Annotated in this window: 98 protein-coding genes, 5 tRNA genes and 3 pseudogenes (1 of these 106 cut by a window edge); 46 read left to right on the top strand and 60 right to left on the bottom strand. The window is 70.3% G+C overall.

Annotated elements, in window-relative coordinates:
- Window positions 1–45: 45 nt before the first annotated feature.
- Window positions 46–1,401 carry a YibE/F family protein gene (locus ACZ6ZQ_RS10395; RefSeq protein WP_469768121.1) on the bottom strand — a complete coding sequence of 452 codons (1,356 nt, stop codon included), beginning with the start codon at window positions 1,399–1,401 and terminating at the stop codon, window positions 46–48.
- A gap of 196 nt (window positions 1,402–1,597) precedes the next feature.
- Here ACZ6ZQ_RS10395 and thiC point away from each other — a divergent pair, with 196 nt between their 5' ends.
- Complete coding sequence (gene thiC, locus ACZ6ZQ_RS10390; RefSeq protein ID WP_469768120.1) at window positions 1,598–3,394, top strand: phosphomethylpyrimidine synthase ThiC; 1,797 nt, start codon at window positions 1,598–1,600, stop codon at window positions 3,392–3,394.
- A 338-nt stretch (window positions 3,395–3,732) separates the two neighbouring features.
- On the opposite strand, the gene ACZ6ZQ_RS10385 is transcribed toward thiC, so the two are convergent.
- Complete coding sequence (locus ACZ6ZQ_RS10385; protein ID WP_469768119.1) at window positions 3,733–4,974, bottom strand: PP2C family protein-serine/threonine phosphatase; 1,242 nt, start codon at window positions 4,972–4,974, stop codon at window positions 3,733–3,735.
- A 486-nt stretch (window positions 4,975–5,460) separates the two neighbouring features.
- Between ACZ6ZQ_RS10385 and ACZ6ZQ_RS10380 the strand changes: the two genes are divergently transcribed.
- Window positions 5,461–6,168, top strand: a complete 708-nt coding sequence (locus ACZ6ZQ_RS10380; RefSeq protein WP_469768118.1) for a DUF5994 family protein — start codon at window positions 5,461–5,463, stop codon at window positions 6,166–6,168.
- Between the two features lie 50 nt (window positions 6,169–6,218).
- Window positions 6,219–6,353 carry a hypothetical protein gene (locus ACZ6ZQ_RS10375; protein WP_469768282.1) on the top strand — a complete coding sequence of 45 codons (135 nt, stop codon included), beginning with the start codon at window positions 6,219–6,221 and terminating at the stop codon, window positions 6,351–6,353.
- 119 nt (window positions 6,354–6,472) lie between these two features.
- Here the strand turns inward: ACZ6ZQ_RS10375 and ACZ6ZQ_RS10370 are convergent, their stop codons facing one another.
- The gene (locus ACZ6ZQ_RS10370; RefSeq protein WP_469768117.1) at window positions 6,473–6,721 is read right to left on the bottom strand and encodes a hypothetical protein; all 249 of its coding nucleotides are present in this window, start codon (window positions 6,719–6,721) and stop codon (window positions 6,473–6,475) included.
- Window positions 6,722–7,023: 302 nt separating this feature from the next.
- Between ACZ6ZQ_RS10370 and ACZ6ZQ_RS10365 the strand changes: the two are divergent.
- Window positions 7,024–7,311, top strand: a pseudogene (locus ACZ6ZQ_RS10365) (helix-turn-helix domain-containing protein); the annotation flags it as partial.
- A 65-nt stretch (window positions 7,312–7,376) separates the two neighbouring features.
- Here ACZ6ZQ_RS10365 and ACZ6ZQ_RS10360 read toward each other — a convergent pair.
- The 3 genes from ACZ6ZQ_RS10360 to ACZ6ZQ_RS10350 form a co-directional block, all read right to left on the bottom strand.
- On the bottom strand, window positions 7,377–8,201 hold the full coding sequence (locus ACZ6ZQ_RS10360) for a hypothetical protein (protein WP_469768116.1): 825 nt from the start codon (window positions 8,199–8,201) through the stop codon (window positions 7,377–7,379).
- 148 nt (window positions 8,202–8,349) lie between these two features.
- Entirely contained in the window at window positions 8,350–9,492 is a 1,143-nt protein-coding gene (locus ACZ6ZQ_RS10355) for a metallophosphoesterase (RefSeq protein WP_469768271.1), read from the bottom strand.
- A 438-nt stretch (window positions 9,493–9,930) separates the two neighbouring features.
- Window positions 9,931–11,055: a LacI family DNA-binding transcriptional regulator gene (locus ACZ6ZQ_RS10350; protein WP_469768115.1), complete on the bottom strand. Its 1,125-nt coding sequence runs from the start codon at window positions 11,053–11,055 to the stop codon at window positions 9,931–9,933.
- Window positions 11,056–11,434: 379 nt separating this feature from the next.
- Between ACZ6ZQ_RS10350 and hisC the strand changes: the two genes are divergently transcribed.
- Complete coding sequence (gene hisC, locus ACZ6ZQ_RS10345) at window positions 11,435–12,514, top strand: histidinol-phosphate transaminase (RefSeq protein ID WP_469768114.1); 1,080 nt, start codon at window positions 11,435–11,437, stop codon at window positions 12,512–12,514.
- Between the two features lie 59 nt (window positions 12,515–12,573).
- On the opposite strand, the gene ACZ6ZQ_RS10340 is transcribed toward hisC, so the two are convergent.
- Entirely contained in the window at window positions 12,574–12,981 is a 408-nt protein-coding gene (locus tag ACZ6ZQ_RS10340) for a cyclophilin-like family protein (protein ID WP_469768113.1), read from the bottom strand.
- 244 nt (window positions 12,982–13,225) lie between these two features.
- Between ACZ6ZQ_RS10340 and ACZ6ZQ_RS10335 the strand changes: the two genes are divergently transcribed.
- The 4 genes from ACZ6ZQ_RS10335 (at window position 13,226) to ACZ6ZQ_RS10320 (ending at window position 20,753) form a co-directional block, all read left to right on the top strand.
- Window positions 13,226–14,731 (top strand): cytochrome ubiquinol oxidase subunit I, encoded by a 1,506-nt coding sequence (locus tag ACZ6ZQ_RS10335; RefSeq protein ID WP_469768112.1) that lies wholly within the window; start codon window positions 13,226–13,228, stop codon window positions 14,729–14,731.
- A gap of 23 nt (window positions 14,732–14,754) precedes the next feature.
- On the top strand, window positions 14,755–15,756 hold the full coding sequence (cydB, locus tag ACZ6ZQ_RS10330) for a cytochrome d ubiquinol oxidase subunit II (protein ID WP_469768111.1): 1,002 nt from the start codon (window positions 14,755–14,757) through the stop codon (window positions 15,754–15,756).
- Window positions 15,757–15,800: 44 nt separating this feature from the next.
- A complete protein-coding gene (gene cydD, locus ACZ6ZQ_RS10325) occupies window positions 15,801–19,424 on the top strand; it encodes a thiol reductant ABC exporter subunit CydD (protein WP_469768110.1) in 3,624 nt (1,207 codons plus the stop codon).
- Window positions 19,425–19,700: 276 nt separating this feature from the next.
- A complete protein-coding gene (locus tag ACZ6ZQ_RS10320; protein WP_469768109.1) occupies window positions 19,701–20,753 on the top strand; it encodes a murein hydrolase activator EnvC family protein in 1,053 nt (350 codons plus the stop codon).
- Between the two features lie 131 nt (window positions 20,754–20,884).
- Here ACZ6ZQ_RS10320 and ACZ6ZQ_RS10315 read toward each other — a convergent pair whose 3' ends face one another.
- The 8 genes and pseudogenes from ACZ6ZQ_RS10315 to ACZ6ZQ_RS10280 form a co-directional block, all read right to left on the bottom strand.
- The gene (locus ACZ6ZQ_RS10315; RefSeq protein ID WP_469768108.1) at window positions 20,885–21,739 is read right to left on the bottom strand and encodes an HAD hydrolase family protein; all 855 of its coding nucleotides are present in this window, start codon (window positions 21,737–21,739) and stop codon (window positions 20,885–20,887) included.
- 72 nt (window positions 21,740–21,811) lie between these two features.
- A complete protein-coding gene (locus ACZ6ZQ_RS10310; protein ID WP_469768107.1) occupies window positions 21,812–22,759 on the bottom strand; it encodes an LLM class flavin-dependent oxidoreductase in 948 nt (315 codons plus the stop codon).
- 137 nt (window positions 22,760–22,896) lie between these two features.
- Complete coding sequence (locus ACZ6ZQ_RS10305) at window positions 22,897–23,439, bottom strand: RNA 2'-phosphotransferase (protein WP_469768106.1); 543 nt, start codon at window positions 23,437–23,439, stop codon at window positions 22,897–22,899.
- Between the two features lie 138 nt (window positions 23,440–23,577).
- The gene (locus tag ACZ6ZQ_RS10300; RefSeq protein ID WP_469768105.1) at window positions 23,578–24,519 is read right to left on the bottom strand and encodes a MerR family transcriptional regulator; all 942 of its coding nucleotides are present in this window, start codon (window positions 24,517–24,519) and stop codon (window positions 23,578–23,580) included.
- Between the two features lie 9 nt (window positions 24,520–24,528).
- Window positions 24,529–24,639: pseudogene (locus ACZ6ZQ_RS10295) on the bottom strand (metal-dependent hydrolase); the annotation flags it as partial.
- A 32-nt stretch (window positions 24,640–24,671) separates the two neighbouring features.
- Window positions 24,672–26,456 carry an SDR family oxidoreductase gene (locus ACZ6ZQ_RS10290; RefSeq protein ID WP_469768270.1) on the bottom strand — a complete coding sequence of 595 codons (1,785 nt, stop codon included), beginning with the start codon at window positions 26,454–26,456 and terminating at the stop codon, window positions 24,672–24,674.
- Window positions 26,457–26,458: 2 nt separating this feature from the next.
- The gene (locus ACZ6ZQ_RS10285) at window positions 26,459–26,587 is read right to left on the bottom strand and encodes a hypothetical protein (protein ID WP_469768104.1); all 129 of its coding nucleotides are present in this window, start codon (window positions 26,585–26,587) and stop codon (window positions 26,459–26,461) included.
- Window positions 26,584–27,438, bottom strand: coding sequence for a M24 family metallopeptidase (locus ACZ6ZQ_RS10280; protein WP_469768103.1), 855 nt, complete (start codon window positions 27,436–27,438; stop codon window positions 26,584–26,586). Before ACZ6ZQ_RS10280 ends, ACZ6ZQ_RS10285 begins: the two co-directional genes overlap by 4 nt.
- Window positions 27,439–27,668: 230 nt before the next feature.
- Here ACZ6ZQ_RS10280 and ACZ6ZQ_RS10275 point away from each other — a divergent pair, with 230 nt between their 5' ends.
- The 6 genes from ACZ6ZQ_RS10275 (at window position 27,669) to ACZ6ZQ_RS10250 (ending at window position 31,958) form a co-directional block, all read left to right on the top strand.
- Window positions 27,669–28,634, top strand: coding sequence for an ABC transporter ATP-binding protein (locus ACZ6ZQ_RS10275; RefSeq protein WP_469768269.1), 966 nt, complete (start codon window positions 27,669–27,671; stop codon window positions 28,632–28,634).
- A complete protein-coding gene (locus ACZ6ZQ_RS10270; protein ID WP_469768102.1) occupies window positions 28,631–29,542 on the top strand; it encodes an ABC transporter permease in 912 nt (303 codons plus the stop codon). Before ACZ6ZQ_RS10275 ends, ACZ6ZQ_RS10270 begins: the two co-directional genes overlap by 4 nt.
- Before the next feature lie 52 nt (window positions 29,543–29,594).
- Entirely contained in the window at window positions 29,595–30,506 is a 912-nt protein-coding gene (locus ACZ6ZQ_RS10265) for an ABC transporter ATP-binding protein (protein ID WP_469768101.1), read from the top strand.
- Window positions 30,507–30,520: 14 nt separating this feature from the next.
- On the top strand, window positions 30,521–31,240 hold the full coding sequence (locus ACZ6ZQ_RS10260) for an ABC transporter permease subunit (protein ID WP_469768100.1): 720 nt from the start codon (window positions 30,521–30,523) through the stop codon (window positions 31,238–31,240).
- 89 nt (window positions 31,241–31,329) lie between these two features.
- Window positions 31,330–31,587, top strand: coding sequence for an SGM_3592 family protein (locus ACZ6ZQ_RS10255; RefSeq protein ID WP_469768099.1), 258 nt, complete (start codon window positions 31,330–31,332; stop codon window positions 31,585–31,587).
- Window positions 31,588–31,852: 265 nt separating this feature from the next.
- Window positions 31,853–31,958, top strand: a tRNA-OTHER gene (locus tag ACZ6ZQ_RS10250).
- Between the two features lie 146 nt (window positions 31,959–32,104).
- Here the strand turns inward: ACZ6ZQ_RS10250 and ACZ6ZQ_RS10245 are convergent.
- The 9 genes from ACZ6ZQ_RS10245 to ACZ6ZQ_RS10205 all read right to left on the bottom strand — a co-directional run bounded on the left by ACZ6ZQ_RS10245 (window position 32,105) and on the right by ACZ6ZQ_RS10205 (window position 41,992).
- Window positions 32,105–32,908 carry an HAD family hydrolase gene (locus tag ACZ6ZQ_RS10245; RefSeq protein WP_469768098.1) on the bottom strand — a complete coding sequence of 268 codons (804 nt, stop codon included), beginning with the start codon at window positions 32,906–32,908 and terminating at the stop codon, window positions 32,105–32,107.
- On the bottom strand, window positions 32,905–34,182 hold the full coding sequence (serS, locus tag ACZ6ZQ_RS10240) for a serine--tRNA ligase (protein ID WP_469768097.1): 1,278 nt from the start codon (window positions 34,180–34,182) through the stop codon (window positions 32,905–32,907). Before serS ends, ACZ6ZQ_RS10245 begins: the two co-directional genes overlap by 4 nt.
- Window positions 34,183–34,747: 565 nt before the next feature.
- Window positions 34,748–35,689, bottom strand: coding sequence for a prephenate dehydratase (pheA, locus tag ACZ6ZQ_RS10235; RefSeq protein ID WP_469768096.1), 942 nt, complete (start codon window positions 35,687–35,689; stop codon window positions 34,748–34,750).
- Window positions 35,690–35,767: 78 nt separating this feature from the next.
- The gene (efeB, locus tag ACZ6ZQ_RS10230; protein ID WP_469768268.1) at window positions 35,768–37,009 is read right to left on the bottom strand and encodes an iron uptake transporter deferrochelatase/peroxidase subunit; all 1,242 of its coding nucleotides are present in this window, start codon (window positions 37,007–37,009) and stop codon (window positions 35,768–35,770) included.
- Window positions 37,010–37,040: 31 nt separating this feature from the next.
- Window positions 37,041–39,101, bottom strand: a complete 2,061-nt coding sequence (locus ACZ6ZQ_RS10225) for a copper resistance CopC/CopD family protein (RefSeq protein ID WP_469768095.1) — start codon at window positions 39,099–39,101, stop codon at window positions 37,041–37,043.
- A 26-nt stretch (window positions 39,102–39,127) separates the two neighbouring features.
- Entirely contained in the window at window positions 39,128–39,559 is a 432-nt protein-coding gene (locus ACZ6ZQ_RS10220) for a copper chaperone PCu(A)C (protein ID WP_469768267.1), read from the bottom strand.
- A gap of 59 nt (window positions 39,560–39,618) precedes the next feature.
- Entirely contained in the window at window positions 39,619–40,284 is a 666-nt protein-coding gene (locus ACZ6ZQ_RS10215) for an SCO family protein (protein ID WP_469768094.1), read from the bottom strand.
- A 44-nt stretch (window positions 40,285–40,328) separates the two neighbouring features.
- Entirely contained in the window at window positions 40,329–41,066 is a 738-nt protein-coding gene (locus tag ACZ6ZQ_RS10210; protein WP_469768093.1) for a YcnI family copper-binding membrane protein, read from the bottom strand.
- Window positions 41,067–41,161: 95 nt separating this feature from the next.
- The gene (locus ACZ6ZQ_RS10205; protein WP_469768092.1) at window positions 41,162–41,992 is read right to left on the bottom strand and encodes a hypothetical protein; all 831 of its coding nucleotides are present in this window, start codon (window positions 41,990–41,992) and stop codon (window positions 41,162–41,164) included.
- A 214-nt stretch (window positions 41,993–42,206) separates the two neighbouring features.
- Here ACZ6ZQ_RS10205 and ACZ6ZQ_RS10200 point away from each other — a divergent pair, with 214 nt between their 5' ends.
- Entirely contained in the window at window positions 42,207–42,650 is a 444-nt protein-coding gene (locus ACZ6ZQ_RS10200) for an ATP-binding protein (protein ID WP_469768091.1), read from the top strand.
- Between the two features lie 81 nt (window positions 42,651–42,731).
- Here ACZ6ZQ_RS10200 and ACZ6ZQ_RS10195 read toward each other — a convergent pair whose 3' ends face one another.
- A complete protein-coding gene (locus ACZ6ZQ_RS10195) occupies window positions 42,732–44,195 on the bottom strand; it encodes an aminopeptidase P family protein (RefSeq protein ID WP_469768090.1) in 1,464 nt (487 codons plus the stop codon).
- A gap of 104 nt (window positions 44,196–44,299) precedes the next feature.
- A complete protein-coding gene (locus tag ACZ6ZQ_RS10190; RefSeq protein ID WP_469768089.1) occupies window positions 44,300–45,823 on the bottom strand; it encodes a PP2C family protein-serine/threonine phosphatase in 1,524 nt (507 codons plus the stop codon).
- Between the two features lie 443 nt (window positions 45,824–46,266).
- Here ACZ6ZQ_RS10190 and ACZ6ZQ_RS10185 point away from each other — a divergent pair, with 443 nt between their 5' ends.
- Window positions 46,267–46,980 carry a bifunctional DNA primase/polymerase gene (locus ACZ6ZQ_RS10185; protein WP_469768088.1) on the top strand — a complete coding sequence of 238 codons (714 nt, stop codon included), beginning with the start codon at window positions 46,267–46,269 and terminating at the stop codon, window positions 46,978–46,980.
- Window positions 46,981–47,205: 225 nt separating this feature from the next.
- On the top strand, window positions 47,206–47,745 hold the full coding sequence (locus tag ACZ6ZQ_RS10180; protein ID WP_469768087.1) for a hypothetical protein: 540 nt from the start codon (window positions 47,206–47,208) through the stop codon (window positions 47,743–47,745).
- Between the two features lie 306 nt (window positions 47,746–48,051).
- On the opposite strand, the gene ACZ6ZQ_RS10175 is transcribed toward ACZ6ZQ_RS10180, so the two are convergent.
- The 3 genes from ACZ6ZQ_RS10175 to ACZ6ZQ_RS10165 all read right to left on the bottom strand — a co-directional run bounded on the left by ACZ6ZQ_RS10175 (window position 48,052) and on the right by ACZ6ZQ_RS10165 (window position 50,764).
- Entirely contained in the window at window positions 48,052–49,044 is a 993-nt protein-coding gene (locus ACZ6ZQ_RS10175) for a DUF5926 family protein (protein WP_469768086.1), read from the bottom strand.
- 149 nt (window positions 49,045–49,193) lie between these two features.
- Complete coding sequence (locus tag ACZ6ZQ_RS10170; protein ID WP_469768085.1) at window positions 49,194–49,793, bottom strand: ATP-binding protein; 600 nt, start codon at window positions 49,791–49,793, stop codon at window positions 49,194–49,196.
- A gap of 167 nt (window positions 49,794–49,960) precedes the next feature.
- On the bottom strand, window positions 49,961–50,764 hold the full coding sequence (locus tag ACZ6ZQ_RS10165) for a glycerophosphodiester phosphodiesterase (RefSeq protein ID WP_469768084.1): 804 nt from the start codon (window positions 50,762–50,764) through the stop codon (window positions 49,961–49,963).
- A 210-nt stretch (window positions 50,765–50,974) separates the two neighbouring features.
- Here ACZ6ZQ_RS10165 and ACZ6ZQ_RS10160 point away from each other — a divergent pair, with 210 nt between their 5' ends.
- The 4 genes from ACZ6ZQ_RS10160 to ACZ6ZQ_RS10145 all read left to right on the top strand — a co-directional run bounded on the left by ACZ6ZQ_RS10160 (window position 50,975) and on the right by ACZ6ZQ_RS10145 (window position 53,811).
- Window positions 50,975–52,441: a S1C family serine protease gene (locus tag ACZ6ZQ_RS10160; protein WP_469768083.1), complete on the top strand. Its 1,467-nt coding sequence runs from the start codon at window positions 50,975–50,977 to the stop codon at window positions 52,439–52,441.
- Window positions 52,442–52,487: 46 nt separating this feature from the next.
- Window positions 52,488–52,574, top strand: a tRNA-Ser gene (locus tag ACZ6ZQ_RS10155).
- Window positions 52,575–52,987: 413 nt separating this feature from the next.
- The gene (locus ACZ6ZQ_RS10150) at window positions 52,988–53,578 is read left to right on the top strand and encodes a DUF2975 domain-containing protein (protein WP_469768082.1); all 591 of its coding nucleotides are present in this window, start codon (window positions 52,988–52,990) and stop codon (window positions 53,576–53,578) included.
- On the top strand, window positions 53,578–53,811 hold the full coding sequence (locus ACZ6ZQ_RS10145) for a helix-turn-helix domain-containing protein (RefSeq protein WP_469768081.1): 234 nt from the start codon (window positions 53,578–53,580) through the stop codon (window positions 53,809–53,811). Before ACZ6ZQ_RS10150 ends, ACZ6ZQ_RS10145 begins: the two co-directional genes overlap by 1 nt.
- Before the next feature lie 142 nt (window positions 53,812–53,953).
- On the opposite strand, the gene ACZ6ZQ_RS10140 is transcribed toward ACZ6ZQ_RS10145, so the two are convergent.
- A complete protein-coding gene (locus tag ACZ6ZQ_RS10140; RefSeq protein WP_469768080.1) occupies window positions 53,954–56,398 on the bottom strand; it encodes a FlgD immunoglobulin-like domain containing protein in 2,445 nt (814 codons plus the stop codon).
- Window positions 56,399–56,696: 298 nt separating this feature from the next.
- The gene (locus ACZ6ZQ_RS10135; RefSeq protein WP_469768079.1) at window positions 56,697–57,926 is read right to left on the bottom strand and encodes a cytochrome P450 family protein; all 1,230 of its coding nucleotides are present in this window, start codon (window positions 57,924–57,926) and stop codon (window positions 56,697–56,699) included.
- Between the two features lie 189 nt (window positions 57,927–58,115).
- Between ACZ6ZQ_RS10135 and ACZ6ZQ_RS10130 the strand changes: the two genes are divergently transcribed.
- Complete coding sequence (locus tag ACZ6ZQ_RS10130; RefSeq protein WP_469768078.1) at window positions 58,116–59,348, top strand: FAD-dependent oxidoreductase; 1,233 nt, start codon at window positions 58,116–58,118, stop codon at window positions 59,346–59,348.
- A 299-nt stretch (window positions 59,349–59,647) separates the two neighbouring features.
- On the opposite strand, the gene ACZ6ZQ_RS10125 is transcribed toward ACZ6ZQ_RS10130, so the two are convergent.
- Window positions 59,648–61,000: a hypothetical protein gene (locus tag ACZ6ZQ_RS10125; protein ID WP_469768077.1), complete on the bottom strand. Its 1,353-nt coding sequence runs from the start codon at window positions 60,998–61,000 to the stop codon at window positions 59,648–59,650.
- Between the two features lie 308 nt (window positions 61,001–61,308).
- Here ACZ6ZQ_RS10125 and ACZ6ZQ_RS10120 point away from each other — a divergent pair, with 308 nt between their 5' ends.
- The gene (locus tag ACZ6ZQ_RS10120) at window positions 61,309–62,109 is read left to right on the top strand and encodes a DUF817 domain-containing protein (RefSeq protein ID WP_469768076.1); all 801 of its coding nucleotides are present in this window, start codon (window positions 61,309–61,311) and stop codon (window positions 62,107–62,109) included.
- Here ACZ6ZQ_RS10120 and ACZ6ZQ_RS10115 read toward each other — a convergent pair.
- Complete coding sequence (locus ACZ6ZQ_RS10115) at window positions 62,096–62,971, bottom strand: bifunctional DNA primase/polymerase (RefSeq protein ID WP_469768075.1); 876 nt, start codon at window positions 62,969–62,971, stop codon at window positions 62,096–62,098. The two genes, ACZ6ZQ_RS10120 and ACZ6ZQ_RS10115, sit on opposite strands and share 14 nt — an antisense overlap.
- Window positions 62,972–63,308: 337 nt before the next feature.
- On the opposite strand from ACZ6ZQ_RS10115, the gene ACZ6ZQ_RS10110 reads away from it, so the two are divergent.
- The 8 genes from ACZ6ZQ_RS10110 (at window position 63,309) to ACZ6ZQ_RS10075 (ending at window position 71,446) form a co-directional block, all read left to right on the top strand.
- On the top strand, window positions 63,309–63,620 hold the full coding sequence (locus ACZ6ZQ_RS10110; RefSeq protein ID WP_469768074.1) for a hypothetical protein: 312 nt from the start codon (window positions 63,309–63,311) through the stop codon (window positions 63,618–63,620).
- Window positions 63,621–63,968: 348 nt separating this feature from the next.
- On the top strand, window positions 63,969–65,255 hold the full coding sequence (locus ACZ6ZQ_RS10105; protein ID WP_469768073.1) for an acyl-CoA dehydrogenase family protein: 1,287 nt from the start codon (window positions 63,969–63,971) through the stop codon (window positions 65,253–65,255).
- On the top strand, window positions 65,252–66,214 hold the full coding sequence (locus tag ACZ6ZQ_RS10100) for a bifunctional MaoC family dehydratase N-terminal/OB-fold nucleic acid binding domain-containing protein (RefSeq protein WP_469768072.1): 963 nt from the start codon (window positions 65,252–65,254) through the stop codon (window positions 66,212–66,214). Before ACZ6ZQ_RS10105 ends, ACZ6ZQ_RS10100 begins: the two co-directional genes overlap by 4 nt.
- Before the next feature lie 3 nt (window positions 66,215–66,217).
- On the top strand, window positions 66,218–67,249 hold the full coding sequence (locus ACZ6ZQ_RS10095; protein ID WP_469768071.1) for an acyl-CoA dehydrogenase family protein: 1,032 nt from the start codon (window positions 66,218–66,220) through the stop codon (window positions 67,247–67,249).
- Entirely contained in the window at window positions 67,246–67,668 is a 423-nt protein-coding gene (locus ACZ6ZQ_RS10090; protein WP_469768070.1) for a MaoC family dehydratase, read from the top strand. The genes ACZ6ZQ_RS10095 and ACZ6ZQ_RS10090 overlap by 4 nt, the downstream gene beginning before the upstream one ends.
- Window positions 67,665–68,831, top strand: coding sequence for a lipid-transfer protein (locus tag ACZ6ZQ_RS10085; protein WP_469768069.1), 1,167 nt, complete (start codon window positions 67,665–67,667; stop codon window positions 68,829–68,831). Before ACZ6ZQ_RS10090 ends, ACZ6ZQ_RS10085 begins: the two co-directional genes overlap by 4 nt.
- Window positions 68,832–69,129: 298 nt before the next feature.
- Window positions 69,130–69,675, top strand: coding sequence for a SigE family RNA polymerase sigma factor (locus ACZ6ZQ_RS10080; protein ID WP_469768068.1), 546 nt, complete (start codon window positions 69,130–69,132; stop codon window positions 69,673–69,675).
- A gap of 118 nt (window positions 69,676–69,793) precedes the next feature.
- Window positions 69,794–71,446 (top strand): long-chain fatty acid--CoA ligase, encoded by a 1,653-nt coding sequence (locus ACZ6ZQ_RS10075; RefSeq protein WP_469768067.1) that lies wholly within the window; start codon window positions 69,794–69,796, stop codon window positions 71,444–71,446.
- A gap of 275 nt (window positions 71,447–71,721) precedes the next feature.
- Here ACZ6ZQ_RS10075 and ACZ6ZQ_RS10070 read toward each other — a convergent pair whose 3' ends face one another.
- Entirely contained in the window at window positions 71,722–75,882 is a 4,161-nt protein-coding gene (locus ACZ6ZQ_RS10070; RefSeq protein ID WP_469768066.1) for a PAS domain-containing protein, read from the bottom strand.
- Window positions 75,883–76,150: 268 nt separating this feature from the next.
- Window positions 76,151–76,612: an SSI family serine proteinase inhibitor gene (locus ACZ6ZQ_RS10065; RefSeq protein WP_469768065.1), complete on the bottom strand. Its 462-nt coding sequence runs from the start codon at window positions 76,610–76,612 to the stop codon at window positions 76,151–76,153.
- 392 nt (window positions 76,613–77,004) lie between these two features.
- On the opposite strand from ACZ6ZQ_RS10065, the gene ACZ6ZQ_RS10060 reads away from it, so the two are divergent.
- Window positions 77,005–77,095: transfer RNA gene (locus ACZ6ZQ_RS10060), tRNA-Ser, on the top strand.
- 228 nt (window positions 77,096–77,323) lie between these two features.
- Window positions 77,324–77,396: transfer RNA gene (locus ACZ6ZQ_RS10055), tRNA-Arg, on the top strand.
- 229 nt (window positions 77,397–77,625) lie between these two features.
- On the opposite strand, the pseudogene ACZ6ZQ_RS10050 reads toward ACZ6ZQ_RS10055, so the two are convergent.
- The 4 genes and pseudogenes from ACZ6ZQ_RS10050 to ACZ6ZQ_RS10035 form a co-directional block, all read right to left on the bottom strand.
- A pseudogene (locus ACZ6ZQ_RS10050) lies at window positions 77,626–77,950 on the bottom strand (site-specific integrase); the annotation flags it as partial.
- 172 nt (window positions 77,951–78,122) lie between these two features.
- Window positions 78,123–78,914, bottom strand: a complete 792-nt coding sequence (locus ACZ6ZQ_RS10045; protein ID WP_469768064.1) for a glycosyltransferase family 2 protein — start codon at window positions 78,912–78,914, stop codon at window positions 78,123–78,125.
- 785 nt (window positions 78,915–79,699) lie between these two features.
- Window positions 79,700–80,035 (bottom strand): hypothetical protein, encoded by a 336-nt coding sequence (locus ACZ6ZQ_RS10040; protein ID WP_469768063.1) that lies wholly within the window; start codon window positions 80,033–80,035, stop codon window positions 79,700–79,702.
- Window positions 80,036–80,516: 481 nt separating this feature from the next.
- Window positions 80,517–80,843, bottom strand: coding sequence for a carboxymuconolactone decarboxylase family protein (locus ACZ6ZQ_RS10035; RefSeq protein ID WP_469768062.1), 327 nt, complete (start codon window positions 80,841–80,843; stop codon window positions 80,517–80,519).
- 261 nt (window positions 80,844–81,104) lie between these two features.
- On the opposite strand from ACZ6ZQ_RS10035, the gene ACZ6ZQ_RS10030 reads away from it, so the two are divergent.
- From ACZ6ZQ_RS10030 to ACZ6ZQ_RS09990, 9 genes are all read left to right on the top strand, one after another.
- Window positions 81,105–81,986: a DUF2797 domain-containing protein gene (locus ACZ6ZQ_RS10030; RefSeq protein WP_469768061.1), complete on the top strand. Its 882-nt coding sequence runs from the start codon at window positions 81,105–81,107 to the stop codon at window positions 81,984–81,986.
- Window positions 81,987–82,156: 170 nt separating this feature from the next.
- Window positions 82,157–82,492, top strand: coding sequence for an antibiotic biosynthesis monooxygenase family protein (locus ACZ6ZQ_RS10025; RefSeq protein WP_469768060.1), 336 nt, complete (start codon window positions 82,157–82,159; stop codon window positions 82,490–82,492).
- A 13-nt stretch (window positions 82,493–82,505) separates the two neighbouring features.
- Window positions 82,506–83,426, top strand: a complete 921-nt coding sequence (locus tag ACZ6ZQ_RS10020; protein ID WP_469768059.1) for an amidohydrolase family protein — start codon at window positions 82,506–82,508, stop codon at window positions 83,424–83,426.
- Between the two features lie 67 nt (window positions 83,427–83,493).
- A complete protein-coding gene (locus ACZ6ZQ_RS10015; protein WP_469768058.1) occupies window positions 83,494–84,234 on the top strand; it encodes a response regulator transcription factor in 741 nt (246 codons plus the stop codon).
- Between the two features lie 136 nt (window positions 84,235–84,370).
- Window positions 84,371–85,894, top strand: a complete 1,524-nt coding sequence (locus ACZ6ZQ_RS10010; RefSeq protein WP_469768266.1) for a sensor histidine kinase — start codon at window positions 84,371–84,373, stop codon at window positions 85,892–85,894.
- Window positions 85,895–85,920: 26 nt separating this feature from the next.
- Entirely contained in the window at window positions 85,921–87,348 is a 1,428-nt protein-coding gene (locus ACZ6ZQ_RS10005) for a bifunctional glycosyltransferase family 2/GtrA family protein (protein ID WP_469768057.1), read from the top strand.
- A complete protein-coding gene (locus ACZ6ZQ_RS10000) occupies window positions 87,345–89,540 on the top strand; it encodes an ArnT family glycosyltransferase (protein WP_469768056.1) in 2,196 nt (731 codons plus the stop codon). The genes ACZ6ZQ_RS10005 and ACZ6ZQ_RS10000 overlap by 4 nt, the downstream gene beginning before the upstream one ends.
- A 75-nt stretch (window positions 89,541–89,615) precedes the next feature.
- Window positions 89,616–91,163, top strand: coding sequence for an MFS transporter (locus tag ACZ6ZQ_RS09995; protein ID WP_469768055.1), 1,548 nt, complete (start codon window positions 89,616–89,618; stop codon window positions 91,161–91,163).
- A 46-nt stretch (window positions 91,164–91,209) separates the two neighbouring features.
- The gene (locus ACZ6ZQ_RS09990; protein WP_469768054.1) at window positions 91,210–91,977 is read left to right on the top strand and encodes a TetR/AcrR family transcriptional regulator; all 768 of its coding nucleotides are present in this window, start codon (window positions 91,210–91,212) and stop codon (window positions 91,975–91,977) included.
- A 229-nt stretch (window positions 91,978–92,206) separates the two neighbouring features.
- On the opposite strand, the gene ACZ6ZQ_RS09985 is transcribed toward ACZ6ZQ_RS09990, so the two are convergent.
- The 4 genes from ACZ6ZQ_RS09985 to ACZ6ZQ_RS09970 all read right to left on the bottom strand — a co-directional run bounded on the left by ACZ6ZQ_RS09985 (window position 92,207) and on the right by ACZ6ZQ_RS09970 (window position 97,018).
- Window positions 92,207–92,677, bottom strand: a complete 471-nt coding sequence (locus ACZ6ZQ_RS09985) for a PPOX class F420-dependent oxidoreductase (protein WP_469768053.1) — start codon at window positions 92,675–92,677, stop codon at window positions 92,207–92,209.
- A gap of 472 nt (window positions 92,678–93,149) precedes the next feature.
- Window positions 93,150–93,980, bottom strand: a complete 831-nt coding sequence (locus ACZ6ZQ_RS09980) for a YceI family protein (protein WP_469768052.1) — start codon at window positions 93,978–93,980, stop codon at window positions 93,150–93,152.
- Between the two features lie 122 nt (window positions 93,981–94,102).
- Window positions 94,103–96,472 (bottom strand): MFS transporter, encoded by a 2,370-nt coding sequence (locus tag ACZ6ZQ_RS09975; RefSeq protein WP_469768265.1) that lies wholly within the window; start codon window positions 96,470–96,472, stop codon window positions 94,103–94,105.
- Window positions 96,473–96,568: 96 nt separating this feature from the next.
- Window positions 96,569–97,018, bottom strand: a complete 450-nt coding sequence (locus ACZ6ZQ_RS09970; RefSeq protein WP_469768051.1) for a MarR family winged helix-turn-helix transcriptional regulator — start codon at window positions 97,016–97,018, stop codon at window positions 96,569–96,571.
- 199 nt (window positions 97,019–97,217) lie between these two features.
- Between ACZ6ZQ_RS09970 and ACZ6ZQ_RS09965 the strand changes: the two genes are divergently transcribed.
- Window positions 97,218–97,436, top strand: coding sequence for a hypothetical protein (locus ACZ6ZQ_RS09965; protein ID WP_469768050.1), 219 nt, complete (start codon window positions 97,218–97,220; stop codon window positions 97,434–97,436).
- A gap of 100 nt (window positions 97,437–97,536) precedes the next feature.
- Here the strand turns inward: ACZ6ZQ_RS09965 and ACZ6ZQ_RS09960 are convergent, their stop codons facing one another.
- The 9 genes from ACZ6ZQ_RS09960 to ACZ6ZQ_RS09920 all read right to left on the bottom strand — a co-directional run bounded on the left by ACZ6ZQ_RS09960 (window position 97,537) and on the right by ACZ6ZQ_RS09920 (window position 102,935).
- A complete protein-coding gene (locus ACZ6ZQ_RS09960) occupies window positions 97,537–98,298 on the bottom strand; it encodes a hypothetical protein (protein WP_469768049.1) in 762 nt (253 codons plus the stop codon).
- 255 nt (window positions 98,299–98,553) lie between these two features.
- Complete coding sequence (locus tag ACZ6ZQ_RS09955) at window positions 98,554–99,450, bottom strand: RNA polymerase sigma factor SigF (RefSeq protein ID WP_469768048.1); 897 nt, start codon at window positions 99,448–99,450, stop codon at window positions 98,554–98,556.
- Between the two features lie 234 nt (window positions 99,451–99,684).
- Complete coding sequence (locus tag ACZ6ZQ_RS09950; RefSeq protein WP_469768047.1) at window positions 99,685–100,515, bottom strand: RNA polymerase sigma factor SigF; 831 nt, start codon at window positions 100,513–100,515, stop codon at window positions 99,685–99,687.
- Between the two features lie 222 nt (window positions 100,516–100,737).
- Window positions 100,738–101,031, bottom strand: a complete 294-nt coding sequence (locus tag ACZ6ZQ_RS09945; RefSeq protein WP_469768046.1) for a Dabb family protein — start codon at window positions 101,029–101,031, stop codon at window positions 100,738–100,740.
- Between the two features lie 10 nt (window positions 101,032–101,041).
- A complete protein-coding gene (locus tag ACZ6ZQ_RS09940; protein ID WP_266379977.1) occupies window positions 101,042–101,206 on the bottom strand; it encodes a hypothetical protein in 165 nt (54 codons plus the stop codon).
- Between the two features lie 158 nt (window positions 101,207–101,364).
- A tRNA-Ser gene (locus ACZ6ZQ_RS09935) sits at window positions 101,365–101,449 on the bottom strand.
- A gap of 48 nt (window positions 101,450–101,497) precedes the next feature.
- A complete protein-coding gene (tadA, locus tag ACZ6ZQ_RS09930) occupies window positions 101,498–101,983 on the bottom strand; it encodes a tRNA adenosine(34) deaminase TadA (RefSeq protein WP_469768264.1) in 486 nt (161 codons plus the stop codon).
- Between the two features lie 35 nt (window positions 101,984–102,018).
- Window positions 102,019–102,537, bottom strand: coding sequence for a tRNA adenosine deaminase-associated protein (locus ACZ6ZQ_RS09925; RefSeq protein WP_469768045.1), 519 nt, complete (start codon window positions 102,535–102,537; stop codon window positions 102,019–102,021).
- A 170-nt stretch (window positions 102,538–102,707) separates the two neighbouring features.
- On the bottom strand, window positions 102,708–102,935 hold the full coding sequence (locus tag ACZ6ZQ_RS09920; RefSeq protein WP_469768044.1) for a hypothetical protein: 228 nt from the start codon (window positions 102,933–102,935) through the stop codon (window positions 102,708–102,710).
- A gap of 87 nt (window positions 102,936–103,022) precedes the next feature.
- On the opposite strand from ACZ6ZQ_RS09920, the gene upp reads away from it, so the two are divergent.
- Window positions 103,023–103,658 (top strand): uracil phosphoribosyltransferase, encoded by a 636-nt coding sequence (upp, locus tag ACZ6ZQ_RS09915; RefSeq protein ID WP_453668561.1) that lies wholly within the window; start codon window positions 103,023–103,025, stop codon window positions 103,656–103,658.
- A 40-nt stretch (window positions 103,659–103,698) separates the two neighbouring features.
- On the opposite strand, the gene ACZ6ZQ_RS09910 is transcribed toward upp, so the two are convergent.
- The 8 genes from ACZ6ZQ_RS09910 to ACZ6ZQ_RS09875 all read right to left on the bottom strand — a co-directional run bounded on the left by ACZ6ZQ_RS09910 (window position 103,699) and on the right by ACZ6ZQ_RS09875 (window position 111,480).
- The gene (locus tag ACZ6ZQ_RS09910) at window positions 103,699–104,328 is read right to left on the bottom strand and encodes a LytR C-terminal domain-containing protein (protein ID WP_469768043.1); all 630 of its coding nucleotides are present in this window, start codon (window positions 104,326–104,328) and stop codon (window positions 103,699–103,701) included.
- Between the two features lie 175 nt (window positions 104,329–104,503).
- Complete coding sequence (locus ACZ6ZQ_RS09905; protein ID WP_009067182.1) at window positions 104,504–104,800, bottom strand: type II toxin-antitoxin system VapB family antitoxin; 297 nt, start codon at window positions 104,798–104,800, stop codon at window positions 104,504–104,506.
- Between the two features lie 424 nt (window positions 104,801–105,224).
- Window positions 105,225–106,766 (bottom strand): M28 family metallopeptidase, encoded by a 1,542-nt coding sequence (locus ACZ6ZQ_RS09900; protein WP_469768263.1) that lies wholly within the window; start codon window positions 106,764–106,766, stop codon window positions 105,225–105,227.
- 160 nt (window positions 106,767–106,926) lie between these two features.
- Window positions 106,927–107,508 carry an HhH-GPD-type base excision DNA repair protein gene (locus tag ACZ6ZQ_RS09895; RefSeq protein WP_469768042.1) on the bottom strand — a complete coding sequence of 194 codons (582 nt, stop codon included), beginning with the start codon at window positions 107,506–107,508 and terminating at the stop codon, window positions 106,927–106,929.
- Window positions 107,509–107,566: 58 nt separating this feature from the next.
- Window positions 107,567–108,328 carry a class I SAM-dependent methyltransferase gene (locus ACZ6ZQ_RS09890; RefSeq protein ID WP_469768041.1) on the bottom strand — a complete coding sequence of 254 codons (762 nt, stop codon included), beginning with the start codon at window positions 108,326–108,328 and terminating at the stop codon, window positions 107,567–107,569.
- A gap of 71 nt (window positions 108,329–108,399) precedes the next feature.
- Window positions 108,400–109,653: a YncE family protein gene (locus ACZ6ZQ_RS09885; protein WP_469768040.1), complete on the bottom strand. Its 1,254-nt coding sequence runs from the start codon at window positions 109,651–109,653 to the stop codon at window positions 108,400–108,402.
- A gap of 178 nt (window positions 109,654–109,831) precedes the next feature.
- A complete protein-coding gene (locus tag ACZ6ZQ_RS09880; RefSeq protein WP_469768039.1) occupies window positions 109,832–111,064 on the bottom strand; it encodes an RNA polymerase sigma factor in 1,233 nt (410 codons plus the stop codon).
- On the bottom strand, window positions 111,061–111,480 hold the full coding sequence (locus tag ACZ6ZQ_RS09875) for a YciI family protein (RefSeq protein WP_469768038.1): 420 nt from the start codon (window positions 111,478–111,480) through the stop codon (window positions 111,061–111,063). The genes ACZ6ZQ_RS09880 and ACZ6ZQ_RS09875 overlap by 4 nt, the downstream gene beginning before the upstream one ends.
- Window positions 111,481–111,755: 275 nt before the next feature.
- On the opposite strand from ACZ6ZQ_RS09875, the gene mutA reads away from it, so the two are divergent.
- A protein-coding gene (gene mutA, locus ACZ6ZQ_RS09870; protein WP_469768037.1) for a methylmalonyl-CoA mutase small subunit crosses the window boundary here: on the top strand, window positions 111,756–111,838 show its start. 1,783 nt of this gene lie beyond the right edge of the window; only the first 83 of its 1,866 coding nucleotides appear in the window; its start codon is at window positions 111,756–111,758; the stop codon falls past the right edge of the window.

The following is a 111,838-nucleotide window of genomic DNA, read 5'->3' as shown; positions in this document are numbered from 1 at the left end:
CCGCCTTCCGGCACGTGGCGCGCGGTCCCTGTTCTGCAGCTCCGGCTACTTCGCCCGCCGACGGCGGCCCTTGCTGCGTACCGCGCCGGTCATCGCGCGCGTCACGGTGCCCCCCGGCCGGTCGGCGGAAACGACCAGAGCCGCCAGCGCCGTGGTCACCGGAACAGAGGCGACCAGGCCGATCGAACCGATCAGCGTCCGTACGATCTCCTCCGCCACCAGCTCGCTGGTGGCCACCGTCCCCACACTCGACTCCGCGATCGAGAACAGCAGGAGCAGAGGCAACGACGCGCCCGCATAGGCGAGTACGAGCGTATTGACGACCGAGGCGATGTGGTCACGGCCGATCCGGATGCCTGCCTTGTACAGACCGCGCGGGCCCATCCCCGGGTCCGCCTGGTGCAGTTCCCAGACTGCCGAGGTCTGAGTCACCGTCACGTCGTCGAGCACGCCGAGCGAGCCGATGATCACGCCCGCCAGCAGCAGACCCGACATGTCGATGTTCGGAAACAGCCCGTGGATCAGTCCCGTGTTGTCGTCGGTGTTGCCGGACAGGGATGCCCAGCCGATGAAGACCGAGCCGAGCAGCCCGATCAGCAGCAACGAGATGAGCGTGCCGAGCACCGCGACCGAGGTACGGGCGTTCAGACCATGGCACATGTAGAGCGCCAGCAGCATGATCGCGCTCGCCCCCACCACGGCCACGATCAGCGGATTCGAACCCTGCAGAATCGCCGGCAGGATGAACAGGGTCAGTACGGCGAAGCTCAGCGCGAGCGCGATCAGCGCCATCACACCGCGCATCCGCCCGACCAGGACGACCACGAGCGCGAAGATCCCGGCGAGCAGCGCCATCGGAAAGTCGCGGTTCAGGTCGCTCACCGAGTACTGCAGATCGCGCGGGGCGTCGGGGGCGTACGCCACCACCACGCCCTGGCCCTCCTTCAGCTGGCGTGGCGCGTCCGGCTGAACGATCTCGACGAACGTACGGCCCTTGTCCTTACCGGTCGTGATCTCGACGGTCGCTTTCTTGCACATCCCCTGCTGGGAGTTGACCGCCTCACGCCCCTCAGGGGTGGAGGTGTCCCCGGTCGGCGGCACTTGCCCCGCGTTGACGTCCTTGCAGGCGACCAGCTCGACCCTGACCACCCGCGCCTCTTCGGTCTGGCGGTCGAAGCCGACGCCGGTGCGCGCGTGACCTGGTGCCCCGCCCGGCCAGAGGACGACGAGGCCGACCACCACCGCGGTGGCGAATGGGATCAGCACCGCGGCGATGACACGCCGCAAATGCCGTGAAACGGGTGGAACAGGCCCGTGGCCGTGCGCATGGGCGTGGGCGTGTCCAGCCGTCCGGCCGTCCGCGTGGCCATCCGGTTCCGACGTCTGCTGGGAGAAAGTCACCGACCGATCATCGCAAGAACGGACGGGGCCCACTGTTCAGCACGCCAGACTGCGCGCTAGCGTGGTGGCACCTTTGCACACGCGGGAGCTCGGAGCACCGGGCTGAGAGGGCGCTGACCGCCGTACATCCGTACGGGACAGCTGCGCCGACCGCCGAACCTGTTACCGGGTAATGCCGGCGTAGGGAGTAGGTCTCATGACCACATCGGACACGCGCACGCCTGCCTCCAGCACGGACGGCACGACGGAGGCCGGGAAGTCCATCGGCTGGCACAAGGGATACGTCGAGGGCTCACGCCCCGACATCCGGGTGCCGGTCCGTCAGGTGCACCTCACCAACGGCAAGGACGTGACCCTGTACGACACGTCCGGCCCGTACACCGATCCGAACGTCGAGACGGATGTCCGCCGGGGGCTGCCGCCCCTGCGGGAGAACTGGATCATCGGCCGCGGCGACACCGAGGAGTACACGGGCCGTCCGGTCCGCCCCGAGGACGACGGCATCAAGCACACCTCGCCGCGCGGCGGGCTCCGCAACCTCGACGCGGTCTTCCCCGGCCGGCCGCGCCAGCCCCGCCGGGGCCGCGGCGGACAGGCGGTGACGCAGCTCGCGTACGCCCGCCGTGGCGAGATCACGCCGGAAATGGAGTACGTGGCGATCCGGGAGAACGTCTCTCCCGAGGTCGTCCGCGAGGAGATCGCCGCGGGGCGCGCGGTCCTGCCGGCGAACGTCAACCACCCGGAGATCGAGCCGATGATCATCGGCAAGCGGTTCCTGGTGAAGGTCAACGCCAACATCGGCAACTCCGCCGTGACCTCCTCCATCGAGGAGGAGGTGGAGAAGATGACCTGGGCGACCCGCTGGGGCGCGGACACGGTCATGGACCTCTCCACCGGCCGCAACATCCACACCACCCGCGAGTGGGTGCTGCGCAACTCCCCCGTGCCGATCGGCACCGTCCCGCTCTACCAGGCACTGGAGAAGGTCGACGGCCGCGCCGAAGAGCTGACCTGGGAGATCTACAAGGACACCGTCATCGAGCAGGCCGAACAGGGCGTCGACTACATGACGGTCCACGCGGGTGTGCTGCTGCGGTACGTACCGCTCACGGCCCGCCGCAAGACCGGTATCGTCTCGCGCGGCGGCTCGATCATGGCGGCGTGGTGCCTGGCGCACCACAAGGAGTCGTTCCTGTACGAGAACTTCGAGGAGCTGTGCGAGATCCTCGCCGCGTACGACGTGACGTACTCGCTGGGCGACGGCCTGCGGCCCGGGTCGATCGCGGACGCCAACGACGAGGCGCAGTTCGCCGAGCTGAAGACCCTCGGGGAACTCAACACGATCGCCAAGCGTCACAACGTACAGACGATGATCGAGGGCCCGGGACATGTCCCGATGCACAAGATCAAGGAGAACATCGACCTTCAGCAGGAGATCTGCGAAGAGGCGCCCTTCTACACCCTGGGGCCCCTGACGACTGATGTGGCACCCGCGTACGACCACATCACTTCCGGCATCGGTGCCGCGATGATCGCCTGGTGGGGCACGGCGATGCTCTGCTACGTCACGCCCAAGGAGCACCTGGGCCTGCCGAACCGGGATGACGTCAAGACCGGCGTCATCACTTACAAGATCGCGGCTCATGCCGCGGATCTCGCCAAGGGGCACCCGGGCGCGCAGGAGTGGGACGACGCCCTCTCCGACGCGCGCTTCGAGTTCCGCTGGGAGGACCAGTTCAACCTGGCCCTGGACCCGGACACGGCACGGGAGTTCCACGACGAGACGCTGCCCGCCGAGCCGGCGAAGACCGCGCATTTCTGTTCGATGTGCGGTCCGAAGTTCTGCTCGATGAAGATCAGCAGAAGCATCACAGAGCAATTCGCCCCGGATCTCGCTGTGACCAGCGATGATGACGTTGAAGCGGGCATGCTCGCCAAGTCGAAGGAGTTCGCGGAGGCTGGCCACCGCGTCTACCTGCCTATTGCGGACTGATCTTCTGACGTCTCAGCGTCCCCCGGCGTACGCTCCGGGGGACGCTGTCGTCTCTCACGAACCGCGCTGGCAGGACAAGTCCTGGTGGCGCGGCCCGGGCTGCGACCTCTGACTGGGCCACCGGTCACCGTCGCTGATCGACGTTCGCGGACCGGAGGAAGTCGCCGAGCCCCAAGCCACCGTCCGATCGAGCCAGGCACGACGAAAGAGCCTCGCTCCGAACGTTCAGCGAGTTGGGCCGTCCCTCGCACGTTCCGGTAAGCAGGCTCTGAACGTTCGGTGCGGCCGGGCCACGGGCCTGCGCGCTTCGGCTCCGTCAATGATGGGGCGGCATCGGCTCAGTCCAAGACGGCGAGGTGGTCGGCGGCGCCGCCGCGCCACTCGATCAGGAAGAGGGTCGCGTCGTCACTGGTGCTCCCGCCCCGTTGCTCCTTCAGGGCGTGGGAGAGGGCGCGCACCACCGCACGCACTCCCTCCTCAGTCTGCTCGATGCGGTTGACCCAGCGGATGAGCTGTTCCTCGCCGAACTCCTCTTCGCCGGTTTCGTGCTCCTCGATCAGGCCGTCGGTGAAACACAACACCCGGTCGCCGCGTTGGAGTACCTGCTCGCTGACCTGGGGCTCTTCACCTCCGAAACCGACCGGGAAGGTGGTAGGGCCTTCCAGTTGCCGCAGGACCTGGTGGTTGCGGATCAGCAGAGGGGCGGGGTGGCCTGCGTTGACCCATTGCAGGTGGCCCGTTGTGATGTTCAGGCGCATCATCTGCGCGGTGACGAAGTGTTCGGGGTCGAACTGCTCGGCGATGGCCCGGTCCATGAACGCGTAGATCTCGGCCAGGCCGATGCCGGCACGTCTGGAGTGTCGGTAGGTGCCGATGGCGACGGTGGCCATCGTGGCGGCGTTGAGGCCGTGGCCCATCGCATCGAGCACGGCCACGTGCAGGATGTCTTCGTTGAGTGCGTAGTCGAAGCTGTCGCCGGCGACGTTGTAGGCGGGTTCCAGGATTCCGGCCACGGCGACTTGGGGGACGGACATCGCCAGCGGTGGGAGCAGAGACCACTGGATCTCCGCGGCGACGCTCATGGGTTCGCGGCGCCGGGTGAGGAAGAACTGGTCGGTGTAGCTGTGCTTGGTGACCAGCATGTCGGCGATCAGGCCGGCGAGCCTGCGCAGCAGGCGCCGGTCGTCGTCATCGATGGTCTTCAGGGTGAGGGCCAGGACTCCCGCCTGGTCGCTGCCGTCCAGCAACGGCAGATACATCCGGACGCCGTCGGTCTGCGGTACCTCGACAGGGGCCGCGCTCAGGAATGCCGTGCCCGCGTGGGAGTCACCGATCGGCTCGGGCTCGCCGACGGCCAGCCCTCTGCCCGGTAGCGGCACCAGTAGTAGCTGTGCGTAGTCCTGCAGGAGGATCGAGATGTCCCGGCCACCGACCCGGGCCACCTCTTCCGCGATCAGCGGGGCGATCAGCTGCGGCGGCATCTCGTGTGCCCGGTCCAGCAGCACCCCCAGAAGCCGCTCACCGAACCCCTCCGACCGGTCCACCGTGTCCTTGCCGGGCTGCCGATCATTCGCCGCCATAGCCGTGCCCTTTCACGTCACCGGCCCGATATCGCCTTCGCCTGTCGAGTCAGCTGTCTCCAACGAGTGGGTCGCGGGGGCAGTCGTGTGCTTGGCTTCGGTGCCTTGCTCGGCTGCCATACACGCCGGGATACGCTCGATCACTAGCCTCGCGCCGACCGTGTGCAACGACCCCGGCGTATACACACCGGGGCCGCCCTTCCGGGCCGGTGGCACGTGAGAGTGCGCCGACCCATTTACCAGGTTATGCCTGTGCTGCTTATCCGGCATAAGGGCTTTTTGGGTAATCGTTCCTTGGTCGGAAAAGGCTCAGTGCCGTGTCAGCCGCGTTCCTCCTCTTCGGCCTCCACGAGCCGGATTCCCTGATGCGTCAGCGTGACCATTGCGGGTGTGTTTCCCTCTGCCCAGTCGACTGTGATGAGCTACTCGCCCGCCAGGTAGACACAGGCGGCTGCCGGGTTCTGCGTTCCCGGCCGCCGCTGAGGCATGCCCGCCCGCGGTCTCCCACTCCTTTTCCCGGTCGAGCGACTCCTGCGCCTCACGGGTGAGCGTCGACGAGGGCGTAGCCGTCAGGCACCGGGATGCGGGATGTCCTGGATGGCTTCGGGCCCACTCCTGTGGCGAGCGACCCGGGGGAGACATCGGCGGAGTACCGTGGGAGGCAGCCGAGGACACTCCGTACACCGGCATCAGCGCCGGTGTCGCCCTGGGTCACGATTGGTCCCTCGTGGGCCGGACGGGCGGCTACGCATGATGCCGATCCCCCTCCATGTTCCTTCCAATCCCGGGCCGTGGCCCGGTGCCCCGCTGCTGCCGCGCCTGGTGCTGGAACCGACCATGTCGAGGGAGGGCGTCTTCGACGGCGCCTGGTGGCCCCGCTCGAACCACATACTCGCCGAGCTGCCGGACCTGATCACCGCGCTCGGCGCTCACCTCGGGCGCATCATCCGGATCGGCCTCGACACCTCGGCCTGGGACGGCGTGCCACGGTCCGTCGTGGTGAACGGCGTGATGATCAGGGTCAATTGGTTCGCCGGCAGCGATGCGACGATCAGCGTCACCCGGGGTTTCCAGGACCACTTCCTCTTGCTGGTGGTTCCGCCCGGCACCGCACCGGACACGGCCGCCTCGGCGATGGCCGGAGCCTCGGCCACCGGGAACCACACCCCGGCAGCCGAGCTCCTGCTCGGCTGACGCACGGCCGCCGTCGCGCCCGGCTCGACTCATGGCTGAAGCCGTCCTCGATGAAGATCTCCCAGGACATCCGGCGCGAGCACGGCGGCGACCTGAAGCCGGACGAGATCGAGGCGGGCATGGCGGAGAAGTCCGCCGAGTTCGCCGCGGCCGGCAACCGCGTGTATCTCCCGCTGGCCGACTGATCCGGTCCGTCCGCCCCCTCGCTCCGGCCGCTGTCAGTGGGCGCCAGTACGTTGTACGGCACGCCTGAGGAGATGGGAGGCGCCGGGGTGAGCGGGGCGGGGACGGTTGTCGAGGTGGCTCATGGCGAGGGGTGGGACCTCGCGGCGCGTGCGTTGCTGGGCCCGCTGACCCGGGATGCGGCGGTGGCGCGGGACGCGGCTGGGTTGCCGTACGTCGCGGCGTACCGGGTGGCGGGACGCAAGGAGCCGATCGAGCCCGGCTGGTTTCCTGGCAGGACCACTACGCGGGTGTGTGGGTGTACGACGAGCAGGGCCGGCGTACGCATCGGCTGGAGCTGCGCCTTCTCGACGGCGATCGTCTGTTCCACCGGAAGGTCGAGAGCTGGCTCTACGCCGGGCCCGACATGCCGGAGTTCGACCGCGCGTGCGCCCGGAAGGTGCTGCGGTTGCACCCGGACGGACGGGGGACGAGCTCGTGGGAGCCTCAGGGGGAGGCGGGTTCCAGATTCGACACCCTGGCCGGTGTTCCCGAGGAACAGCGCTGGATGGCCAGGCCCGGGTTCGGTGACTGGCCGCTGTTCTGCGCGGAGCAGTGGGGGTTGGCCGGGCCGGTGGTGTTCCGGGACGCGGACGTGCCCGAAGGGGGTGCGGCCGGCGGGACGCCCGATGAGTGGCGTCTTCCGCGGCCGGCCGGTCCCGGCTGCCTGGACGAGCTGTTCCGGCCCGGTACGCGCTCGCGGACGCGGCCCGGGCGGTCGGCGCGAGCGAACGCACCCTGCAGCGGGCGCTGGACCGGGTACTGGGCATCTCGCCGTCGCGGTTCGCCCAGCAGATCCGGCTCGAACAGGCGACGCATCTGCTGCGCACCACGGATCTGCCGACCGACGTGGTGGCGCGCCGCGTGGGCTATGAGAACGCAGCGACACTCACCTCGCTCCTGCGCGAACGGCTGGGTACCCACCCCCGGGCGGCTGCGCAGCCGGGCGGTCCACTGACCGGGACTGCGCGGGGGCTGCCCCGGGGCTACTCCGGCTGGTGCTCCGGAGGGCCGAAGTCCGGGCTCGTGAAGTCCGGGCTCGTGAACGTCGGCCGGGAGCCGGCCGACGAGCCCTCGCTCGGGCTGGAGAAGTCGGGTCCGCTGTAGCCGACCTTGGGGATCCGGTTCACGCTGCGCGGTGGTGCGGGCGATGCGGGATCGGCACTGGGGTCGGCCAGAGCCGCCCGCAGGAACGGAATGACGCCACGCTCCAGCAGCGCGTGCCGCCAGGCTTCCTTGGCACGTGCCACCTCGTCGGGCAGTTCGCCGCCCGCGTCCTCGGCGGGCAGCTGGGTGGCGCCATTGCGCAGTGCCGTGATCAGCAGGCCGATCGCGGCGGCGAGCAGCCCCGCGGCCGTGAGCGCCCCGAAGAACCAGCCCACCGTCAGCAGGGTCTCCGCGAAGGAGGGTTCAGGGCTGAGCATCTTCAGGACGTAGCCCACGAACAGAAAGATCACCGCGGCGGTGCCGGCCAGGACCGGCGCGAGGACGGTGAGCACGGCGCCGAAACCGGCACCGGATTCGGTGGCGTCGCCGACTGCGGGGCCCGGCTCCGAAGGGCGTACGGGCGCGCCGGCGGGTGAGCGCTTCTCCTCGCGGACCTTCACGAAGTACTCGTACTCGGCGGCGGCCGAAGCGGTTATCAGTGCGATGGCGTTGAGCGCCATCGTACGCAGCTGTTCCGCGTTGAGCCGCTCCCCGACGGCGGTGAGATCCGGACGGTCGTGCGCGTTGCGCAGCGCGTCGTCGAGGATGCGCTCGTACTCGGCGCGATCCTCGGTCAGCAGGTGCGGAGCGCTGTTCATGTGCATCCCCCGATGCTCCGTAGGGCCGGTTTGCCCACGTGGGTGGGGCAGTTGGGCGGAAACGGAGGAGAGCCTGCTACGGATAAGCCGATGGTAGAGCGGTTAAGGCACGGGGTGACAGGGGGTTTCCGGAAATCGCCTGCCCCGGATTCGTTCAGTTATGCAGAGGAAGCTGCGCGACCAGCAGCTTTCCGGCCATGGTCACTCCGCCGTCCATGGCGACGGCGAGTCCGTCCGCGTACACGTGCGGGCCCTCGACGACCGGGCCGGAGCTCTCCTCACCGTCCGCCGCGTCCTCTGTGCCGACTACTCCCAGCAGATACGGAATCGGGCTGTGACCATGGACGATGCGGGTGCCGCCGTAGGCGTCGAGAAGCTCGCGCACGGCCTGCGGGCCGTCGTCGTCACGGAAGGCGAAGCGCTTGGTGAACTTGCGGAAGAGGTCCCAGCATTCGTCGGGGTCGTTCCGGTTGAGGATCTCGTGGACGTTGTCGTTGACGTCCGTGATCGTGGTGCCGTACTCGAGGTAGGCGGTCGTGTCGGAGTGCATCAGCAGATGCCCGTCCTCCTCGACCACCGCGTCCAGCCGGGCCATCCACTGCAGATGGACGTCCTGGAGGCGGTCCATGTCGCTCTTCTGGCCGCCGTTGAGCAGCCAGGCCGCCTGAAAGGTGGCGGTGCCCGCGCCGGAGTTGACGGGGGTGTCGGCGAAGCGCCGGGCGCCGATGAGCAGCAGTTCGTGATTGCCCATCAGGGCCTTGCAGTAGCCGCCGGCCGCGGCGGCTTCCGCGGAGAGCCGCATGACGAGGTCGATGACGCCGATGCCATCGGGGCCGCGGTCGGTGAAGTCGCCGAGGAACCACAGCCGGGCGTTCCCGGCGGACCAGTGGCCTTCGGTGTCGATCAGGCCCTGCTCGGCGAGCGCGGCGACGAGTTCGTCGAGATAGCCGTGGACGTCACCGACGACGTAGAGCGGACCGAGCCCGTCGGATGCGGGCGCGGGCGCGGGCGCCTCGTCGGGGGTGACGGTCACCTGGACGGTGTCGCCGCGGTTGATCACCGGCAGGTCGCGCTCGGTGGGGGTGTAGCCCTCGGGCGGCTCGTCGTCCGGGAAGGCGTTGCCGGGGTGCGGGGGCACCTGGGCGCGGGCCGGGGCCGGTGGCTGGGCCGGTGGCTGCACCGGGGCCTGCGACTGTACGGGGACCTGTGCGTACGGGGGCACGCGGAAGTCACGCAACGTCGCCGTCCGCTCCACGGGTCCCTGACCGGCCCCCTGTGTCATCGACCCCTCCACCACCGTCGTGCCGCCCTGCACCATCGGACCGTCCTGGTCGGGGACGTCGTCGGTGTCGTGCGCCCATCATAGGAATGCGGATCGTGCTGTGTGACGCACCAGGGGTGCTGAATCCGGGTATACCCCGGGTTCATCGGTTGTTTCGCCCCAATTGGGTTGGTCTAGTCCTGAGTCCTGTCCTGGAGTCTCGTCCTGAGCCTTGGCCTGCGTCCAGTCCTGCGTCCGGTCCTGCGTCTAGGCCGTGTTTGAGAACTAGCGCCGTCCGCCCGTAGGGCGGGGCTCGCGGCGTCTGGTGCGTGCAATCGCAAGGCGGTGGGGGCACCTCCCAGGCGCAGCTCTGGGGGAGATCATCCTCGTACTGGACGTACTTGGATGACTCCGACAACGCAGCGAGTGTGCGTGCCAGGCGTCGCGGGCCAGGCGGGAGTTCTCAAACACGGCCTAGTCCTGCGTCTCGTCCTGGGAGGGTGACCGCGGGGGGCTGACGGTTGTCCGTGGCGAACGGCGTTGCGACGACGTACGGACGATGAGTTCGGTCGGTATCACCTGCTCGACCGGACGGCCGCCGTCGATTCCCTCGATGGCGTCGATGAGCAGCTGGACGACGGCGGTGCCGATCCGCCGCGGTTTGAGCGAGAGGGTGGTGATGGGCGGTTCGGTGTTGGCGTACACCGTGGACTCGCTGCAGCAGACCAGCAGCAGGTCGTCGGGGACGCGCAGCCCGTACCGCCGGGCGGCGGCGAGCAGGTCGGTGCCGTTGGGGTCGAAGAGACCGTAGACGGCGTCGGGCCGGTCGGGCCGGGCGAGCAGCCGGTCGGCGGCGACGGCCCCGGCGCACGGGTCGTGCGCGGGGTACGCCTCGTAGACCGGATCCTGGCTGACGCGCTCGCACCAGTTCAGATACGCGGTGGTGGAGAGCCGGGTGTAGGTGTCGGTGGTGGTGCCGGTGAGCAGGCCGATCCGGCGGGCGCCGGCGGCGGCGAGGTGGTCGAGCAGTGCGAGGACGGCGGCTTCGTGGTCGTTGTCAACCCATGCGGTGACCGGGAGGGTGCCGGCGGGGCGTCCGTCGGAGACGACGGGGAGGCCCTGGCGGACCAGCTCGGTGACCACCGGGTCGTGGTCGGAGGGGTCGATGACGACGGTGCCGTCGAGGGCGACGTTCGACCAGACGTCATGGCGGGAGGTGGCGGGGAGGATGACGAGGGCGTAGCCGCGGGCGAGCGCGGCGGAGGTCGCGGCTCTCGCCATCTCCGCGAAGTACGCGAATTCTGTGAAGGTGAAAGGTTCATCCCCGTACGTCGTCACGGTCAGGCCGATGAGTCCCGACTTGCCGGTACGGAGGGTTCGGGCCGCGGCCGACGGGCGGTAGCCCAGCCGGTCGGCGACCTCGCGGACATGGCGGCGGGTGGCGTCCGGGAGCCGGCCCTTTCCGTTCAGTGCGTCTGAGACGGTCGTGATGGAGACACCGGCTGCGGCGGCTACGTCCCGGATGCCCGCCCGGCCTTGCCGGCTGCCCCGGCGTGATGTCTCCGTCCGGCTCACCTGGTGCTTCCCTGCTGCTGTCATGGCAGGCCGATAGTAGGGCGATGGCAGGCGGTTGGGCCGGTCGCATATGCAGTCGTTGACAGGCACGTTTCTGCATGGCGTGGGATACCCAATTGCCTTTGAAATTAAGGAAGTTGGTGGGTGTGGCGCCGGTCTCGCGGTTATCGACCGGTATGGGCCTGCCGAATGGCCGATGTCTCGAAGAGGTCTCAACTCACTACTACGGGGGATGCGCGCCACGGAGCGAGCTACCGGCGCGCGCCAGGCGGGGAGCGCTCCCCCCTTCCCCGCGGTTCCCGTCGGCCCATTCGCAGGAGCGGGGAATCCTCATAAGGTGAGCAGTATTGGTGAGCGGTACTGATGTGTACGGCCTGAGGTCGACGGTCGAGGAGGACCTGCGGTGAGCGAGACGAGCCCCAAGCTGCGCGCCGAGCTGGACGGCATCCCCACATACAAGCCCGGCAAGGCCGCTGCGCCAGGCGGTCCGGTCGCGTTCAAGCTCTCCTCCAACGAGAACCCGTACCCGCCGCTGCCGGGCGTGATGGAGAGCGCCATCGCCGCGGCCGGCGGCTTCAACCGGTACCCGGACATGGCTTGCACGGGCCTGATGAACGAGCTCGCCGACCGGTTCGGGGTGCCCGTCTCGCATCTGGCGACCGGCACCGGCTCGGTAGGCGTCGCCCAGCAGCTGCTGCAGGCCACGTCGGGGCCGGGCGACGAGGTCATCTACGCGTGGCGGTCCTTCGAGGCGTATCCGATCATCACCCAGATCAGCGGGGCCACGTCGGTGCCGATCCCGCTGACCTCGGGCGATGTGCACGATCTGGACGCGATGGCGGACGCGGTCACCGACCGGACCCGGCTGATCTTCGTCTGCAACCCCAACAACCCCACCGGCACCGTGGTGCACCGGGCGGAGCTGGAACGGTTCCTCGACCGGGTCCCGTCCGATGTCCTGGTGGTGCTGGACGAGGCGTACCGCGAGTTCATCCGGGACATCGACGTGCCCGACGGCATCGAGATCTACCGGGACCGGCCGAATGTCGCCGTGCTGCGTACCTTCTCGAAGGCGTACGGGCTGGCGGGGCTGCGGGTCGGTTTCGCGATCGCCCATGAGCCGGTGGCCGCCGCGCTGCGCAAGACGGCGGTGCCGTTCGGTGTCAGCCAGCTCGCCCAGGACGCCGCGGTCGCGTCGCTGCGTGCGGAGGACGAACTGCTCGGGCGGGTGGGCTCGTTGGTCGCCGAGCGGACGCGTGTGTACGACGGGCTGGTGAAGCAGGGCTGGACCGTGCCGCGGACACAGGCGAACTTCGTCTGGCTGCGGCTCGGCGAGCGCACGGTCGACTTCGCCATGGCGTGCGAGCGGGCCGGGGTCGTGGTGCGGCCGTTCGCCGGTGAGGGCGTGCGGGTCACGATCGGTGAGTGCGAGGCGAATGACGTGTTCCTGCAGACGGCGGAGGCGTTCCGCAAGGAGCTGTAGGCGCCCGGGGTATCCGGGCGTCTGTCCCCGGGGTGCGCCCTCCCCCGGGGACGCGCGTCTCAGTCCGTCACGGGCTCGACGCGTATCGGGTCGCCCGGCCGTACGGTCGCGAGCGCGCGCGGATCGCCGTCGATCCGGCCGAGGATGTTGCACGGGCTCGCGAGGCGGGGCTCGTCGCCCTGAGAGATGGGCGTCGGTCCGTACGGCAGCGCCAGAGCGTCGCCCTCGGTCCAGAACGCGACCGTGCCCGGGTCCACCACCTGGCGGGCGTCGGCCTCGAGGGCGGGGGAGACGTGGCCGGATGCTCCAGGGGTCGTCCCCCGGGAAAACACAGTGAAATAGACCTCTTCGCCCCAGGTGTGGGCGGTGGAGGAGACCGGGAGAGCCCCCGCGAGCGCCGTGCTCGTGGGGGTTTCTTCGAGGGTCGCCGTGAGCTGTCCTGCGGGCCAGGAGATTCGGATCTTCATTCGACAGATTCAACAATATGTTGAAGGTGCCAGGGAAGGGCGACCGCCGGGTAACCGGGCGAGCGGCCGATCGGTGACCGATAGGGGGACCCCGGTCGATGGTGCGGATTTCGCATGAGCCATAATGCTTGTGAATGTGAACGCGTTCACAAGCGCGCCCTGAACCTCCCGGAATGGGTGGGATTAACAGGGCAAACTGCCGTGACCGCGCCGATGTGACCACGCCGACGTAAGGAGAGACGACGTGGACCTAGCTCTGGCGCCAGAGACTTTGGCGCGCTGGCAGTTCGGCATCACCACCGTCTACCACTTCCTCTTCGTCCCTCTGACGATCTCGCTGGCCGCCCTGACGGCGGGACTGCAGACGGCATGGGTGCGTACGGAGAAGGAGAAGTACCTCAAGGCAACCAAGTTCTGGGGCAAGCTCTTTCTGATCAACATCGCGATGGGCGTGGTCACGGGCATCGTGCAGGAGTTCCAGTTCGGTATGAACTGGTCCGACTACTCGCGCTTCGTCGGCGACGTGTTCGGAGCCCCGCTCGCCTTCGAGGCGTTGATCGCCTTCTTCTTCGAGTCCACCTTCATCGGGCTGTGGATCTTCGGCTGGGACAAGCTCCCGAAGAAGATCCATCTCGCCTGCATCTGGATGGTCTCCATCGGCACGATCCTCTCCGCGTACTTCATCCTGGCGGCCAACTCCTGGATGCAGCATCCGGTCGGCTACCGGATCAACAAGGAGAACGGGCGGGCGGAGCTCACCGACTTCTGGCTCGTGCTGACCCAGAACACCACCCTCACGCAGGTCTTCCACACCCTCTCCGCTGCCTTCCTCACGGGCGGCGCGTTCATGGTCGGCATCGCTGCCTTCCACCTCGCGCGCAAGAAGCACATCCCGGTGATGAAGAGCTCGCTGCGGCTGGGACTGGTCACCGTCGTCATCGCCGGTCTGCTCACCGCGCTCAGCGGGGACTTCCTCGGCAAGGTCATGTTCAAGCAGCAGCCGATGAAGATGGCCGCGGCCGAGGCGCTCTGGGACGGCGAGGGTCCGGCGCCCTTCTCCGTCTTCGCGTACGGCGATGTCGACAAGGGCCACAACAAGGTCGCGATAGAGATCCCCGGTCTGCTGTCCTTCCTGGCCAACGACGACTTCACCTCGTACGTGCCGGGGATCAACGACACCAACAAGGCCGAGCAGGAGAAGTACGGGCCAGGCGACTACCGGCCCAACATCCCCGTCACCTACTGGGGCTTCCGCTGGATGATCGGCTTCGGTATGGCTTCGTTCGCGATCGGCCTGGCCGGGCTCTGGCTGACCCGCAAGAAGTTCATGCTGCCGTCGGCGCTGCGGGTGGGTGAGGACGAAGTGCCGCATGTGGTGCTGTTCAAGAAGCCGCTCGGCCCGAAGCTCACCCGGCTGTACTGGCTGCTCGCCATCTGGACGCTCGGCTTCCCGCTGATCGCCAACTCCTGGGGCTGGATCTTCACCGAGATGGGGCGGCAGCCCTGGGTCGTGTACGGCGTGCTCCGCACCCGTGACGCGGTCTCCCCCGGCGTCTCCCAGGGTGAGGTGCTCACCTCGATGATCGTCTTCACAGCGCTCTACGCGGTGCTCGCCGTGATCGAGGTCAAGCTGCTGGTGAAGTACGTCAAGGCCGGGCCTCCCGAGCTCACCGAATCCGACCTCAATCCGCCCACCAAGATCGGCGGCGACGACCGTGACGCCGACCGGCCTATGGCCTTCTCCTACTGAGACCGAGGACTGGGAGCTGAGGCATGGAACTCCACGACGTCTGGTTCGTACTCATCGCCGTCCTCTGGACCGGCTACTTCTTCCTCGAAGGCTTCGACTTCGGGGTCGGCGTTCTGACGAAGCTGCTCGCCCGTGACCGGGTCGAGAAGCGCGTCCTGATCAACACCATCGGTCCGGTCTGGGACGGCAATGAGGTGTGGCTGCTGACGGCGGGCGGTGCGACGTTCGCCGCGTTCCCCGAGTGGTACGCCACGCTCTTCTCCGGCTTCTATCTGCCGCTGCTGATCATCCTGGTCTGTCTGATCGTGCGCGGTGTCGCGTTCGAGTACCGGGCGAAGCGGCCTGAGGAGCGGTGGCAGCGCAACTGGGAGGAGGCGATCTTCTGGACCTCGCTGGTGCCGGCGGTGCTGTGGGGTGTGGCCTTCGGGAACATCGTGCGCGGCGTGAAGATCGACGCGGAGATGGAGTACGTCGGCACCTTCGGTGACCTGCTCAATCCGTACGCGATCCTCGGCGGACTGGTGACGCTGTTCCTGTTCACCTTCCACGGGACGGTGTTCGCAGCGCTGAAGACCGTCGGGGACATCCGCGGTCGGGCGCGGAAGCTGGCGCTGACGCTGGGGCTGATCACCGCTGTGCTGGCGCTCGGCTTCCTGAGCTGGACCCAGACGGAGAAGGGTGACGGGACCAGCCTGGTCGCGATGATCGTCGCCGTGGTGGCACTCGTCGGCGCGATCGTGGCTAACCAGGTGGGCCGCGAAGGGTGGTCGTTCGCCCTGTCGGGCGTCACGATCGTGGCCGTGGTCGCGATGCTCTTCCTGACGCTCTTCCCCAACGTCATGCCGTCGTCGCTCAATGAGGAGTGGAGCCTGACGGTGACGAATGCCTCGTCGAGCCCGTACACGCTGAAGATCATGACGTGGTGTGCGGCGATCGCCACACCCGTGGTGCTCCTGTACCAGGGGTGGACGTACTGGGTGTTCCGGAAGCGGATCGGAACGCAGCACATCGCCGACTCGCACTGAGTTCCGCAGGGACCGCCGAGTCCCCTGACTGAGGGATGTTTCACGTGAAACCCGTCGACCCGCGTCTGCTTCGGTACGCCAGGGCCACCCGCCTCTTCATGGCGGCCGTGGTGGCCCTTGGTCTTGCCGGGGCGGCGCTGGTCGTCGCCCAGGCGATGCTCATTGCCGAGGTCGTCGTGGGGGCGTTCCAGCGAGGACTGGACGCCTCCGAGCTGTGGACTCCGCTGATGCTGCTGGCGGCGGTCGCAGCGGGTCGGGGGCTGGTGGCCTGGCTGACCGAACTGGCGGCGTACCGGGCGAGTGCGGCGGTCAAGTCCGAGCTGCGCATGCGGCTGCTGGACCGGGCTTCGCGGCTGGGCCCGGGATGTCCCACCCGTCACCCGACCACCACCCCTGATGGAGGCGCTCCGCGCCGCGAGATTCCACAGCGGAGCGGTTCACTGGCCGCCCTGGCCACGCGAGGCGTGGACGCACTCGACGACTACTTCGCCCGGTATCTGCCGCAGCTCGGACTTGCGGTTGTGGTCCCGGTGGCGGTCCTCGCGCGGATCGTGACCGAGGACTGGGTGTCGGCGGCGGTCATCGTGGTGACCCTGCCGCTGATTCCGGTCTTCATGGTGCTGATCGGCTGGGCCACCGAGGCCCGGATGGACCGTCAGTGGAAGCTGCTGTCACGGCTGTCGGGGCACTTTCTGGATGTGGTCGCGGGGCTGCCGACGCTCAAGGTTTTCGGGCGGGCGAAGGCGCAGGCCGAGTCGATCCGGACGATCACATCGGAGTACCGGCGCGCGACGCTGAAGACGCTGCGGATCGCGTTTCTTTCGTCGTTCGCGCTGGAGTTGCTGTCGACGCTGTCGGTGGCGCTGGTGGCGGTCGGCATCGGGATGCGGCTCGTCCACGGCGATCTTGATCTCTACACCGGCCTCGTGGTGCTGATCCTCGCGCCTGAGGCGTATCTGCCGATCCGACAGGTCGGGGCGCAGTATCACGCGGCGGCTGAGGGGCTGTCGGCGGCTGAGGAGATCTTCGCGGTACTGGAGGCGCCGGTCCGCACGGGCGGCACGGTGGCGGTGCCGGGCGCGCGTGAAATCCGGCTGGAGCTGGAGTCCGTGACCGTACGGCATGAAGGGCGGTCCGAGCCCTCGCTGGACGCGGCGTCTCTCGTGGTGGAGAACGGTGAGACCGTCGCGCTGGTCGGGCCGAGCGGGGTCGGGAAGTCAACGCTGCTGGATGTGGTGCTGGGGTTCGCGCCGCCGGACCAGGGAGCCGTGCGGGTCGGGAGCGCCGGTGACGCGTCTGTGGACCTGGCCTCTGTGGACCTTGAGGCATGGCGCCGGCACATTGCCTGGGTGCCACAGCGGCCGTATCTCTTCGCCGGAACGGTCGCGGAGAATGTGCGGCTCGCCCACCCGAACGCGGATGACGCGCACGTCGCGGCGGCGCTGCGGGACGCGGGGGCGTACGACTTCGTGGCGGGGCTGCCGCAGGGGATGGACACGGTCCTGGGCGAGGACGGCGACGGGTTGTCCGCCGGGCAGCGCCAACGGCTTGCGCTCGCCCGGGCCTTCCTCGCGGACCGGCCGCTTCTCCTGCTCGACGAGCCCACGGCCGCGCTGGACGGTGAGACCGAGGCGGGCATCGTGGACGCGGTGCGGCGGCTGGCGCGGGGGCGGACGGTGCTGCTGGTCGTCCACCGGCCGGCGCTGCTGTCGCTGGCGGACCGGGTGGTGGAGCTTCGGCCCGCCGTCGAGGGGGGAACCCCGGGTTCTCCCAGCCCTTCCGGATGGCCGCAGCCGTCGTCTGCGCCGAGCGGTCCGCAGGTCGCACCTGCGGGGGCCGGCGCGGGTGCGGGCCCGAGTGCCGCCGCACTGAGGCATGCGGGCGAGGGCACTCGCCTCGGGGCACTGGCGCGGGTGCGGGCGATGGCGGGGTCGTTGCGGGGGCAGCTCGTTGTGGGGCTGGTGCTCGGGAGCCTGGCGCTCGGGTCGGCCGTGGGGCTCATGGCAGTTTCCGGGTGGCTCATTTCGCGGGCGTCGGAGCAACCGCCGGTGCTGTACCTGATGGTGGCCGTGACGGCGACGCGGGCCTTCGGGATCGGGCGGGCCGTGTTCCGGTATGCCGAGCGGCTGGTGTCGCACGACGCCGTTCTGCGGATGCTCGCCGATCTGCGGGTCGGCGTGTACCGGCGGCTGGAGCGGATCGCGCCGGCCGGGCTGCGCCGCACCCGCCGGGGTGACCTGCTGTCGCGGCTCGTCGCGGATGTCGACGCATTCCAGGACTACTGGCTGCGATGGCTGCTGCCCGCGGGGGCCGCGGTCGTCGTCGGGGCAGGTTCGGTCGGGTTCACTGCCTGGCTCCTGCCGGAGGCCGGTGCGGTACTGGCCGTCGGCCTGCTCGTCGCCGGGGTGGCCGTTCCGATGGTCAGCGGGGCGTGCGCGCGGAATGCCGAGCGGCGGCTCGCCCCCGCCCGCGGTGTGCTCGCCACCCGGGTCGTCGACCTGCTCCGCGGTACGGCCGAGCTGACCGTCGCCGGGGCGCTGAAGGACCGGATGGCCGCGGTACGGGGGGCCGATCACGGACTCACCCGGATCGCGTCGCGCGCAGCGACCGCCACCGCGCTCGGCGGCGGGCTGTCCGCCGTGGCCTGTGGACTGACCGTCGTCTTCGCCGCGTACGCGGGCGTCATGGCCGTGCATGCGGGTCGGATCGAGGGTGTCGAACTCGCCGTCGTCGTCCTGACGCCGCTCGCCGCGTTCGAGGCGGTCACCGGGCTTCCGCTCGCCGTGCAGTACCGGCAGCGGGTGAAGCGGAGCGCCGAGCGGGTCTTCGAGGTGATCGACGCTCCCGCGCCGGTGCACGAGCCGTCGGCGCCGGCCCCGGCGCCCGCGTCCGCGTTCCCGCTGGAGGTGCGTGGGCTCGCGGCCCGCCACGCGGACCAGGAGCGGGACGCGCTCACCGGGTTCGATCTGACGCTCACGGCGGGCCGGCGGATCGCCGTGGTCGGCGCCTCCGGTTCGGGCAAGACCACCCTCGCCCAGGTGCTGTTGCGCTTCCTGGACGCGCGGTCCGGGACGTACACGATCGGCGGAGCGGACGCGGCGGCGCTGGACGGGGACACCGTGCGGCAGTTCGTCGGGCTCTGCGCGCAGGACGCCCACCTCTTCGACAGCTCCATCCGCGAGAACCTCCGGCTCGCCCGTACCGGGGCGTCCGAGGACGAACTGCGTGCAGCGCTCGCCGCCGCCCGGCTGCTGGAGTGGGCCGACGGCCTGCCGAACGGCCTCGACACCCATGTCGGCGAACACGGCGCCCAGCTCTCCGGGGGCCAGCGCCAGCGCCTGGCCCTGGCCCGTGCGCTCCTTGCCGACTTCCCCGTACTGCTGCTCGACGAGCCGGCCGAGCACCTCGACCAGGCGACGGCTGATGCGCTCACCGCGGATCTGCTGACCGCCACCGAGGGCCGTACGACGGTGCTGATCACTCACCGGCTCCGGGGCCTCGAGGCGGTCGACGAGGTGCTGGTGCTGGACGACGGCCGGACCGTCCAACGCGGCCCCTACGCCGAGCTTGCCGAGGCGGAGGGCCCGCTGCGCCGCATGCTGGAGCGCGAGCGAGCCGCTGATCTCCTGGGAAGTCGGCTCAAGCAGCTGACTTTCCACGCTAAGTAGGACTTACTACTCTCGGGTGCAGGACGGCGCCGAAGCTCGCAGCGCCCGCCGCCACCGCGGGACGGGAACCGACGGAGCTCTGAGCGGCGCCGGGAATCTGATGCGGCGTCGGGGATCTGTTGCGAGATCCGATGAGCGTCCGGGATCTGACGCCGCGTCGGGACCTCCGCCTCTTCCGGGCAGAAGCCTCCGCCCCTCCGGGCAGACTGGGCCGGATGGCGGCATGAAAACGACGAAATGTAGCACACCGGACATATCCGATGTGACGATCCGAGCATGCGACACGAACAAAACCACTTCCAGCGGAGCCTGTTCATGCCGTTGCTGTGCGTGCTGCTGGCCTCCTTCACTCTGCTGCCCGCGTCGCCGGCCATAGCGAGCGACGGGCCGAGCGTCAGCGCCCAGGTGGCCCGGCTGTACCAGGAGGCGGCGCAGGCCACCCAGGCGTACGAGCAGGGGCGGCGCGCCGCGGACGCCGAGCGGGTACGAGTCGACCAGCTCGAGGAGGAGTTGGCGGACGTGCGGTACGAGCTCGAGGCGATCCGCGACGAGATCGGTGTGGTGGCTCGTGCCCAGTACCGCAGTGGCGGTTCGCTCCCGCTCTCCGTTCAGCTGCTGCTCGCCGACGACCCGGACGCGATGCTGAGTGGGGGTCAGGTCGCCTGGAAGGCCGAGATGGCCGTGAACCAGCTGATGGGCGAGGCGGAGAAGGCCGAGCGCCGGACCGCCGCGGTGGAGGAGAAGGCCCGCGAGGCCTGGGAACGCCTGGATGCGCGCACCGCGGAGCTGGCGCGGATCAAGCGGGGCGTCGAGACCAAGCTGGAGTCGGCGCAGTGGACGCTGCAGGCGCAGGCGAACCGCAGTGCGGCCGCCGGGCAATGTGCGGGCGCGGTCCGGCTCAGCCAGCCGGAACCACCGCGTGGGTCGGCCTGGGTGGCGCCGGTCGAGCACTACACACTGTCGGCCGGCTTCAACAGTTCGGGCGCGCGCTGGGCGAGCAGGCACACGGGGCAGGACTTCGCCGTCGGCATCGGCACGCCGGTGCGGTCGGTCGGCGAGGGACGGGTGGTCTCCGTCTCCTGCGGAGGTGGCTTCGGGATGCAGGTCGTCGTCCAGCACCTCGACGGCTGGTACACGCAGTATGCGCACCTCGCCGCGGTCACGGTCGACCAGGGGGACTGGGTCCGTACCGGCGAGTGGGTCGGTCAGACCGGCACCACCGGCAACTCGACGGGACCGCACCTGCACTTCGAGGCGCGGCTCACGCCGTATCTGGGGTCCGGGGTGGACCCGGTGGGCTGGCTGAGGGAGCGCGGTGTCTGGCTGTAGCAGCGGGCAGCGGGCCTGGGGCCGGTGCCGTCAGGCCCCGCCCGCCAGCCTTGGACCTGATCCACCTTGACCTGATCCACCTTGACCTGATCCACCTTGACCTGATCCACCTTGGACCTGATCCAAAGGACCTAGGCTCGGCGCGCGGCCAGGATCTGCTCGATGACGACCGCTACGCCGTCCTCGTTGTTCGCGACGGTCCGGCCGGACGCGGCGGCGATGACGTCCGGGTGGGCGTTGCCCATCGCGTACGACGCGCCTGCCCAGGTCAGCATTTCCACATCGTTGGGCATGTCCCCGAACGCGACGACCTCGTCCGCCGAGATTCCGCGCTCGGCGCAGCACAGGGCGAGCGTGGAGGCCTTGGAGACGCCGAGACCACTGACCTCCAGCAGCGCGCTCGGGCTGGAGCGGGTGATCGTCGCGATTCCGCCGGCGGCCGTGCGGGCCAGCGTGAGGAAACCGTCGGGAGTCACTTCCGCGTGGTGGGCGAGCAGCTTGAGCACCGGGGCGCCGGAACCGGGCTCCTCCTCGTGAAGCAGCTTCTCGGCGGTGGCGACGGTGGCGCCCGGGTCGAGATGGAACGGTGGGTAGGCCGGCTCGTAGTGGATGCCCGTGGCGGTCTCGACCGCGAACGACGTGCCGGGTGCCGCTACCCGCAGCCTTTCTACGACGTCGAGCGCGGTCCCGCGCTCCAGCGGGCGGACCTCCAGCAGCTCCCCGCCGGCGTGCAGATCGACGACCGCCGCCCCGTTGGCGCAGATCGCCAGGCCGTGGCCGTGGACATGATCGCTGACTACGTCCATCCAGCGGGCCGGGCGGCCGGTGACGAAGAAGACCTCGATCCCTGCCTCCTCGGCGGCGGCGAGCGCCGCGACGGTGCGGTCGGAGACCGACTTGTCGTCGCGCAGCAGGGTGCCGTCGAGGTCGGTGGCGATCAGCCGGACAGTGGCGGGGAGCGGCAGAGGATCGTTAGCTGAGGTCACGCACGCATTCTTCCGTACCAGGCGCACGGCCGTGCGGGCGGGCGCACATTTGAGTACGGGCCACCCGGCCGCTCAGCGCAGCTGTGCCAGGCCCTCCGTCGCGATCTGCTCGAAGACCTTCTCGTCGGCCGCGAAGACCGAGTCGGCGACGGGCCAGTGGATGACGATCTCGGTGAAGCCGAGTTCGGCGTGCCGGCCGGCGAAGTCGACGAACGCGTCCACGGACTCCAGCGGGCGGCCCAGCCGGGGGGCGGCGGTGGCCGGGTTGAAGTCGGGGGTGAACCCGGTGAGCAGGATCTTGTCGAGTTCCGCCGCATCCCGGCCCGCGTCAGCGCAGGCCTTGCCCAGCTTCGTGAGCTGCCCGGCGATGGCCTCGACCGACTGCTCAGGGGTGCCCGCCTCGTACAGCTTCGGGTCGCCCGTGGTCACCCAAGCCTGTCCGTACCGGGCGGCGAGCTTCAGCCCGCGAGGGCCGGTGGCGGCGACGGCGAAGGGGAGCCGGGGCCGCTGGACGCAGCCGGGCACGTTCCGCGCCTCGGTCGCCGAGTAGAAGGTGCCCTCGTACGTCGTCCCGGCCGGCTCGCGCAGCAGTTTGTCCAGCAGGGGTACGAACTCGCCGAAGCGGTCCGCGCGCTCGCGCGGGGTCCAGGGCTCCTCGTCGCTCTTCAGCAGCGTGGTCGCGTCGAAGCCGTTGCCGCCCGCGCCGATGCCGAGGGTGATCCGGCCGTCGGAGATGTCGTCGAGGGTGATCAGTTCCTTGGCGAGGGTGACCGGATGCCGGAAGTTCGGCGAGGTCACCAGGGTGCCCAGACGCAGCCTGTCGGTGGCCGCGGCGGCGGCCGTCAGGGTGGGCACGGCTCCGAACCACGGACCGTCGCGGAAGGTTCGCCAGGCCAGGTGGTCGTAGGTGTAGGCGGCGTGGAAACCAAGCTCCTCGGCGCGCTGCCAGAGTGCCAGGCCCCCCTCGTTCCAGCGGTGCACGGGAAGGATCACGGTGCTCAGGCGCAGAGGAGACGTCATGCCCTCCAGCGTACGGTGGTCCTGTCACCGGCCTCGCCGCTGTGCGCGTCAGCCGGGGTATGTGCAGGTCGGCCGTGGTGTGCTGCGGTCGTCCGCTGAATCCGGGGATCGGGCGGGTCGGCCGGGGGTCGGTGCGGTCAGTCGGGGAAGCGGAGGAACTCCGGCGGGACCGCGTCCGTGAGCCAGACGCCATTGGCGCTGACATGGAACACATGGCCTCCACGGTGCATCGCTCCCGCGTCCACGGAGAGGACGACGGGACGGCCGCGGCGTGCGCCGACGCGGGTCGCGGTCTCCCGGTCGGGCGAGAGGTGGACATGGTGGCGAGCCATCGGGCGCAGTCCTTCGGCGCGGATCGCGTCCAGGCTGCGGGCGACGGTGCCGTGGTAGAGATACGCGGGCGGCTCGGCGGGCGGCAGGCCCAGGTCGACTTCGACGGTGTGGCCCTGGTTGGCGCGGATCCGCGGGCCGTCGATCGTGAAGCGCCGCTTGTCGTTGACGGCGACGACGTGGTCCAGCTCGGCCCGGGTGAACCGGAAGCCGTGCGCGGCCGCGGCCCGCATCAGCTCGTCGATCTCGGCCCAGCCGTTCGCGTCCAGAGTGAGCCCGATCTGCTCCGGCTGATGACGCAGATGTCTCGACAGGTACTTCGACACCTTGACGGTGCGCTGTTCGTCCATGTCGTCAGAGTCCCGTGGAAGGTCGGTGTGCCGCCACGCGATTTTCATCCGGACGACAGTGATCGAAATGTTTGGTCCACAGCCAAGTGCGGTTATCCACAAGGGAATTGGCATCACTGTGGACAACAGCCAGGTGATTTACCTCCTTTGATCAACTTCACCATTGTCTGGGTGAATTGCGGTAAGTGCATCCAATGTCCGTGCATGAACCTCCCGTTCGGTCGCGGCTGTGATGAATGCCGCGGCGTTCTCCGGGCCAACCAGCCGCTGTACGGCCCGGATCGTCCCGGCGGGCAGCGCCACCGATCGGGGTTCGGTGCCCTGTGGCACCGGACCCTCGGCGCTCAGGTGGTGCTGAAGGTGACGGGTCGCGAAAAGCCGCATGGCCCGGGCCAGTTCGGCATCGACGGTCTGCTGTGCGAGCGGCCTCAGCCGGCGCACCATCGCCGCCGCCTCGGCCGCGTCCACCTCCGTCGGTGGCCGATGCCCCAGATAGCGGGCGAAGACATGCTCGGTGGTGAACTCCAGGAAGCGAGAGGCGATGTGCTCCACCTGGCCTCGAAGTTCCCTCAGATGGCCGGAGATTGCGAGCAGCGGAACGCCCGCCGCGTACAACTCGGCGGCCACGGCCAGCTCCTGGGGGCTCGGAACGAGGAATTCGTCGTCCCGGCCGGGAATGCGCTCCAGCACTCCGAGCTCCACCGCCTCGGCGATGGCGTCCTCGTCGGGCTTCCCTCCGAAGGTCTCGTCCAGGTCCGCGCGACTGATCCTGTCCGCCTCCTCGTCCGTCCACGGACCCTGGACCTCGGCGACCAGACCGAGCACCCCGCCGAGCCCTCGCCCCGCGTCCCAGGCCTCCAGCAGTTCCTTGATCGAGGCCAGCGTGTACCCCCGGTCGAGGAGGTCGGCGATCTGGCGCAGCCGGGCGAGGTGCGAGTCCCCGTACACATTGGCCCGGCCGCGCCGCTCCGGCTTGGGCAGCAGTCCGCGGTCCTGGTAGGCACGGATCGTCCGGACCGTGGCGCCGCTGTGATGCGCGAGGTCCTCGATCCGGTACTCGACTGCCTGATCCCCGGACACGATCACTCCCTACTGCCCGATGGCACGGGCCACCGGCGATGTCGCGAAACACCCGACGGCCCTGCGGAGCGAACCCTCCTGCGAGGGATGGTACGACCGCCGGAAGCAGCGGGGTATCGCGGTGTCGAACGACACCCTGCGTCGCGGCGCGATCACATGGTGGTCGCTGACAGTGGAGGCTCCAGCCGGGCTATCGCGCGCAGGGCCTTGGGCGTGAAGCGGGACAGGAGCCGGGCGCCGCGGGCCTCCGGAGTCACCGGAACCACCGCCTGGTTCTTCACGACAGCGCGCAGGACCGCCTCGGCGACCTTCTCCGGCGGGTAGTTGCGCAGCCCGTACAGCCGGGACGACTTCCGCTGCCGTCGCTGCTGCTCCTCCTCGGAGACGCCTGCGAAGCGCGCTGTCGCCGTGATGTTCGTGTTCACAATGCCCGGGCAGATCGCCGAGACCCCGATGCCCTGACCGGCCAGTTCCGCCCGCAGACACTCGCTGAGCATCAGCACCGCGGCCTTCGACGTCGAGTACGCGGGGAGTGCCTTGGAGGGCTGATAGGCGGCGGCCGAGGCCGTGTTGACGATATGGCCGCCCTGGCCTCGCTCGGCCATCTGCTTGCCGAAGATGCGGCAGCCGTGGATGACGCCCCACAGATTGACGTCGAGGACCCTGCGCCAGTCCTCGCTCGTCGTGTCGAAGAACGAGCCGGAGAGACCGATCCCGGCATTGTTGACCAGCACGTCCACGATGCCGTACTCGGTGGCGACCTTCTCTGCGAGCTTTTCCATGGCCTGCTCGTCGCTGACGTCCACCGTCTCGCCCCAGGCCGCTGGTGCGCCGATCAGCCGCGCCATCTCCGCGGTCCTCGCCGCGCCCTCCGTGTCCCGGTCCACGGCGACGACCCGCGCCCCGGCCTCGGCGAAGGCGAAGGCCGTTGCCCGCCCGATGCCGCTGGCCGCGCCCGTCACCAGCACGAGCTGCCCGCCGAACCGCTCGGTGTACGGACCGGCGGCCGCGCTCGCGGGAGCCGGCCAGGCCGCCCCGCCTTCCTCGTGCGCCGTCACGAACTCGGTGATCCACACGGCCAGTTGGTCCGGGCGGGTGCGCGGAACCCAGTGCTTGGCAGGGAGCGTGCGGCGCACCAACTGCGGCGCCCACTGGGCCAGATCGTCGTAGAGCCGCTCCGAGAGGAAGGCGTCCCCGGTCGGTGTGATCAGCTGGACCGGTGCGTGGGCGTACGCGTCGGAGCGGGGCCGGCGCAGCCGGGCGCGGACGTTGTCGCGGTAGAGCCAGGCGCCGTTCGCCGCGTCGGAAGGCAGCGACGGTGTCGGGTAGTCGCCGGCCGGTACCTTCTCGACTCGCTGAAGGATCTTCGGCCACTGCTTGCCCAGCGGCCCGCGCCAGGCCAGCTCGGGCAGTACCGGCGTATGCAGCATGTACACGTACCAGGACTTGGCGCCCTGACCGAGGAGCTGACCGACACGGCGCGGGGTGGGCCGGGTCATGCGCTGCTTGATCCAGTGCCCGAAGTGGTCGAGCGAGGGCCCCGAGATCGAGGTGAACGAGGCGATCCGGCCCTCGGTCCGCCTCACCGTGACGAACTCCCAGGACTGCACGGATCCCCAGTCGTGCCCGACCAGATGCACCGGACGGTCCGGGCTGACCGCGTCCGCGACCGCCAGGAAGTCGTCCGTCAGTTTCTCCAGGGTGAAACCGCCGCGCAGCGGCACCGGCGCTGTGGAGCGGCCGTGCCCCCGCACGTCGTACAGCACCACATGGAAGCGCTCCGCGAGCCGGGTCGCGACCTCGGACCACACCTCCTTGCTGTCCGGGTAGCCGTGCACGAGCAGCACCGTCGGCTGCATCTCGTCACCGAGCTCCGCGACACACAGCTCGATCCCGCCCGTACGCACCCATCGCCGGCGTGCGCCCTCGATGCGCACCTTCACGCCGCCTCCCGATTGTTCTCCCCCAGGGCCTTCGGCCTGGGGGTGCCCCCATCTCCGCCCGCTCGGCGCAGAGGCTCGGCCATCACTTCTGTCTGCGGTCCGGCGGCCTCGCGTGCGTCGCTCACGACCCCTCCTCGCTCCAGCGCCGCACATGCGGCAGATCGTCGTCCAGCCAGAACGCGCTCTGCTCCGGGTCCTTGGAGTCGGTGACGACCAGGATCTCCTCGAACTTCGCGCCCGTACCCCGGAAGCCGAGATGCGGCTCGACCGCCCACAGCCCCGGCTGCGGCGGGTGGTCGGAGAACTTGTACGGCGACCACAGCGGCGACCAGCCGTCCCGGTGACCGTGCAGGGCGTCGCTCGCGAGCCCCTTCAGCGACTGGGCGCCGAACCCGAAGAGCGTCGGCGACCAGGAGCGCTCCTTGACCCGGTCGACCTTGTGGGCGATGACGCCGAAGGGGTACGCGCGATGCCGGTTGGCATACCCCTGCCGGACCATCAGCCGGTCGACGTCCTCATAGATCTCGCGGAGCGAGCGGCGCTCGCGCACCTCGCGCAGAATCAGCTCGCGGTGCGCCTGAAGATCGTCGAGCAGCTTGTCGTGCACGGGGTGGAGGCCCAGGCAGCCCGAATAGCCGATGTCGGCAGTGAAGCCCTTGTAGACCGGAGCCATGTCGAGGATGAAGGGCATCCCCGCCTCCAGCCGCCGGTTGGTCGGAAAGAACTGCAGCGGTATGCGGAAGTTGACGAACGCCGTACGGTCGCCGAACCAGGCAAAGGGGAGATGGAACCAGTCGCGCACACCCCGTCCGCGCAGCCACTCCCGCTGCATCCGCGCCGCCTCGCGCTCGGTCACTCCGGGCTTGAGCTGCGCCGCGACGGCCTCCGCGCACTCGTACGCCAGGCGCTGCACTTCCCGAAACCCCCGCAGCTCGGCCGCGAGTTCTGTGTTCACTGCTGAGGTCTTGCCGGTCATGCCACCGTCCGTCCCTCGTCGTGTGCGGTACGTGCCCGTAACTTGACACTGATGAATGTGACAATGTCCGGCGGCTACGTCAAGAGTCATGCACCGGCCTGTGGATAACTCCGCGCAAGTCCTCCTTCGGCCCAGCCCCCTACGGGCCCGTACGCCTGGAGTCGGATGCGGATCCAGCCGCCAGGGTTGACGTCGCCTGTGGTCTGCGCCACTACCGTCGAATCGTGACTGTGATCGTGACCGAAAGCCTGAGCAAGCGGTTCCCCCGGGTGACCGCGCTTGACCGGCTCTCCCTGGACATCGGGCCCGGCGTGACCGGACTCGTGGGCGCCAACGGAGCCGGCAAGTCCACACTGATCAAGATCCTGCTGGGTCTGTCCCCCGCCACGGAAGGCCGGGCCGAGGTGCTCGGCCTGGACGTCGCCACCTCCGGCGCCGCCATCCGTGAGCGCGTCGGCTACATGCCCGAGCACGACTGCCTGCCGCCCGATGTCTCGGCCACCGAGTTCGTGGTCCACATGGCGCGCATGTCCGGACTCCCGCCGACCGCGGCACGTGAGCGCACCGCCGACACCCTGCGCCACGTCGGCCTCTACGAGGAGCGGTACCGCCCCATCGGCGGCTACTCGACCGGCATGAAGCAGCGAGTGAAGCTCGCGCAGGCACTGGTCCACGACCCGCAGCTGGTGCTCCTCGACGAACCGACCAACGGCCTCGACCCGGTCGGCCGCGACGAGATGCTCGGCCTGATCCGCCGCGTGTACACCGACTTCGGCATCTCGGTCCTGGTCACGTCCCACCTGCTCGGCGAACTCGAGCGCACCTGTGACCACGTAGTGGTCGTGGACGGCGGAACTCTGCTGCGCTCCAGCTCCACCAGCGACTTCACCCAGATCACGACCACGCTCGCGGTCGAGGTCACCGACTCCGACGACCACCCCGACGGGACGGCGGCACTCCGCGAGGCCCTGGCGGCCGCCGGCATCACGCTGCACGAGGGCGTCCAGGAGGGCCTGCCGGGAGCCGGTCACATCCTCCTGCTGGAGGCGACCGGCGAGGAGACGTACGACACCGTCCGCGACACCGTCGCCACCCTGGGCCTCGGCCTCGTACGGATGGAACAGCGCCGCCACCACATCGCGGAGGTCTTCCGCCCGCAGGCAGCGGCCCAGCCCATGGAGGTGCCGGCGCGATGAGCAACGGGACGACCCACACCGAGACACCCCGCACCGAGACCACACGTATCCACAACATCGGATACCGCAACTACGAAGGCGCGCGCCTCGGCCGGGCCTACGCGCGCCGCTCGCTCTACTCGCAGTCGCTGCGCGGCGCCTACGGACTCGGCCGCTCCGCCAAGTCCAAGGTGCTGCCGATGATCCTCTTCGCGGTGATGTGCGTACCCGCGGCCATCATCGTGGCCGTCGCGGTCGCCACCAAGATGAAGGATCTGCCGCTCGACTACACCCGCTATGCGATCGTCACGCAGGCGGTCATCGGACTCTTCCTGGCGGCCCAGGCCCCGCAGTCCGTCTCCCGGGACCTGCGCTTCAAGACCGTGCCGCTGTACTTCTCGCGGCCCATCGAGCGAGTCGACTACGTCCTCGCCAAGCTCGGTGCGATGGCCTCCGCCCTGTTCGTCCTCACCGGCACCCCGCTGCTGATCCTCTACATCGGCTCGCTGCTGGCGAAGATGGACTTCTCCGACCAGACCAAGGGATTCGTGCAGGGGCTGGTCTCCGTGGCACTCCTTTCACTCTTCTTCGGCGGCCTCGGCCTCGTCATGGCCGCGCTCACCCCGCGCCGCGGCTTCGGCGTCGCCGCCGTCATCGCCACCCTGACCATCACCTACGGCGCGGTGTCGACGGTCCAGGCCATCGCACACGAGACCGGCTCCGGCGGAGCCGTGGAGTGGCTGGGCCTCTTCTCGCCCGTCACCCTCATCGACGGCGTGCAGACCGCCTTCCTCGGCGCGACCTCCTCCTTCCCCGGAGGACAGGGCCCCGGCACCGGAGCCGGCGTGGTCTATCTGCTGGTCGTCCTCGCGCTCATCGCCGGCTCGTACGCCGTGCTGATGCGCCGCTACCGAAAGGCCGGGCTGTGACAACCGCCCTCCCGTCACCCACCACCACCCTTCCAAGGAATGGGCTGCGCCCATGAGCACTCTTTTCATCGACCACACGTCCCGCTGGTTCGGCAACGTGGTCGCCGTCAACGACGTGACCATGGCGGTCGGCCCGGGCGTCACCGGACTGCTCGGCCCCAACGGAGCCGGCAAGTCCACGCTCATCAACATGATGGGTGGATTTCTCGCCCCCTCGACGGGCAGTGTCACCCTCGACGGGCAGACGATCTGGCGCAACGAAGCGGTGTACCGGCAGATCGGCGTCGTGCCCGAGCGCGAGGCGATGTACGACTTCCTGACGGGGCGGGAATTCGTCGTCGCCAACGCCGAATTGCACGGACTGGGTGCGAAGGAGGCCCAGCGCGCGCTGGCCACGGTGGAGATGGAGTACGCGCAGGATCGCAAGATCGCGACGTACAGCAAGGGAATGCGCCAGCGCGTCAAGATGGCGTCCGCGCTCGTGCACGAGCCGAGCGTGCTGCTCCTCGACGAGCCCTTCAACGGCATGGACCCGCGCCAGCGCATGCAGCTCATGGAGTTGCTCCGGCGGATGGGTGCCGAGGGCCGCACGGTCCTGTTCTCGTCCCACATCCTGGAGGAGGTCGAACAACTCGCCTCGCACATCGAGGTGATCGTGGCGGGACGGCACGCGGCGAGCGGCGACTTCCGCAGGATCCGCCGGCTCATGACGGACCGGCCGCACCGGTATCTGGTGCGCTCCAGCGACGACCGGGCGCTGGCTGCCGCGCTGATCGCCGACCCCTCGACGGCCGGCATCGAAGTGGATCTGCAGGAAGGCGCATTGCGGATCCAGGCGGTCGACTTCGGGCGGTTCACGGAACTGCTGCCGAAGGTCGCCCGTGAGCACTCCATCCGGCTGCTGACGGTCTCGCCCTCGGACGAGTCCCTCGAGTCGGTCTTCTCGTACCTCGTAGCGGCCTGAAAGGAGCCTTCGACATGTACAACCCGACAGTCGCCCGGCTCACCTACCGGGCCATGCTCGGCCGGCGCCGGGCCGCGGTCCTCTTCGTCCTCCCGGGGCTGCTGCTGCTCATCGCGGCGGCGGTGCGGGCGTTCAACGGAGTGGACGACCAGATCGCCTCCGATGTGCTCGGCGGCTTCGCCATCGCCACGATGGTGCCGCTGATCGGTGTGATCGCCGGTACGGGAGCGATCGGGCCGGAGATCGACGACGGTTCGATCGTCTATCTGCTCGCCAAGCCGGTGAAGCGGCCGACGATCATCGTCACCAAGCTGATCGTGGCGATCGCCGTGACCATGGCGTTCTCCGCGGTCCCCACCTTCATCGCGGGATACATCCTCAACGGCAACGGTCAGCAGATCGCGATTGCCTACACGGTCGCGGCGCTGGTCGCGTCGATCGCGTACAGCGCGCTGTTCCTGCTGCTCGGTACGGTCAGCCGGCATGCGGTCGTGATCGGACTCGTCTACGCCCTGGCGTGGGAGACGCTCTTCGGCAGCCTCGTGCCGGGCGCGCGGACACTCAGCGTGCAGCAGTGGTCGCTGTCCCTCGCCGAGAAGATCGGCGGCGAGGGGATGATCGCCTCCGACGTGAGCCTGCCGCTCGCGGTGGCGCTGCTCGTGGGCGTCACGCTGCTGGCGACGGGGTACGCGGGGCAGAAGCTGCGGACGCTGACGCTGGCGGGCGAGGAGTAGCGGGGGCGGCCCCCGGGGGCGTTCCCGTTCTCACGCCCGCTTGACGAGTCTGTGAGGACACTGGGTGGAGGGCGCGAGGAGGAGCCGCCATGGCCGAGGAACCGGAAGCGGCCCACGGGCCGGAGGGGGCCCCCGGGCCGGAAGGGGCGCGGTCCTGGGACGACGCTGTCCTCGACGAGGACTTCATACGGGCCGCGGAGACGGCCGAGCCATCCGCGCGGGCACGGATGCTCGCCGCCCGCTGGCGGGGCTCGGCGCCCGAGCCGCAGCCGTGGCGGTCCGACGAGCCACCCGCGGGATGGTTCTGGAGCCGGGCGCGCAGACGGTGGTGGCGGCGGAAGGGCTGACGGGGCTGTCGTCCCGCAATGACCCGAAATTCAGTGGCGCGGAACTGACGCGGCGGGCACAGTAGTTGAGGCAGTCGCGCAAACGTGCGAGTGCCGTTTCGAGACCGGGGAGGGGTGCGGCGATGACCGAGAGTACGAGTCCGTCGAGCTCCCAGCAGGGCAGCGCACGGCAGGCTTCGGAGTAATCATCGGACTCCGTCGAGCCGCCGCGAGACTGCTGCCCGGGCGGCCGCTTCGAGCGCGCATTCGCGCGGGCCGCCCTCCCGGAGGATTGGCCGAGTGGTAAGGCAGCGACTTGCGCTGGGTTTGCTCAGAAGCAAGTCGTCGTCGGGGCCTTGGACCCCGCGCGCGTTCGATCCGCGCATCCTCCGCGTTTCGCCTCCGGCGGTTCTGGGCCCGTTCGGGGTGGGCCCAGAACCGTAGCGGCACCTGGTACCGGGGCGTTGTGCCCACCCTCCCAGAGCTTTGCCCGGGCCTGGGGGTGCCCACAGGCCAGCGGACCGACCGCCCGCAACGGCTACCGGCCCAGCAGCTCCTCGAGCACCACAGCAATGCCGTCGTGCTCGTTCGAAGCCGTGATCTCGTGGGCCACGGCCTTGAGGTCGTCGTGGGCGTTGGCCATGGCTACGCCGTGGGCGGACCAGGCGAACATGGGGATGTCGTTGGGCATGTCGCCGAAGGCGATCGTCTGGGCAGCCTTCACCCCCAGGCGCCGCGCGGCGAGGGAGAGGCCCGTGGCCTTGCTGAGGCCCAGCGGGAGGATCTCGACGATGCCGGGGCCGGCCATCACCACGTCCACCAGGTTGCCGACCGTCTGGCGGGCGATCCGGGTGAGGGCGTCGTCGTCGAGGCCCGGGTGCTGGATGTAGACCTTGTTGAGCGGGGCGGACCACAGCTCGGCCGGGTCGTCGAAGGCGACGACGGGGAGCGGGCCCTCCTGGACCCGGTAGCCGGCGCCGACGAGGACCTCGCCGTCGAGGCCGTCGCGGCTGGCGGCGAGCGACAGCGGGCCGACCTCGGCCTCGAGCTTGGAGAGGGCGAGCCCGGCCAGCTGGCGGTCAAGGGTCACCGAGGTCAGCAGTTTGTGCTCGCCCGCGTGGTAGACCTGCGCGCCCTGGCCGCACACCGCGAGGCCTTGATAGCCCAGGTCGTCCAGTATGTGCCGGGTCCACGGGACGGCCCGCCCCGTGACGACGATGTGCGCTGCGCCCGCCGCCGTGGCGGCGGCGAGCGCGTCACGCGTGCGCTGCGAGACGGTGTCGTCGGAGCGCAGCAGCGTCCCGTCGAGGTCCGTAGCGATGAGCCGGTACGGAAAACTCACTTGGCGACCGGCTCCAGGACCTCACGGCCGCCCAGATACGGACGCAGTACCTCGGGCACCCGCACCGAACCGTCCGCCAGCTGGTGGTTCTCCAGGATCGCGACGATCGTGCGCGGTACGGCGCACAGCGTGCCGTTCAGCGTCGCGAGCGGCTTGACCTGCTTGCCGTCGCGCATTCGCACCGACAGCCGGCGCGCCTGGAAGCCGTCGCAGTTCGACGCCGACGTCAGCTCGCGGTACTTGCCCTGGGTCGGGATCCACGCCTCGCAGTCGTACTTCCGCGAGGCGGACGAGCCGAGGTCGCCGGACGCCACGTCGATCACCTGGAACGGCAGCTCCAGGCCGGTCAGCCACTGCTTCTCCCACTCCAGGAGACGCTTGTGCTCGTTCTCCGCGTCGTCCGGGTCGACGTACGAGAACATCTCGACCTTGTCGAACTGGTGGACACGGAAGATGCCGCGCGTGTCCTTGCCGTACGTACCGGCCTCGCGGCGGAAGCAGGGGGAGAAGCCCGCGTACCGCAGCGGCAGCTTGTCGGCCTCGATGATCTCGTCCATGTGGTACGCCGCGAGCGGGACCTCGGACGTGCCGACGAGATAGAAGTCGTCCTTCTCCAGGTGGTACACGTTCTCCGCGGCCTGGCCGAGAAAGCCCGTGCCCTCCATGGCGCGCGGGCGGACCAGCGCAGGGGTCAGCATCGGGACGAAGCCGGCCTCCGTCGCCTGTGCGATCGCCGCGTTGACGAGGGCGAGCTCCAGCAGCGCGCCGACGCCCGTCAGGTAGTAGAAGCGGGAGCCCGACACCTTGGCACCGCGCTCGACGTCGATGGCGCCCAGCGCCTCACCGAGCTCCAGGTGGTCCTTGGGCTCGAAGCCCTCGGCCGCGAAGTCACGGATCGTGCCGTGCGTCTCCAGGACGACGAAGTCCTCCTCGCCGCCGACCGGGACGTCCGGGTGGACCAGGTTGCCCAGCTGGAGCAGCAGCCGGCGGGTTTCCTCGTCGGCCTCGTTCTGCTCGGTGTCGGCGGCCTTGACGTCGGTCTTCAGCTGCTCGGCCTTCTTCAGCAGCTCGGTGCGCTCGTCCGGAGAAGCCTTGGGGATGAGCTTGCCGAGCGACTTCTGCTCGGAGCGGAGTTCGTCGAAGCGGACGCCGGACGACCTGCGCCGTTCATCGGCGGAGAGCAGGGCGTCGACGAGCTCGACGTCCTCTCCACGGGCGCGCTGGGAGGCGCGAACACGGTCGGGGTCCTCACGGAGCAGGCGAAGGTCAATCACCCCACCAGGCTACCGGTGCGGGCTCCCACCTCCCCAGTTGATATTGGTTTGCGTTCCCCTTTGCCCTAATTGCCAGAATTAAGGAACGTCGCGGTGAATCCGGACCGGCATCCGTCAATGAACCGGATGCCGGTCGCCGAAATGGGGCAAGTGCCACTTCTCGCTTGACTCGTTCCCCTTGTGGAGTGCGGAACTTGGAGGCCGTTGTCCACAGGGGTGGACCGCTTCATGGGGTTATCCACAGGGTGTGAGGAAGATCTGTGGACTACGGAATTGATCATTCCGAAAGTCGCATGCGGACCAGAGGATTCCCCTTCCAAACCTGGTCCACGCACTCGTTCGGGTGGGAATTCCTCGCTCCAAAGAGTTGATCAAAGGAATTGGGCCGACCCGGACTCCCGGACGCGCTGTGGATGCATGTGGGGTGACTGGGGTGATTTGTCGACCATGTCGATTTACGTTGTCGACTTGTCCCCAGGTCGAGAAGCGCGCCTGTGGATAACTTCTGTGGGTAACGAAAAGTAGGAAGAAAGCGCGGACAGAACCGGTCAAAGGAAACGCAGGGTTACGCGCGGCCGTCCTGGCAGCGCGCCAGCCACTCCGCCGCGTCCACGAACTCCGCGTCCGACGTCCCGGGCCTCAGAACGCGCGCGGCGCGCTCCGGCGAGGACACGCCCGCCCGCGGATACGACCCCAGGAACCGCACCTTCGGGCAGATCCGCTTCAGACCCATCAGCGCCTCGCCCACCCGCCGGTCCGAGATGTGGCCCTCGGCGTCGATGGCGAAGCAGTAGTTCCCGATCCCCGCACCGGTCGGCCGGGACTGGAGCAGCATCAGGTTCACGCCGCGCACCGCGAATTCCTGGAGCAGTTCCAGCAGCGCACCCGGATGGTCGTCGCGCTGCCAGATGACCACCGACGTCTTGTCCGCGCCGGTCGGGGCCGCGGGCCGGGCCGGCCGGCCGACCAGTACAAAACGCGTCTCGGCGTTCTCCGCGTCGTGGATCTCGGTGACCAGTGCTTCGAGGCCGTACGTCGCCGCCGCGAACTCACCGGCGAAGGCCGCGTCGAACCGGCCCTCCTGCACCAGCCGTGCTCCGTCCGCGTTCGACGCCGCCGACTCCCACACGGCGTCGGGCAGATGGGAGCGCAGCCAGTTCCGTACCTGCGGCTGCGCGACCGGGTGGCCGGTCACCGTCTTCACGTCGGAGAGCTTCGTGCCGGGCCGCACCAGCAGCGCGAAGGTGATCGGCAGCAGCACCTCGCGGTAGATCATCAGCGGCTCGCCCGAGGCCAGTTCGTCGAGGGTCGCGGTGACGCCGCCCTCCACCGAGTTCTCGATCGGTACGAGCGCGGCCGCGGCCTCCCCGCTGCGTACGGCGTCGAGCGCGGCCGGCACGGACACCATCGGGACGAGCTCCCGGGGCGCGGCCTCCGGGAGCGTACGCAGGGCGGCCTCGGTGAAGGTGCCCTCGGGGCCGAGATACGTGTAGCGAGTCGCGGACATACCAGTCACCCTAGTGCGCCCGCGTACCTCGCTGCTCCCGGCGACGGGTGCAACGGGTGCGACGAGTGCGACGTGTGCTCACTGCTCCAGCAGCCGCTGGCCCACGTACTCGCCCTTCCGCGGACCGCCCGGCACGGCGAAGAGGCCGCTGGCCTCGTGGCGTATGAACGTGGACAGGGCGTCGCCCCGGTCGAGCTTGCGCTGCACCGGCACGAACCCCTTCAGCGGGTCCGCCTGCCAGCAGATGAAGAGCAGCCCGGCGTCGGGCGTACCGTCCGCGGCGATTCCGTCGTGGAAGGAGTACGGCCGGCGCAGCATCGCCGCGCCCCCGTTCTGTTCAGGGGCGGAGATACGGGCATGCGCGTTGTCGGGAATGACCAGATGCCCATCAGGACCGGTCTTGTTCAGATCGAGCTCGGTCGCCTCGCTGCCACCGGTCAGCGGGGCGCCGTCCGACTTGCGCCGCCCGATCACCTGCTCCTGCTTCTTCAGCGGCAGCTTCTCCCAGTCGTCGAGCAGCATGCGGATACGGCGGACCACGGCGTACGAGCCGCCCGCCATCCACGGGTGCTGCCCACCGGTGCCGCCGGCCGGGACGAAGATCCGGCGGTCGAAGTCCGGCTCGGACGGCTTCGGGTTGCCGGTGCCGTCGATCTGGCCCATCAGATTGCGTGCGGTCATCGGCTGCGCCGTGGCACCCGGCGAACGGTTGAAGCCGTTCATCTGCCAGCGCACCCGTGCTGCCTCGCCCGCGTCCTTCTGGACCGTACGCAGCGCGTGGAAGGCGACCAGCGCGTCGTTCGCGCCGATCTGCACCCACAGATCGCCGTTGGAACGCCGCGCGTCCAGCTGGTCGGCGGAGAAGGGCGGCAGCGGGTCCAGCTCCACGGGTCGCTGCGCCACCAGGCCCGTACGGTCGAAGAAGGTCCGGCCGAAGCCGAAGGTGAGGGACAGCGAGGACGGTCCGGCGTCCAGCGCGACGCCCGTGTCGCCGTCCCCGGCCGGTTCGCCCGCCATCAGCCGGGCCGCGGTCGCGGACCAGCGGCGCATCAGGGCGACCGCTTCCTTGCGGCCCGCCCCCGGCGCCAGGTCGAAGGCGACCAGATGGCCGCGGGACTGCACGGGCGTGGTGATGCCCGCCTGGTGGGCGCCGTAGAAGGCTTCCGAGGCGGAGCCGACGGTCTCCAGTGCGGTCGCCGGGTCGCCGTCAGCCGCCGCGTATCCGGCGGCGCCGCCCGCCGCGCCCAGGACCAGCCCGGTCGCGCCGGCGGCCCCTACTGTGCCGAGCAGCCTTCGCCGCGAGATCTCGATGTCGCCCATGCCCTTGTTCATGTCCATGTCGCTGCTCACGTCAGCCGATCTTCACGTTCTTCTCGATGGTCGCCTGATCGATGTCGGACGTCCGTACCGTGACTTGGATACGCCACTCACCGGGCAGCGGGATCTGGATGTTGCTCGCGCTCCAGTGGCCGGTCGCGATCCGGTCGGGCACGACCGGCAGCGGGCCGATCTTCTCGGCGGTCAGGGTGAAGGCGACCTTCACCTCGGGAACGTCCAGCGGGCGCCCGTTGGGGCGGTGGACCCGGAGATTCAGTTCGTTGGCGCCGGAGCTGCCCGGGTCGATGCTCAGCCGGGCGGTCCCCTTGCCGTCCTTGCCGCCCGTGTCGAAGGGGAGGGTGATGTCGACGGGCCGGTCGGGTACGGCGGTGGAGGCGGCCCCGGAGTCGCCGGCCTTCGCCGCCTGCTCCTCCGTACGCCCGGGCTCGGTCGACGTGAGGATGGTCGTCACGGCGAGCAGCACGACGGCGACGCCCGCCTCCGCCAGTACGGAACGGCGCAGTCCGGAGCGCTCCGGGTCGGCGTCCTTGATCCGCTTGCGCGCGGCAGTCGCCACCGCGGCCCTCTGCCGGGCAAGCTGGGCGGCCCGCTCGGGGTCGGACGGTCCCGACGCGTCCGTTTCCGGCTGCGCCTCCTCGGTCCCCGAGCTGCTCTCGGTCCCGGAGCCGCTCTCGGCCACGTCCGTCCCGGCCCCGGCCTTGGTCTTGGTCCTGATCCGGCCTTCGGCCTCGGTCCCGGCCTCGGTTTCCACCGGAGCGCTGTCCTCCGACAGCCGCGCCGTCCATCGCCGCGAGATCCACGCGACGCCGACCAGTACGGCGACCAGCCCCACCTTGAGCAGCAGCAGCCGGCCGTACGACGTGCCGGTCAGCGCCGACCAGGAGCCGACCTGCCGCCAGGACTGGTAGAGCCCGGTGGCGGCCAGCACCACGACCGACCAGAACGCCACCCGGGAGAAGCGGAGCACCGCCGTACGCTCGACGGAAGGCGTCCGGTGGAGCGCCACGAGCAGGGCTACCAGGCCGCCGAGCCAGGCCGCCACGGCCAGCAGATGCAGTACGTCCACGGGCATTGCGATGCCCGGCTGGACACCGGTCGAGGCGTGCTCGGAGAGCGCCCAGGTACAGGCGATCCCGGCTGCGACGACCGTGCCGCCGATGGACAGCCCGAAGGTGAGGTCCTTCTTCTCCTTGGCGAGTTCCTCGGCGAGTTCCGCGCGCTCCCCGGACGCCGCGACCGAACCCTCCGCGTCTCCCTTCGCGTCTCCCTCCGCGTCCCGCTTCGCGTACGCCCCGAACAGCACCGCGACGAACAGCGCCGCCGCACCGAGCAGCAGCAGCCGTGACACCAGCGCAGCCCCGGTCTTGGTCTCCAGTACGGCCTGCAGCCCGGCCAGGTCGAACACGTCGCCCAGCTCTCCCGAGCCGGTGTACGGGTTCCGCAGCAGCAGCATGGCGAGCGTGGCGGCCGTCAGCGTCACCCAGCCCTGCATCACCAGCCGCTGCGTCGGCCGGGCGCCCGCGCCCCGCGGCCAGCAGGCCAGGACGAACGCGGCGCCGCCGACGAGCACGACGAACCCCGCGTACGCCGCGTACCGCGCGATGCCGTAGAGCGTGCCGACGAGTCCCCCGCCCGCCTCCTGCTTCGGCAGCTCCACAGCCGTTTTCGACGGCGCGCCGATGGAGAAGGTGAACGCGCCCGCGATCGGGTGGCTGTCGGCGGAGACGGCCTGCCAGGCGACGGTGTACGTGCCTTTCGGCAGGCCCGCGTGCAGCGTGACGCCGTACTTGACGAGGTTTCCGCTGCACAGGTTGTTCAGCTCGCCCGTGTCGACGCGCTTGCTGCTGGGGTCGAGGACCCGGATCGAGTCGTTCCCCATGGCGACCTGCTCGGAGAACGTGAGTGTGACGTCCTTCGGGGCGGTGGCGAGCACCGCCCCGTCCTTCGGGTTGCTGCCGGTCAGCGCGGCGTGCGCACTCGCCGTGCCGGCGAGCACGGTGCCGAGCAGCGCGGCGGTGACGAGCAGCAGCCGCAGAAGAGTTGCGGCTCCGAAGCGCGGGGCGGTGGCTGTCATGGTGTGTCGTCAGTCCCTCAAATAGCTCAGTGCTTCTTCGGGTTGTGGGTCTGCGCCTCCACGGGAAGCTCGACCTTGATCGGGTCGGCCTTCTCGAAGTGCAGCTCGATCTCTACCTTTTCGCCCTGCTTGGGGTGCTTCTTGAGGGCCATGAACATGATGTGGCTACCGCCGCGTTCCAGCGTCAGCTCACCATTGGCGGGGATGTCGAAGGACTCCACCTGCTGCATCTTCTGGTTCTTCGTCTCATGGATCTGGACGTCGTCCGAGAGGCTGCTGGTGACCGAAGTGAGCTTGTCCGCCGTGTCACCGCTGTTCTTGACGGTGAGGAAGCCACCCGCCATGTCGCCCACGGGCTGCGGCATGAACGCACCGCTGACCTTCAGCTCGGGTGCGGACTCGGAGGAGCAGCCCGCCAGCGCCAGGCCCGCGGCGAGGGCTATGACGGAGGCGATCAGACGCCGTGCGAAGCTCCTTGAGGGGCGGTGGCCGGGCGACGGGTGGGCGGTAAGGCGGATCACGGGTTCTCCCCCTTGATGATCTTCGGCAGGTCCTTGGCGTAGTCGTCCGCGGTGGTGTCCTCCCCGTACAGGACGTAGCCCTGGTCGGTCTTGGGGGAGAAGGCGATCACCTGGGCGCCGTGCATGGAGACGACGGAACCGTCCTTCTCCTTCTTCGCCGGATCGATGCCGATGCCCAGCTGGCGCGCGCCTGCCTGGATGGTCGGGAAGTCGCCGGTGAGGCCGACGAAGGACGGGTCGCCCGCCGCGGGCAGCCACTTGCCGAGCTCGGCGGAGGTGTCCCGCTCGGGGTCGGTGGTGACGAAGACGACCTGGAGCTTGTCCTGGTCGGCCTTGGGGAGCTTCTTCTTGGCGATGGCGATGTTGCTCATCGTCAGCGGGCACACGTCGGGGCAGTGCGTGTAGCCGAAGTAGATCAGCGTCGGCCTGCCCTTGGTCTGCTCGCGGAAGTCGTACTTCTTGCCCTTGGTGTCCGTCAGGACGAAGTTCGGCTTCTCGAAGGGCCGGTCGAGCACGGTCGCGGCCTTGTCCTTCGGCTCGGCCGACACGTCGGCGACGGAGTGGTGGTCCCCGTCCGCTGTGTCGCCGTCGGAACCGCAGGCGGAGAGGGTGAGCGCGGCCGCCACCGCCAGGGCGGCAGCCGTCAGAGTCTTGATGCGCATGGAGTTGTGTCCTAGATGTCCAGATATGAGGTGCGGAGCGGGCGTCAGGCGGAGCGACGGCGGCCGGCCAGCACGCCGAAGGCGACACCGGCCACGCCGACGAGAATGCCGACGACGCCCAGGACCCGGGCCGTGGTGTCGGTGGAGCCGGCGGAGGCCGCCTCGGTCTCCTTCTCCCCCTCGTGCTCCTTGCCGTGCGTGGCGTTCTTGTCGCTCGCGGCGCCGCCACCGTGGTGATCACCGGTCGCGGCCGACAGCTTGAGCACGGGCGCGGGGCTCTCCGGCTCCGCGGCGCCCTCCTTCGGCTCCTCGATCCAGCGCACGACCTCCTTGTTGTCGTACGTCTGGAGGGCCTTGAAGACGAGCTGGTCGGTGTCCTCCGGCAGCTGTCCCAGCGAGACCGGGAACTGCTGGAACTCTCCCGGGCCGATCTTGCCGCCGTCCGCGGTCCAAGTGATCTTCGAGACGGCCTCGGTGATCTGCTTGCCGTGCACGGTGAGCGGCTTGGCCAGCTTGGTCTTGGTGACCTCGGCCTTCCAGCCCGGGACGGGCTGCGGCATCACGGAGGAGAGCGGGTGCTCGGCGGGGACGGTGACCTCGAGCTTCACGGTCGACGCGTTGTCGCGCTCGTTCGGGACCTTGAAGTTGACCGTGGCGTAGCCGCCCTTGGCGGCCTCGCCCTGCGGCTGCACGCTGACGTGCGCGAAGGCGGTGCCGCAGAGCAGGAACACGGACGAGGTGGCGACAGCGCCGGCGGCGGCGAGACGAGAGACGTTGTTCATGGCAGAGAACACTCCACGTGAGAAGCAGGAAGGTGACCGGTCCGCGCGCGCGTGCGCGGGTACGCCGCGACACCACTCCCGTCGAGTGGGCCGCGTCAGGCTGCGAGCGAATACGGCACGGGAGGCCCGCGCCTGATCACCGTGTGCTGGAGTGCCCCGGCCGCCGGTGGCGGGGGTGCGTCGAGGGACGTACGGAAGGGGGGCGGACCGGCGCCGGGCGCCCCGGGCAGCCCGGCGAGCAGCGCTCGTACGAGCACGAGGGCGGCCCGCAGGGCACGGACGAGCCCCGCCTCGGCCACCACCTCGGTGGCGCCGTGCGCACCCTGCGCGGAGAGCGCGGCCAGCCGGAACAACGCGATGTCGCCGCGCCGCAGCAGCCAGCCGGTGGCGAGCGCGGCCAGCAGATGACCGAGCAGCATCGGGAGGCTGGGCAGCAGCCCGGCGGAGGTGACGGCCACGGCCGGGTCGGCCGCAGCGTGTGCGGCGTGTCCGGCCCGGGCAACCGTGGCCGGGTCGAGGCCCGCGCCGGTGACGATCCGGTGGGCGTCGGCGGCGCTCAGCGCGCTGCCGCCCGCGCCGCAGACGAGCTTGGCCGCCATCCTGATCAGTGCGTCGTCGGCGCTCGGCGACACGGTGAGGTGCCGCTGGCCGAGGCCGAAGAGGGCATGCAGTGCGAGCTGTCCGCCGGCCAGGAAGGCCACGACGGCCGGGAGCGAGCGCGTACGCCCGGCGAGCGGCGCCGTCACCGCGAAGACGATCAGAAACCCGGTGAGCAGCGTCCACCAGGGGACGGTCGCGCACGCGGCCAGTACGTGCCCCAGCGCGGACAGCACGACGCAGACCGCGGTGAACACCGCGGCCCTCAGCAGCCGCAGACCGGCTCCGGCGGGTGCGTCGGCAGGTGCGACCGACGGTTGGGCAGACATGGCCGGGACATCATCGCACTGCCCGCATCACGTTCGTGCGGCAGGTCCGGAAGGTCACGTTTGGCGCCGCTCCGGGCGCGTGGCGTGGGCATACACCGGGACAGGTGATTCACGCATCCGCCGAATGAGGGCAATCGCGTCAACTCCACGCTTACGAACGCGGCCCTGCGGCAATACGTAACGGTATGTCGAGCCGCAGCCAGGAGGCTGGAGCATGAGCATCTGGTGGACACTCCATTTGCGGCGCGAGGCAGCGAGCGTTCCGCTCGCCCGACGTCTTCTGCTCGGTGCGATGGAAACCGCGGGCGTCGACCCCGACATCTCCTACGATCTCTCGGTCGCGCTGAGTGAGGCGTGTGCCAACGCCGTCGAACACGGTGGGAGCGCCGCAACCGGTTCCTCTTCGGACGCGTACAGGGTGACGGCGTATCTGGACGACGAGAAGTGCCGTATCGAGGTGGCCGACGCGGGGCCCGGATTTCCGGACTGCCGGCACGCCGCCGCTCCCGCCCTCTCCGCGGAGGGCGGCCGTGGGCTCTGTCTCATCGAGGAGCTCGCCGATCACGTGTACCTCCGGAACAGGCCGGGCAGGGGCGCGGTGGTGAGCTTCGACAAGATGCTGAAATGGCGGGAGGGCGCCCTGCTCAGAGTGGTCTGAGCGGGGCGCCCTCGCCGTACGGCCCCGGGGTGCGGCCCGGGGATCAGCCCTGGGACCAGCACTCGGTTCCGTGAGGATCCATCAGCTCTTGAGCTGTGCCATCCAGGCCTCGACCTCGTCGGCCTGGCGCGGCAGCGCGGCCGACAGGTTCACGTTGCCGTCCTCGGTGACGAGGATGTCGTCCTCGATCCGGACACCGATGCCGCGGTACTCCTCAGGCACGGTCAGATCGTCGGCCTGGAAGTACAGACCCGGCTCGACGGTCAGGCACATACCGGGCTCCAGCGTGGCATCCACGTACATCTCGCGGCGCGCGACCGCGCAGTCGTGGACGTCCATGCCGAGCATGTGGCCGGTGCCGTGCAGGGTCCAGCGGCGCTGCAGTCCCAGCTCCAGCACCTTATCGACGTCGAGGTCGCCCAGCAGGCCCCACTCCACCAGCTTCGTGGCGAGGACGCGCTGCGCGGCGTTGTGGAAGTCGAGGTAGCCCGCGCCGGGCTTCACCGCGGCGATACCGGCCTCCTGGGCCTCGTACACCGCGTCGTAGATCTTGCGCTGCAGCTCGGTGTAGCGGCCGTTGATCGGCAGCGTCCGGGTTACGTCGGCGGTGTAGAGCTCGGCGGTCTCCACACCGGCGTCGAGCAGGAGCAGCTCGCCGGGGCGCACCTCGCCGTCGTTGCGCACCCAGTGCAGGGTGGTGGCGTGCGGGCCGGCGGCGCAGATCGAGCCGTAGCCGATGTCGTTGCCATCGACGCGGGCGCGCAGGAAGAACGTTCCCTCGATGTAGCGCTCGCTGGTGGCCTCGGCCTTGTCGAGGACCTTGACGACGTCCTCGAAGCCGCGGGCGGTCGCGTCGCACGCCTTTCGCAGCTCGGCGATCTCGAACTCGTCCTTGACGAGGCGGGCCTCGGAGAGGAAGACCCGCAGCTCCTCGTCCCGCTCGGCGGTGACCTTGTCGGTCAGGGCCGCCTCGATGGCGGCGTCGTGCCCGCGGACGTTACGGACCGGGCCGGTCGCCTCGCGCAGCTGCGCCGGCAGCTCGCGGACGTCCTTGGCCGGGAGACCCAGGAGCTGCTCGGCCTCGGCCAGCGAATGACGGCGGCCGACCCACAGCTCGCCCTGGCCGTCCAGCCAGAACTCGCCGTTCTCCCGGTTGGAGCGCGGCAGCAGGTAGACGGTCGCCCGGTGGCCGTCCTCTGCCGGCTCCAGGACCAGGACGCCGTCCTGGGTCTGGTCGCCGGTGAGGTACGCGTACTCGGTCGAGGCACGGAAGGCGTACTCGGTGTCGTTGGAGCGGGTCTTCAGATTGCCCGCCGGGATCACGAGACGCTCGCCCGGGAAACGGGCGGAGAGTGCGGCGCGACGACGCGCGGTGTGCGCGGCCTGCGCGATCGGCTCGAGGCCGTGCAGCTCGGTGTCGGCCCAGCCGGACTTCATGTTCTCCGCGAGCTCGTCGGAGACTCCCGGGTACACCGTGTTCTTGCGCTGACCGATCGGCTGTTCTTCGGACTCTTCCGGGGTCTCCGGGGTGAGCTCCTCTGCCACGGGCCTGCCTCCTTGTTGGTACGACGCTGAACCCCTACCCATCGTACGGTCGTACGGAAGGGGCCCAGGGCCGCACGGCCCATGACCCGTGAGTCACTGGAGCGTCACTCGAACCAGGCGGCCAGCATCACCACGTCCTCGCCGTCGTCACCCGCGTCGAGCCCGTCGGGCAGCACCGTCCGCAGCACGTGGTCCGCGATCGCAGCCGGATCGTCCCGGGCAGTCCTCGGCACGCTCGCAGCGGCGCTGTGCAGCCGTGCGAACGCCCGGTCCATGGGGTCGCCGGTGCGCCGCAGCAGCCCGTCGGTGTAGAGCAGCACCGTTTCTCCGGATGCGGGGGAGAACTCCACGCTCGGCGCCTCCCAGCAGGCGAGCATCCCCAGCGGAGCCGACAGTGAGGTCTCGACGAACTCGGTGCGCCGCGCGCCGACGATCAGCGGCGGGGTGTGCCCGGCCCCGGCCAGGACGATCTTCCTCTCCTGGCCGCCGGTGGGGGTGATCGCGGCAGGTTCGCAGTACGCGAAGAGCGCGGTCGCCGAACGAGCCGGTTCCGTCAGCCGCAGCAGCAGCTCCAGATCGGACAGTACGGCGACGGGATCCTCGCCCTCCATCACCGCGTACGCCCGCAAGCTCGCCCGGAGCCGGCCCATCGCGGCCAGCGCGCTCGGTCCCGAGCCGGAGACCGAGCCGACGGCGAGCCCCAGTGCGCCCTCGGGCAGCGGCAGTGCGTCGTACCACTCGCCGCCGCCGCGCGGTCCGCCGAGGTGGCGGGCGGCGAGCCGCACCCCGGGCACCCGGGGCAGCCGGGTGGGCATCAGTTCCTCGGCGATGACGGCCATCTGGCGGCGCGCCCGGTCCAGCTCCAGCAGCCGGGCCAGGTGCTCGGTGGCGTACCGCCCGTAGAGGCCGGCGAGATGGCGCTGGCGGTCCACCGGCTCGGCCGGCTCGTCGTAGAACCAGACGGCGACGCCCAGCCTGCCGGCCTCGGCAGTGGCGAGCGGCAGGGCGTAGCTCGCGGCGTAGCCGAGGCGTGCGGCGACCTCGCGGTGGCGCGGGTCGAGGGACTCGTCGTGGAACACATCGCCCTGTGCGATCCCGTCGGGCAGGCCGGCGCTCGTTCCGTCGAGGATCCGGCCGTACGTGGTGGCGCTGCGGGGGACGGTCTCGATATGGCCGAGGTCGGCGTGGGCGAGGCCGAGGCCGACGGTGCCGGCGGGCCCCTGGCCGTCGGCCGGTTCGAAGACGACCATGCCACGGCGGGCGCCGACCAGGGCGGCGCCCGCGCGCAGAAGTTCATGGAGTGCGTCGTCCAGGACCGCGGTTCTGGCCAGGCGCTCGGTGAGTTCGTGGAGGGTGGTCAGGTCGGAGACCCAGCCGGCCAGTCGGTCCTGGATCACCGCGCTGGGCGCGGCGTTCGGGACGCGGGCGGACGTGAGGGACGCGGCAGTGTGCGCGGGGGCTGGAACCGTGGAATCGATTCCAGCCACTTTCGGCAGGTGAGGGGCGCTCATGGCAGCAGGCTTTCCTGCTGGTGCGTTTCGGCCAATAGCATCGCAAACCCCCATGTCAATCTGCGCCGCTATCACTGCATCCACATCTACACGCACACAAAGGGGGATGTCCAGCATTGTCCTGGTGGGATTGCTGGTGTCCGACCGGTAGCTAACTTGGCCAAAAAATGCCCCCCATGGCAATGTTTTGCGGTCGACTAGGGGGTGTTCGGCATGGGGATCCCCTCAGGGTAGAAGCCCGAAGGGGAGTCATTTCGGGCGTGATGGGTACGTAAACGGTGATGGCCAGGGGCAGTTGGGACAGCTCCGGAACCTGGCGGGGAGCCCGGGCGTCTTAACCGCCGTAGGCCGCCGCCCCCATCCCATGTGGCGGGACGAGTACAGCGGGACAGCAAGCGCCAGGCGCGCGCCACCCCTCGCCATGCGTTAAATGGACACAGCCCATGGGATCACCCATGCCTACGGCAAGGGCGGCGAGACGCCGCTTTGTACGCACAGTGAAGCGATGCACACCTGGTGTGATGTGGACCTCGGCGTTCAACGGAAAGGAACGAGCGCTCATGCGCGAGATCCTCGGAAGGCGACGCAGGCTCCGGTTCCGGCGCAAGAGGAGGCCTGCTCCTCAGCTCGACGCGGCGCTCACCTGCGCCACAGCGTGGCAGTGGCCCGTACTTCCCGGTGCGGGACTCAAGGCGGTCGGCGGGCGGGCCGATCGCGGGCGCGGCTGCGCCTGCCCCGATACCGAGTGCGTCGTACCCGGCGCGCACCCCTTCGACCCGGGACTCCTCGCGGCGACCACCGATGAGCGCATGGTGCGCTGGTGGTGGACCCAGCGGCCCACGGCCCCGATCGTGCTTGCCACGGGAGGCCGCGCGCCCTGCGCGGTGAGTCTGCCCGCGGTGGCCGGGGCCCGGGCGCTGGCCGCACTCGACCGCATGGGTATGCGGCTCGGCCCGGTCGTCGCCACCCCGACCCGTTGGTCACTGCTCGTCGCTCCGTACTCGATGGAGCAGCTCGGCGATCTGCTCTACGCCAAGGACCGGGTGCCGAGTTCACTGCGCTTCCACGGCGAGGGCGGCTATCTGATGCTGCCTCCCTCGGAGACCGGTACGGGGCAGGTCCGCTGGGAGCGCGCGCCGCTGCCCGGGTCGGCCGCGCCCTGGCTGCCGGATGTCGAGGCGGTCGTCGACGCGCTCGTCGAGGCGAGCGTCAGCACGCCGTCCGGCGGGATGACACCACCGGAGACCGGGGAAGGCTCGCGGCTCGCCTACTGAGCACCTCGCTCACCGGGCACCTCGTTCGCGCACGCGGCTCGGGTGCGGCTCGTGTACACGGTTCGCGTGCATGGTTCGTCTGCACGGCTCGCGCACGTGCGGAGCAACCGGGCTCGGCGACTCACTCGTACGGGTGTGAGCCGGGCCCAGTTGTACGGGAATTGGGCGCGCGGCGCCCGGGCGTGCCCTGACCGTCGATATCTTCGGCCCACCATGAATCTGCGTATGACCGGGCTCACGGTCGCCGTCGTATCTGCCTCCTTGCTGCCGCTGGCCGCCTCCGCGGGACCGGCGGGCTCGCCCGATCCCGAAACGGCGGATCACAAGGGGGCCGAGCGGCCGGGAATTCTGGCTGGAATTCATGCACTCAAGGGCCCCGCAGAGACGGCCGATGAGGGCGTCGGCGGGCAACGCACAAGCGAACGCTGCGGCCCGGAACTCAGCTCACCCGAGGGCGTAGAGGCCCAGACATGCGTACTGACCGAGGGTCCCGACGTCTGGGTGCGAACGTACTACCGCAACGCCACGGGTGATCCGCTGACTGCCGCGCTGAGCCTGATGGGCCCCGGCGGAAGAACCGTACAGACGCATTGTGGGATCGAGGCGGGAGATGAGCCCGCAACCTGTGAAACACCGCGTGAGAAGGCCCGTGGTGAAGCGGACGAGTATTCGGCGGTGGCGGAGTTCGCGGGTTCCGGAGATCACGCCGACGGTCCGTTGCTGCTGCGATCGGGGAGCAACTCCGCCGGTGCTGCGAGCGGTTGACGCCCGGCGAAGCGGTAGGCCGAATTCCGGAAATGGCAACGCCCGGTCGCTGGCGACGGGGGATGCACCAGCGACCGGGCTTCAAGAACGGTAACAAGAGATCTGCTGTTCGCAAATTCGATCTCGGGTATTCGGACAAGGAATTACTGGTCCGTACGGGCCGTTGTGACGGGTATCACCTGTCGCGTGACAGAAACCGTCGCCGCCCGCACGGACGGCGACGGTTGCGACCGGGTCAGCCGGGTCAGCCGGGTCACGGGTCAGCCGGTCGACCGGGTCCGGCCGACCGCGGTCGGGTCGGCCGGCTCAGCTGAGGGTCACCTGGCGGTTGGTGAGCCCGCCACGCGCCCGGCGCTCCTCGGGGGTCAGCGGCTCGTCCACCGCGAGCGCCTCCGCCAGTCGCTCCACGAGCTCCGCGGCCGGCTTCTCGCACTCGTCGGCGCTCATCCCGGCCGGCAGGTCCCAGACGGGGACCATCAGCCCGTGCGCACGGAACGAACCGACGAGCCGGGTGCCCTCGCCGAGGCTCGACGTCCCCGCGGCGTGCAGCCGCGCGAGCGCGTCCAGCAGGCGCTCCTCGGGGTGCGGCATGACCCAGCGCAGATGGTTCTTCTCCGGGGTCTCGCACCAGTACGCCGCGTCCACTCCGGTCAGCCTGATGGTCGGGATCGCGGCCGCGTTGGCCCGCTCCAGCGAAGCGGCCACCTCAGGGTTCGCGTTCTCCGACGAGTTCGGGATCCAGAACTCGAAACCGCTGTGGACGACCGGCTCGAAAGGCGCGTCCGCATCGATCAGATCCTGCAGCCGGGGCCCTTCCGCGGACGTCCTCGCGCCGGTGATCGGCGTGCCGGGCTTCGCGGTCAGCGCGCGCTGCAGCGTGTGCGCGATATCGCGGCTCAGGTCTCCGGACGTCATGTCGTTCTGCACGGCGAGCAGGACGGAGCCGTCCTCGCGGCGCAGTGCGGGCCACGCCATCGGAAGGACGGTCGCGAGCGTGACGGACGGGACGTCGTCGGGCAGCGGGTCCTTCAGGGTCAGTGCGACGGTCGCTGCCGGAACCAGCTCGCGGAGGGCGACCCAGTCGCACTCGGCGGTCATCCCCTCGAAGGGACGCTGAACCAGCTCGGTCACGGCGTGCGCGGCGGCCCGGCCGTGGCAGGCCTTGTAGCGGCGGCCCGAACCACAGGGGCAGGGCTCACGGGCCCCCACCACAGGGATCTCACCGTCGGTGAGCTGGGCCCGCGCCGCAGGCGCTGATCGACGCTGTGTGGCCTTCGTCTGGGGGCGCTTCTTGGCCATGGTGTGGCTTTCTCCCGATGACGGCGTGCTTGTCTAGGGCGCGAGCCTAGCCGTTACGGCCGTGGTGGCGGCCGCAGTGCGTGGTCCACGTCGCCGGACGCCACCTTCTTGCGCCTCGTCGCCACTTGCCCGAGACGGCGAACCTCGCCTCAGTCCACGTCGTCGTAGGCGTCCGCGAAATTGAATCGGGGGCCTGTGACGCGCGTAGCGAAATCGTCGCGACGATGCCCCTCGGTTACGAGCACCCACACGGTGACCTCACCGGACGCGCTGTCCCGTACGCCCCAGTCCTGGGCGAGCGCACTGATGATGTTGAGCCCACGGCCGCCGTGCGCCGTGACCGAGGGCGTGGCCGGAACCGGGCGGGTAGGACCACCTCCGTCCGTCACTTCGACGGTCAGTCCGCCTTGCGTGTCGACACGCCATGCGGCGCGGATGTCGCCGTCCCCGATCTCCGCATGCCCGAGCGGTCTGCCGTGCCGGCAGGCATTGCTCAGCAGTTCGGAAAGGATCAGAACAGCATCGTCGACGACCGATTCGGACACCCCGCTGCGTCGCAGCTGCTCACGCATCCGGTGCCTTGCCTCACCCACGCCCGCAGGGCCATGGGGTACGGCCATGCTCGACGACGTGGGCACCTCCTGTGCCACCACCAACGCCACCCCCGAGACCTCCTTCGCCCCACGCCACGGTGTGGATGCCCCAATGGCCTGGACCGGAAACCGGCCAATCCGTGTCTGGTGACGCACTCGTAACGATCGAGCACAGTCCGAACGCGCCGGTGCACTCCCCGTAACGGACGTAGGGGCGTCGCCGGGACCGCTGCGAGAGCCGCCCTCGCCAGCCGCTGCGAAACCGCTGCGAGGGCTGCCGCGAGGGCCGGCTGCGAGGGCCGCTGCGAGAGCTGCGAGGGCTGCTACGAGGGCCGTTGCAGGCGACCCAATTGAGACAGCACCTGCCTGGGGCGGTTGGTGATGATCGCCTCGACGCCGAGCTGGGCGCAGAGATCGACGTCCTCGGGCTCGTTCACCGTCCAGACGTGCACCTGGTGGCCCGCGGCGTGCAGCCGGTCGACGTAGGAGGGGTGATTGCGGACGATCCGGATGCCGGGGCCCGCGATCCGGGCGCCGGCAGGCAGCCGTCCGTCGCGCAGCCGCGGCGAGAGGAACTGCAGCAGATAGACCGTGGGGATGCCCGGCGCGGCGGCCGAGATCCGGTGCAGCGAGCGCGCCGAGAAGCTCATGACGCGTACGGGCGACTCGGCCGGCGAGGCCGGGGCGTCGAGGTCGAACCGCTTCAGCAGCTGGAGCAGCCGCTCCTCGACCTGGCCGGCCCAGCGGGTGGGGTGCTTGGTCTCGATCGCCAGCTCGATCCGCCGCCCGGCGTCCGCGACCAGCTCCAGCAGCCGCTCCAGGGTCAGTACGGAGGTGAACTCGCGGTCCTTCCAGTCCGGGCTCTCCTCGCGGTCCTTCCATGAGCCGAAGTCGAGCGCGGCGAGGTCCGCGAGCTCCAGGGCGGAGACGGCGCCGCGACCGTTGGAGGTCCGGTCCACACGGCGGTCGTGGACACAGACGAGATGACCGTCCGCAGTCAGCCGCACATCGCACTCGAGGGCGTCCGCCCCGTCCTCTATAGCCTTGATGTACGCGGCCAGCGTGTGTTCGGGAGCGTCCTCCGAGGCGCCTCGGTGGGCGACGACCTGGATCGGGAGTTGGGTCACCGCGTCATGGTGTCATCGTCTGAAAGTGGACGCCGCAGATGTGTCCGTAATGTCTGTTATAAAGGACGGCCCCCAATACGCACAGGTCCTGCTTACAGTGGCCTGACAGCCTGTGGGAAAAGCTGATCGGAGCTGATCGGAGCCGACCGCAACGCCCGGACGCGTCCGGACGCGCCGACGAGTGATCGTGAAATCGAGGAGAGAAACGCTGTGAGCACTGAAAACGAGGGCACTGGCACTGGGGCTCAGGCCGCCCCGTCCGTACCTCCTGTGCCGGCGGCCGCTCCCGAAGGCGCGGCCGCGCAGGAGCGCACCGGGGCGGAGGCGCCGACGCAGCCGATCCGGTCGACGCAGTCGACTCGGTCGACCCACAAGATGCCGCCCGTACCTACAGCTGCCCCGGCGTCCTCCCCGACGCCCTCTCCGGCGGCGATGCAGCACGACGGCGCACAGCACGCCGGGGTGCAGGGCGCCGACGCCGGGTGGCCTCCGCCGCCGCCCGCGGCCCCCTGGGGCGCGCCCGTACCCGGGTCCGCGGCCCCGCGCAGGCGATCCGGCGGACTGATTGCCGCCGTACTCGTCGCCGCGCTCGTCGCCGGTGGCGTCGGCGGCGGGATCGGCTACTGGGCCGCCGAGCGCAACGACGCCGACGGAATCTCGACGACCGTCGCGACCGGCCAGGCCCCCGCCGACTTCAAGCGCGATCCGGGCACGGTCGCCGCCGTCGCGAACAAGGCCCTGCCGAGCGTCGTCACGATCGAGGCGCAGTCCGGGGCGGCCGGCAGCCAGGGCGAAGGCGGCACGGGCACCGGATTCGTGTACGACAAGGAAGGCCACATCCTCACCAACAACCACGTGGTGGCCTCCGCGGCCGACGGCGGCACGCTCTCCGCCACCTTCTCCGACGGCAAGAAGTACGACGCCGAGGTCGTCGGCCGGGCCCAGGGCTACGACGTCGCCGTACTGAAGCTGAAGAACGCCCCCTCCGGCCTGACACCGCTGCCGCTGGGCAACTCCGACCGGGTCGCCGTCGGTGACTCGACCATCGCGATCGGTGCGCCCTTCGGCCTCTCCAACACGGTGACCACCGGCATCATCAGCGCCAAGAACCGCCCGGTCGCCTCGGGCGACGGCTCCGGCGGCAAGAACTCGTACATGAGCGCCCTGCAGACCGACGCCTCGATCAACCCTGGCAATTCCGGCGGCCCGCTGCTCGATGCGAGCGGCGCGGTGATCGGCATCAACTCGGCCATCCAGTCCGCCGGCAACAACGGCTTCGGCCAGCAGTCCCAGGCGGGTTCCATCGGCCTCGGCTTCGCCATCCCCATAAACCAGGCCAAGAACGTCGCGGAACAGCTCATCAAGACCGGCCAGCCCGTCTACCCCGTCATCGGCGCGACGGTGAACATGACCGAGAAGAGCACCGGCGCCACCATCGCCGAACAGGGCACGGGCGGCACCCCCGCGGTCACCCCGAACGGCCCGGCGGCCAAGGCGGGTCTCAAGCCCGGCGACGTCATCACCAAGTTCAACGGCAAGCCGGTCGACAGCGGCCCGACCCTGATCAGCGAGATCTGGAACCACAAGCCCGGCGACAAGGTCACCGTCACCTACGAACGCGACGGCCGCGAGGTCACGACGACCATCACCCTGGGCGAGCGCAAGGGCGACGGCTGACGGGCTAGGCTGTGCACGCGCCATCCCGATGATCGGGGCGGCGCGGGGTGGGTTGCCCGAGCGGCCTAAGGGAACGGTCTTGAAAACCGTCGTGGCAGCGATGTCACCGTGGGTTCAAATCCCACACCCACCGCGTGCAGGCCACATAAGGCCAGGTGAGAAGGGGTGCCCGGATCCTCCGGGCACCCCTTCTGCGTTCGAACTGCATTCGAACCGTCTCGCGGTTTCTCGCCTGCGACCCGGCTCCGGTCGGCTGTTGTCCCCCAGGCGTCCCCCGTCCTCAGTCCGGAGCAGTGCCCAGGGCAGGGCAGAGCGTGGGGCAGGGCTGCGGCCACAGGTAGCGGAAGGGTGCTGCGGAAACGCCGTAGCCACACCACGCCGTCACCCGCCAACACCCCATACGTCACAGGCGCGGTGAGGAAGGCGTGAGGGTGGAAGTCGACCTGTCGGCGCACCGCGGGCGGCCTCGTCAGCGGCCATGAACTTGTCGATTATCGATATGCTGCTCTAGGGTTGGGCATATCGATAATCGATGGGAGGGGTACGGTGAACACGCGACTCACGAGGACCTTGGCCTCGGTGACCTTTGTGCTGGCGGTCCTCTGCGGGCTCGCCTTCATCGGCACGGGAGCCACGCACATGCTCGACGACGGGGCCGTCTGCGTGCAGACGGACTTCTGGCGCAATGTCTCACTGGCGCCGGAAAACCTGCCGGTCGGCAAGGGCGTGGAAGCGTCCAGCAGCGCCACGCGCCTCTGCCAGGACAGCCCCTCCGTGGGGCAGCGCGCTGCCGACCTCGGGGGCGAACTGCCTTGGCTGCTGTTCGGTTTCCTCGCGCTGTTGCTCTTCTCCCAGCTGCTCAAGGCCGTCCGGCTGCAGGGGCCGTTCACCGATGCGGTGTCGCAACGGCTCTCCGTTCTCGGCTGGTTCGTCGCCGTGGGCACGCCGCTGGCCGGCCTCGTCGTCGGTTGGTCGCAGTCCTGGCTCGTCGAGAGCATGGCGCCGGTCGTCGCGGGTTCTGGGCCGACGGTCTCCGGGCCGCAGGTGCTCGTCCTCGCCGGTCTCGCCGCAGTGATCATGGGGAAGATCACGCGCGAGGGTGTGCGGATGCGAGAGGACCTCGAAGGGACCATCTGATGCCCGATGAGGAACTGCATGCGATCCGGATCCACCTCGACCGGCTCCTTGCCGAGCGCGGCATGACGCTCACCGAACTGTCCGCGCGAGTGGACATCACCGTCGTCAACCTGTCCGTGCTCAAGAACGGGCGAGCCAAGGCCATTCGCTTCTCCACCCTGTCGAGGATCTGCGATGTCCTCGGGTGTCAGCCGGGAGACCTGATCACCCACGACCCCGCCGGGTCGGCCTAGCCACCCCCGCGCGGGCGCGCGCGGACGGTGGTGTGGTCATGCCCCCGGCGTTTCGCTCACCGGGGGCATGGCCTGCGCCACACAGCGGCTGATTCGGCGAAGATGCACTTGCCGTCGCCGTTCAGGTGATCGGCGCCGTTGTTCAGCTCGTGGTACGCGCGTGCTGGCCGCCGCTGAAGGCGACCGTGCCCGTAACCTTCAGAGCGCCGCCGCTGCCGTCCGCGGGCGTGCCGGTGAGCTCCCAGGTGTAGGTGCCGTCGTTGACGTACCGGCCGTCGCTGGTCCGGCCGTCCCACGAGAACGAGACGGCGGCGGCGTACTCCTTGGCCGAGCCCGTGAACACCGTGCGCCCGGTCTTGTTCCGGACCGTCACCTGGGCGTCGGTGACGGGCTTGGACAGCTGCCAGTCCGCGTCCCACACGGCGTCGGTGGCGGACTTGAGGTCCACGGACTGATCGACCCGCGACTCGATCCCGGCCACAGGGGAGGTGGCGACGCCCGAGTCGACCACGGTGATCTGGCCGCTCTTCTCCTTCGCGTATGCGAGCGCGCCGCCGAAGCGGTCGGCCTCCACGATCGGGTACACGTACTGGACCGTGAAGGCCTCGATGGTGCGCGGCGCGTCCCCGATCGGGGTCAGGTTGAGCTGGCCGCGGTCCCCGTCGTACGCCACCACGTAGCCGTCGCCGAGGATGCCGCGCGGGGCCCACGACGACTGCTGGGTCTGCGTGTTGTAGACGCCGTGGCCGGAGCTGATCGACCCCGAGGGGTAGCAGTCCCAGTACACCCACGGTCCGGCGGTCTGCAGCTGCTGCGGCAGACAGCCGTTGTCAGTGATCGCCTCCGTGGTCGTCGTCTCGCCGGACTTGAGATCGACGGCCTGGAGCGTGCCCTCCGAGTCGCCCGGCATCCACAGCTTGGTGCCCCATACCGCGAGCCCGCCCTGGCCCTGGCGGACCCGGATCACCTTCGGCCCGCCGGACGCGTCCAGGTCGACGACGTACTGCCGGTCCTCCAGGCCGCGTCCGCTGTCGCCGAACACCACGTAGCGGCCGGAGGCCGATCGCACGGCCGAGTAGTGGTCGGAGCCCGTCGGCATCTTCTCGCCGGTCTGCGGGTCCACGGCGGGTACGACGGTCTTCGTGCCGTCCGCTGCCGGCACGACGAGCACCTGGGCGCCGTCCGCGTCGGTCGTGGCGACGACGGTACGGCCGTCTCCGGTGCCGACCGGCTGCCGCGAATCGTACGCGCGCTGCGCCGCCTCGCCGGTGGTCTGCGCGTCCGGCCGCGCGAGCAGCGACCGCTCACCCGCCGACGGGGCGGTGCCGAGGGTGATCTGCCGCTGGAACAGCGCCGGCAGGTACGTGGTGTCGGACTCGGCCGTGACCAGGTGCCCGGCCGTGAGCGACATCCGCGTGAGCTTCCCCTCCTTGGGCGTCACCCGGCGCACCGTACGCAGCACGGGCGCCTCGTCGTTGCCGACGGAGATCCGGCGCACCGCCCAGTCCCCGGCCGAGGTGCCACCGGTGACGGTCACGCCGCCGCCCGGAACCTGCGCCATACGCCAACCGGCGTGCTCCAGCAGGGTCTTGGGCTCGCCGCCGGCAATCGGCAGGGCGGTGAGCGGCGCGCCCTGACGGGCCAGGAAGTCGCCCTGGCTCTGCTCGAACTGACGTGTGGTCAGCAGCCAGTCGCCGACGAGCCCGAGCCGTGGGGTGCCCTCACCGTCCGAGCCGAGCTCGACCTTGGTGTCGGCCGCCTCCGGGGTGGCGCGGGGCAGTACGCGAGCCATGGTGTTGCCGCCCTCGGGCGAGTACCAGGCGACGTACGCGTCCGAGAACACGACCTGGGCATTCGTGCCGGTGGCGCCCGGGAACGCCGGGGTGACCTCCGCCGTCGCCAGGTCCAGCAGACCGACACCGCGGGTGCCGTCGGGCTGCGCGTACCAGATCGCCACCGAACGGTCGTCGCCGCCGAGCGTCATGCCGTCCTCGGCGACCCAGCCGTTCAGGCCGGTGACGAGGGTGTCGGTGAGTTGACCGTCCGCCATGCGCAGCACGTGCAGGACGTCCTTGTTGCCGTCCGCGTCCCGGGTGGCGGTGAGCACGGCGGAGCCGAAGACGCCACGGTAGAAGTGGCCGCTGGGCAGCGTGTACTTGGTGGTGGTGCCGGACTTCATGTCCTTGAGCTGCACCTGGTTCGGGAAGTCGTAGATCGCGACGACGTCCCCGCTGGTGACCGAGACGTGGCTCCCTCCGCCTCCGTCGATCGAGTTGACGTCGTCGTACGGGGACGAGGCGGGCAGGTCGACCGGGGTACCGCCGTCCGGGGTCCAGCGGTAGTAGCCGAGCGCGCTCTGGTCCTCGACCTCCGTGCGCTCCACGACTCCGCCGGGCCCCGCGCCGTACAACGGGTTGGCGACCGGCTTGAAGCGGTCCGGGGCCGGGATCGTCAGTGAGGGGGTCTCGGCGTGGGCGTCCGACAGGAGGAAGGGCAGGGATCCGCCGGCGGCCGCGAGGGCCAGGGCGGTGGCAATTCCGCTCCGTACGAGCGGTCGTCGTCGGTTCGGCTTGTGGCGTGCGGCCACGCAGCACCTCCAAGAAGGCATGGGAAGAAGGCCGTTCGACGCGGACACACGGGGGTCGACGCGGAACAGTCCTCCGGAAGGCGCCGCAACCTAACACAGCGGGCGGACAGGATTCGAACGAGTGCGCGAAACGGTTGTGAGCAGCCAAAAGGGACGTGCGTGAGAGGCGAAAAGGCCCGGACGTCGGAGGTCTTCCGGGCCCTGAAACCGGGTGCCGACGGGCAGGCGTGTGGACCGAGGCCCGTCCGGACCGAGGCCCGTCCGGACCGAGGCCCGTCCGGACCGTGAGCACGCCCCGTTACCCTTTCGGGTCGACCGGGGTGAAGGTGACGGGCAGGTGCTGGGGGCCGCGGAGGCCGCCGAGGCGCCAGCGCAGTTCGCCGGGGGGTACGGCGAGGGCGAGGCCGGGAAGGCGGCGCAGGACGGTGCCGATGGCGATCTGGCCCTCCAGCCGGGCCAGCGGCGCTCCCAGGCAGTAGTGGATGCCGTGTCCGAACGCGAGGTGGGCGTTGTCCTGCCGGGTGATGTCCAGGCGGTCGGGGTCGGGGAACCGCGACGGGTCGCGGTCGGCGATGGCGGACGCGATCAGCACGGTCGCGCCGCGCGGGATGGTGACGCCCGCGATGGTGACGTCCTCGCGCGCGAAACGGGCGATGCCGGGGCTGACCGGTCCGTCGTAGCGGAGGAACTCCTCGATCGCGCCGGGCATCAGTTCCGGATCGTCCCGCAGCATCTCCAGCTGGCCGGGGTTGGCGAGCAGTGTGGCGACGCCGCCGCCGATCAGGTTGACCGTGGTGATGTACCCCGCCACGAGCAGCAGGAACACCATGGCGATCAGTTCGTCCTCGTCCAGTCGCTGCTCCTCGTCCCGGGCGGTGATCAGCGCGCTGAGCAGGTCGTCCCCGGGCCGGGCTCGTTTGGCTTCCAGCAGCTTGGTCAGGTATGAGCGCATGTGCTGCCAGGCCTCGTCCACCAGGGCCGGGTCGGGCAGCTTCGCACCTCGCATGATCATCTGGTCGGTCCACCGCTGGAAGTCGTGCCGGTCGTCCACGGGCACGCCGAGCAGTTCGCTGATCACGGTGACCGGGAGGGGCAGCGCGAAGTCCGCGACGAGGTCGGCGCGGCCGGTGGGCGCGATCGCGTCGAGCAGTCGGTCGGTGATCTCCTGGACGCGGGGCCGCAGCTCGGCCACCCTCCGCGCGGTGAACGCCTTCGAGACCAGGCGGCGCAGGCGGGTGTGGTCGGGCGGGTCGGAGCGGAGCATGTTGCTCACCATGGACTCGCGCTCCGTCGCGGGCAGCGTCTCCATGAGCCGGGGATCCGACGCGTCGTGGATGTCGCTGCTCAGCCGCGGGTCGGAGAGCGCCGCGAGGCCGTCGTCGTACCGCGTGACCAGCCAGGCTTCCAGGCCGCCGGCGATGACGGCGCGGCGCACCGGGCCTTCCTCGCGCAGCTGTCGGTAGAGCGGGAAGGGGTCGGCGACGAAGGCCGGGTCGGCGTAGGGCAGAAGGACCGGTTGCTGGCTCATCGTGCCTCCCGAGGTGCGTCGCGACGCCTGACGTGCGCTGCGAACGCTTGACGTGCATGGCGAACGCTTGAGGTGCGTCGCGAACGCGTGAGGTGTGCTTCGCGAACTCTTGCGACAGATTGATCCGGACTTGAGGGTATATGCCCCAGTGTGGTGGATCGCTGGATTTCACCGAAGGGAGCGGGTGCGATGGAGCGGACCACGTGCTGTGTGGTGGGTGGCGGCCCCGCCGGAATGGTCCTCGCCCTGCTGCTCGCCCGGGCCGGTGTCGAGGTCACCGTCCTGGAGAAGCACGGCGACTTCCTGCGCGACTTCCGCGGCGACACCGTGCATCCGTCCACCCTGGCGCTGCTGGACGACCTGGGCCTGGCCGAGCGGTTCGCCGGTCTGCCGCAGCGGCGGGTGACGACGGTCCAGTTGCCGCTCGGCCCGGACCGTTCGCTGGTCACCGTCGGAGACATCGGCGTGCTGCGCGGCCCGTACAACTACATCGCGATGGTGCCGCAGTGGGACCTGCTCAACCTCCTTGCCGACGAGGCCGGGCGGGAGCCTTCCTTCTCCGTACGGATGAGCACCGAGGCGACCTCCTTCCTGGTGGAGCGCGGACGGGTCACCGGGGTGCGGTACCGCACCCCGGACGGCCGCACCGGTGAGCTACGGGCAACCCTGACCGTGGCCTGCGACGGCCGGAGCTCGCTGGCCCGGTTGCTGCCCGAACTGGGGCTGCGGAGTTTCACCTGCCCGATGGACGCCTGGTGGTTCCGGCTGCCGCGGCGGGAGGACGATCCGCACGGGCTGGTGGGAGGCGTCGGCGACCGCTTCTTCAGCGCCATGATCGACCGTGGGGACTACTGGCAGGTCGCCGCGCTGATCCAGAAGGGCACCGACGCCCCGCGCCGCGCCGCCGGTCTCGATCGGTTCATGGCCGATTTCACGGCGGCCGTCCCATGGCTCGCGGACCGGGTGCACGCGCTGCGGTCGTGGGACGAGGTGAAACTCCTCGATGTCCGACTCGACCGCCTCCGGCGCTGGCACCGCCCGGGTCTGTTGTGCATCGGCGATGCGGCGCACGCCATGTCGCCGGTCTTCGGCATCGGCATCAACCTCGCCGTCGAGGACGCCGTGGCCGCCGCCCGGTATCTCGTCGAACCGCTGCGCGAAGGCGCGGTCGGTCTGCGGGACGTACGCGCCGTCCAGCGCCGTCGCTGGCCGACCACGGTCGTGACGCAGGCGCTGCAGCGGACCGCCCACGCGCGGGTCATCGAACCGCTGCTGACGGGCCGCCCGCCGTTCGGCAACCCTGCGCGGGCGCAGCGGGTGACCGAGCTGCTCACGACCTCGCGGTGGCTGAGCCGGGTGCCGGCGTACTTCATCGCCTACGGCGCCGTACGCGAACGTCCGCCGGCGGCGTCGGTTCGGTGACCGTGTGTCGGGGCGGTGAGGCTCGCGTCTGTGCCGCGAGGCACGGGTCTGTGCCGCGAGGCACGGGTCTGTGCCGCGAGGCACGGGTCTGTGCCGCGAGGCCCGGGTCCGTGCCGCGAGGCCCGGGTCCGTGCGGTGAGCCGCACCGCACTCTCAGGTCGGCGACCGCCTCGCAAAAGGGCGCCCCCCGCTGCCGGGGAGCGCCCTTCCTCGCGCACGCGAAGGGTGCCCGTACGGGAGGGGGTGCCTCACGTGCCTCACGTACGCGAGGCAGGCTCACGCACACGAGGGGTGGTGCGTCAGGAGGCGGAGCCCGCCTTGCGGCGGCGCAGCACGACGACGGTGCCTGCGCCGAGCGCCACGGCCGCTCCGGCCGCCGCGGCGAGCTGCGGCAGAGCCGAGGCGGAGCCCGTGTCGGCCAGGCTGCCGGTGGTGGAGTTCAGCGGCTGGGTGGACGTGGTCTGCGCCTGCGTGCCCGAGGTGCTCGGCGTGGTCTTGCCGGGCTTGGCGTCGTCGGTCTTGCCGGGCTTGGTGCCGGCGGCCAGCAGCTCGAAGGAGTACTCGGTGAAGTCGTTCCCGCCGCAGGAGCCGTCCTTGTTGACGTAGTCACCGGCGAAGAAGGCGAGACCCTCACCGGCCGGTGCCTTGCCGTCGACCTTCAGGCGCAGCTTGACGTCGGCGTGGGCGCCGGCCTTCAGCGGGGTGATGGAACCGGCGTAGCTGTCCTCCTCGACCGTCTTCCAGGTGGGGGAAGCGGCGGTGGACCACTGCAGACTGAAGGCGCCGTCGGTGACGTTGTAGCCGCTCTTGTCCGTCGCGTGGAAGTAGACGAACGGCAGGACCTTGTCGAGCGTCTTGTCGGTCCCGTTGGTCACCCGGAGCGAGAAGTCGACCGTGGAGCCGGCGACGATCTTGGCAGGCAGGCCGTCGGCGACGGTGGTGAGCTCGCTCTCGTACGAGCAGTCGCCCTCCTCGCCTTCTTCTCCCCCGTCTTCTTCCTCCTTGGCGTCGGCGAGCGCCTTGTCGGCCGCGTTCTTCGCTTTCAGGGCCTCGGCCGTGGCCTTCTGAGCCTTGGCCAGCGCCTTGAGCGCGGCGATGCGGGCGTCGTCCGCGGCCGTCCGGGCCTTCTCCGCCTTGTCGTCGGCCGCGATCTTGTTGGCCTTGGCGGTCGTGGCGGCTGCCTCGGCATCCGCCACCGCCTTCTCGGCGGCTGCCTTCTCCTCGGTGGCGGACTCGGGCAGTGCGGCGAGCGCGGCCTTCGCGCCGGCGAGCGCATTCTCGGCGTTTGCCAGGGCGGTCGTGGCGTCGGCCGCTTCCTTCTCGGCGGCCTTGGCCGCAACGGCGAGGAGCGCGTCGTCCGAGAAGGCGGCATCCACGGCCTTCTGCGCGGCCTGCTCGGCGGCCACGGCATCGTCGTACGCCTTCTGCGCCTGCGCGGCGGCCTTCTCCAGCTCTTCGATGGAGGACGTGCCGGCCCGCGGCTTGCCGGTCCGGTCACCGGCCGGCGCGGCGGCCCGCCTCTCGTTGGCCTGCTTCTCGGCCTGCGTGGTGGCCGGAGTGCTGTCGGCGAACGCAGGGGTGACGGAGAGCAGCACGGCGGGCGTGGTCACGGCAGCGGCGACGGTCGTTGCCAGAATGCGACGGAATGTCACGAGCACCCTTTTCTGGGATCCGAAATCGTGGGCCAGCCGCCGCGGTGTTTGTTCACGCGGCGCGACTGTGTGGCGATTGTGATGATCGCGGTGATCGTATGACCGGGATATGTCGGGGAGGAAGCAAGTTACGTGGAGGGCGGGGCAGGTGACGCCGACTCAGGCCGACTCGCAGGGTGGGTGAAAGCATCCAAGGCGGACAGTTGCTCTCGATTCCTGTGTTTCTCCTGTGAGGCATGTCACCGGAGTGCGGAAGATGGTGCTGCGCCTCGTACAACCGCCCGAAGCACGGCGCGCGTCCACAAGGCATGGAGAAGATCTGCGAGGGAGCACGGCAGCTCGTACGCTTCGGGCTGCTGCAGGCGCGCTGCTGCGCGTTCGCGGTCGCGCTCGTCGGCGGAATCGCCGTGTCGGGGATGCTGCCCGAGCTTCCCGTCGCACGCTACGACCTGGTGCTGGTGTACGGGGTCGGGCTGGCCGTGGTGGCGCGCTGGGTGGGCTGGGACAGCGCGCGGGACACCGTGGTGATCGCCGGATGCCATCTCGTCGGGCTGCTGTTCGAACTGGTCAAGGTGCGGCTCGGGTCGTGGAGTTACCCGGAGGACGCGGTCACGAAGGTCTGGGGCGTGCCGCTGTACGGCGGGTTCCTCTACTCGGCGGTGGGCAGTTACGTCTGCCGCGCCTGGCAGCTGCTGGATCTTCGGCTGACCGGCTACCGGCCGTCTGTGATGGCCTGGCTCGCGGGCGCCGTGTACGTGAACTTCTTCAGCCACCACTGGCTGCCGGACGCCCGCTGGGTGCTGGCCGCGGCGATGCTGTGTGCGACCGCCGGGACGTGGGTCGGCTACACCGTGGGCGCGCGGCGTTACCGTATGCCACTCGCGCTCGGCTTCGTGTTGATCGGCTTCTTCCTCTGGGTCGCGGAGAACGCGGCGACGTATGCCGGCGCGTGGAGCTACCCGGACCAGCTGGACGGCTGGCAGCCGGTTTCGGTGGCGAAGTTCGGGGCCTGGGCCCTGCTGATCAGCGTGACGTTCGTGATCGCCGAGCGGGCGAGGAGGCGTGGGGGACGGGGGTCCGGTGCGACGGGCGCGGTCAGCGGTTCGTGAGGCGGGCCGCCGACGCGATGGTGGCGCGTGCCTCGCGTTCGGTCAGGCCGGTATGCACGGCGGCGTCGGTCAGCGCGTCCGCGAGGGAGTCGCCGATGCCGTTCTCGTACGCCCGGCAGGCGGCCCAGAACAGCCGGGTGTTGCGCTGCCCCTCGTTCGCGGCGAGCACGAATTGAACGAGGCCGAGGCCCTGGCCCCGCGGCGCGCGGGACGGCGCCGGGTGGTGGGGGCGCGTGGGGGGCGCGATCAGGTGCAGCAGAGCGCTGGGGCAGGGTGCGGGGGACAAGTTCGCTGAGCCGGGCGCGAGCCGGTACGCACCGTGCGCCGAGACCGACCCCGGACCGACGAGGTAGCCCCCGGCTCCCCTGATGTCGATACCGGGCGCGAGGCGGCTCGCCGAGTTGGGGACGACGACGTCGGGCGGGCCGGTCAGCCACAGATGCCGCCCGCCGCTCGGCGTGATCACGGTGACCGTCTCCGGGACCGTGAACAGATGCTGGAGCGCCAGCTGACGCAGCGCCGCGACGGAGTCCGTGCCGCCCGTCGCCGCGGACTTGGTGTCGAGATCGACACCGATCAGGTGGTGCGGTGGCCGGCCGCACGCGATCCCGTACCCCGTGGCCCAGGGCGCGGCGGCGAAGAGCGCCCGTACGGCGGCGGGGTCGGCGGTGGCGTCGTGCACGCCGTGTCCGAGGAGTCCGCACTCGCCGCGGCAGAAGACCGGCTGCGGGTCGCGGCGGTGGGGTGAGGGGAGGGCGGGGAGCTTGGTGGCGGACAGGGGGATCACGGGGAGCCCGCGCTCGGCAGCGGAGAGAGCGTGGGCGAGGGCCAGGGTGGCGCTGTGCCGGTCGGTGGTGGCCATGGCTCTATGTTCGTACTAGTGTTCGACTAAAGGAAGGGGTGGTGGGGGAATGGCGGAAAATGTGCCGGAACGCTTCTCCTGCCGCCGCGGGCGGTTCTGGCGGTACGGAGCGGCTTGAGCTGCGGATTTGAGAGCGTGGAGGGGGTTTATCGACATGTCCTCACGCTTGAGGAGGAATCGCGGCCTCCGGGGTGGTTCGCCGGGGATTCGGTGGGCAACTCTGGACTCGCGACGTCGTGAGAACGACCCGAGGCGGTCGGCCAACCGCCCGGGTTCCAGCCGCAGTTCTGAACTTCCGGTGCACTCTGGTGCACTTCCAATTCCTGGAGGAATTGACATGGCAAGCATCCGTACCGCCCGCGCCCTGGCCGCCGTCGCCGCGCTGCCCCTCGCCGCCGCTCTCTTCGCCGGTGTGGCGCACGCCGACAGCGGAGCCTTCGCGGACGACGGATCGAACGCGGCCGTGGCCGTGATCAGCGGCAGCGGTGTGGGCAACGACAACCTGGGCAACTCGACGACCACCCAGCAGGTGGCCACCGGTTCCGGGGCCTCCAACGAGAACAACACGGCGAGCGTGAACGGCTCGGGCTTCACGGCGATCGACCAGTCGGACGACAGCGTCGCGGTGAACTTCTTCGAGCTCTGGTGAGTCGCGGCCCGAGGGGGCCTGGTGAGGGGTGAGCAGGGGTGAACAACGGCCTGTACGGCGGTGCTACGGCATCGGCGTGCAGGCCGTTCCTCGTTCTTTGCCCATCGGGGGCAGCATCGGGGGAACCCGGGCTTTCGCGTGGGCGGGCACGAGGGCCACCTCGCGGGCGGGCACGAGGGCCACCTCGCGCGCGGGTGTCCGGGCGACGTCGGCGACGCCTTGGCCGTGTTCATGACCTTGACAGCTCCGGCTTATCTGACGGACAGTCAGAAACCTGCAGGGTCGGGTCCCCGACAGTCGAGAACCCCTCACAGCCCTCACTCCTGCGCCGCCCGGGAGGCCGCCGCCGTGCACCTTGCCCCGACAGAGCGCCAGCAGCGGCTGCGCGCCGAACTCCGTTCGTATTTCCGCGAGCTGATGCCGGGCGGGCCGCCGGCCGCCGAGGACACGGCGGAGCAGCGCCGGCTGCTGCGGCGGATCGGCACCGACGGGCTGCTCGGGCTCGGCTGGCCCGTCGAGTACGGCGGGCAGGGCCGCGGCGCGGACGAGCAGTTCGTCTTCCTCGACGAGGCGTACCGCGCGGGCGCGCCCGTCTCCATGGTCACGCTGAACACCGTCGGCCCGACCCTGATGAAGTACGGGACCGAGGAGCAGAAGTCCTTCTTCCTGCCGCGGATCCTGTGCGGCGATGTCGTCTTCGCGATCGGGTACAGCGAGCCCGAGGCCGGTACGGATCTCGCCTCGCTGCGGACGAAGGCGGTGCGGGCAGGTGGTGCGGCCGACGCCGAGGAGGGCCGGGAAGCCGGGGGTGAGCCTGTCGGGGGCGGGAGCCGTGACCCGGTCGGGGATTCGGGCCGTGGGTCGGGGCCGGTCGGGGGTGCGGGCCGCGAGGCAGGCGGCTGGCTGATCGACGGGCAGAAGATCTTCACCTCGAACGCCCAGAACGCCGACTGGATCTGGCTCGCCTGCCGTACGGATCCGCAGGCGCCCAAGCACAAGGGCATCTCGATCATCCTGGTGCCGACGGACGCGCCGGGCTTCTCCTGGACGCCGATCGAGACGGTCGGCGGGCTGACGACGACGTCGACGTACTACGACGCGGTACGCGTGCCCGCAGCGAATCTGGTCGGCGAGGAGAACGGCGGCTGGGGTCTGATCACCAACCAGCTGAACCACGAGCGGGTCGCGCTCGCGGCCATCGGCATGCAGGCCGAGGACTTCGCCGCGGCGGCGCTGCAGCATGCACGTACCCCCGATCCGGTGACGGGCGGCCGACCGGTTGACGAGCCGTGGGTGCGGTCCAGGCTCGCCGAAGTGCATGCCCGACTCGCTGCAACGCGCCTGCTCAACTGGCGTTTGGTGGGGGATGTGGGGGCCGGTCGACCGGCCCCCGGCGACGCGAGCGGCGTGAAGTTCATGGGAACCGAATCGGCCGTTGAGGTGTATCGAATGTGCCAGGAAATCACGGGCCAGGCGGGACTGGTGAGGGCCGGTTCACCGGGAGTCTTCGGCGACGGGGAGCTGGAGCGGATGAACCGGGCGGCGCAGATCAACACCTTCGGGGGCGGGGTGAGCGAGGTGCAGCGGGAGATCGTCGCGACGATGCGGCTCGGGATGCGGAGGGGGAAGCGGTGAATACGGATTCGGACGACCTGTACACGCGGCTGAAGGCGTACGAGGGGCGGCGGGTCGCGACCACGGCGGGCACGGGCAAGGACCTCGTCAACGAGCCGATGATCAGGCACTGGTGCGAGGCGATGGGCGACACGAATCCGGCGTACGCGGGACCGGACGCGATCGCCCCGCCGACGATGCTCCAGGCCTGGACGATGGGCGGTCTCTCAGGGCACTCGGACCGCTCGGGCGAGTATGACGAGCTGTCCGCGCTGCTCGACGGCGCCGGGTTCACCTCGGTGGTGGCGACCGACTGCGAGCAGGAGTATCTGAGACCGCTGCGGCCGGGTGACCGGATCACCTACGACTCGGTGATCGAGTCGGTGTCGCCGCGCAAGACGACCAAGCTGGGGACGGGGCACTTCGTCACGACCAGGATGGACATCCGCGCGGACGGCGAGCTCGCGGGGACGCACCGCTTCCGCATCCTCAAGTACACACCGGCCGCCGCAAGGAAGCCCAAGGCCCGACGGCCCCGCCCGGTGATCAACCGGGACAACGCCGGATTCTGGGACGGCGTCGCCGAGCACAAGCTGCTGATACAGCGCTGCGGAGGGTGCGGGACGCTCCGCTTCCCCTGGCTGCCGGGGTGCGGTGCGTGCGGTTCGGCGGAGTGGGACACGGTCGAGGCGGGCGGAGACGGGACCGTCTACTCGTACGTGGTGATGCACCACCCGCCCTTCCCGGCCTTCACCGTCTCCGAGCATGCCGCCGACTCGGCGGGTCCTGACGCGGCGGGTCCATATGCGGTGGGTCCATACGCGGTGGGGCTCATCGAGCTCGCCGAAGGTGTGCGGATCGTCAGCAACGTGACCGGGGTGCCGTACGACAAGGTGCGGATCGGGATGCCGGTCCGGCTCGAGTTCCTGCGGGTCGACGAGGAGCTGGAGCTGCCCGTGTTCCGGGGGAGCGAGGGCTGAGGCATGGACTTCACACCCACGGAGGAGCAGGCCGCGGCCCGCGATCTCGCAGCGAGGATCTTCGGGGACCTGTCCACGCATGAGCGGCTCGTCGCCACCGGGGCCGGTACCGGAACCGACGCCGAGCTGTGGAAGGCGCTGTGCGCGGCCGGGCTGACCGCGGCCGTCGAGGACATCGGGCTGCTCGGCCTCGTGCTGCTGCTGGAGGAGCAGGGGCGCACGACCGCGCAGGTTCCCCTCGCGGCGAGCTGCGTCTACGGACTCCTTGCGCTGGTCCGGCACGGCACGGACGAGCAGCGGGCGCGCCTGCTGCCGGCCCTGCGGGAGGGGACGGCCGTCGCGACCGGCGCGTTCCCCGCGTGCGGTGCGGTGCGGGCCGCCGACGGGCGGCTGACCGGGACGGTCACCTGGGTGCCGTGGCTGAGGGACGCCACCCATGTGCTCGTGCCCGACGACGACCGTGCCCTGTGGCTGATACGGACGGTCGACGCGCAGACCGCACGGGTGGAGACCACCGCCCCGTGGGCGGCGGGCCGGCTCACGCTGGACGGCACGCCCGGTGAGCGGGTCGGCGACGACGGGGCGTACGAGGACGTGCTCGCCGCGGCCCGTACCGCCTTCGCAGGGCTCCAGGCGGGCGTGTGCGCGGGCTCCCTCGCCAGGACCGTGGCGTACACCTCGACACGGGAGCAGTTCGGCCGCCCCCTCTCCACCAACCAGGCCGTACAGCTCCGCGCCGCCGACGCGTTCATGGACACGGAGGCGATCCGGGTCACCGCGTACGAGGCGGCCTGGCGGTACGACGAAGGCCTGCCGTGCGTCACGTACGCGCTGACCGCCGGCTGGTGGGCGTCCGAGGCGGGCAAGCGGGTCGTCCATACCGGACAGCATCTGCACGGCGGTCTCGGCGCCGACATCGACCACCCCGTCCACCGGCACTTCCTGTGGGGGCGCCAGCTCGACGCCTATCTGGGCAGCGGCTCCCAACTCCTCGACGAACTCGGCATGTTGCTCGCGAAGGAGGAGACGGCATGAGCGACGCGACACACAGTGGCCCACGCGTTGGCGAGGAACTGCCTCCGCTCACCATCCCCATCACCCGCACCCTGATCGTCGCGGGTGCCGTCGCCTCCCGGGACTATCAGGACGTGCACCATGACGCGGAGCTCGCGAAGGCGAAGGGCTCCCCGGACATCTTCATGAACATACTGACGACCAACGGACTGGTGGGGCGGTTCATCACGGACCACTTCGGTCCGCGGTCCGTGCTCCGCAAGGTGGCGATACGGCTCGGTGCCCCCAACTACCCGGGCGACACCATGACGTTGACCGGCACGGTCACCGAAGTGGACGGGGACACGGCACAGGTGAGGGTCGTCGGGGCGAACGGGATCGGACACCACGTCACCGGCACGGTGACGGTGACCTGGGCAGTTCCGGAGGGGCGATCATGAGTGTGCGCAGGGCCGACACGCTCGGCGGCCGGGCGGCGGTCGTCGGGATCGGGGCGACCGAGTTCTCCAAGGACTCCGGGCGCAGCGAACTGAAGCTGGCCGTCGAAGCGGTCCGGGCCGCCCTCGACGACGCCGGGCTCTCTCCCGCGGACGTCGACGGCATGGTCACCTTCACCATGGACACGAGCCCCGAGATCACCGTGGCGCAGGCGGCGGGCATCGGCGAGCTGTCGTTCTTCTCCCGGGTCCACTACGGCGGCGGCGCGGCCTGTGCCACCGTCCAGCAGGCCGCCCTCGCCGTTGCGATGGGAGTTGCCGAAGTCGTCGTCTGCTACCGCGCGTTCAACGAGCGCTCGGGCCGGAGATTCGGCTCCGGTGTGCAGCAGCGGGAGCCGTCGGCGGAGGGCGCGGCGCTCGGCTGGAACATTCCGTTCGGGCTGCTCACCCCCGCCTCCTGGGTGGCGATGACGGCCCAGCGCTATCTCCACACGTACGGGCTGACTCCTGAGGCGTTCGGTCATGTCGCCGTGACGGACCGGCGCCATGCCGCCCGCAATCCCGCGGCGTACTTCCACGGGAAGCCGATCACCCTCGCCGATCACGCCGCCTCCCGGTGGATCGTCGAGCCGCTGCGGCTGCTGGACTGCTGCCAGGAGACCGACGGCGGTCAGGCCGTCGTCGTGACCTCTGTCGAGCGGGCCAGGGACCTGCCCCAGCCACCCGCCGTGATCGTCGCCGCGGCACAGGGCGCCGGCCGGGCGCAGGAGCAGATGACCAGCTACTACCGCGACGATCTCAGCGGACTGCCCGAGATGGGCGTGGTCGCCCGCCAGCTCTGGCGGACCTCGGGACTGGCCCCGGGGGACATCGATGTGGGCATTCTCTACGACCACTTCACGCCGTTCGTGCTCATGCAGCTGGAGGAGTTCGGCTTCTGCGGGCCGGGCGAGGCGGCGGACTTCGTAGCCGCGGACGCCCTTCCCCTCAACACGCATGGAGGCCAGCTGGGAGAGGCGTATCTGCACGGTATGAACGGCATCGCGGAAGCGGTCAGGCAGCTGCGCGGCACATCGGTGAACCAGATATCCGGCGCGGCCAGGACCCTGGTCACGGCGGGTACGGGAGTCCCCACCTCCGGGCTGATCCTCGGCGCGGACGACTGAGGGAGGAGCGCCCAGGACGGACATCGGAGGTCCAAGGGCAGCCCGCCTGAGCGGACGAGCCCGCCGACCGAGCCGCCGGCCGGGCCCACTTGCCGAGCCGCCGGCCGGGCTGCCGACCGAACCCACTTGCCGGGCCGCCGACCGGGCCCGCCGGCCGGGCCGCCGACCCTGACCTAGAGGCCACGGCTCCTCCACCCAAAGGAGGTGGGGACGGCCTCGCCCCTACAACCTGAGGCGGACCCGGTTTCGGGACCTGGGGCCGATCCCTGTGGGCAGGGGCCGCTCCTAGCGTGGAGCCATGACCACGCCAGTCTGCGCGACCGCTTCCAGGGCCGCCGCGCCGCCGCCCTCCTACCCGTCGTTCTCGTCGTACGTACGGGCGCGGGGGCCCGTGCTGCTGCGCACCGCCCGCTCTCTCACGGCGAACCCGAGCGACGCCGAGGATCTGCTGCAGACCGCGCTCACCAAGACGTATGTCGCCTGGGATCGCATCGAGGACCACCGGGCGCTCGACGGCTACGTCCGCCGCGCGCTGCTCAACACCCGTACGTCGCAGTGGCGCAAGCGCAAGGTCGACGAGTTCGCGTGCGACGAGCTGCCGGAGCCGTCCGGGGTGCCCACCCCCGACCCGGCAGAGCAGCAGGTGCTGCACGACGCGATGTGGCGTGCCGTGATGAAGCTTCCGGACCGGCAGCGCGCGATGGTCGTCCTGCGGTACTACGAGGACCTCAGCGAGGCCCAGACGGCCGAGGTGCTCGGGGTCTCCGTCGGCACGGTCAAGAGCGCGGTCTCCCGGGCCCTCGGCAAGCTCCGCGAAGACCCGGAACTGTCCCCGGTGCGCTGACGACCGGGCGCCGACAAGTTTTCGTCCTGGTTTTCGTACCCGGGGGTAGTGACATACCGCGTGGTATGTGCGCAGAATCTGCACACCCTTACTGCCGTGCGCCCACCGGGAGGACGCCGTGCTGAGCACCATGCAGGACGTACCACTGACCGTGACCCGCATCCTGAATCACGGGATGACCATCCACGGATCATCGCAGGTCACGACGTGGACCGGGGAGAGCGAGCCGCACCGCCGGAGCTACCGTGAGATCGGTGAGCGCTCGGCCCAGCTGGCGCACGCCCTCCGCGAGGATCTCGGCGTCGTCGGAGACCAGCGGGTCGCGACCCTGATGTGGAACAACGCGGAGCACGTCGAGGCGTACTTCGCCATCCCCTGCATGGGCGCCGTCCTGCACACCCTCAATCTGCGGCTGCCGGTCGAGCAGCTGGTCTACATCGTCAACCACGCCGCCGACCGCGTGGTCATCGTCAACGGCTCCCTGCTGCCGCTGCTCGCACCCCTGCTCCCGCATCTGTCGACCGTCGAGCATGTCGTGGTCTCGGGCCCGGGCGACCGTTCCCTCCTCGACGGAGCGCAGGTCCAGGTGCACGAGTACGAGGAGCTGCTCGCCGGCAAGCCGACCGCGTACGACTGGCCGGCGCTGGACGAGAACATGGCCGCGGCGATGTGTTACACCTCCGGCACCACCGGCGACCCCAAGGGCGTCGTCTACTCCCACCGTTCGATCTATCTGCACTCCATGCAGGTCAACATGTCGGAGTCGATGGGTCTGACGGATGCCGACACCAGCCTTGTCGTCGTCCCGCAGTTCCACGTCAACGCCTGGGGCCTGCCGCACGCCGTGCTGATGACCGGCGTGAACATGCTCATGCCGGATCGCTTCCTTCAGCCCGCCCCGCTCGCCGAGATGATCGAGACCGAGCGCCCGACGCACGCGGCGGCCGTCCCCACCATCTGGCAGGGACTCCTCGCCGAACTCTCGGCGAAGCCCCGCGATGTGAGCTCCCTCGCCCAGGTGACCATCGGCGGCTCCGCCTGCCCGCCGTCGCTGATGGAAGCGTTCGACAAGCTGGGCATGCGCGTCTGCCACGCCTGGGGCATGACGGAGACCTCGCCGCTGGGCACGGTGGCCAGGCCGCCGGCCCACGCGGTCGGTACGGAGGCGGAGTTCGGGTACCGGCTCACCCAGGGCCGCTTCCCGGCCGGAGTCGAGGCCCGGCTGCGTGGCCCGGGCGGCGAGTTCCTGCCGTGGGACGGCGTGTCGGCCGGTGAGCTGGAGGTGCGCGGGCCGTGGATCGCGGGGGCGTACTACGGCGGCGCCTCGGGCGAGGACCTCACGCCCGTCGACAAGTTCAGCGAGGACGGCTGGCTGAAGACCGGTGACGTCGGCGTCATCGGCCCCGACGGCTTCCTGACGCTGACCGACCGGGCGAAGGACGTCATCAAGTCCGGTGGTGAGTGGATCTCCAGCGTCGAGCTGGAGAACGCGCTGATGTCACACCCGGAGATCGCGGAGGCGGCGGTCGTCGCCGTACCGGACGAGAAGTGGGGCGAGCGCCCGCTGGCCACGGTCGTGTTGAAGGAAGGCTCCACCGCCGACTACGCGTCGCTGAAGGACTTCCTCGCCGGGAAGATCGCGAAGTGGCAGCTGCCGGAGCGCTGGGCGATCATCCCGTCGGTGCCGAAGACGAGCGTCGGGAAGTTCGACAAGAAGGTGATCCGCAGGCAGTACGCGGAGGGCGAGCTGGACGTCACCGAACTGCGCTGACGCAGGCCGAGGGCGATCCGCCACCCGGCTCCTCCGGCTCCTCGCCCCCTCGTCCGCTTCGCCCCCTGACCCCCTGACCCCCTGGCCTCCTTCGTTCCTCCGTCCCTCCGGACAGCGGCAATCAGCGGTTCAGGAGCCGCGTCGGCCCCGCAGCGCGACAGCTGCGGGGCCGACGCCGTGCCGGTCCGGGCCCGCTCGGCGGCAGGGGGATGAGGCGCGTTCCGCCTCGTCCCTCCTCGCTCGCCCGCGTCCGCCCTTGGTCGCCCGCGTTCGGGTCAGTTCGTACCGATCTTCGCGAGCAGGTCGACGATCCGGCCCTGCACCTCGGCGCTCGTGGACCGTTCCGCGAGGAACAGGACCGTCTCGCCCGAGGAGAGCTTGGGCAGCTCCGCATGGTCGAGGTCCGCGGAGGTGTAGACGACCAGCGGGGTGCGGTTCAACTGCCCGTTCGCACGCAGCCAGTCGATGATCCCGGCGCGCCGGCGGCGTACCTGCATCAGGTCCATCACCACCAGGTTCGGCCGCATCTGCTGTGCGAGCGTCACCGCGTCCGCGTCCGCCCCGGCCCGCGCGACCTGCATCCCACGCCGCTCCAGCGTCGCCGTCAGCGCGGTCGCGATGTCGTCGTGCTCCTCGATCAGCAGCACCCGGGACGGGTGCTGCTCACTGTCGCGCGGCGCCAGCGCCTTCAGCAGTACGGCGGGGTCGGCGCCGTACGCCGCCTCGCGCGTGGCCTGCCCCAGTCCTGCCGCGAGCAGCACCGGCACCTCGGCCGCCACCGCCGCCTGGCGCAGCGACTGGAGGGCGGTGCGCGTGATCGGCCCGGTCAGAGGGTCGACGAAGAGCGCCGCGGGGAACGCGGCGATCTGCGCGTCCACCTCCTCGCGCGAGTGCACGATCACCGGCCGGTAGCCGCGGTCGCTCAGCGCCTGCTGCGTGGCGACGTCCGGCGCGGGCCAGACCAGCAGTCGGCGCGGATTGTCCAGCGGCTCCGGGGGCAGCTCGTCGTCGACGGGCACGGGCTGCGGCTGGTTCGCCACCTCGACGGCGCCGCCGGGGCCGTCGAGCGGTTCGGGCCCCTCCGCGCCCTCGTCCGGTGCGCCTATCGCGTACGACCGGCCCTCGGCGGGAACGGAAAGCCGCTGGTGGGGTTGCTGGGCAACCTGCGGCAGCTGGGGCTGGGGCTGGGGCTGCGGGTGCGGCCGTGCGGCCGCCTCGGGCAGCGGACGCTCCTTCTCGGGTGGGGTGGCCAGCTTGTTCTCGGGCGGGGTGGCCAGTTTGCGCCGGCGCCCGGAGCCGAGCGTCTGGTTCTGCGTGGCCTGCGTGGCCTGCGTGGCCTGTGAGGTCTGCGGGACAGGCGGGAGCTGCGACGAGGACTGCTGGTTCTGCTGCTTGGCGATCTGCTGGGCGAACGGTACGCCCTGGCCGAGCGTGCGCACGCTGAACGCCCTGCCCTGCGACGCGTCGGCGGAAGCCGCCACTGCCTCCACGGGTGTCGGTGCCGGTGCCTCGGCGGGCAGCGGCTGAGCGGCGGGGCGCGGCCCGGGCGCGGTGACCGCGGCGGGCGGCAGGGGCACGGATCCGGTGCCGCCGCCGCCCGCAGCGGCAGGCGCCGTCCCAGCCTCGGCGAGGGCGGCGAGGCCCTGCCCGGAGGCCCCGTTCTCGGCCGTGCGCGCCCGGCGGCGGCCGGTCGGTACGGGGTGCGGCTGCGGCGGGGTGTGATCGGCGCCCGGCTCGGTATGTGCGGCGTCGTGGCGGCCCTCGTCACCGTGATCCGGGGCGGGGGCCGGCGCGGGCGCCGGTGCCGTCGGCGGGACCGGGGCGCGGTCGGCCTCGGCGGGCGGCAGCGCGAACGCGGCTCGCGCGTTTTCGGTGTCCCCGGTGTCCTCAGTGTTCCCGGTGGGCCTGGGCCGCTCCTGTGCGGTCGACAGAGCCCGCCGTGCTCGCCGCCCACCCGGCTGCGCACCGGTACCGGCGGGCTCCAGCGCACCGGCGCCGACGCCACTGCCGCCCGCGCCGCCGTCGTGCGACCCGCCGACCGTGACCGAGGTGCCAGGAGCGGGAGGGGCGGGAGGAGCGGGAATCGGGCTCACGCCGGATGCGCCGTCCCCCCAGGCACCGGCGGTCGTGGCGCCCGGCGCGGCAGGGGCCGTCGCCGCCTGCGGCGAAGGCACACCGGCCGGAGGAGTCGAAGAAGTTGCCGGAGCCGCAGCAGTCGCGGAAGCAGCAGTAGTCGTGGAAGCCGACGGCGCGGAAGGCAGTGCGGGCAGCGCCGCCTGGGCGCGGCGGGCGCGGCGGCCTGTGCCCTGGGGGACCATCGCCTCAGGCCCCACGCCCTGCGGCGGGACCGTGTTCCCGAGCGCCGGGCGCCCGGCGCCGGCCTCCGCGGAGGTGACGACGGAGCCTTCGGCCGCCGGGGCCGGTGCCTCCGCCTCGGCGGGGCTGGGCCGTCCGCGACGACGCCCCGTGCCACCGGCACCCGCACCGTCACCACCGACACTGCCGCCCGCGCCGTTCGTACCGCTGCCGCCCGCGCCGCTTGCACCGCCGTTTGTGCCACTGTCCGTTTGGGCGTCCGTGCGCGCCCGGCGCCGGCCCGAAGGCTCGCCGGACGGCTCCGGTTCCACGGGGCTCTCCAGGAACGCGTCCGTGGAGGCCCGCCGTGCGCGCCGCCGACCGCCACCCGACGTGGGCGCGGGCGGCGCGGGCGCGGCCTCCGGCTCGGCCGAGGCGGACGGGGCCGACGGCGGCGTCACCGTCCCCGAGCCCGCCCCCAGCGGCACCTCCAGGACGTACGCGCTGCCGCTCATCCCCGGCACCTCGTGCGTCTGCAGCACCCCGCCATGAGCCGCCACGATCCCGCGGACGATCGGCTCGTGCACCGGATCGCCCCCGGCGTACGGTCCCCGTACCTCGATCCGTACGACATCGCCGCGCTGCGCCGCCGCGACCACGATCGTCGAGTCGACGTACCCGCCGCCCGCTCCCACGACGACCCGGGTCTGCCCGGTCGAATCGACGCCGGCGACATCGGCGATCAGATGGGCCAGAGCCGTCGCCAGCCGGGCCGCGTCCACCTCGGCCTCGATCGTCGGGGCGTGCACCGCGAACTGCGCGCGCCCAGGGCCGATCAGCTCGACCGCGCCCTCGACGCCGGCCGTCACGACCGCGTCGAGCAGCACGTTCGCCTTGGCCAGCTGGTCGGTACCGGCGTTCAGCCGCTGGAAGCCGAGCACGTTGTCGACGAGCGTGGTCATCCGGGCGTAGCCCGCGGCGAGGTGGTGCAGGATCTGGTTGGCCTCCGGCCACAGCTGCCCGGCCGGGTCCGCGGCCAGCTTGCCGAGCTCGCCCCGCAGCTCCTCCAGCGGCCCGCGCAGCGACTCGCCGAGTACGGCGATCAGCTGGGCGTGCCGGGCGGTCAGCGAGGCCTCCCGCTCGTCCCGCTCCTCGATCTCCGCCGCGTACCGCTCGGCCCTGTCGGCCAGCTCCGCCGCGTACTTCTCGTCGAGCCGCGCGATCTCGGCGGTGTACTTCTCGTCGCGCTCGGCCAGCTCGGCCGTGTGCCGCTCGTGGCGCTCGGCGATCTCCGTGGTGTGCTGCTGCGTCAGCTCCTCGTAGGGACGCCGGTCGGTGAACGTCATCACCGCACCGACCAGCTGGTCCCCGTCCCGTACCGGCGCGGTCGTCAGGTCGACCGGCACCGGCTTGCCGTTCTTCGCCCACAGCACCTGGCCCCGGACCCGGTGTTTGCGCCCCGACCTGAGCGTGTCCGCGAGCGGCGACTCGTCGTACGGGAACGGCTCGCCGTCCGGCCGGGAGTGCAGGATCAGCGGGTGCAGCTCCTTGCCGCCGAGATCACTGGCGCGGAAGCCGAGTATCTGGGCGGCGGCCGGGTTGACGAGTACGACCCTGCCGTCGGTGTCGGTCCCGACGACGCCTTCGGCGGCGGCGCGCAGGATCATTTCGGTCTGCCGCTGGGAGCGGGCGAGTTCGGCTTCGGTGTCGACGGTGCCGGAGAGGTCACGCACGACGAGCATCAGCAGCTCGTCGCCGGTGTAGCTGCTGCTCCCGCCGCTGCCGCTGCCGTACGAGTCGTACGCCTCGCGGCCGTCCTCCAGGCTCGCGCTGGTGACCTCGACGGGGAACTCTCCGCCGTCGGTGCGGCGCGCGACCATCCGGGTCGGCTTCGTACGGCCCCGCTCGTCGGCCGAGTCGGGCCGCCGCATCGATCCGGGGATCAGCTTCGAGTCGAAGGACGGCAGGAGATCGAGCAGACCGCGTCCGACGAGCGCCGTACCGGGCGTCTCGAACATCTCCAGGGCGATGGTGTTGGCGTTGACGACCGTGCCGTTGCAGTTGACGAGAACGAGCCCGTCCGGGAGGGCGTCGAGTATGGCTGCGAGGCGAGCAGCGCCTCGGGATGGCCTGCTGCTCACGACGACGCTTCCTCCCTGACATACAGCATCTTGCGGACGGCCGGCCCCATCTTGCCCCTCGGGCCGCGGCCTGTCACTGGAGGGAGTCTAAAGGCAGGGGATGCGCCTGCGGCGGTGGATGAGGGGGAGCTCTCACCAAGGTTCTGTGTACACGGAGTCGTCCCGCTCCCCGGGGGACAGCCTCCGGAACGCCCGCCGACCTGGACGCTGTCCGCGCCGCCCGCAATCGTGCGGACGGGTGCGGACGGGTGCGGGTGGCGTGGGTGCGCTAGTACCGGGCGGTCGGCAGGACCGGCTCCAGGTGCTCCCAGCGCCGGATCTCGCAGCCGTCGCTGCGGTCGAACGTGGCGTCGATGCTCCTGCCCTGCCAGGACCCGGTGATCCGCGCGGTGGCCGGGCCGCCGTACTGCATCGTGCACATGGCGTCGTCGTCGACCGGCTCGAACGGGTTCTGCGCGTCCGTGGCGAACTGCGCCAGCTTGTCGCAGGCGGCCTGCGCCTCGGGGTGCGTGCCGCCCGTCGGGGCGCACGTCAGCTGGTACTCCCCGTTGGCATTCGGGTTCCCGGTGTCCGTGGTGGTCACGGTGAGCCGGTCCCCCGGTTCGAGCTCCAGCAGAGGCAGCGGGATCGGCCCGAGCATGGACGCGCCCGCGGGCGGGGCGACGGCGGTCAGCGCGGCGACGGAGGCTGTGGCGGTCGCGGCGACGGTGAGGACGAGGCGGCGAAGCATGTGTGCTCCCTGAGGGTCAAGGATCTGGGGACGGCGCCCCGGCATCTCTAACGCTCCGCGCGCCCGTGCGTTGCGCAACCCGGGCTGGGCCGACCGGGGCGCGAACGGCATCGACCGGGTGTCGGCCGCGCATCGACCGGGTGTCGGCCGCGCATCGACCGGGTGTCGGCCGCGCATCGACCGGCTGCCGACCGCGCATCGACCGGCTGCCGACCGCTTGTGCCGGTTCGTTTGCGTCGGCCGGCGCCGCTCCGCGCCACGCGGCCCCGCCGGGGCGCGGGTACCTCTTTGCCCCAGGGCCCGCGTGCCTAGTACCGTGGGGAGCGATTGGTGACACCCCACCCGGCTGTGTCATCATCTGCACGCACCACTCGCGCCCGCGCGGGTGTGCTGGAGGCGTCGCCTAGTCCGGTCTATGGCGCCGCACTGCTAATGCGGTTTGGGTCTTAAAGCCCATCGAGGGTTCAAATCCCTCCGCCTCCGCGCGATCACCGAAGCCCCGGCCCCACGGCCGGGGCTTCGGTCGTTCCCGGTCGTTCCCGGCCGTTCTTCAAGAGTCTCGCCAGGGAGTCCCCAGGGGTGGGCGCTTGCGCGGGCGTACGGGCATTTGCGCAGGTCAGATGGGGTTTGGCTAATGGATTTCGTCTGACGGCGCAGGTCATGTAATGTTGTTCCCGCAACGCCGACCGGGCAGAAAAGCCCGGGAGACAAGCACTCGTAGCTTAACGGATAGAGCATCTGACTACGGATCAGAAGGTTGCAGGTTCGAATCCTGCCGAGTGCACACAGGTCAAAGCCCCCTCGGGATCATCCCGGGGGGGCTTTGTCGTGCTGTACGGCAGCGAAGCACAGCAACCACCGCAGCCAGTCCGACTCGGACCGGCTAGGCGTTGAGGTTCTGTCGGCGGAATGATCACGGTTTCCGTGGGGCGCTGACGTCGGATCGCGGCACATGGCCTGATGCGACATCGCGAGTGATGCACTCATCCCAGAGATGCCCGCCAGCTCAAGGGGAGGATGCGCTGAGTCACCTTCGGGTGGACCTTGAGCGCGACCAGGAGCGAGCTCCACGTGTGTGCCCGGTGCTCCGGAGCGGGATTCCCGGAGCCCGGCGCGGCGTGCATGCAGCGCGAACATGCGGGTGAGGTTCCCCGGCTCGAGCGGGGTGCCGTACTTCGTCGTGAAGATCAGGTCGTGACCGTCCTGCCACAGTTCCCCAGCAGCCTTCCGGTCGCCGAGTTGCTGGGCACGGCGCATGCGCAGGGCCTTGAGGCAGCAGAGTGCCGGCAGAGGCAGGAAGTCGTCCGAGTCCTCGGTCTTCGTCTCTCGGCGACGGACCACGGCTTGATCCGGCGGCGCAGGGCTTGGGCACGCCGCGATCCAGATCCCCACCGAGACACCCGGCCTCGCCGTCACCGGCGAGGCCGTTCCCGCCGACCACAGCTCACGGTCCCGGTCCCGCAGCGTCTGTCAAGATGAGGCACGCTGATCCGGCCGATCAAGCATCTGGTCAGGCGCGTGAAGCCAGGGGCCGCTCGGCTTGGCCGCTTCCACGGTGGCTCGGAGCAGAAACGAGGCTCAACGCTTCGGCGCGGGCCCTGATGATGCGTATGCGCGCTTCCCGTTCGGTGGGATCTGCGTGCACGGGCTGCCTGGTGCTCTGTCCAGGCCACTTGCGGTAGAGGAGACCCGCCTGCGCGGTGAAGTACCCCTGGCTCACAGCGTTCGCAGCAAGAAGGAGTCCAGTGTCCTCTGAAGCCGGCAGGGCCATCCAACCGCCCAACGCAAGGAGCAGATCACGTCTGATGCACAGGGTGCCAGGAACCACCGGCGGAACGTGGCCGTAGGTCTCCCAGCGACGCAGCAACTCCCCCCGTTCAACCAGCCCTTCAGGCGGCTCCTGATCAGATCCCACCGTCGAGCCGTCGGGGAGAAGGTCCAGAGCCCGTGATGTAGTCCACCCGGTTTCCGTCCGCTTGGTCAGGGCCGCGATGTCGCGGGCCAATGCGTCAGGCGTCAACATGTCATCCGCGTCGAGCACCTTGATGAGGCTGCCTTCGGCTCGGCTGAGCGCCATCGTTCTCGCCACACCAGGCCCGCCGTGCCGCCCGTCGCTGAAGTCGATTCGTGAGTCGTATGGCAGACAGCCGGCCACCGTACCGGTCTGGCCGTCCTCTTGAATGATCCACTGCCAATCCCAACCGCGGGGGAGCTGTTGCTTGACCAAAGATGCGTAGGCGTCGAGCAGATACTGAGCCCCAGCGGCGTGCACGGCCGTTATGACAGTCACGAGGTTGCTCACAAAAACCACCGTGCCGCGGACTCCGCGTCCAGCATCTCGATCCCGTCCTCCACGCGTACCAACGCTGGAACCTCGCTGTTCAGCCTCGACGTCGTGAGGCACCTCCTGAGTTCGACCGCACATTCCAGACGGATGCGCGATCCAACTCAGCTGCTATCACCCCATGATGACTGCCAGTCGCACTATGGCCAAAGGTCCTTTCGGCGTTGGCGGACCCGCGTTGCGAGCGATTGCGTGGGAGTCGGGATGCACCGGGTGACGCTCAGCTCGCGTCATCGTCCAGGGCTGCGTCCTCAGACATTCATGGAGGTCGGCTGGTGAGGGTTGTCCGACTCGCTTCATCTGGTCGGCCGAGCTGACATCGCCCATCTGACATCAACGACGTCAGACAGCGCCCATTGAGCGGTCGTGGGAGTGAGGCATCTCACGGCCAAGTGCTCTGCAAGACCCGACCGGCCGAACTCAAGGCAGTGCTCCTGGACACCTGATGGCAGACGGTGATGACTGTCCAACTGCGTAGGTTGCAGGTTCGAATCCTGCCGAGTGCACATAGATCAAAGCCCCCTCGGGATCATCCCGGAGGGGGCTTTGTCATGCCGTACAGCAGCGAAGTGCAGCGACCACTGCAGACCGTGCTGTCGTCGCTGTCGTCGCCCCCGGAACGCATGGCGTCGCTCTGCGGCGGATTGAGTCATCGTTTCCTGCTACCGGGACCACTGTGCGGCGCTGCCTCGATGTACAAACAAGATCCATGATGGTCGTCGGGGCCGCCGTGCGCGGAATCCTCAGTGCTCGACCATGACGCAGGTGAGCGTCGCCGTTCCGCTGTCTGTCTTGACGACGAACTTGGCCCCGCTGAGACCGTCGACGTCAAACCTTCCCGTATCGTCCGTCGAGACGGTGCCCGAGGCGGACCCCGAGTAGGTCACCTTCGCGCCGCTGGGGAATCCCACACCCCACAGGTGGTACCTGCCGTTCGACTCTCGTTCGACATTGCACGTCGCGCTGGGCGCAGCGCCGGGCGCTGTGGTGGTCGACGCGTATGCGGCAACCGCAGGGCCCAGCGCGAGCGCGGGGACGATCAGGGGTGCGAGTGCTGCGAGACGACGTGTCCGGTTCATCGTTCTACCTCCCTTGGGCGCCACCGGTGGGGCCGGTCGGGCGTGACGGCACCGTCACCGGCGGCATCGGTCGCACAGGACGCCGATGGGGAAAGCCTCACTCCGTTCCGCCGCGCGTACATCACCCAACATGGGCGATATGTTCGGTTTGTCTGCCGAGCCGCGCCTCTTGCTCGTGCCGTCGGTCGTCAGTACGTACGCTGTTCCGTCCTGTTCCAACTGATCTGCGAACGGGATTGGTTGGGCAACGCCCACGGGAGTGGAGGAGTGAACGCGTACGGTGGTGACCGTGGCACGGACCGAGTACTACGCCCCGGGCTGCAGGCGACCGCGGGAGCTCCGGGGCCGCCTGCGCTGCCGGCGGGTACGCGCTGTTCGGCCGGTGCCTGGGGGCGTTGAGAGCAACGCAACAGGCAGCGACCGAGAGTTCGTGCCCATGAGCCGGGCTGTCTGAGCGGCGGTACGGGGTGGTGGCGCGTCCCTACGCTCCGCCCTCGGCCTCCGCGTCGGCGACGGCGATCGCGATGCCGAGTGCCTTGGCGATGTTGCCGGCTGCCGTCATGACGCGGGCTGTTCCCACGATGGGGGCGATGGCGACCAGGACATCCTGCAGCTGCTCGGCGGTCAGGCCGGCCTGGAGGGCGGGGTCGATGTGGGCGACGTAGGAGATCGGCGGAGCGTCCGAGGCGGCGAGAGCCGCGATGCGGGTGAGCATGAACATGTCCGGCGCCAGCCCGCACCGCTCGATCGAGTCGACCGTCATCGCGGCGAGGGTGTCCAGTACAGGGGTTTCAGATGCTGTGGCCATGGCGGGATGTCTCCTGTTGGTGTCGTGACGAGGAACAGCGGGCGGTAATGACGGCTCCGCATCCCGGTGCAGCGTCTACTGCTCGACCGTAAGTCGGTTTCCCGCGGGCTGCCTGTCCAGGGGATCGTCCGGGGCAGGGGGCGGACGGGTGGCAACGGGACGGAACCCGGGGCTGAGCTGTGGCCGGGCCGGCACATGGGCGAGGCTCCTGGAGATGATCCGGGGGTCTCTTGCGTTGGATGTGGTTGAGGAGTGCGGGGCATGAGCGTCGGCGGCCGGTGGCAGTGCCGGGGGATGGGCTGGGGCCAGGGGGCCCCGGTGCTGCGATGGGCGCGTGGCGCGGCGCGGCGGGAGAGCCGGCTCGGGTACGGGCAGGAGATCGGGTTCCGGGGCGTCGGGGAGCGCGGCTGCCTGGGGGCGCGGGGGAATGTGTGTCCGGTCGGGGCCGTCGTGCCGGGGCGGAGTACGGGCGGGCTGTGCCCGGAGTGTGCGCGGCTGGACCGGGCGCACTCGGTGGCCGCCGACACCATCGCCGACGACCCGCGGACGTACCGGGTGTATCTGGCCTGGTTCGGCCCCGGGATGGTGAAGGTCGGCATCACCGCCGAGCAGCGGGGCGCGGCCCGGCTGCTGGAGCAGGGGGCCGTGGTGTTCGGCTGGCTGGGGCGCGGGCCGCTGATGGCGGCGCGGCGTACGGAGGAGCTGCTGCGCGCCGCGCTGGGCGTGCCGGACCGTATCCCGTACGCGCGGAAGCGTGCGGTGCGCGCGCTGTTGCCGGACGGCGCGGGCGAACGGGCCGCCGAGGTCATGGAGCTGTACGCGAGGGCTGTGGGGCTCGCGGGGTGGCCGGAGGCGCTGGAGCGGGTCGGGTTCGAGGTGGTCGACCATGTCGGGGTGTTCGGGCTCGCAGGGCTCCCAGCGGCTTCGGGTGTGGTGCGGGAGCTGGTGGACGGCGGGACCGTCGCCGGGCGGCTGCTCGCCGCGGCCGGACCCGATCTGCACCTGAGCACCTTTGACGGGCGGGTGGTTGTGGTGGACACCCGCCTGCTGTCCGGGTGGGAGCTGGTCGGCGCCGATCCGCGCGGCCCCCTGACCGTGCCCGTCGACGAGCTGCCGCGCGGCGTACAGGACGGGCTCTTTTGACCGTGCGGTCAAGAGGTCGAGACGGCCGAGACGGCCAGACGGCCAGACGGCCGAGACGGTCAGACGGCCGAGACGGTCAGACGGTGGATACGGCCGACACAGTAAAGAATGGGATCCCTTTCGACCGGGCACCTGGACACCGCATCGACGCACGTCGGAGGGTGTTCGTCATGAGCGATCATCTTGTGGCGGGCATCGAACCGCCCTACTACACCGTGGTGTTCACGTCCCATCTGAAGGAAGACCCGAGCGGCTACGGCGAGACCGCCGTCCGTATGCAGGAGCTGGTCGAGCAGGTGCCCGGCTTTCTCGGGTACGAGTCGGCCCGCACCCCCGGCGGGCTCGGCATCACCGTCGGCTATTTCCGGGACGAGGACGCCATAGCCGTCTGGCGGAAGAACCTGGAGCACCAGAGCGCGATCAGGCAGGGGCGCGCCGAGTGGTACGAGCGCTACAGCGTTCATGTCGGCAAGGTCGAGCGGAGCTACGCCTTTGAGCGCGAGTAGCGCGAGTAGCGCGATGAGCGGAAACAGCGGGGACAGCGGGGCCGGCCTGAGCAGCGCGAGTGAGGCTCAGGAGGTAAGGGCGTTCTGGGAGCGGCTCGGGCTGCCCGGACTCGTCGACGTGCACACGCACTTCATGCCCGAGCGTGTCCTCGAAAAGGTGTGGGCGTACTTCGACGCCGTAGGGCCGCTGACCGGGGTCAAGTGGCCCATCGTGTACCGCGAGGAGGAGGACCGGCGGATCGCGCTGCTCCAGGGGTTCGGGGTGCGGGCCTTCACCTCGATGCTCTATCCGCACAAGGCGGGCATGGCGGAGTGGCTGAACAGCTGGGCCGCCGACTTCGCCGCCCGGACGCCCGACTGCCTGCACACGGCGACCCTCTACCCCGAGGAAGGCGTGGAGCGGTACGTACGCCGGGCCGTCGAGAGCGGCGCGCGCGTCTTCAAGTCGCACATTCAGGTCGGGGCGTACGACGCCAACAACGCGCTGCTCGACCCGGTGTGGGGGCTGCTCTCCGACGCGGGGATCCCGGTCGTGATGCACTGCGGCTCCGGGCCGGCCCCCGGAAAGTACACCGGGCCGGAGCCGGTCGCGCGGCTGCTCGCACGCCATCCGCGGCTGCCGCTGATCGTGGCGCACATGGGGATGCCGGAGTACACCGACTTCCTGGACCTGGCGGAGCGGTACCGCGAGGTGCGGCTGGACACGACGATGGCGTTCACGGACTTCAGCGAGCGGCTCGCTCCCTTCCCGGTGAGCGAGCGGGCGCGGCTGGCGGATCTCGGGGAGCGGGTGCTGCTCGGGACCGACTTTCCCAACATCCCGTACCCGTATGCGCACCAGCTGAGGGCGCTGGAGCGGCTGGAGCTGGGGGACGACTGGCTGCGAGCGGTCTGTTACGGGAACGGCGCCCGGCTCTTCTCGCTGTGCCCCTGAGACGGTTCTCAGGGAATTCACAGGCAAGGGAAAGGCGGCTCTCACGGCACGGTCCGAGGGTGGGACCATGACGACGACCTCTCCCCTGGGACGCACCGAACTGCGCAGGCCGGACGGCGGCGCCGTCCGCGTGCTCGTCGTGGACGACGAGGCCTCCCTCGCCGAGCTGCTCTCCATGGCGCTGCGCTACGAAGGGTGGGAGGTGCGCAGCGCCGGCGACGGCGCGAGCGCGCTGCGCTCGGTGCGGTCCTTCCGGCCCGATGCCGTGATCCTGGACGTGATGCTGCCCGACATGGACGGGCTGGCCGTCCTCGGCAGGCTGCGGCGGGAACTGCCCGACGTGCCCGTGCTGTTCCTCACGGCGAAGGACGCCGTCGAGGACCGGATCGCGGGTCTCACGGCGGGTGGCGACGACTACGTCACCAAGCCGTTCAGCCTGGAGGAGGTCGTGGCGCGGCTGCGCGGGCTGATCCGGCGCTCGGGGGCGGCCTCGGCCGTACGTAGCGTGTCGCTGCTCGCCGTCGGTGACCTGACGCTCGACGAGGACAGCCACGAGGTGACCCGGGCCGGTACGTCGATCCATCTCACGGCGACCGAGTTCGAGCTGCTGCGCTATCTGATGCGCAATCCGCGGCGCGTGCTCAGCAAGGCGCAGATCCTCGACCGTGTCTGGTCGTACGACTTCGGCGGCCAGGCCAACGTCGTCGAGCTCTACATCTCCTATCTGCGGCGGAAGATCGACGCCGGCCGGTCCCCGATGATCCACACCAGGCGCGGTGCGGGGTATCTGATCAAGCCTGGTGAGTAGCCCGGTGGGTGGTCCGGCGAGTGGTCCGGTGAGCGGTCCGGTCAGCAGCCGGGCGACCGGTTCGGTGAGCGGTCGGGTGAGTGATCCGGTCAGTAGCCGGGTGACCGGTCCGGCGAGTGGCCCGGCGACCGGTGGCATGGGCCGTAGATGGTCGCTGCGGACCCGGCTCGTGGTTTCGGCGGTCGTGCTGATCGCGGTCGTCGCGGCGGTCATCGGCACGGTCACGACGTTCGCGCTGCGGAGCTATCTGTACGGGCAGAAGGACGAGCAGTTGCACGGTCTCGCGTTGCGGGCCGCCGGGCCGCCGCCGGAGGCACCCCACGGCCTGCGGCTGCCGGACAACCCGCTGCGGTTCGTCACCGGGGGCGGTGCGCCACTCGGCACGGTCGGTGCCGAGGTGGCCGCCGACGGCTCCCTCGGTGACGGGCTCGTCTCCGCACAGCAGGAGACGGACGGGGGTCCGCAGCTCACGGACCATGCGCTGGCGGAGGCGGAGAAGGCGGCGCTCGCCGGTGTCCCGCGTGACGGCAACGCGCACAGCGTGGAGATCCCCGGGCTCGGCGACTACCGCGTCGAGTACGTGTCGGGCGGCAACGGCGCGTTCCTCGTCGGCGTACCGCTCGCCGAGGTGCACAGCACCATCGGCACGCTCGTCGTCGTCGAGATCTGTGTGACCGGTGCCGGGCTGATCGCCGCCGGGCTGGCGGGCGGGACGCTCGTCGGGGTCGCGCTGCGGCCGCTGCGGCGGGTCGCCGCGACCGCCACCCGGGTCTCCGAACTCCCGCTGCACAGCGGCGAGGTGGCGCTGTACGAGCGCGTACCGGACGCCGAGGCCGATCCGCGCAACGAGGTCGGACAGGTCGGCGCGGCCCTCAACCGGATGCTCGACCATGTCCACTCCGCGCTGCACGCGCGGCAGGAGAGCGAGACGCGGGTACGGCAGTTCGTCGCTGACGCCAGCCATGAGCTGCGCACTCCGCTCGCCTCGATCCGCGGGTACGCCGAGCTGACGCGCCGCGGCCGGGAGGAGACCGGGCCCGACACCCGCCATGCGCTGGGGCGGATCGAGGCGGAGGCGACGCGGATGACGGGGCTGGTCGAAGATCTGCTGCTGCTGGCGCGCCTCGACGCGGGACGGCCGCTCTCGTACGAGAGCACCGATCTCTCGATGCTCGTCGTGGACGCGGTGAGCGATGCCCGCGCCGCCGGGCAGGACCATCTGTGGCGGCTGGACCTGCCGGACGAACCCGTGACGGTACGGGCCGACCCGGCACGGCTCCAGCAGGTACTGGTCAATCTGCTGGCCAATGCCCGTACCCACACCCCGCCCGGGACCACGGTGACCGCGCGGGTCCGGCCGCTCGACTGCCGGACGGCCGTCGCCCTGGAGGTCCGGGACGACGGGCCCGGCATTCCGCCCGCACTGGTCCCGCACGTCTTCGAACGCTTCGCACGCGGTGACGCCTCTCGCTCGCGGCACGCCGGGAGCACGGGTCTCGGGCTGGCGATCGTGCAGGCCGTCGTCGCCGCGCACGGTGGGACGGTGGGCGTGGAGAGCGTGCCGGGCCGCACGGTCTTCTCCGTACGTCTGCCGCTCGCGCGGCTCGGGCAGGAGATCCGGGACTCACAGACGGCGCACAGGCTCACCACACAGCCGTGACAGCAGCCCTGGCGAGAGTCAGGGCCATGCGAACCGACACTGCACCGGGCACCCTGCCGGCACGGGAGTATCTGCCCGTCGGCATGGCGGGCACGCCCGTACTCGACGTGGTGATTCCCGTCCACAACGAGGAGAAGGACCTGGAGCCGTGCGTACGGCGGCTCCACAGCCACCTCGCGCACACGTTCCCGTACAGCTTCCGGATCACCGTCGCCGACAACGCGAGCACCGACCGTACGCCGCAGGTGGCGGCCGCGCTCGAAGCCTCGATCCCCGGGGTACGGGCGTACCGGCTGGAGGAGAAGGGCCGCGGCCGTGCGCTGCGCGCCGTGTGGGCGGCCTCCGACGCGCCCGTCCTCGCGTACATGGACGTGGATCTGTCCACCGACCTCAACGCGCTGCTGCCGCTGGTCGCCCCGCTGATCTCCGGGCACTCGGATCTCGCGATCGGGTCGCGGCTCGCGCGGTCGTCGCGCGTGGTGCGCGGCCCGAAGCGGGAATTCATCTCCCGGGCCTACAACCTGATCCTGCGCTCCTCGCTGGCCGCCCGCTTCTCCGACGCGCAGTGCGGGTTCAAGGCGATACGGCGGGACGTCGCCGAGCGGCTGCTGCCGATGGTCGAGGACACCGGGTGGTTCTTCGACACCGAGCTGCTGGTGCTGGCCGAGCGGGCGGGGCTGCGGATCCATGAGGTGCCGGTGGACTGGGTCGACGACCCCGACTCCACCGTCCACATCGTGCGGACGGCCCTCGACGACCTGAAGGGCGTCTGGCGCGTGGGGCGCGCGCTGGCGGTCGGCGCACTGCCGCTGGACCGGCTGGCACGGCCGTTCGGCGACGACCCGAGGGACCGGCAACTCAGCGGTGTACCGGGCGGACTGGCCAGGCAACTGGTCGGCTTCTGCGTGGTCGGCGCGCTCTCCACGCTCTTCTATCTGCTGCTCTACTCCGTCTTCCGCGCGGGTGTCGGGCCGCAGACGGCCAACGCCGGCGCGCTGCTGGTGTCGGCCGTCGCCAACACGGCGGCCAACCGGAGGCTCACGTTCGGGGTACGAGGGCGGGAGCGCGCCGTACGCCACCAGGCCCAGGGCCTCGTCGTCTTCGGCATCGGCCTCGCCCTCACCAGCGGCTCCCTCGCGGCGCTCGACGCGGCTTCCGGCAGTCCGTCCCACGGCACGGAGCTGGCGGTCCTGATCGTCGCCAACCTCGCGGCGACGGTGCTCCGTTTCCTGCTCTTCCGCGCGTGGGTCTTCCCGGACCGGCATGGCGACGGCCCCGCGGGGCCCGCCCACGCGCAGTTCGGTGACGCGACCGTTCAGCTGCGAGGTCTGAGCTTCGGCGACGAGATGACCGCGAACACGAACACGACGAACTCGACCACGGCGAACACGACGAACTCGACGAACTCGACGAACTCGATCACGACGAACACGACCACGGGGACTCGACGATGACGACACTGCCGCACGACAAGTACGAGGGGCTGCCGGGCGCCGACGCTTCCGCGTCGCTCCGGGCCGCCGAGGCAGCCGATGGGGCGGCGGCCGATGGGGCGGCGCACGCCACCCCGCCCCGCGCCCGGATCTGGCGGGGGCGGGCCGAGGACCCCGCCTGGGTGCGGCCCGCCGTGCTCGCGCTGCTCGTGCTCACCGGGCTGCTGTACCTGTACAACCTCAGCGCCTCCGAATACGCCAACTCCTTCTACTCCGCCGCGGTTCAGGCCGGCAGCGAGAGCTGGAAGGCCTTCTTCTTCGGCTCCTCCGACGCCGCGAACTCCATCACCGTCGACAAGCCGCCCGCCGCCCTCTGGCCCATGGCCCTGTCCGTGCGGCTGTTCGGGCTCGGCTCGTGGCAGATCCTGCTGCCCGAGGTACTGATGGGCGTGGCCACGGTCGGCGTCGTGTACGCGGCCGTGCGGCGGCGGTTCAGCCCGGCGGCCGGGCTGATCGCGGGAGCCGTGCTGGCGCTCACTCCGGTCGCCGCGCTGATGTTCCGGTTCAACAATCCCGACGCGCTGCTCGCGCTGCTCATGACCGTCACCGTGTACTGCGTGCTGCGCGCCCTCGAAGGCGCCCGCACCAAGTGGCTGGTGTGGGCGGGCGTCGCGGTCGGCTTCGCGTTTCTGACCAAGACCCTGCAGGCGTTTCTGATCCTTCCGCCGCTGGCGCTCGTGTACGCGGTGTGCGCGCCCACGACCGTACGGCGACGCCTCGGCCAACTCGCCCTCGCCGGGCTGGCGTTGATCGTGTCCGGCGGCTGGTGGGTCGCGATCGTCGAACTGTGGCCCGCGTCCTCGCGCCCGTACATCGGAGGCTCGCAGAACAACAGCTTCCTGGAGCTCACCTTCGGCTACAACGGCCTCGGCCGGATCAACGGCAACGAGACCGGCAGCGTGGGCGGAGGCGACGGCGGTGGCGGCGGCGGCCGTCAGGGCGGCGGCTGGGGCGAGACCGGCATCGGGCGGATGTTCAACGAGAGCATCGGCGGCCAGATCTCCTGGCTGCTGCCCGCAGCGCTGATCCTGCTGGTCGCGGGGCTGGTCACCCTGTGGCGGGCGAATCGCACGGACACCGCGAGGTCCGCGTTCCTGGTGTGGGGCGGCTCGCTGCTGATGACCCTCGCGGTCTTCAGCTTCATGGCCGGAATCTTCCACGAGTACTACACGGTGGCGCTGGCCCCGTACATCGCGGCGCTCGTCGGCATGGGTACAACGGTGCTGTGGGAGGAGCGCGCGCACTTCGCCTCGCGTGTCGCGCTGGCCGCCACGGCGGCCGCGACCGCGGTCTGGGCGTACGTGCTGCTGGGCCGTACGGAGGACTTCGTGCCCTGGCTCGGCTCGGCGGTGCTGGTGGGCGGGCTCGTGGCGGCGGCCGGGCTGCTGTTCGCGGGGCGGCTCGGGCGACGGCTTGCGCTCGGTGCGGCCGGCCTCGGTCTGGCGGCCGGGCTCGCCGGGCCGGTGGCGTACACCCTGTCCACGCTGGACACCGGTCATCAGGGCTCGATCGTGACGGCGGGTCCGGCCTCGATGCGGGGCGGTCCGGGCGGCGGTGGTCCTGGCGGCCGCGGCGGTGACGACGGCGGCGGGCCGCGGATGATGCCGCCCGGTACGACCGGAGCGATGCCGCCCGGCGGAATGCCGGGCGGAATGCCCGGGGGCGGCATGGGCCAGCCCCCGACGGGCGGCCAGGGCGGCCAAGGTCAGGGCCGGCAGGGTCAGATGCCCGGCATGGGCCAGGGGCAGGGCCAGGGTCAGGGTGAACTCCCCGGCCGCGGTGGCGGCGGCATGGGCGGCCTCCTCAACGGCGCCGACGTCAGCTCCGCCGTCGCGGACAAGCTCAAGCAGAACGCCTCCGACTACACCTGGGCAGCCGCCGCCATCGGCTCCCAGAACGCCGCCGGCTACCAGCTCGCCACCGAGAAGCCGGTCATGGCGATCGGCGGCTTCAACGGCAGCGACCCGTCCCCGACCCTCGCGCAGTTCAAGCAGTACGTCGCCGCGGGGAAGATCCACTACTTCATCGCGAGCGGCGGCATGGGCGGCCCCGGAGGCAACGCCAGTACCGGGATCTCCACCTGGGTCGAGGAGAACTTCACCCAGGTCACCGTGGACGGCATCACCCTCTACGACCTGACGGCCGAAAAGTAATCCCTATACGGCGTACGAGAAGCCCTTGTACGGTGTACGAGACCAAGTCCCGTACACCGTACAAGGAGCCCGGAGATGACGGCGACGACCGCCGAGAGCACCTCCACCGCCCCCACCGGCGGCCACCCGCAGCGCTGGCTGATCCTCGGCGTCGTCTGCCTCGCCCAGCTCACCGTGCTGCTCGACAACACCGTCCTCAGCGTCGCGATCCCGTCCCTCACCACGGAGCTCGACGCCTCGACCGCCGACATCCAGTGGATGATCAACGCGTACTCACTGGTCCAGTCGGGCCTCCTGCTCACCGCCGGCAGCGCCGCCGACCGCTACGGCCGCAAGAAGATGCTCGCCGCGGGCCTCGCCCTCTTCGGTCTCGGCTCACTGTCGGCCGGACTCGCCCAGGACGCCGGGCAGCTGATCGCCGCCCGCGCGGGCATGGGCATCGGCGGCGCGCTCCTGATGACCACGACCCTCGCCGTGGTCATGCAGATCTTCGACGAGAAGGAGCGGGTGAAGGCGATCGCGCTCTGGGCCACCGTGGGTTCGCTCGGCTTCGCCGCGGGACCGCTGATCGGCGGCGTCATCCTGAACCACTTCTGGTGGGGCATGATCTTCCTGATCAACCTGCCGGTCGCGCTGGCCGGTCTGATCGCCGTCGTGAAGCTCGTCCCCGAGTCCAAGGCTGTGTCGGTCCGGGGGACAACCCCCGGACCCCCGGTCCAGGGCGACCGGCCCGACCTGGTCGGCGCGCTGCTCTCCACCATCGGTATGACAGCCGTGGTGTACGCGATCATCACCGGGCCGGAGCACGGCTGGCTCTCGGCCCAGGTGCTGGTCCCGGCCGTCATCGGTGTCCTCGTCCTCGGGGCGTTCGCGCTCTGGGAGCTGCGCGTCCCGTATCCGATGCTGGACATGCACTTCTTCCGCAACCAGCGCTTCGTCGGCGCGGTCGCGGGCGCTCTTCTCGTCGTCTTCGGCATGGGCGGCTCGATCTTCCTGCTCACCCAGCATCTGCAGTTCGTGCTCGGCTACGAGCCGCTGGAGGCCGGTCTGCGTATGGCGCCGTTCGCGCTCACCATCGTCGTGCTCAACCTCTCGGGCCTCGGCCCCAGGGTCGTGGTCAAGCTCGGCACGCCGCTCGCCGTTCTCGTCGGTATGGCGCTGGTCTCGGGCGGACTTGCCGCCATCGCCGTCCTCGGCGGCGGTACGGACGGCAGCTACGGGGGGATGCTGCTCGGCCTGGTCCTGATGGGCGCCGGTATCGCGGTCTCGCAGCCCGCGATGGCCACTGCGATCATGAGTGCCATTCCGACCGAGAAGGCGGGTGTGGGCGCGGGCGTCAACGGCACGCTGGCGGAGTTCGGCAACGGCCTCGGCGTCGCGGTGCTCGGAGCCGTGCTGAACTCCCGGTTCGCCTCGCTCGTCGCCGTCTCGGCGGCCTCGCTCCCCGCTGCGCTCGCCGCGGCCAAGAGCCCCGTGGAGAAGGCGCGCATCGCCGATGCCTTCGCAGCCAGCCTGCAGACGAGCCAGCTCGTCGGCGCGGCGGCGGTGCTGGCGGGCGGAGTGCTGGCCGCGGTGCTGCTGCGGCGGGCCGAGCGGGCAGACTCCGTGCAGGTGGCGGCATAGCATCTGAACTGGGTGGACCGCCCGGCGGGAACGAGGAGGGTACGCCATGGTGTCGGCAGCCGACCGTACGAAGCGCCGGGCGGTGACGAGCGTATGGCTGGAAGGCAGGGCCCCCCGGGGCCGCAAGGCCGACCAGCCGTCCGGGCTCGACCGGGACAAGATCACCGCGGTGACGGTACGGATGCTGGACGCGGAAGGGCTGGCGAAGTTCTCGATGCGGCGGCTCGCCGCGGAGATCGGCGTGACCGCGATGTCGGTCTACTGGTACGTCGACACCAAGGACGAGCTGCTGGAACTGGCCCTCGACTCCGTCTACGACGGGATGCGGCTGCCCGACCCGGCGCAGGAGGGTGCGGACTGGCGCGACCAGCTCCGCGAACTCGCGGCCGCGTACCGCCGGTTGCTCGTCGCCCACCCCTGGGTCTCCGCGCTCATCGGTACGTACCTGAACATCGGCCCCCACTCGCTGGCCTTCGCGCGCACCGTGCAGGGGGTCATCGGCAACACGGGACTCCCGCTGAACTGGCAGGCGGCCGGCATGGCCTCGGTCTTCCAGTTCGTCTACGGAATCGGCACGGTCGAGGGCCACTTCAAGAAGCGCTGCGTCGACGCCGGGATGTCGCTGGACGAGTTCTGGGCGGAGGCCATGGGCGCGACCCGGAGCATGCCCGAGCTCGCGGAGATGCTCCAGGACGCGGAGAAGATCATCGAGGCGCGGGGCGGGGACACGGTCGAGGAGATGCTCGACCGGGACTTCGACAACGCGCTGGAGCTGGTGATCGCGGGCATCGAGACGATGGTGGCCCGGGGGTAGGGGTCGTCTGCGGCGGGCCCACGCGGCGGAGCCGCACATCGGACACTGCCTCCGACCCGCCCCTCCCGGACTGGGGGCAAGCTCACGGCCTAGGTCGTGACCGGAGTCCGGTCGGCCCGGGTGTCCGTCCCCGAAACGCCGGACGGGCTCGAACGAGCCCCGCCGGCAGGGACGGGGCGAGGCCGGGCGGGGAGAGGTCAGGCCCTGAGCTCAGCCTCGCGAGGACAAGTCAGGTTCTTGAGCTCAGCCTCGCGGGGAAGCCGCCCTTCGCCACCGGCCCCCACCGCACCGGAGTGATCCGGATGATCGACTTACCCTGCTTGATCATCGCCTCGCGGTACTCGTCCCAGTCCGGGTGCTCGCCCCCGACGTTGCGAAAGTACTCCACGAGGGGTTCCACCGAATCCGGCGCGTCGATCACCTCCGCCGTGCCGTCGATCTGGACCCACGGTCCGTCCCAGTCGTCGCTCAGCACGATGACGCTCACCCGCTCGTCCCGCTTCGCGTTCCGGGTCTTCGCGCGCTCGGGGTAGGTCGAGATGACGATACGGCCCGAGCCGTCGACGCCGCAGGTCAGCGGGGAGCCCTGCGGGGAGTCGTCGGTGCGGCGGGTGAGGAGGATCGCGCGGTGGCGAGGCCGTACGAACTCCAGCAACTGGTCCAGGTCCACCGGGGTGGTGCTCGCGATGTTGGGTGCCATGCCCGCACCCTAAGGGCTGTCCCGCAATACCCGGCGGACCAGCGCGCGGCGTCAGATGCATGGGGTCTCCCCAGGCCCGGAGGGCCGAGGGGACGCATCGCAAGGCGGTGGGGGTACCCCCGGCCGGAGGTTGGGGGAGGTCGTCCCAATACTGGATGTATCGTGACGATTCGACAACGCAGCGAGGTGCCGTAGCTGTCGTCGTGCGCCCGGTGGGTATTGCGGGACAGCCCTTAGACGAGCAAGTCCTGTCTCCCGCCTGCCCCGCGCCGCCGGCACGCACTCCCCCGTAGCCCTTCGGGCACGGGAGGTGCCCCCACGCTGCGTTGTCGGGATCGTCCAAGTGCGCCCGGCACGAGGGCGACCTCCCCCAACCTCCGGCCGGGGGTACCCCCACCGCCTTGCATCTGCACGCACCGGACGCCGCGAAGCCCGCCCTCCGGGCGGACGGCGGGAGACAGGACTTGCTCGTCTAGGGCAGGGCCGCGCCCTGGACCGCCTGACACTCCTCGATCGCTTGAATGGCGAGTTCCACCTTCAGCGTCGTCCCGATCGCCGAGATGCCCGCCTGAACGACCTGGTTGTAGTTCATCGCGAAGTCGTCCCGGCGTAGTTCGGCCGTGGCGTGGAAGGCCGCTCGCACGCCGCCCCAGGGGTCGGGGCCCGTGCCGAGGTACGACAGCGTCAGCTCCACCTCGCGCTCGACCCCGTGCAGGGACAGCAGGCCGTGCACCGTCCAGCGGTCCGGTCCGGCCGGCGTCAGCCCGTGGCTGCGGTAGGTGATCTGCGGGAAGCGCTCCACGTCGAGGAAGTCCGGCGACTTGAGGTGCTTGTCCCGCAGGCCGTTGCCGGTGTCGATGGACGCCGCGCCGATCACGGCGTCCACCCGGGAGCGCGCCACGTCCTCCGCGATCTCGATCCGGCCGCCGAACTCGGTGAACCGGCCGTGCACGCTGGAGATTCCCAGGTGCTGGGCGACCGTGCCCACCGACGAGTGCGCGGGATCCACCGACCAGACGCCGGGCGGCGGCAGTTCGGCCCCGCCCTGCCGGGCCAGCACGACCGTGCCGAACTCCGCCCGTCCGCTCGCCGTGACCAGTGCGGTGGAGGCGGACGGGGCGTAGCCGACCGCCGTGACGATCACCGTGCAGGGACCGGCCGGCAAGGGGACGTCGGTCCTCACCGTGCCGTCCGCGTCCGCCTCGGCCCGCAGCACCTGCGCGCCGGTCGTGTCCGTCACCGTCACCACCGCGTGCTGGACCGCCCAGCCGTCCCGGATCCGTACCTGTGCCTGCAGTCCCATCCCGTTTCGTCTCCTTGCCGATGAGTCGCCGGGGCGGCAGGCCGTCCCCTGCCTGCCGCCCCGGCCCCGGGCCGCGCCTCCGCTCGAAACGCCGCCCGGGGGTCGAATTGCCCGGACAGGACCTAGGGGTGGGCGAGTTCGATGTCGTGGCCGTCGATTCCGTGTCCGGCCACCGTGAGCGCGCCCGCCACCGGCGGGTAGCCGGTCGCGATGACCGTGTACTCGCCCGCGTCCAGGTCGGCGAAGGCGTATGCGCCGTCCTCGCCGGTCGTCGCGTTGGCCACGACGTTCCCCGCGGCGTCGATCAGCGTCACCCGGGCGTCGTGCAGCGGCCGCCGGCCGGCGCCGGCCCGTACCGTGCCCTGGAGCAGCGCCCCGGCCCGCAGGGCCGCCTCGACACGGGTCACGCCCCGGCCGCCGATCTCCACGGGGAGCGCCAGCGGGCGGAACCCGGTGGCGTTCACCGCGACGGTCACCGAGCCCGGCACCAGCTCGCCGAAGGCGAAGCCGCCGTCCGCACCGGACTTCCCGGTGGCCAGCACCTCGCCGCGCACATCGGTGACGATCACCATCGCGCCGTCGACCGGGGCGCCGCCGTCGGCCGCGACCACCGCACCCGCCAGCCCGCTCGTACCGGCGAGGAGGATGTCGTGCGCCATCGGCTCGTCACCGACGACGACCGTGGACGCCTGCGGCTGGAAACCGTCGGCGGCGGCGATCAGGACGTACGAACCGGCGCCCGGGGCGTCCAGCGCGTACGAGCCGTCCGCCTGCGCCACCGAGCGGCCCAGCTGCCGCCCGGCGAGCGAGATCAGGGTGACGGCGGCCCGTCCGACGGGCGCGCCCTCGGACCCGCGGACCACACCGCGTACGGCGGTGCCGGTGGCGGCGGTGACCGCGGCGGCGGGATCGGTTCCGACGGGGTGATCCTGAGCCGCCTCGGTCTCCTCGGCCGCGGTCCCGGACCCGGAGGCCGCGTCCGGAGCCGGCGCCGCGGCGCTCTTCAGCGCCACCTCCTTGATGAACAGCGTGACCAGGAACGCCAGCAGCGCGAACGGCGCCGAGTACAGGAACACATCGGCGACGCCGTGCCCGTACGCGCTCTCGATGACCGTACGGATCGGGGCGGGCAGGGTGTCCAGGTCGGGGATGCCCCCGCCGGCCGTACCGCCGTGGCCCATCGCCGCGGCCTTCGGACCGAGCTCGGCGAACCCGTCCTCGACGTAGTGGGTGACCCGGTTGGCGAGCACCGCGCCCAGCGCCGAGACGCCGATCGCGCCGCCCAGCGACCGGAAGAAGGTCACGACGGACGAGGCCGAGCCGAGGTCCTGCGGGGCGACCTGGTTCTGGGTGGCCAGCACCAGGTTCTGCATCATCATGCCGAGGCCGAGACCCATGACGGCCATGAAGACCGCGATGCGCCAGTACTCGGTGTCGTAGCGGATCATGCCCAGCAGCCCGAGGCCACCGGTCACCAGCACACCGCCGCTGACCAGCCACGCCTTCCACTTGCCGGTCTTGGTGATGATCATGCCGCTGACCGTCGAGGAGACGAACAGACCGGCGATCATCGGGATGGTCATGACGCCGGACATCGTCGGCGACTCGCCCCGCGCCAGCTGGAAGTACTGGCTGAAGAAGACCGTGCCGGCGAACATCGCGACACCGACGAAGAGCGAGGCGAGCGAGGCCAGGGTGATGGTGCGGCTGCGGAACAGCCGCAGCGGGATGATCGGTTCGCTCGCCTTCGACTCGACGATCAGGAAGACCGCGCCGAGGAGGACCGCGCCGCCGACCATGGCGTAGGTCTGCCAGGACAGCCAGTCGTACTTGTCACCCGCGAAGGTCACCCAGATGAGCAGCAGCGAGACCGCGGCGCTGATGAAGAAGGCACCTGCCCAGTCGACCTTGACCTGGCGCTTCACGACCGGGAGCTTCAGGGTCTTCTGGAGCACGATGAGCGCGATGAGCGCGAAGGGCACGCCGACGTAGAAGCACCAGCGCCAGCCCAGCCAGTCGGTGTCGGTGATGACACCGCCGAGCAGCGGACCGCCGACCGTTGCTACGGCGAACGTCGCACCGAGGTAGCCGCTGTAGCGGCCGCGCTCCCGCGGCGCGATCATCGCGGCCATGATGACCTGGGCGAGGGCGGTGAGACCGCCGACGCCGATGCCCTGGACGACGCGGCAGGCGATGAGCATGCCGGTGTTCTGCGCGAGGCCGGCCACGACCGAGCCCGCGACATAGATGATCAGGGCTATCTGGACCAGCAGCTTCTTGCTGAAGAGGTCGGCGAGCTTGCCCCACAGCGGGGTGGTCGCGGTCATCGACAGCAGGGCGGCCGTGACCACCCAGGTGTAGGCGGACTGGCCGCCGCCGAGATCGGTGATGATCTCCGGCAGGGCGTTGGAGACGATCGTCGAGGACAGGATGGCGACGAACATGCCGAGCAGCAGCCCGGACAGCGCCTCCATGATCTGCCGGTGGGTCATCGGCGTGCCACCGTCGGAGGCAGTGGTTCCCCCATGCTTGGCGTGGCCGCCCCGCACACCGGTCGGTGTGGTCGTAGCCATGAACTTCCTTGTCTGTTACGGGTGCGTACGGGCGGTCCGGCAGTCTCCGACGGAGTCGCGGAGGCGGGCCAGCAGCGCGTTCAGCTGTCCGACGTCTTCGTCGGACCAGTCCTTGAGGTAGTGGGCGAACAGATCGGTGGTGCGCCGGCCGAGGTCGGCGAGTTGCTCCTCGCCCGCGGGGGTGAGCCGCAGGATGCGCGAGCGCCGGTCGTCCGGGTCGGGTGACCGTTCGATCCAGCCGCGCTCGGCGACGTGCGCCACATGCCGACTGGTGACGGACATGTCGACGGCGAGAAGCTCGGCGAGCCGGCTCATCCGCATCTCCCCGAACCGGCCGAGGAGCGAGAGCACGGCGGCGGAGCCGGACGGGCACTCGGCGGGGAGCAGGCGTGCGACGCCCCGTTTGACCGCGCCCATCGCGCTGATCTGCCGGGCCAGCTCCTCGTACTGACTCCGCGCGGCCATGGACACCCCCATCTTGTTGCTTAGGGCAACCATAGAAGAGGTTGGTTGCTGCAGGCAAACGAAAATGAGCCACACCGGGTAAAGGAACGCAAAAGGCTTTGCATGTGCGAGGTCATGGTGCGGACGTGTTGGGTGCATCTCGCGATGGCGACGGGCCGGGGGTTGGGCGGGTCACCCGGGTTCGCTAGGGTCCTGCTCCATGGCACACAACCCCCAAGCCCCCCAGGGTCCCGAGGGCAACTACGACCCGGCGGGCAGCACCCAGATGTTCCGCGCCTTCGTCGACGAGGGTGGCCCGCAGCGCGGCGGCCGCGGCGCGGCACAGTCCGCGTCGGCAGGGCCGCGGGTCGGGCTGATCGTCGGCGTCGTCGCCGTGATCGCGATCCTCGGCGCGGTCGCCTGGCTCGCGCTGGGCTAGTACCGGTCCGCCTGCCGGCCGGCACTGGTCCCCCGGCGCTGGCTAGTGCCCCTCCCGGCAAGCTTTGCCCTGTCGCGTCCAAACATTGCCGGTCGCGGCACTAGGACTGGTACGAGGCGCGCACGTCCTGGGTGTCGATGTGCATGCCCAGGGGGACGCGCCAGGACTCCACGCACACCCTGTACGTCGTCGTCCGTGTCGCCCCGGCGGTGATGGGCGCGGGCAGCGGCTGAGCGGACTCGATCGTCGCCCAGTCGATGCCGAGCGCGCCGATGATGTGCGTGGCGAAGGTGACGGTGCCCGACCGCACGGGCATGCCACCGCTGTTGTGGAAGTCCACGGTGACGTTCTCGCACCACCGCTTGTCCGCGGGTGCCCGACGCGGCTCCCCGACCACCAGCACGGCGGGGCCGGGCGGCGGTGACGGGGGCGGGGTGGCGCCGGGTGATGTCGGCGGGGTGCCGACACCGGTGCCGGGCTGCGGCCCGGGGGTCGATGTCCCGGGTGCCCCGGGAGCCTCCGGGGTCGCCGGTGTGTTCGGCGCGTCCGTGTCCGTGCCGGTGTTCGTGCCCCGACCCGTATGCGTATCCGGGCCGGCCTCCGGCGCTGTGCCGGTAGGGCTGCGCGGCTGCCCGGCCGCCCGCGAAGGCGCCGCGCTGTCGAGCGGCACGAACTCGACCTTCCCGGAGGGCGGCACGACTCCCGCCGGCCCTTTCTCGGCCCCGGCGCCCGCGGCCCCGGCGCCCGCGGCCCCGACGGCCGCATACCCGTCGCCCTGCTCCCCTTCCGCGCATGCGGCGAGCGCCCCGCCGAGGCACAACGCACCCGCGAGCAGTCCGAACCCGATCCGCTTGCGTCCCATCGCGTCAGTTTGTCTGACGCCTCGTCAATTAGGAACCCGTCAGCAGCCGAAGACACCCCTGGGCACTGCGCGCCGCGTCGCAGCCGGGCGACCGGGGCCAGGTGTGGGGGCGCAGCCCCGAGGCCGGGCCGATGGGCGGCCGTTCCCCGTAAGCCCGGGCAGTGCGGCGCGCCGCTGCCGTGTGCGGGGCGTGGGGCAGTGCCTCGCCGCGCCGTCCGGTGGGGGTGTGTGGGCGTCGGCCCCCACACATTCACATCAGTCCGCGATGAGGCCCTCGCGCAGCTGCGCCAGCGTCCGCGTCAGCAGGCGCGACACGTGCATCTGGGAGATGCCGACCTCCTCGCCGATCTGCGACTGCGTCATGTTCGCGAAGAAGCGCAGCATGATGATCTGGCGTTCGCGCGGCGGGAGTTTGGCCAGCAGCGGCTTCAGGGACTCGCGGTACTCGACGCCTTCCAGGGCGCTGTCCTCGTAGCCGAGCCGGTCCGCGAGGGATCCCTCGCCGCCGTCGTCCTCCGGGGAGGGCGAGTCCAGCGAGGACGCGGTGTACGCGTTGCCGACGGCGAGGCCGTCGACCACGTCCTCCTCCGACACGCCCAGCACCGCCGCGAGTTCGGGAACCGTCGGCGAGCGGTCGAGCTTCTGGGCGAGCTCGTCGCTCGCCTTCGTCAGCGCGAGCCGCAGCTCCTGCAGTCGGCGCGGCACCCGCACCGACCAGCTCGTGTCACGGAAGAAGCGCTTGATCTCGCCGACGACGGTCGGCATCGCGAACGTCGGGAACTCCACGCCCCGTTCGCAGTCGAACCGGTCGATCGCCTTGATCAGGCCGATCGTGCCGACCTGGACGATGTCCTCCATCGGCTCGTTGCGGCTGCGGAAGCGGGCCGCCGCGTACCGCACCAGCGGCAGGTTGAGCTCGATGAGCGTGTCGCGTACGTACGTACGCTCCGGGCTGTCCTGGTCCAGAGCGGCCAGCCGCAGGAAGAGCGAGCGCGAGAGCGTGCGGGTGTCGATTGCTCCCGGCGCTTCGACGGCCACCGAGGTCTCCATGGCTGCCGGGGTGTCCATGGGTTCGGGCGCCGGAAGCGCTTCGGGCGAGGGAGCGCTCTGCGTGAGCGTGAGCACCTTCGAGCTGCCCTGTTCTGCGGACATGCCACCCCCTGGAGGTCGCGGACGGTCGCGGCGGCCGCGACCATCGGAGGAACGCAGCCTCCACCTGAATACCGGAGGCGGGGCCGCGGCAAACGCGGTTCCCGCAGAATGTCACATGTCGGCAACACGCTGTAGTGACAAGTCGACAACACAGCGTCAGATCGACGCAGGAAAAGGGGGGTCTGCCGCTTTTGTGTGGCTCGAAATGGGCTGAAAGGGGTCTACCCGTTTTGGTTACGCCTCGATCCTGTTTGCGGATCTCAATCGTGCGAAGCTGCGGGCGAGGAGCCTTGACACATGCATCTGCGAAACTCCCAGCTCCGCGCTGATCTGTGACTGCGTCAGATTGCTGTAGTAGCGCAGCAGAAGGATCCGCTGCTCGCGTTCGGGCAGTTGTACGAGGAGATGGCGTACGAGATCGCGGTGTTCGACTCCGGCGAGCGCCGGGTCCTCGTAGCCGAGTCGGTCGAGCAGGCCCGGCAGCCCGTCGCCCTCCTGTGCCGCCTCCAGTGAGGTCGCGTGGTACGACCGCCCCGCCTCGATGCAGGCGAGCACCTCCTCCTCGGAGATCTTGAGCCGCTCGGCGATCTCGGCGGTCGTCGGGGTCCGCCCGTGAGTCGTCGTCAGGTCCTCGGTCGCGCCGTTGACCTGCACCCACAGCTCATGCAGCCGGCGCGGCACGTGCACGGTCCGTACGTTGTCCCGGAAGTACCGCTTGATCTCGCCGACCACCGTCGGCATGGCGAACGTCGGAAACTGCACCCCGCGCTCCGGGTCGAACCGGTCGATCGCGTTGATCAGGCCGATCGTGCCGACCTGGACCACGTCCTCCATCGGCTCGTTGCGGCTGCGGAAGCGGGCCGCCGCGTACCGCACCAGTGGCAGATTGGCCTCGATGAGCGCGGCGCGCACCCGCGTGTGCTCGGCGCTGCCCGGCTCCAGGTCCTTGAGCTCGGCGAACAGTACCTGGGTCAGCGCCCTGGTGTCCGCGCCCCGGCTCTGGGGCTTGGTCCGGCCTTCGCTCTCGTTCTGGGGCGGCACTTGAGGCGCAGTACTGGCCGGCACGGTCTCGCCACCCCTTCGCGGTCGAACGGCAGTCGAACAGCGGGCAATGAACAGCGGTCAAAGACGGTCAACTCATCCATCAAAAGCGGTCATAGCATCACAAGACATGTCCACTGTGTGCAAGCACCGGATAACGCCGTGTTGAGGGCAAGTTGGGGCACAAGTAACAAAAGGCTCCTCACCTTTGCGGTGAGGAGCCTGGAGGCCGGGGAGCCGGGGAGCTCAGAACTCGTAGTCGGCGATCACCCACGTGGCGAACTCGCGCCACTGTCCGGCGGCCGCCTGGTGGGCCGGGTGCTCGATGTAGCGCGTGAGGGCGTCCTTGTCCGCGACGGCCGAGTTGATCGCGAAGTCGTACGCGACCGGCCGGTCCGTGATGTTCCAGGCGCACTCCCAGAACTCCAGCTCCGGGATCTGTCCGCCGAGCTCCGCGAAGGCCTTCGCACCGGCGACGACACGGGGCTCGTCGCGCTCGACACCCTCGTTGAGCTTGAAGAGGACCAGATGGCGGATCACGGGGGCACTCCTAGTTGATGAGCTCGGTCATGAACTCGCCGACGCCCTGCGCGGCGCTCGATATGCCCTCGAACCCTACCTGGACCAGGTCCGCCGCCCTGGCCGGGGAGGTGATGATCGTGTACAGCACGAAGACGACGACCACGTACAGAGCAATCTTCTTCGTTTGCACCATCGGTCCTGCCTCCCCTGCGGCCCTGTGAGTCGCGTGAGTCTAACTGAGCGTTTCAAGGGTGAAAGGCCCGGCGACCGGGGCCCTTCGCCCGGCCGTACAAGCCTGCCCCACCACATGCCGAAGGGCCCCGGTGCTCAGCACCGGGGCCCTTCCAGAAGCGGTAGCGGAGGGATTTGAACCCTCGGTGACTTGCGCCACACTCGCTTTCGAGGCGAGCTCCTTCGGCCGCTCGGACACGCTACCGGGAGAGAGCTTAGCCCAAGGTGGGCCGTGCTCTGAAATCGGTATCGATCAGCGGTCCGGGAAGCCTTGCCCGGCGCCCTCCCGGGGGCCGTCCCCGGGGCCGTCCCGGGACTCCCGGAAGAACGCCGTCAGCTGCTCCGCGCACGCCTCTTCCAGCACCCCGTGGATCACTTCCGGGCGATGGTTGAGCCGCCGGTCCCGCACGACGTCCCACAGCGAGCCGGCCGCGCCCGCCTTCTCGTCCCGTGCGCCGTAGACCACCCGGTCCACCCGGGACAGCACCAGCGCGCCCGCGCACATCGTGCACGGCTCCAGGGTCACGACGAGCGTGCAGCCGGTCAGCCGCCATGTCCCGCGCTTCGTCGCGGCCCTGCGGAGCGCGAGCACCTCCGCGTGCCCGGTCGGGTCGCCGGTCAGCTCGCGCTCGTTGTGACCGGTGGCCAGGACCGTGCCGTCCTCGGCCAGCACGACGGCGCCGACCGGGACGTCCCCGGTCAGCGGCGCACGTGCGGCCTCGTCGAGCGCGAGCCGCATGGGCGCCTCCCAGGGCGCCCGTACCGGGTCCGTCACTATCGGACGGCCTCCAGGATCTCGGAGGCGCCGAGCGTGTCGGCGATCTCGGTCAGCGCGTCCGTGCTGAGTGAGCACAGCTGCTTCGCGGACATGCCGAGGTCCGCGAGGAGGTCGGATTCCCCGAGCGGCCCGGAAGGGACCGCGTCGGACTCCTCCGCCGTGTCCTCCTCGGCCTCCGGCTCGCCGTCCTCCGTGCCGTCGAGGTCGAGCGAGTCCAGCTCGTCGTCCTCATCCCCGTCCTTGCCGAGCAGCTCGTCCGTGAGCATGGCTCCGTACGAGGAGCGGGCTGCCGAGGCGGCGTCCGAGACGAAGACCCGAGGGTCGTCCTCGCCGTCCACCCGGACGACGCCGAACCATGTGTCCTCCTGCTCGATGAAGGCGAGCACCGTGTCCTCGTTCACCGAGGCCTCGCGGGCCAAGTCGGTCAGATCCGACAGGGTCTCCACATCGTCGAGCTCTGTGTCGCTCGCTTCCCACCCGTCTTCGGTGCGCGCGAGCAGTGCGGCGAAGTACACCGTGACTCTCCCACTGATCAGAGTTGTGACGACCGGCGGTGCGCTGCTCGTGCCCCGCCCACTCGGAATCGTGGCAGAAACAACGGCTTCGCGAGAGGTCTTCCGACGTTGCGTCGTGTCCGCGTTCAGTGAGAGGGCTCACCGAGAGCGCTGCGCGGGCACGCCGAGACTCACCAGCGGAAGGTGCGCATACGCATCGCCTGGCGCATCCGGGCCGCGCGGGCGCGGCGAGGCTGGACGCGGTCGCGCAGCGCCTTGGCCTCGTGGAGTTCGCGGAGGAACTGGGCGCGCCGCCGCCTTCGCTCGGCGTCGCTCTCCTGCTCCGATTCCTGCTCTGTTTCCTGCTTCGGCCGCTGTTCCTGCTGCTGCTCGTGGTTCTGCTGTTCCCGGTCCCGCAACGGCCACACCACCTCAGCGCTGGAAGGGTATGTCCCACCTTCCCTCCGGACCCTGTCCCGACGCCAGCCCCGGCTACTGTTGAGTCCATGCGGATCCACGTCGTCGACCACCCCCTGGTGGCGCACAAGCTCACCACCCTGCGCGATCAGCGCACCGATTCCCCCACCTTCCGGCGGCTGGCCGACGAGCTGGTGACCCTGCTCGCGTACGAGGCCACGCGCGATGTGCGCACCGAGCAGATCGACATCCAGACCCCGGTGTCGCGGACCACGGGCGTCAAGCTCTCCCGGCCGCGGCCGCTGGTGGTGCCGATCCTGCGGGCCGGTCTCGGCATGCTCGACGGCATGGTGCGGCTGCTGCCGACCGCCGAGGTGGGCTTCCTCGGGATGATCCGCAACGAGGAGACGCTGGAGGCGTCCACGTACGCGACGCGCATGCCGGAGGACCTCTCCGGCCGCCAGGTGTACGTGCTCGACCCGATGCTGGCCACCGGCGGCACGCTCGTCGCGGCGATCCAGGAGCTGATCAAGCGCGGCGCCGACGATGTGACCGCGGTCGTGCTGCTGGCGGCGCCCGAGGGCGTCGAGGTGATGGAGCGCGAGCTGGCGGGCACGCCGGTCACGGTCGTCACGGCCTCGGTCGACGAGCGGCTCAACGAGCACGGCTACATCGTCCCGGGCCTGGGTGACGCGGGCGACCGCATGTACGGCGCGGCGGAATAACCCCTGCGGAGTAGCCCCGGCGGAGTAGCCGGGCACCCGCTCAGGGGGTGTCCGGCTCGCACACCGGCGCGGCCGGCTTGGACAGGGCGGCCATCGCCTGGTCCGCGACCGGCTTGGTGTTCAGCGTCTTGAAGGCGGTGCCCAGGATCAGGTCGACGTCCGTGGTCGCGCGGGCGTCGGCCCTGAGCTCGGCGCGCGGCAGCTGCGTGCCGAGCACGCGGAACGATCCCGCGTACGCGGCCGGCGGGCCCAGCAGCAGCGCGGTGCCCGGGACCTTCTTGTCGTACGCCGCCGGGGCATTGCCCACCTTGCCGATGGCGAAGCCGCGTTTGCGCAGCTCGTCGGCGGTGGCCTTGGCGAGTCCGCCGCGCGGGGTGGCGTTGTAGACGTTCACCGTGATCTGGCCGGGCTTCGGCGGCGCGGGGGCGGCGGAGGCGCGGGCCGCGGGCTTGCAGGCCGCGGCGCGGCTCTTGGCCGTGGTCTTCTGGCCGCTGTCCGTGAAGACGTCGATGAGCTGCAGCGTTCCCCAGCCGGCGAGGCCGATGAGGGCCACGGCGGCGGTTGCTGCGAGCACGATCCTGCGGCGGCGACGAGGGCGGCGCATGCGTGGATAGGCGTTGCCCGTAATGCGGTATTTTCCGCCCATGCCTGGGGGAGTGAGCATGCTCATGGGCGCAGCGTAATGCGGTCCCGTGAGCATGCCTACTAAACGATCACCCGACTGCGGCCGTATGGATCGGAAACTGGGCCGTACGGGTCGTACAACTGCCCGGGTAGGGGGCCGAACGGGGCCGCCCGGGTGCAGGCCCGGCGGTCGGTCCGGCTGCGGTTCAGCCGTTCGGCTGTCAGTCCATCTCCAGCACGCGGGCGTGCAGCACCTGCCGCTGCTGGAGTGCCGCGCGCACGGCGCGGTGCAGCCCGTCCTCGAGATACAGATCGCCACGCCACTTCACGACGTGCGCGAAGAGATCGCCGTAGAAGGTGGAGTCCTCGGCGAGCAGGGTCTCGAGATCCAGCTGGCCCTTGGTGGTCACGAGCTGATCGAGGCGGACCGGGCGCGGCGCTACATCCGCCCACTGCCGGGTGCTTTCCCGGCCGTGGTCGGGATACGGCCGCCCGTTGCCGATGCGCTTGAAGATCACACGGAAAGCCTACCTGGCAAGAGGCTCTCGGCGCAGCCACGCGGCGCGGGTGCGATGCCGATCAAAACCCCTCAAAAGCCTCGCAAACCCGGAAGTAGGGGCTGTGTCATGACCGATCCCGAGCCGTCGTCGCCCGCGCACCCCGCCCGACGCGGGGACGCTTCCCGACGAGGCGGGGAAAGAGGCGGGGAAAGTCGCCGTCGGCTACGCCATCTCGGGGCCGGCCCTAGGGCGTGTAAGCGTGTGCCCGCGCACCGGTCCGAGGGCACTGCCCTCGGACCCCCGCGCCTCGATCGCCGGCCGGTACTCCGAAGGAGCCCGTCCGGCGACCGAGGGCGGACACACGGGCCGAGTGGACGGTACCGGGCATGCTTCGAAGCGCCCGGTACCGTCCGGGGGTCCGGGGCGGAGCCCCGTTACTCCGTTACTCCGTCACCTCGTGGTCGTGGCCGTCGTGCAGGCCTCCGCCGCTGCCCGCGCCGCCGTCCGTCGGGACGGTGACGACCGGCTTGCGCAGCGAGCTCAGGTCCAGGGCGTACGTGCCGACCGCGTTGGCGATGACGTCGATGTTGACGTCGAACGCCGTCATGTTGATGTTCTTGATGTCGTCGCACTTGGCGTGGTAGCACGCGTCGTACGCGACCCCGGCCGTGCCGCCGAACTTCTCCGCCTGCGCGGCGGTCTTGATGCCCTCCGCGCCGGTGAAGGTGCCGCCGGACGGGATGCCGACCTCGATGAACGGGCCGTAGTCGGAGCGACCGGTGAAGTCCGTGCCCTCGTGCGGCTTGCCCTGCTTGTCCATGAACTCGTTGATGTCGCGCTCGAGCTGCGCGGAGCCCGCCGGGCCCGCCGGCGCGCCGACACCGTCCGAGTTGTCGCCGTCGTACACGAACAGGCCGTAGTTCGGCGAGGCGATCATGTCGAAGTTGAGGTAGAGCTTGATCTCCTTCTTGCCCAGCTCGCTGAGGTTCGCGACGTAGTGCTCGGAGCCGAGCAGGCCGTTCTCCTCCGCGCCCCACCAGGCGAAGCGCACCTTGTTGGTGGGCCGCTTGTGGGACTCGGCGAGCTCCAGGGCGACTTCGAGCAGACCGGCGGAGCCGGAGCCGTTGTCGTTGATGCCGGGGCCGGCCACCACGGAGTCCAGGTGGGAGCCGAGCATCACCGTGTTGGCGGCGTTGCCGTGCTTGGTCTCCGCGATGACGTTGCGGGTGGTCCGCTTCTCCTGGAGCTGGCGGATCTCGAAGTTGATGCTCACCGGGCCCTTGGCGAGGTCCGCGGCGAGCTTCTCGCCCTCGGCGAGCGTGATGCCGCCGGTCGGGATCTTGCCGGCCTCCGGGCCGCCGAGCGTGCCGGACAGCGCGCCCGTGGTGTTGTTGTAGATCACCGCGCCGATCGCGCCCGCGGCCGCCGCGTTCTCCTGCTTGGCGGCGAACGTGCAGCCGCCGCGCTTGATCAGCGCGACCTTGCCGGTGAAGGTGCCGGCGGCGAAGTCCGTGGGCTCGCAGCCGTTGGTGCCGTCGGCGTCGACGGGCGCGGCGACCAGGTCCGCCTTCACACCGCCGACGGGCGTCGACTTGGTGTAGGTCATCGCGGATATCGCGACATCGCGCGGCGCGGGCGAGACCACCGACAGCTTCTCGGCCTGGGTCTCGGTGTACATGAACTCGAAGTCCTGGTACGAGACGTCGTACCCGGCCTTCTTCAGCTGCTGGTAGACGTACGCCGCGGACGCGTCGTGGCCCAGCGTTCCGGCGGCACGGTTGCCGCCGGTGCTCTCGGCTATCTGCTGGAACTTCTGCAGGTGCTTGAAGGCGTCCTTGGCGGACGACTCGCGGACCAGCTTCTTGGAGAGCTTGGCTGCTTCCTTGGCCGCTTCCTTGGCAGGGTCGTGCCGGTGTGCGGTGGCGGGGGAGGCGGATGCCAGCAGGAGCGGGGTCGCGAGTGCGGCTGCGGCCAGGGTGGCCATGGCTCTGCGATGGGTCGCGGTCACAGAGGTCCTTCCCTGTATGAATGAGGTTGAGGGGAAGTTAGCGATCTCTGAGTGTTCTGTGAACAGTTGTGCCGCAACTCACGTGATGTTTAGCAGTATTGACATCAACTAGTACTTCTTCGGGCGTACTTGTGTGTCATTTGGCCGCCTTCGCCGCGCGCTTCATCTCCTGCTTGTGCGCACGCACCTTGGCCAGCGACTCGGGACCCGTGATGTCCGCCGCCGAACGGTACGAACCCGCCTCGCCGTACGCCCCCGCCGCCTCCCGCCAGCCCGCGGGCGTGACGCCGAACTGCTTGCCCAGCAGCGCCAGGAAGATCTGGGACTTCTGCTTGCCGAAGCCGGGCAGTGCATTGAGCCGGGCGAGGAGCTCCTTGCCCGACGAGGCGTCCTTCCACAGTGCGGTCGGATCGCCGTCGTACTCGTCCACCAGGTACTGGCACAGCTGCTGGATCCGCTTGGCCATGGAGCCCGGGTAGCGGTGCACCGCCGGCTTCTCGGACAGCAACGCGACGAAGGCATCCGGGTCCTGGGCCGCGATCTCGTGGGCGTCCAGGTCGTCGCCGCCGAGGCGCTGGGCGATCGTGTACGGGCCCGAGAAGGCCCACTCCATCGGGACCTGCTGGTCGAGCAGCATGCCGACCAGGGCGGCCAGCGGGCTGCGCCCGAGTAGTTCGTCGGCTTCGGGCTGCTGGGCGAGATGAATCGTGGGGCTCATGCCCCCGATGATCCCTCCGGTGCGGTCGCCATGCACGTCCCGTCCGACAGCCGGTCCGTCAGCCGGGCTTGCGGGCCTCGATCAGGAAGCGGGTCGTGTGCGCCACGAACGGGCCCTCCGTCCCGATCCGGTCGTGGAGCTCGCGGAGCCGGCCCCGGTACTGCGCCACGGTGAAGCCCGGGACCATCCAGACCACCTTCCGCAGGAAGTAGATCACCGCGCCGATGTCGAAGAACTCGGTACGCAGCGACTCCGAGCGCAGGTCGATGATCTCCAGCCCCGCGGCCTCGGCGGCCGCCTCGGCGTCCTCCGGACGGCGGGCACGCCGTACCTCCTCCGGCTGGGGCCCGAGGAAGTACTCGACCAGCTCGAAGACGCTGGCGGGACCGACCTGCTGGGAGAAGTAGGTGCCGCCCGGACGGAGTACGCGGGCGATCTCGTCCCACCAGACGGTCACCGGATGCCGGCTGACGACCAGGTCGAAGGCCGCGTCGCCGAACGGGAGCGGCGGCTCGTCCGGGTCCACGACGACGGCGGCCCCCAGCGGGTGGAGCAGCCTGGTGGCCTTCTCGACGTTCGGCGGCCAGGCCTCGGTGGCGACCATCAGCGGCGGCAGCTTCGGGGCTCCGGCGAGGACCTCGCCGCCGCCGGTCTGGATGTCCAGGGCGGCGGCGGCGCGGGCAAGCCGTTCGCTCATCAGCCGTTGGTAGCCCCAGGACGGGCGCTGCTCGGTGGCACGCCCGTCCAGCCAGGAGAAGTCCCAGCCGGCCACGGACACGGACTCGGCCTCGGCCACCAGGTGGTCAAACGTGCGGGTCATGCTCCGATCGTCCCGTCCGGACCATCGGGCCGCCAGTCCGTCGCGTCCCGGCCGCTCCTACTGGGCCAGGGCTATTCCCGCGCAGCCGAAGGACCCGTCCAGTCGGCCGCCACATGGCCGAGCCGTACCCGCTGCGGGTGGTCCCCGACCGGCACGGACGCCACCTTCCGGCCGGTCGCGAAGTCGATGGCGGTGACCGAGTCGGCGCCGCTCTCGGAGATGACGCAGGACTTGCCGTCCCCACTCACGGTCGCCCAGTACGGCTTCGAGGCAGTGACGAGCGGCCCTTCCTGGAGCGTCGACCGGTCGACGACCGTCGCGTAGTCGTCCATCGTCCCGGCGATGCAGATCTTGTCGCCCTTCGGGCTCATCGACATGCCGTGGTGGCGTGAGTCGTTGACCCAGGTCGTGCGGTCCTCGCTGGTGTCCGGGTTCTTCGGGAGGGTCTTCTGGCGGGTGATCCGGTCGGCGGCGACGTCGTACTCGAGGAAGCCGTTGAAGAACGACACCTGGAAGTAGAGCTTCGATTCGTCGGGCGTGAAGGCCACCGGCCGTACCGCGTCGGACAGGTCCTTGCGGCCGAAGGCATCCAGCCGCTCCCGCATGTCGATGACCTTCACGGTCCGGTAGGTGTGCGCGTCGACGACGGTGATCTTGCGATCCCCCTTCGTCCAGTCGAAGAGGGGGTCGTCGAGGGCGGTGTTGACCTCGCCGATCGCGCTGTTCCAGATGTACTTGCCGTCGGCCGTGAAGACGTTCTCGTGCGGCTTGTCGCCGGTCTTGAACGAGCCGGTCTGGCGGCCGGTGTCGATGTCGAGGACATGCACGGTGTTGGCCGTGGACGCGGATACGGCGACGCGCGTGCCGTCCGGGGAGACGGCCATGTGGTCGGAGCGGAAACCGGACACGGGGAAGCGCCAGTTGACCCGGCCGGTGGCCACGTCGATCGAGACGACGTCGGCGAAGCTCGGCCGGGACACGACGACGGCCGACCCGTCCGGGGTGGAGTACATGTCGTCCACGAACTGGTCGTGTCCCTCGCCGACGGACATCCGTATCCCGAGGAAGTAGGCGAGCTTCACCGGGTTGAGATAGATCTCCAGCAGCCGCTCGTCCTTGTCCGGGACGACGTTGATCCGCCCGACTTTCGTGAGGGAGCCGGACGATTCGAGTACATCGGCGGTGCCCTCCCAGTTGTTGCCGACGAACAGCACCTCACGGAGGCCGTCCGTGGGGGTGCTCGCGGGTGCCGGGGCCGCCGAGGCGACGGTGACCGCGAGAGCCGCGGCGATCGCGGCGAGGGCAGGGGAGAGTGCTGTCTTCACGGTGCGCTCCTGGAGGCGTGGGGCAGGAGGGAGACAGGAACTTACTGAGCGGTAAGGTACTGGCGGGTCAGATGAATGACCAGAGCTCGTACCGGACTTCCTCATGGCCCCATGGCTCGCGGTTCATGGCTTGCGGTTCATGGCTCGTGGCTCGCGGCTCGCGCGCATGGCCCGCGGCTCACGGGCGCAGCCGGGCCGCCCGCATCTGGAGGTAGCGGGTCTCGGGCACGCTGAGGGTGCCCTGGGCCGCCCGCTGGTAGGCCGCACGCGCGGCCTCCGCGTCCCCGGCCTTCTCCAGGAGATGGGCGCGTACGGCGTCGAGCCGGTGATGACCCGTCAGCCGGTCCTCCAGTTTCGCCACTTCCGCCAGCCCCGCCTCCGGGCCCGACACCATCGCGACCGCCACCGCCCTGCCCAGCTCGGCCATCGGATCGGGAGCGCGGCTCACCAGAACGTCGTAGAGGGCCAGGATCTGCGGCCAGTCGGTGTCCTCCGCCCGTGCCGCCTCGTCGTGCAGGGCCGCGATCGCCGCCTGCAGCTGATACGCGCCGGCCGGGCCCTCGGAGAGCGCCTCCTCCACCAGAGCCGTGCCCTCGGCGATCGCGTCCCGGTTCCACAGGGAGCGGTCCTGTTCGTCGAGGGGAATCAGCTCGCCGTGCGGGCCGGTGCGCGCCGCGCTGCGGGCCTCGGTGAGCAGCATCAGGGCCAGCAGCCCGGTGACCGGACCCTCCCGGGGCAGGAGCCTGCGTACGGACCGGGTCAGCCGGATCGCCTCATGGGCGAGGTCGGCACGGTGCAGGGCGGCCCCCGATGTCGCCGTATGGCCCTCGTTGAAGATCAGGTACAGCACCTGGAGCACGGCGGCCAGACGCTGGTCGCGGTCCTCGGGACCCGGCTGCCGGAACGGCACGCCCTTGATCCTCGCCTTGGCCCGGCTGATGCGCTGCGCCATCGTCGCCTCGGGCACCAGCATCGCGCGGGCGATCTCGGCCGTCGTCAGACCGCCGACGGCCCGCAGGGTGAGCGCGATCTGCGCGGCGGGCGTCAGCTCGGGGTGGCAGCAGAGGAACAGCAGCGTGAGGGTGTCGTCATCGGACGGGGCCCGGTTCTCACCGGGGGGCGGTGCGGTGAACGCGTCGCGGGGCGTGAGCTGCGCGGCCGTCTCCTCGCGCCGCCGCCGCGCCTCGTCGCTGCGCAGCTGGTCGGTCAGCCGGCGCGAGGCCACCCTGATCAGCCAGCCGCGCGGATTGTCCGGCACACCCTCCTCGGGCCACTGCTGCGCGGCGGCGAGCAGCGCCTCCTGTACGGAGTCCTCGGCCGGGTCGAAGCGTCCGTACCTGCGTACCAGCGCGCCGAGGACCTGCGGCGCGTGGCGGCGCAGCAGGTCCTCGACGTCGGTCGTACGCGTCACGGGCACAGATCGCCTCCGCCGTCCTGGATCGGACGGATGACCACCGGGTAGTCGGGCGCGCCCTCGGGGACCGGGCACTGGGTGATACGGGCCGCGATCTCCGTGACCCGGTCGAGGCTCTCGCAGTCCAGTACCCAGTACCCGCAGAGCAGCTCCTTCGTCTCGCCGTAAGGACCGTCCGAGATCACGGGCCGGCCGTCCTTGCCCGCGCTCACGAAGCGGGTCTGCGCGGGCTCGACCAGCCCCTGCGCGTCCACCAGCTCCCCCGACTCGGCCAGGTCGTTGTTGACGGCCTCCATGAAGGCGAACATCGCCTGCAGGTCCTTCTCGCTCCAGACCGGGCTGTGCTCGGACGCCTTGCCGCTCATCGCGTCGTAGTCGGCCTGCGAGCCCTGGACCATCACCAGATACTTCATGGTTTCGCTCCCTCGGGTGGGATGCCGCCCCTTGTGGGCAACTCTCACAGGGGACGTCGGAGCCGGAGCGGTGTTCTCGACACCTCGGAGAAGATTTTTCCCTCGTCTGCGGGTACACGCCTGCGGGCACACGTCTGCGGGTACGGATCCACGGGTACGCCTCTGCGGGTACGGCGGCTCCCGAATCCATCCGTGGGGAAACACCAGCAACAAGAGGGCAAGGTCACAGCCGTCCGCTCTGCTGCTCATCCGTAAGCCTGTCCTAGCATCCGAGCATGACGGTTCTGCCCGAGGACGGGCTTACGCTCGCCGCCGATTTCCCGGACGCCACCCACGAGCAGTGGCAGCGCCTTGTCGA

The organism is Streptomyces sp. NPDC053673 (genome assembly GCF_055585225.1).
Note: the sequence above shows the minus strand (reverse complement) of the source record. Positions and strands in the feature narration are given on the sequence as shown.

Bases quoted from the DNA above. Each gene is read 5' to 3' on its own strand.
- thiC (WP_469768120.1), top strand. From the start codon at position 1,598: ATGACCACATCGGACACGCGCACGCCTGCCTCCAGCACGGACGGCACG.
- ACZ6ZQ_RS10385 (WP_469768119.1), bottom strand. From the start codon at position 4,974: ATGGCGGCGAATGATCGGCAGCCCGGCAAGGACACGGTGGACCGGTCG.
- ACZ6ZQ_RS10380 (WP_469768118.1), top strand. From the start codon at position 5,461: ATGCCCGCCCGCGGTCTCCCACTCCTTTTCCCGGTCGAGCGACTCCTG.
- ACZ6ZQ_RS10375 (WP_469768282.1), top strand. From the start codon at position 6,219: ATGAAGATCTCCCAGGACATCCGGCGCGAGCACGGCGGCGACCTGAAG.
- ACZ6ZQ_RS10360 (WP_469768116.1), bottom strand. From the start codon at position 8,201: ATGCACATGAACAGCGCTCCGCACCTGCTGACCGAGGATCGCGCCGAG.
- ACZ6ZQ_RS10350 (WP_469768115.1), bottom strand. From the start codon at position 11,055: ATGACAGCAGCAGGGAAGCACCAGGTGAGCCGGACGGAGACATCACGC.
- ACZ6ZQ_RS10340 (WP_469768113.1), bottom strand. From the start codon at position 12,981: ATGAAGATCCGAATCTCCTGGCCCGCAGGACAGCTCACGGCGACCCTC.
- cydB (WP_469768111.1), top strand. From the start codon at position 14,755: ATGGAACTCCACGACGTCTGGTTCGTACTCATCGCCGTCCTCTGGACC.
- ACZ6ZQ_RS10320 (WP_469768109.1), top strand. From the start codon at position 19,701: ATGCGACACGAACAAAACCACTTCCAGCGGAGCCTGTTCATGCCGTTG.
- ACZ6ZQ_RS10310 (WP_469768107.1), bottom strand. From the start codon at position 22,759: ATGACGTCTCCTCTGCGCCTGAGCACCGTGATCCTTCCCGTGCACCGC.
- ACZ6ZQ_RS10305 (WP_469768106.1), bottom strand. From the start codon at position 23,439: ATGGACGAACAGCGCACCGTCAAGGTGTCGAAGTACCTGTCGAGACAT.
- ACZ6ZQ_RS10280 (WP_469768103.1), bottom strand. From the start codon at position 27,438: ATGACCGGCAAGACCTCAGCAGTGAACACAGAACTCGCGGCCGAGCTG.
- ACZ6ZQ_RS10270 (WP_469768102.1), top strand. From the start codon at position 28,631: ATGAGCAACGGGACGACCCACACCGAGACACCCCGCACCGAGACCACA.
- ACZ6ZQ_RS10265 (WP_469768101.1), top strand. From the start codon at position 29,595: ATGAGCACTCTTTTCATCGACCACACGTCCCGCTGGTTCGGCAACGTG.
- ACZ6ZQ_RS10260 (WP_469768100.1), top strand. From the start codon at position 30,521: ATGTACAACCCGACAGTCGCCCGGCTCACCTACCGGGCCATGCTCGGC.
- ACZ6ZQ_RS10255 (WP_469768099.1), top strand. From the start codon at position 31,330: ATGGCCGAGGAACCGGAAGCGGCCCACGGGCCGGAGGGGGCCCCCGGG.
- pheA (WP_469768096.1), bottom strand. From the start codon at position 35,689: ATGTCCGCGACTCGCTACACGTATCTCGGCCCCGAGGGCACCTTCACC.
- efeB (WP_469768268.1), bottom strand. From the start codon at position 37,009: ATGGGCGACATCGAGATCTCGCGGCGAAGGCTGCTCGGCACAGTAGGG.
- ACZ6ZQ_RS10225 (WP_469768095.1), bottom strand. From the start codon at position 39,101: ATGACAGCCACCGCCCCGCGCTTCGGAGCCGCAACTCTTCTGCGGCTG.
- ACZ6ZQ_RS10215 (WP_469768094.1), bottom strand. From the start codon at position 40,284: ATGCGCATCAAGACTCTGACGGCTGCCGCCCTGGCGGTGGCGGCCGCG.
- ACZ6ZQ_RS10210 (WP_469768093.1), bottom strand. From the start codon at position 41,066: ATGAACAACGTCTCTCGTCTCGCCGCCGCCGGCGCTGTCGCCACCTCG.
- ACZ6ZQ_RS10205 (WP_469768092.1), bottom strand. From the start codon at position 41,992: ATGTCTGCCCAACCGTCGGTCGCACCTGCCGACGCACCCGCCGGAGCC.
- ACZ6ZQ_RS10200 (WP_469768091.1), top strand. From the start codon at position 42,207: ATGAGCATCTGGTGGACACTCCATTTGCGGCGCGAGGCAGCGAGCGTT.
- ACZ6ZQ_RS10190 (WP_469768089.1), bottom strand. From the start codon at position 45,823: ATGCTGGACATCCCCCTTTGTGTGCGTGTAGATGTGGATGCAGTGATA.
- ACZ6ZQ_RS10185 (WP_469768088.1), top strand. From the start codon at position 46,267: ATGCGCGAGATCCTCGGAAGGCGACGCAGGCTCCGGTTCCGGCGCAAG.
- ACZ6ZQ_RS10180 (WP_469768087.1), top strand. From the start codon at position 47,206: ATGACCGGGCTCACGGTCGCCGTCGTATCTGCCTCCTTGCTGCCGCTG.
- ACZ6ZQ_RS10175 (WP_469768086.1), bottom strand. From the start codon at position 49,044: ATGGCCAAGAAGCGCCCCCAGACGAAGGCCACACAGCGTCGATCAGCG.
- ACZ6ZQ_RS10145 (WP_469768081.1), top strand. From the start codon at position 53,578: ATGCCCGATGAGGAACTGCATGCGATCCGGATCCACCTCGACCGGCTC.
- ACZ6ZQ_RS10135 (WP_469768079.1), bottom strand. From the start codon at position 57,926: ATGAGCCAGCAACCGGTCCTTCTGCCCTACGCCGACCCGGCCTTCGTC.
- ACZ6ZQ_RS10130 (WP_469768078.1), top strand. From the start codon at position 58,116: ATGGAGCGGACCACGTGCTGTGTGGTGGGTGGCGGCCCCGCCGGAATG.
- ACZ6ZQ_RS10120 (WP_469768076.1), top strand. From the start codon at position 61,309: ATGGAGAAGATCTGCGAGGGAGCACGGCAGCTCGTACGCTTCGGGCTG.
- ACZ6ZQ_RS10115 (WP_469768075.1), bottom strand. From the start codon at position 62,971: ATGGCCACCACCGACCGGCACAGCGCCACCCTGGCCCTCGCCCACGCT.
- ACZ6ZQ_RS10110 (WP_469768074.1), top strand. From the start codon at position 63,309: ATGGCAAGCATCCGTACCGCCCGCGCCCTGGCCGCCGTCGCCGCGCTG.
- ACZ6ZQ_RS10095 (WP_469768071.1), top strand. From the start codon at position 66,218: ATGGACTTCACACCCACGGAGGAGCAGGCCGCGGCCCGCGATCTCGCA.
- ACZ6ZQ_RS10090 (WP_469768070.1), top strand. From the start codon at position 67,246: ATGAGCGACGCGACACACAGTGGCCCACGCGTTGGCGAGGAACTGCCT.
- ACZ6ZQ_RS10085 (WP_469768069.1), top strand. From the start codon at position 67,665: ATGAGTGTGCGCAGGGCCGACACGCTCGGCGGCCGGGCGGCGGTCGTC.
- ACZ6ZQ_RS10080 (WP_469768068.1), top strand. From the start codon at position 69,130: ATGACCACGCCAGTCTGCGCGACCGCTTCCAGGGCCGCCGCGCCGCCG.
- ACZ6ZQ_RS10065 (WP_469768065.1), bottom strand. From the start codon at position 76,612: ATGCTTCGCCGCCTCGTCCTCACCGTCGCCGCGACCGCCACAGCCTCC.
- ACZ6ZQ_RS10040 (WP_469768063.1), bottom strand. From the start codon at position 80,035: ATGAACCGGACACGTCGTCTCGCAGCACTCGCACCCCTGATCGTCCCC.
- ACZ6ZQ_RS10035 (WP_469768062.1), bottom strand. From the start codon at position 80,843: ATGGCCACAGCATCTGAAACCCCTGTACTGGACACCCTCGCCGCGATG.
- ACZ6ZQ_RS10030 (WP_469768061.1), top strand. From the start codon at position 81,105: ATGAGCGTCGGCGGCCGGTGGCAGTGCCGGGGGATGGGCTGGGGCCAG.
- ACZ6ZQ_RS10025 (WP_469768060.1), top strand. From the start codon at position 82,157: ATGAGCGATCATCTTGTGGCGGGCATCGAACCGCCCTACTACACCGTG.
- ACZ6ZQ_RS10020 (WP_469768059.1), top strand. From the start codon at position 82,506: ATGAGCGGAAACAGCGGGGACAGCGGGGCCGGCCTGAGCAGCGCGAGT.
- ACZ6ZQ_RS10015 (WP_469768058.1), top strand. From the start codon at position 83,494: ATGACGACGACCTCTCCCCTGGGACGCACCGAACTGCGCAGGCCGGAC.
- ACZ6ZQ_RS10010 (WP_469768266.1), top strand. From the start codon at position 84,371: ATGGGCCGTAGATGGTCGCTGCGGACCCGGCTCGTGGTTTCGGCGGTC.
- ACZ6ZQ_RS10005 (WP_469768057.1), top strand. From the start codon at position 85,921: ATGCGAACCGACACTGCACCGGGCACCCTGCCGGCACGGGAGTATCTG.
- ACZ6ZQ_RS10000 (WP_469768056.1), top strand. From the start codon at position 87,345: ATGACGACACTGCCGCACGACAAGTACGAGGGGCTGCCGGGCGCCGAC.
- ACZ6ZQ_RS09995 (WP_469768055.1), top strand. From the start codon at position 89,616: ATGACGGCGACGACCGCCGAGAGCACCTCCACCGCCCCCACCGGCGGC.
- ACZ6ZQ_RS09990 (WP_469768054.1), top strand. From the start codon at position 91,210: ATGGTGTCGGCAGCCGACCGTACGAAGCGCCGGGCGGTGACGAGCGTA.
- ACZ6ZQ_RS09985 (WP_469768053.1), bottom strand. From the start codon at position 92,677: ATGGCACCCAACATCGCGAGCACCACCCCGGTGGACCTGGACCAGTTG.
- ACZ6ZQ_RS09980 (WP_469768052.1), bottom strand. From the start codon at position 93,980: ATGGGACTGCAGGCACAGGTACGGATCCGGGACGGCTGGGCGGTCCAG.
- ACZ6ZQ_RS09975 (WP_469768265.1), bottom strand. From the start codon at position 96,472: ATGACCCACCGGCAGATCATGGAGGCGCTGTCCGGGCTGCTGCTCGGC.
- ACZ6ZQ_RS09970 (WP_469768051.1), bottom strand. From the start codon at position 97,018: ATGGCCGCGCGGAGTCAGTACGAGGAGCTGGCCCGGCAGATCAGCGCG.
- ACZ6ZQ_RS09965 (WP_469768050.1), top strand. From the start codon at position 97,218: ATGGCACACAACCCCCAAGCCCCCCAGGGTCCCGAGGGCAACTACGAC.
- ACZ6ZQ_RS09960 (WP_469768049.1), bottom strand. From the start codon at position 98,298: ATGGGACGCAAGCGGATCGGGTTCGGACTGCTCGCGGGTGCGTTGTGC.
- ACZ6ZQ_RS09955 (WP_469768048.1), bottom strand. From the start codon at position 99,450: ATGTCCGCAGAACAGGGCAGCTCGAAGGTGCTCACGCTCACGCAGAGC.
- ACZ6ZQ_RS09940 (WP_266379977.1), bottom strand. From the start codon at position 101,206: ATGGTGCAAACGAAGAAGATTGCTCTGTACGTGGTCGTCGTCTTCGTG.
- tadA (WP_469768264.1), bottom strand. From the start codon at position 101,983: ATGCGGCTCGCGCTCGACGAGGCCGCACGTGCGCCGCTGACCGGGGAC.
- upp (WP_453668561.1), top strand. From the start codon at position 103,023: ATGCGGATCCACGTCGTCGACCACCCCCTGGTGGCGCACAAGCTCACC.
- ACZ6ZQ_RS09910 (WP_469768043.1), bottom strand. From the start codon at position 104,328: ATGAGCATGCTCACTCCCCCAGGCATGGGCGGAAAATACCGCATTACG.
- ACZ6ZQ_RS09900 (WP_469768263.1), bottom strand. From the start codon at position 106,766: ATGGCCACCCTGGCCGCAGCCGCACTCGCGACCCCGCTCCTGCTGGCA.
- ACZ6ZQ_RS09895 (WP_469768042.1), bottom strand. From the start codon at position 107,508: ATGAGCCCCACGATTCATCTCGCCCAGCAGCCCGAAGCCGACGAACTA.
- ACZ6ZQ_RS09890 (WP_469768041.1), bottom strand. From the start codon at position 108,328: ATGACCCGCACGTTTGACCACCTGGTGGCCGAGGCCGAGTCCGTGTCC.
- ACZ6ZQ_RS09875 (WP_469768038.1), bottom strand. From the start codon at position 111,480: ATGAAGTATCTGGTGATGGTCCAGGGCTCGCAGGCCGACTACGACGCG.